At 26.3% G+C, this 115,343-nt stretch carries 101 protein-coding genes, 8 tRNA genes, 1 other RNA gene and 1 pseudogene (1 of these 111 running past the window's edge); 63 read left to right on the forward strand and 48 right to left on the reverse strand.

Annotation, left to right across the window (positions count from 1 at the left end; all coding sequences use genetic code 11):
• The first annotated feature begins 249 nt into the window (after positions 1–249).
• The 9 genes from mnmG (at position 250) to AB4W64_RS00055 (ending at position 8,911) form a co-directional block, all read left to right on the forward strand.
• Positions 250–2,136, forward strand: coding sequence for a tRNA uridine-5-carboxymethylaminomethyl(34) synthesis enzyme MnmG (mnmG, locus tag AB4W64_RS00015; protein WP_367678023.1), 1,887 nt, complete (start codon positions 250–252; stop codon positions 2,134–2,136).
• Between the two features lie 199 nt (positions 2,137–2,335).
• Positions 2,336–3,160, forward strand: a complete 825-nt coding sequence (gene atpB, locus AB4W64_RS00020) for a F0F1 ATP synthase subunit A (RefSeq protein WP_367678024.1) — start codon at positions 2,336–2,338, stop codon at positions 3,158–3,160.
• 38 nt (positions 3,161–3,198) lie between these two features.
• Positions 3,199–3,438 (forward strand): F0F1 ATP synthase subunit C, encoded by a 240-nt coding sequence (atpE, locus tag AB4W64_RS00025; protein ID WP_367678025.1) that lies wholly within the window; start codon positions 3,199–3,201, stop codon positions 3,436–3,438.
• 122 nt (positions 3,439–3,560) lie between these two features.
• Positions 3,561–4,046, forward strand: a complete 486-nt coding sequence (locus AB4W64_RS00030; protein ID WP_367678026.1) for a F0F1 ATP synthase subunit B — start codon at positions 3,561–3,563, stop codon at positions 4,044–4,046.
• The gene (locus AB4W64_RS00035; protein ID WP_367678027.1) at positions 4,046–4,579 is read left to right on the forward strand and encodes a F0F1 ATP synthase subunit delta; all 534 of its coding nucleotides are present in this window, start codon (positions 4,046–4,048) and stop codon (positions 4,577–4,579) included. The genes AB4W64_RS00030 and AB4W64_RS00035 overlap by 1 nt, the downstream gene beginning before the upstream one ends.
• Before the next feature lie 14 nt (positions 4,580–4,593).
• On the forward strand, positions 4,594–6,132 hold the full coding sequence (atpA, locus tag AB4W64_RS00040) for a F0F1 ATP synthase subunit alpha (protein WP_367678028.1): 1,539 nt from the start codon (positions 4,594–4,596) through the stop codon (positions 6,130–6,132).
• A gap of 35 nt (positions 6,133–6,167) precedes the next feature.
• Complete coding sequence (atpG, locus tag AB4W64_RS00045) at positions 6,168–7,040, forward strand: F0F1 ATP synthase subunit gamma (protein WP_367678029.1); 873 nt, start codon at positions 6,168–6,170, stop codon at positions 7,038–7,040.
• A gap of 26 nt (positions 7,041–7,066) precedes the next feature.
• Positions 7,067–8,467, forward strand: coding sequence for a F0F1 ATP synthase subunit beta (gene atpD, locus AB4W64_RS00050; protein WP_367678030.1), 1,401 nt, complete (start codon positions 7,067–7,069; stop codon positions 8,465–8,467).
• Positions 8,468–8,497: 30 nt separating this feature from the next.
• Positions 8,498–8,911: a F0F1 ATP synthase subunit epsilon gene (locus tag AB4W64_RS00055; RefSeq protein WP_367678031.1), complete on the forward strand. Its 414-nt coding sequence runs from the start codon at positions 8,498–8,500 to the stop codon at positions 8,909–8,911.
• A 73-nt stretch (positions 8,912–8,984) separates the two neighbouring features.
• On the opposite strand, the gene gyrB is transcribed toward AB4W64_RS00055, so the two are convergent.
• From gyrB to dnaA, 3 genes are all read right to left on the reverse strand, one after another.
• On the reverse strand, positions 8,985–11,396 hold the full coding sequence (gene gyrB, locus AB4W64_RS00060; protein WP_367678032.1) for a DNA topoisomerase (ATP-hydrolyzing) subunit B: 2,412 nt from the start codon (positions 11,394–11,396) through the stop codon (positions 8,985–8,987).
• A gap of 73 nt (positions 11,397–11,469) precedes the next feature.
• Positions 11,470–12,570: a DNA polymerase III subunit beta gene (gene dnaN / locus AB4W64_RS00065; RefSeq protein ID WP_367678033.1), complete on the reverse strand. Its 1,101-nt coding sequence runs from the start codon at positions 12,568–12,570 to the stop codon at positions 11,470–11,472.
• Between the two features lie 4 nt (positions 12,571–12,574).
• On the reverse strand, positions 12,575–13,933 hold the full coding sequence (gene dnaA / locus AB4W64_RS00070) for a chromosomal replication initiator protein DnaA (RefSeq protein WP_367678034.1): 1,359 nt from the start codon (positions 13,931–13,933) through the stop codon (positions 12,575–12,577).
• Between the two features lie 458 nt (positions 13,934–14,391).
• Between dnaA and rpmH the strand changes: the two genes are divergently transcribed.
• The 4 genes from rpmH to mnmE all read left to right on the forward strand — a co-directional run bounded on the left by rpmH (position 14,392) and on the right by mnmE (position 18,115).
• A complete protein-coding gene (gene rpmH / locus AB4W64_RS00075) occupies positions 14,392–14,535 on the forward strand; it encodes a 50S ribosomal protein L34 (RefSeq protein WP_158356321.1) in 144 nt (47 codons plus the stop codon).
• A 12-nt stretch (positions 14,536–14,547) separates the two neighbouring features.
• Complete coding sequence (rnpA, locus tag AB4W64_RS00080) at positions 14,548–14,895, forward strand: ribonuclease P protein component (protein WP_367678035.1); 348 nt, start codon at positions 14,548–14,550, stop codon at positions 14,893–14,895.
• Positions 14,896–15,078: 183 nt separating this feature from the next.
• Positions 15,079–16,668 carry a membrane protein insertase YidC gene (yidC, locus tag AB4W64_RS00085; protein ID WP_367678036.1) on the forward strand — a complete coding sequence of 530 codons (1,590 nt, stop codon included), beginning with the start codon at positions 15,079–15,081 and terminating at the stop codon, positions 16,666–16,668.
• 85 nt (positions 16,669–16,753) lie between these two features.
• Complete coding sequence (mnmE, locus tag AB4W64_RS00090; RefSeq protein WP_367678037.1) at positions 16,754–18,115, forward strand: tRNA uridine-5-carboxymethylaminomethyl(34) synthesis GTPase MnmE; 1,362 nt, start codon at positions 16,754–16,756, stop codon at positions 18,113–18,115.
• A gap of 18 nt (positions 18,116–18,133) precedes the next feature.
• Here mnmE and AB4W64_RS00095 read toward each other — a convergent pair.
• A tRNA-Phe gene (locus AB4W64_RS00095) sits at positions 18,134–18,206 on the reverse strand.
• 230 nt (positions 18,207–18,436) lie between these two features.
• Here AB4W64_RS00095 and AB4W64_RS00100 point away from each other — a divergent pair.
• Together AB4W64_RS00100 and groL are read left to right on the forward strand one after the other, a co-directional pair.
• A complete protein-coding gene (locus tag AB4W64_RS00100) occupies positions 18,437–18,727 on the forward strand; it encodes a co-chaperone GroES (RefSeq protein ID WP_367678038.1) in 291 nt (96 codons plus the stop codon).
• Positions 18,728–18,778: 51 nt separating this feature from the next.
• Positions 18,779–20,425, forward strand: coding sequence for a chaperonin GroEL (groL, locus tag AB4W64_RS00105; RefSeq protein WP_367678039.1), 1,647 nt, complete (start codon positions 18,779–18,781; stop codon positions 20,423–20,425).
• 129 nt (positions 20,426–20,554) lie between these two features.
• Here the strand turns inward: groL and epmB are convergent, their stop codons facing one another.
• Positions 20,555–21,565 (reverse strand): EF-P beta-lysylation protein EpmB, encoded by a 1,011-nt coding sequence (gene epmB / locus AB4W64_RS00110; RefSeq protein ID WP_367678040.1) that lies wholly within the window; start codon positions 21,563–21,565, stop codon positions 20,555–20,557.
• Between the two features lie 25 nt (positions 21,566–21,590).
• On the opposite strand from epmB, the gene efp reads away from it, so the two are divergent.
• A complete protein-coding gene (efp, locus tag AB4W64_RS00115) occupies positions 21,591–22,160 on the forward strand; it encodes an elongation factor P (protein WP_367678041.1) in 570 nt (189 codons plus the stop codon).
• A 17-nt stretch (positions 22,161–22,177) separates the two neighbouring features.
• Here efp and dnaC read toward each other — a convergent pair whose 3' ends face one another.
• The 3 genes from dnaC to rsmD all read right to left on the reverse strand — a co-directional run bounded on the left by dnaC (position 22,178) and on the right by rsmD (position 24,068).
• Entirely contained in the window at positions 22,178–22,918 is a 741-nt protein-coding gene (gene dnaC, locus AB4W64_RS00120) for a DNA replication protein DnaC (protein WP_367678042.1), read from the reverse strand.
• A complete protein-coding gene (gene dnaT, locus AB4W64_RS00125) occupies positions 22,918–23,412 on the reverse strand; it encodes a primosomal protein DnaT (RefSeq protein ID WP_367678043.1) in 495 nt (164 codons plus the stop codon). Before dnaT ends, dnaC begins: the two co-directional genes overlap by 1 nt.
• Before the next feature lie 83 nt (positions 23,413–23,495).
• Positions 23,496–24,068: a 16S rRNA (guanine(966)-N(2))-methyltransferase RsmD gene (rsmD, locus tag AB4W64_RS00130; protein ID WP_367678044.1), complete on the reverse strand. Its 573-nt coding sequence runs from the start codon at positions 24,066–24,068 to the stop codon at positions 23,496–23,498.
• Positions 24,069–24,197: 129 nt separating this feature from the next.
• Between rsmD and ftsY the strand changes: the two genes are divergently transcribed.
• Together ftsY and rpoH are read left to right on the forward strand one after the other, a co-directional pair.
• Complete coding sequence (ftsY, locus tag AB4W64_RS00135; RefSeq protein WP_367678045.1) at positions 24,198–25,388, forward strand: signal recognition particle-docking protein FtsY; 1,191 nt, start codon at positions 24,198–24,200, stop codon at positions 25,386–25,388.
• Positions 25,389–25,571: 183 nt separating this feature from the next.
• On the forward strand, positions 25,572–26,429 hold the full coding sequence (gene rpoH / locus AB4W64_RS00140) for an RNA polymerase sigma factor RpoH (protein WP_367678046.1): 858 nt from the start codon (positions 25,572–25,574) through the stop codon (positions 26,427–26,429).
• A gap of 168 nt (positions 26,430–26,597) precedes the next feature.
• On the opposite strand, the gene glmS is transcribed toward rpoH, so the two are convergent.
• Both glmS and glmU read right to left on the reverse strand, forming a co-directional pair.
• A complete protein-coding gene (gene glmS, locus AB4W64_RS00145; protein WP_367678047.1) occupies positions 26,598–28,424 on the reverse strand; it encodes a glutamine--fructose-6-phosphate transaminase (isomerizing) in 1,827 nt (608 codons plus the stop codon).
• Between the two features lie 77 nt (positions 28,425–28,501).
• Complete coding sequence (gene glmU, locus AB4W64_RS00150; protein ID WP_367678048.1) at positions 28,502–29,881, reverse strand: bifunctional UDP-N-acetylglucosamine diphosphorylase/glucosamine-1-phosphate N-acetyltransferase GlmU; 1,380 nt, start codon at positions 29,879–29,881, stop codon at positions 28,502–28,504.
• Between the two features lie 217 nt (positions 29,882–30,098).
• On the opposite strand from glmU, the gene AB4W64_RS00155 reads away from it, so the two are divergent.
• The gene (locus AB4W64_RS00155; RefSeq protein ID WP_367678049.1) at positions 30,099–30,920 is read left to right on the forward strand and encodes a Cof-type HAD-IIB family hydrolase; all 822 of its coding nucleotides are present in this window, start codon (positions 30,099–30,101) and stop codon (positions 30,918–30,920) included.
• Positions 30,921–30,945: 25 nt separating this feature from the next.
• On the opposite strand, the gene metR is transcribed toward AB4W64_RS00155, so the two are convergent.
• A complete protein-coding gene (metR, locus tag AB4W64_RS00160) occupies positions 30,946–31,881 on the reverse strand; it encodes an HTH-type transcriptional regulator MetR (protein WP_367678050.1) in 936 nt (311 codons plus the stop codon).
• Positions 31,882–32,026: 145 nt separating this feature from the next.
• On the opposite strand from metR, the gene metE reads away from it, so the two are divergent.
• Positions 32,027–34,303: a 5-methyltetrahydropteroyltriglutamate--homocysteine S-methyltransferase gene (gene metE / locus AB4W64_RS00165; protein ID WP_367678051.1), complete on the forward strand. Its 2,277-nt coding sequence runs from the start codon at positions 32,027–32,029 to the stop codon at positions 34,301–34,303.
• Positions 34,304–34,462: 159 nt separating this feature from the next.
• On the opposite strand, the gene purH is transcribed toward metE, so the two are convergent.
• The 15 genes from purH to murB all read right to left on the reverse strand — a co-directional run bounded on the left by purH (position 34,463) and on the right by murB (position 51,013).
• Positions 34,463–36,040: a bifunctional phosphoribosylaminoimidazolecarboxamide formyltransferase/IMP cyclohydrolase gene (gene purH, locus AB4W64_RS00170; protein WP_367678052.1), complete on the reverse strand. Its 1,578-nt coding sequence runs from the start codon at positions 36,038–36,040 to the stop codon at positions 34,463–34,465.
• 158 nt (positions 36,041–36,198) lie between these two features.
• Complete coding sequence (locus AB4W64_RS00175) at positions 36,199–36,489, reverse strand: HU family DNA-binding protein (protein WP_367678308.1); 291 nt, start codon at positions 36,487–36,489, stop codon at positions 36,199–36,201.
• Positions 36,490–37,208: 719 nt separating this feature from the next.
• Positions 37,209–41,441, reverse strand: coding sequence for a DNA-directed RNA polymerase subunit beta' (rpoC, locus tag AB4W64_RS00180; RefSeq protein WP_367678053.1), 4,233 nt, complete (start codon positions 41,439–41,441; stop codon positions 37,209–37,211).
• An 81-nt stretch (positions 41,442–41,522) separates the two neighbouring features.
• On the reverse strand, positions 41,523–45,551 hold the full coding sequence (rpoB, locus tag AB4W64_RS00185) for a DNA-directed RNA polymerase subunit beta (RefSeq protein WP_367678054.1): 4,029 nt from the start codon (positions 45,549–45,551) through the stop codon (positions 41,523–41,525).
• A 240-nt stretch (positions 45,552–45,791) separates the two neighbouring features.
• Positions 45,792–46,160, reverse strand: coding sequence for a 50S ribosomal protein L7/L12 (gene rplL, locus AB4W64_RS00190; protein ID WP_367678055.1), 369 nt, complete (start codon positions 46,158–46,160; stop codon positions 45,792–45,794).
• Positions 46,161–46,226: 66 nt separating this feature from the next.
• On the reverse strand, positions 46,227–46,724 hold the full coding sequence (gene rplJ / locus AB4W64_RS00195; RefSeq protein ID WP_367678056.1) for a 50S ribosomal protein L10: 498 nt from the start codon (positions 46,722–46,724) through the stop codon (positions 46,227–46,229).
• Positions 46,725–46,956: 232 nt separating this feature from the next.
• The gene (gene rplA / locus AB4W64_RS00200; RefSeq protein WP_367678057.1) at positions 46,957–47,652 is read right to left on the reverse strand and encodes a 50S ribosomal protein L1; all 696 of its coding nucleotides are present in this window, start codon (positions 47,650–47,652) and stop codon (positions 46,957–46,959) included.
• 3 nt (positions 47,653–47,655) lie between these two features.
• Positions 47,656–48,084, reverse strand: coding sequence for a 50S ribosomal protein L11 (rplK, locus tag AB4W64_RS00205; protein ID WP_367678058.1), 429 nt, complete (start codon positions 48,082–48,084; stop codon positions 47,656–47,658).
• Positions 48,085–48,142: 58 nt separating this feature from the next.
• Positions 48,143–48,688 (reverse strand): transcription termination/antitermination protein NusG, encoded by a 546-nt coding sequence (nusG, locus tag AB4W64_RS00210; RefSeq protein WP_367678059.1) that lies wholly within the window; start codon positions 48,686–48,688, stop codon positions 48,143–48,145.
• Positions 48,689–48,690: 2 nt separating this feature from the next.
• Positions 48,691–49,074: a preprotein translocase subunit SecE gene (secE, locus tag AB4W64_RS00215; protein WP_367678060.1), complete on the reverse strand. Its 384-nt coding sequence runs from the start codon at positions 49,072–49,074 to the stop codon at positions 48,691–48,693.
• A 321-nt stretch (positions 49,075–49,395) separates the two neighbouring features.
• A tRNA-Thr gene (locus AB4W64_RS00220) sits at positions 49,396–49,468 on the reverse strand.
• Between the two features lie 17 nt (positions 49,469–49,485).
• A tRNA-Gly gene (locus AB4W64_RS00225) sits at positions 49,486–49,557 on the reverse strand.
• Between the two features lie 27 nt (positions 49,558–49,584).
• Positions 49,585–49,666: transfer RNA gene (locus tag AB4W64_RS00230), tRNA-Tyr, on the reverse strand.
• 18 nt (positions 49,667–49,684) lie between these two features.
• Positions 49,685–49,757, reverse strand: a tRNA-Thr gene (locus AB4W64_RS00235).
• A 191-nt stretch (positions 49,758–49,948) separates the two neighbouring features.
• Positions 49,949–51,013 (reverse strand): UDP-N-acetylmuramate dehydrogenase, encoded by a 1,065-nt coding sequence (gene murB, locus AB4W64_RS00240; RefSeq protein ID WP_367678061.1) that lies wholly within the window; start codon positions 51,011–51,013, stop codon positions 49,949–49,951.
• Positions 51,014–51,141: 128 nt separating this feature from the next.
• Here murB and metF point away from each other — a divergent pair, with 128 nt between their 5' ends.
• A complete protein-coding gene (gene metF / locus AB4W64_RS00245) occupies positions 51,142–52,020 on the forward strand; it encodes a methylenetetrahydrofolate reductase (RefSeq protein WP_367678062.1) in 879 nt (292 codons plus the stop codon).
• Between the two features lie 9 nt (positions 52,021–52,029).
• On the opposite strand, the gene argE is transcribed toward metF, so the two are convergent.
• Positions 52,030–53,175 (reverse strand): acetylornithine deacetylase, encoded by a 1,146-nt coding sequence (gene argE / locus AB4W64_RS00250; RefSeq protein ID WP_367678063.1) that lies wholly within the window; start codon positions 53,173–53,175, stop codon positions 52,030–52,032.
• A 153-nt stretch (positions 53,176–53,328) separates the two neighbouring features.
• Here argE and argC point away from each other — a divergent pair, with 153 nt between their 5' ends.
• The 7 genes from argC to cysE all read left to right on the forward strand — a co-directional run bounded on the left by argC (position 53,329) and on the right by cysE (position 59,835).
• Positions 53,329–54,333, forward strand: a complete 1,005-nt coding sequence (argC, locus tag AB4W64_RS00255) for an N-acetyl-gamma-glutamyl-phosphate reductase (protein ID WP_367678064.1) — start codon at positions 53,329–53,331, stop codon at positions 54,331–54,333.
• 20 nt (positions 54,334–54,353) lie between these two features.
• Complete coding sequence (gene argB / locus AB4W64_RS00260) at positions 54,354–55,127, forward strand: acetylglutamate kinase (RefSeq protein WP_367678065.1); 774 nt, start codon at positions 54,354–54,356, stop codon at positions 55,125–55,127.
• 27 nt (positions 55,128–55,154) lie between these two features.
• Positions 55,155–56,363, forward strand: a complete 1,209-nt coding sequence (locus AB4W64_RS00265) for an argininosuccinate synthase (RefSeq protein ID WP_367678066.1) — start codon at positions 55,155–55,157, stop codon at positions 56,361–56,363.
• 67 nt (positions 56,364–56,430) lie between these two features.
• Complete coding sequence (argH, locus tag AB4W64_RS00270; RefSeq protein ID WP_367678067.1) at positions 56,431–57,810, forward strand: argininosuccinate lyase; 1,380 nt, start codon at positions 56,431–56,433, stop codon at positions 57,808–57,810.
• Between the two features lie 131 nt (positions 57,811–57,941).
• Complete coding sequence (locus AB4W64_RS00275; protein WP_367678068.1) at positions 57,942–58,373, forward strand: rhodanese-like domain-containing protein; 432 nt, start codon at positions 57,942–57,944, stop codon at positions 58,371–58,373.
• Between the two features lie 104 nt (positions 58,374–58,477).
• Positions 58,478–58,936 carry a protein-export chaperone SecB gene (gene secB / locus AB4W64_RS00280; protein ID WP_367678069.1) on the forward strand — a complete coding sequence of 153 codons (459 nt, stop codon included), beginning with the start codon at positions 58,478–58,480 and terminating at the stop codon, positions 58,934–58,936.
• Positions 58,937–59,013: 77 nt separating this feature from the next.
• On the forward strand, positions 59,014–59,835 hold the full coding sequence (gene cysE / locus AB4W64_RS00285) for a serine O-acetyltransferase (protein ID WP_367678070.1): 822 nt from the start codon (positions 59,014–59,016) through the stop codon (positions 59,833–59,835).
• Positions 59,836–59,936: 101 nt separating this feature from the next.
• Here the strand turns inward: cysE and rpoD are convergent, their stop codons facing one another.
• The 3 genes from rpoD to rpsU form a co-directional block, all read right to left on the reverse strand.
• The gene (gene rpoD / locus AB4W64_RS00290; RefSeq protein ID WP_367678071.1) at positions 59,937–61,775 is read right to left on the reverse strand and encodes an RNA polymerase sigma factor RpoD; all 1,839 of its coding nucleotides are present in this window, start codon (positions 61,773–61,775) and stop codon (positions 59,937–59,939) included.
• Positions 61,776–61,942: 167 nt separating this feature from the next.
• The gene (gene dnaG, locus AB4W64_RS00295; protein WP_367678072.1) at positions 61,943–63,676 is read right to left on the reverse strand and encodes a DNA primase; all 1,734 of its coding nucleotides are present in this window, start codon (positions 63,674–63,676) and stop codon (positions 61,943–61,945) included.
• A 76-nt stretch (positions 63,677–63,752) separates the two neighbouring features.
• Complete coding sequence (gene rpsU, locus AB4W64_RS00300; RefSeq protein WP_009874014.1) at positions 63,753–63,968, reverse strand: 30S ribosomal protein S21; 216 nt, start codon at positions 63,966–63,968, stop codon at positions 63,753–63,755.
• Between the two features lie 179 nt (positions 63,969–64,147).
• Here rpsU and tsaD point away from each other — a divergent pair, with 179 nt between their 5' ends.
• The gene (gene tsaD / locus AB4W64_RS00305; protein ID WP_367678073.1) at positions 64,148–65,152 is read left to right on the forward strand and encodes a tRNA (adenosine(37)-N6)-threonylcarbamoyltransferase complex transferase subunit TsaD; all 1,005 of its coding nucleotides are present in this window, start codon (positions 64,148–64,150) and stop codon (positions 65,150–65,152) included.
• Positions 65,153–65,197: 45 nt separating this feature from the next.
• On the opposite strand, the gene ribB is transcribed toward tsaD, so the two are convergent.
• Positions 65,198–65,836, reverse strand: coding sequence for a 3,4-dihydroxy-2-butanone-4-phosphate synthase (gene ribB / locus AB4W64_RS00310; protein WP_367678074.1), 639 nt, complete (start codon positions 65,834–65,836; stop codon positions 65,198–65,200).
• 236 nt (positions 65,837–66,072) lie between these two features.
• The gene (gene rfaE1, locus AB4W64_RS00315) at positions 66,073–67,020 is read right to left on the reverse strand and encodes a D-glycero-beta-D-manno-heptose-7-phosphate kinase (RefSeq protein WP_367678075.1); all 948 of its coding nucleotides are present in this window, start codon (positions 67,018–67,020) and stop codon (positions 66,073–66,075) included.
• 218 nt (positions 67,021–67,238) lie between these two features.
• Here rfaE1 and AB4W64_RS00320 point away from each other — a divergent pair, with 218 nt between their 5' ends.
• The gene (locus AB4W64_RS00320; RefSeq protein ID WP_367678076.1) at positions 67,239–68,465 is read left to right on the forward strand and encodes a tRNA CCA-pyrophosphorylase; all 1,227 of its coding nucleotides are present in this window, start codon (positions 67,239–67,241) and stop codon (positions 68,463–68,465) included.
• 20 nt (positions 68,466–68,485) lie between these two features.
• Here the strand turns inward: AB4W64_RS00320 and AB4W64_RS00325 are convergent, their stop codons facing one another.
• The 5 genes from AB4W64_RS00325 to cysK all read right to left on the reverse strand — a co-directional run bounded on the left by AB4W64_RS00325 (position 68,486) and on the right by cysK (position 73,146).
• On the reverse strand, positions 68,486–69,301 hold the full coding sequence (locus AB4W64_RS00325) for an undecaprenyl-diphosphate phosphatase (RefSeq protein WP_367678077.1): 816 nt from the start codon (positions 69,299–69,301) through the stop codon (positions 68,486–68,488).
• 78 nt (positions 69,302–69,379) lie between these two features.
• Entirely contained in the window at positions 69,380–69,883 is a 504-nt protein-coding gene (gene crr / locus AB4W64_RS00330; RefSeq protein ID WP_367678078.1) for a PTS glucose transporter subunit IIA, read from the reverse strand.
• 49 nt (positions 69,884–69,932) lie between these two features.
• Positions 69,933–71,648, reverse strand: a complete 1,716-nt coding sequence (ptsI, locus tag AB4W64_RS00335) for a phosphoenolpyruvate-protein phosphotransferase PtsI (protein ID WP_367678079.1) — start codon at positions 71,646–71,648, stop codon at positions 69,933–69,935.
• A gap of 151 nt (positions 71,649–71,799) precedes the next feature.
• Positions 71,800–72,057 (reverse strand): HPr family phosphocarrier protein, encoded by a 258-nt coding sequence (locus AB4W64_RS00340; RefSeq protein ID WP_367678080.1) that lies wholly within the window; start codon positions 72,055–72,057, stop codon positions 71,800–71,802.
• A gap of 120 nt (positions 72,058–72,177) precedes the next feature.
• The gene (gene cysK, locus AB4W64_RS00345) at positions 72,178–73,146 is read right to left on the reverse strand and encodes a cysteine synthase A (RefSeq protein ID WP_367678081.1); all 969 of its coding nucleotides are present in this window, start codon (positions 73,144–73,146) and stop codon (positions 72,178–72,180) included.
• A 270-nt stretch (positions 73,147–73,416) separates the two neighbouring features.
• Here cysK and ligA point away from each other — a divergent pair, with 270 nt between their 5' ends.
• On the forward strand, positions 73,417–75,429 hold the full coding sequence (gene ligA / locus AB4W64_RS00350) for an NAD-dependent DNA ligase LigA (RefSeq protein WP_367678082.1): 2,013 nt from the start codon (positions 73,417–73,419) through the stop codon (positions 75,427–75,429).
• Between the two features lie 13 nt (positions 75,430–75,442).
• On the opposite strand, the gene AB4W64_RS00355 is transcribed toward ligA, so the two are convergent.
• Positions 75,443–75,515 (reverse strand) — tRNA-Lys (locus AB4W64_RS00355).
• Between the two features lie 20 nt (positions 75,516–75,535).
• Positions 75,536–75,611 (reverse strand) — tRNA-Val (locus tag AB4W64_RS00360).
• 206 nt (positions 75,612–75,817) lie between these two features.
• Between AB4W64_RS00360 and gltX the strand changes: the two genes are divergently transcribed.
• Both gltX and AB4W64_RS00370 read left to right on the forward strand, forming a co-directional pair.
• Positions 75,818–77,233, forward strand: a complete 1,416-nt coding sequence (gltX, locus tag AB4W64_RS00365; protein ID WP_367678083.1) for a glutamate--tRNA ligase — start codon at positions 75,818–75,820, stop codon at positions 77,231–77,233.
• 206 nt (positions 77,234–77,439) lie between these two features.
• A tRNA-Ala gene (locus AB4W64_RS00370) sits at positions 77,440–77,512 on the forward strand.
• Positions 77,513–77,640: 128 nt separating this feature from the next.
• Here the strand turns inward: AB4W64_RS00370 and fliE are convergent.
• A complete protein-coding gene (fliE, locus tag AB4W64_RS00375; RefSeq protein WP_367678084.1) occupies positions 77,641–77,952 on the reverse strand; it encodes a flagellar hook-basal body complex protein FliE in 312 nt (103 codons plus the stop codon).
• 234 nt (positions 77,953–78,186) lie between these two features.
• Here fliE and fliF point away from each other — a divergent pair, with 234 nt between their 5' ends.
• From fliF to fliR, 12 genes are all read left to right on the forward strand, one after another.
• Complete coding sequence (gene fliF, locus AB4W64_RS00380) at positions 78,187–79,845, forward strand: flagellar basal-body MS-ring/collar protein FliF (protein WP_367678085.1); 1,659 nt, start codon at positions 78,187–78,189, stop codon at positions 79,843–79,845.
• The gene (fliG, locus tag AB4W64_RS00385) at positions 79,842–80,837 is read left to right on the forward strand and encodes a flagellar motor switch protein FliG (protein ID WP_367678086.1); all 996 of its coding nucleotides are present in this window, start codon (positions 79,842–79,844) and stop codon (positions 80,835–80,837) included. Before fliF ends, fliG begins: the two co-directional genes overlap by 4 nt.
• Positions 80,830–81,486 (forward strand): flagellar assembly protein FliH, encoded by a 657-nt coding sequence (locus AB4W64_RS00390; protein WP_367678087.1) that lies wholly within the window; start codon positions 80,830–80,832, stop codon positions 81,484–81,486. Before fliG ends, AB4W64_RS00390 begins: the two co-directional genes overlap by 8 nt.
• The gene (locus AB4W64_RS00395) at positions 81,444–82,847 is read left to right on the forward strand and encodes a FliI/YscN family ATPase (protein WP_367678088.1); all 1,404 of its coding nucleotides are present in this window, start codon (positions 81,444–81,446) and stop codon (positions 82,845–82,847) included. The genes AB4W64_RS00390 and AB4W64_RS00395 overlap by 43 nt, the downstream gene beginning before the upstream one ends.
• A gap of 29 nt (positions 82,848–82,876) precedes the next feature.
• Positions 82,877–83,320 carry a flagellar export protein FliJ gene (locus AB4W64_RS00400; protein WP_367678089.1) on the forward strand — a complete coding sequence of 148 codons (444 nt, stop codon included), beginning with the start codon at positions 82,877–82,879 and terminating at the stop codon, positions 83,318–83,320.
• An 8-nt stretch (positions 83,321–83,328) separates the two neighbouring features.
• Positions 83,329–83,637, forward strand: coding sequence for a hypothetical protein (locus AB4W64_RS00405; RefSeq protein WP_367678090.1), 309 nt, complete (start codon positions 83,329–83,331; stop codon positions 83,635–83,637).
• Positions 83,638–83,948: 311 nt separating this feature from the next.
• Positions 83,949–84,479, forward strand: coding sequence for a flagellar hook-length control protein FliK (locus AB4W64_RS00410; RefSeq protein ID WP_367678091.1), 531 nt, complete (start codon positions 83,949–83,951; stop codon positions 84,477–84,479).
• 108 nt (positions 84,480–84,587) lie between these two features.
• Positions 84,588–85,892 carry a flagellar motor switch protein FliN gene (fliN, locus tag AB4W64_RS00415; protein ID WP_367678092.1) on the forward strand — a complete coding sequence of 435 codons (1,305 nt, stop codon included), beginning with the start codon at positions 84,588–84,590 and terminating at the stop codon, positions 85,890–85,892.
• Between the two features lie 11 nt (positions 85,893–85,903).
• On the forward strand, positions 85,904–86,287 hold the full coding sequence (gene fliO, locus AB4W64_RS00420) for a flagellar biosynthetic protein FliO (protein WP_367678093.1): 384 nt from the start codon (positions 85,904–85,906) through the stop codon (positions 86,285–86,287).
• A gap of 21 nt (positions 86,288–86,308) precedes the next feature.
• The gene (gene fliP / locus AB4W64_RS00425) at positions 86,309–87,043 is read left to right on the forward strand and encodes a flagellar type III secretion system pore protein FliP (protein WP_367678094.1); all 735 of its coding nucleotides are present in this window, start codon (positions 86,309–86,311) and stop codon (positions 87,041–87,043) included.
• Between the two features lie 66 nt (positions 87,044–87,109).
• Positions 87,110–87,379, forward strand: a complete 270-nt coding sequence (fliQ, locus tag AB4W64_RS00430; protein ID WP_367678095.1) for a flagellar biosynthesis protein FliQ — start codon at positions 87,110–87,112, stop codon at positions 87,377–87,379.
• Positions 87,379–88,149: a flagellar biosynthetic protein FliR gene (fliR, locus tag AB4W64_RS00435; RefSeq protein ID WP_367678096.1), complete on the forward strand. Its 771-nt coding sequence runs from the start codon at positions 87,379–87,381 to the stop codon at positions 88,147–88,149. Before fliQ ends, fliR begins: the two co-directional genes overlap by 1 nt.
• Positions 88,150–88,236: 87 nt before the next feature.
• Here the strand turns inward: fliR and rpmG are convergent, their stop codons facing one another.
• Both rpmG and rpmB read right to left on the reverse strand, forming a co-directional pair.
• Positions 88,237–88,404, reverse strand: a complete 168-nt coding sequence (gene rpmG / locus AB4W64_RS00440; protein WP_158359001.1) for a 50S ribosomal protein L33 — start codon at positions 88,402–88,404, stop codon at positions 88,237–88,239.
• A 3-nt stretch (positions 88,405–88,407) separates the two neighbouring features.
• A complete protein-coding gene (rpmB, locus tag AB4W64_RS00445) occupies positions 88,408–88,644 on the reverse strand; it encodes a 50S ribosomal protein L28 (protein WP_367678097.1) in 237 nt (78 codons plus the stop codon).
• Between the two features lie 352 nt (positions 88,645–88,996).
• Between rpmB and AB4W64_RS00450 the strand changes: the two genes are divergently transcribed.
• Positions 88,997–91,888 carry a translocation/assembly module TamB gene (locus tag AB4W64_RS00450; RefSeq protein WP_367678098.1) on the forward strand — a complete coding sequence of 964 codons (2,892 nt, stop codon included), beginning with the start codon at positions 88,997–88,999 and terminating at the stop codon, positions 91,886–91,888.
• Positions 91,889–91,908: 20 nt separating this feature from the next.
• Here AB4W64_RS00450 and ppa read toward each other — a convergent pair whose 3' ends face one another.
• On the reverse strand, positions 91,909–92,439 hold the full coding sequence (gene ppa / locus AB4W64_RS00455; RefSeq protein WP_367678099.1) for an inorganic diphosphatase: 531 nt from the start codon (positions 92,437–92,439) through the stop codon (positions 91,909–91,911).
• 208 nt (positions 92,440–92,647) lie between these two features.
• On the opposite strand from ppa, the gene pmbA reads away from it, so the two are divergent.
• Positions 92,648–93,988, forward strand: coding sequence for a metalloprotease PmbA (gene pmbA / locus AB4W64_RS00460; RefSeq protein ID WP_367678100.1), 1,341 nt, complete (start codon positions 92,648–92,650; stop codon positions 93,986–93,988).
• Between the two features lie 82 nt (positions 93,989–94,070).
• Here the strand turns inward: pmbA and rnpB are convergent.
• Positions 94,071–94,447: RNase P RNA component class A (gene rnpB, locus AB4W64_RS00465), an RNA gene on the reverse strand.
• Between the two features lie 5 nt (positions 94,448–94,452).
• Entirely contained in the window at positions 94,453–95,328 is an 876-nt protein-coding gene (rsmI, locus tag AB4W64_RS00470) for a 16S rRNA (cytidine(1402)-2'-O)-methyltransferase (protein WP_367678101.1), read from the reverse strand.
• A gap of 102 nt (positions 95,329–95,430) precedes the next feature.
• Here rsmI and AB4W64_RS00475 point away from each other — a divergent pair, with 102 nt between their 5' ends.
• From AB4W64_RS00475 to dapE, 4 genes are all read left to right on the forward strand, one after another.
• Entirely contained in the window at positions 95,431–96,651 is a 1,221-nt protein-coding gene (locus AB4W64_RS00475) for a beta-ketoacyl synthase N-terminal-like domain-containing protein (protein WP_367678102.1), read from the forward strand.
• Positions 96,652–96,922: 271 nt separating this feature from the next.
• Positions 96,923–97,873 (forward strand): transaldolase, encoded by a 951-nt coding sequence (gene tal / locus AB4W64_RS00480; RefSeq protein WP_367678103.1) that lies wholly within the window; start codon positions 96,923–96,925, stop codon positions 97,871–97,873.
• Between the two features lie 35 nt (positions 97,874–97,908).
• Positions 97,909–99,906, forward strand: a complete 1,998-nt coding sequence (tkt, locus tag AB4W64_RS00485; RefSeq protein ID WP_367678104.1) for a transketolase — start codon at positions 97,909–97,911, stop codon at positions 99,904–99,906.
• A 97-nt stretch (positions 99,907–100,003) separates the two neighbouring features.
• Positions 100,004–101,131, forward strand: a complete 1,128-nt coding sequence (gene dapE / locus AB4W64_RS00490) for a succinyl-diaminopimelate desuccinylase (RefSeq protein WP_367678105.1) — start codon at positions 100,004–100,006, stop codon at positions 101,129–101,131.
• 120 nt (positions 101,132–101,251) lie between these two features.
• On the opposite strand, the gene AB4W64_RS00495 is transcribed toward dapE, so the two are convergent.
• The 3 genes from AB4W64_RS00495 to aroC form a co-directional block, all read right to left on the reverse strand.
• Positions 101,252–101,509 carry a hypothetical protein gene (locus tag AB4W64_RS00495; RefSeq protein WP_367678106.1) on the reverse strand — a complete coding sequence of 86 codons (258 nt, stop codon included), beginning with the start codon at positions 101,507–101,509 and terminating at the stop codon, positions 101,252–101,254.
• Positions 101,487–102,371, reverse strand: a complete 885-nt coding sequence (gene dapA / locus AB4W64_RS00500; RefSeq protein ID WP_367678107.1) for a 4-hydroxy-tetrahydrodipicolinate synthase — start codon at positions 102,369–102,371, stop codon at positions 101,487–101,489. Before dapA ends, AB4W64_RS00495 begins: the two co-directional genes overlap by 23 nt.
• Positions 102,372–102,879: 508 nt before the next feature.
• Positions 102,880–103,944, reverse strand: a complete 1,065-nt coding sequence (aroC, locus tag AB4W64_RS00505) for a chorismate synthase (protein WP_367678108.1) — start codon at positions 103,942–103,944, stop codon at positions 102,880–102,882.
• A gap of 236 nt (positions 103,945–104,180) precedes the next feature.
• Here aroC and smrB point away from each other — a divergent pair.
• The 12 genes and pseudogenes from smrB to metG all read left to right on the forward strand — a co-directional run.
• Positions 104,181–104,779 (forward strand): annotated as a pseudogene (gene smrB / locus AB4W64_RS00510) (endonuclease SmrB).
• Positions 104,780–104,970: 191 nt separating this feature from the next.
• The gene (gene hisG / locus AB4W64_RS00515; RefSeq protein WP_367678109.1) at positions 104,971–105,870 is read left to right on the forward strand and encodes an ATP phosphoribosyltransferase; all 900 of its coding nucleotides are present in this window, start codon (positions 104,971–104,973) and stop codon (positions 105,868–105,870) included.
• 7 nt (positions 105,871–105,877) lie between these two features.
• On the forward strand, positions 105,878–107,185 hold the full coding sequence (hisD, locus tag AB4W64_RS00520) for a histidinol dehydrogenase (RefSeq protein WP_367678110.1): 1,308 nt from the start codon (positions 105,878–105,880) through the stop codon (positions 107,183–107,185).
• On the forward strand, positions 107,182–108,261 hold the full coding sequence (hisC, locus tag AB4W64_RS00525; protein ID WP_367678111.1) for a histidinol-phosphate transaminase: 1,080 nt from the start codon (positions 107,182–107,184) through the stop codon (positions 108,259–108,261). The genes hisD and hisC overlap by 4 nt, the downstream gene beginning before the upstream one ends.
• A gap of 19 nt (positions 108,262–108,280) precedes the next feature.
• Positions 108,281–109,342: a bifunctional histidinol-phosphatase/imidazoleglycerol-phosphate dehydratase HisB gene (hisB, locus tag AB4W64_RS00530; protein WP_367678112.1), complete on the forward strand. Its 1,062-nt coding sequence runs from the start codon at positions 108,281–108,283 to the stop codon at positions 109,340–109,342.
• Positions 109,342–109,932, forward strand: coding sequence for an imidazole glycerol phosphate synthase subunit HisH (gene hisH / locus AB4W64_RS00535; RefSeq protein WP_367678113.1), 591 nt, complete (start codon positions 109,342–109,344; stop codon positions 109,930–109,932). Before hisB ends, hisH begins: the two co-directional genes overlap by 1 nt.
• A gap of 4 nt (positions 109,933–109,936) precedes the next feature.
• Positions 109,937–110,674 (forward strand): 1-(5-phosphoribosyl)-5-[(5-phosphoribosylamino)methylideneamino]imidazole-4-carboxamide isomerase, encoded by a 738-nt coding sequence (hisA, locus tag AB4W64_RS00540; RefSeq protein ID WP_367678114.1) that lies wholly within the window; start codon positions 109,937–109,939, stop codon positions 110,672–110,674.
• Positions 110,656–111,432: an imidazole glycerol phosphate synthase subunit HisF gene (gene hisF / locus AB4W64_RS00545; protein ID WP_367678115.1), complete on the forward strand. Its 777-nt coding sequence runs from the start codon at positions 110,656–110,658 to the stop codon at positions 111,430–111,432. Before hisA ends, hisF begins: the two co-directional genes overlap by 19 nt.
• On the forward strand, positions 111,426–112,061 hold the full coding sequence (hisIE, locus tag AB4W64_RS00550; RefSeq protein ID WP_367678116.1) for a bifunctional phosphoribosyl-AMP cyclohydrolase/phosphoribosyl-ATP diphosphatase HisIE: 636 nt from the start codon (positions 111,426–111,428) through the stop codon (positions 112,059–112,061). Before hisF ends, hisIE begins: the two co-directional genes overlap by 7 nt.
• 361 nt (positions 112,062–112,422) lie before the next feature.
• Positions 112,423–113,835, forward strand: a complete 1,413-nt coding sequence (gndA, locus tag AB4W64_RS00555) for an NADP-dependent phosphogluconate dehydrogenase (protein WP_367678117.1) — start codon at positions 112,423–112,425, stop codon at positions 113,833–113,835.
• 188 nt (positions 113,836–114,023) lie between these two features.
• Positions 114,024–114,605 carry a dCTP deaminase gene (gene dcd / locus AB4W64_RS00560; RefSeq protein WP_367678118.1) on the forward strand — a complete coding sequence of 194 codons (582 nt, stop codon included), beginning with the start codon at positions 114,024–114,026 and terminating at the stop codon, positions 114,603–114,605.
• A gap of 81 nt (positions 114,606–114,686) precedes the next feature.
• Positions 114,687–115,343, forward strand: partial view of a methionine--tRNA ligase gene (metG, locus tag AB4W64_RS00565; protein WP_367678119.1) — the 5' portion only. It continues 987 nt past the right edge of the window; the window shows 657 of its 1,644 coding nt (coding positions 1–657); the start codon lies at positions 114,687–114,689; the stop codon falls past the right edge of the window.

Raw genomic sequence — 115,343 nt, forward strand, 5'->3', positions numbered from 1 at the left:
TTGTACACAGTTAGTTAATGTAATAACTTCTTTTATTATCAATACTACAGAGTACTTATCCACAGATTTTGTCTTGACTAATAATAATAAATAATATCATTATTTTTTTTTTTTTTTTTAAATAAATAAATTATAAAAAACAAAAACATCTTTTTTAATTTCTTATGTTTAATCTTAACATGTGTTATCTTTAACTAAATATTAATATTTATATAAAATAATTTTAGAATTTTTTAAAGGGTTTTTTGTATGTGTGATTTAAAAAATTTTGATGTAATTGTTATTGGTGGAGGACATGCTGGTACGGAAGCAGCTATGGCTTCATCAAGAATGGGTTGTAAAACTTTATTATTAACTCAAAAAAAATCAGATTTAGGAGCTTTGTCATGTAACCCAGCTATTGGAGGAATAGGTAAAAGTCATTTAGTAAAAGAAATAGATGCTTTAGGTGGTATTATGGCTGAGGTGATTGATCATTCAGGTATTCAATTTAGAATTTTAAATTCTAAAAAAGGTCCAGCTGTTAGGTCTACTAGGGCTCAAGCTGATAGAATTCTTTATCATAAAAATGTAATTAAAATATTAGAAAAACAAAATAATTTGTTAATTTTAGAGGAAGAAGTTAAAGATTTAATTTTTAAAAATTATACTGTTATAGGTGTATCAACAAAAAATGAAATTGAATTTTATTCTAGAGCTGTTGTTTTAGCAACAGGTACTTTCTTAGATGGTAAAATTCATATAGGATTTGATACTTATCCTGCGGGTAGAATGGGAGATAAATCCTCTCAAGATTTATCTTTTCGTCTTAGAGAATTAGATTTAAGAGTTAATAGATTAAAGACTGGCACACCACCTAGAATTGATATTAAAAGCATTAATTTTAATAGTTTGTTCGTTCAGCATGGTGATATACCTGTTCCAGTTTTTTCATTTATGGGTAGTGCTTTAAATCATCCTAAACAAATACCATGTTATTTGACACATACTAATGAGAAAACACATGAGATTATACGTAATAATTTAGATAAAAGTCCAATATATGCAGGTTTTTTAAAGGGTTTAGGACCTCGATATTGTCCTTCCATTGAAGATAAAATTGTACGTTTTCCTGATAGAAATGCGCATCAGATTTTTTTAGAACCAGAAGGATTGTCTAGTTTTAAAATTTATCCTAATGGAATTTCAACTAGTCTTCCTTTAGAAATTCAAAAAAAAGTAGTAAGATCTATTAAGGGGTTAGAAAAAGCTAAAATTATAAGTCCTGGATATGCTATTGAATATGATTTTTTTGATCCAAAAGATTTAAAACTTACTTTAGAAAGTAAGTTAATTAATCGTCTTTTTTTTGCTGGACAAATTAATGGAACAACTGGTTATGAAGAAGCAGCTTCTCAAGGCTTACTAGCTGGTTTAAATGCAGCATTGTCTGCCATGAATTTAGAGTCTTGGTTTCCTAGACGTGATCAAGCGTATTTAGGTGTTTTAGTTGATGATCTTACTACACAAGGTACAAAAGAACCATATCGTATGTTTACTTCAAGAGCTGAATATCGACTAATATTAAGAGAAGATAATGCCGACTTGCGTTTAACTGATATTGGTCGCAAACTTGGGTTGATAAATGATTCTCGATGGATTCGTTATAATGAAAAAATTTTAAATATTAGAACTGAGACTAATCGTTTAAAGACAATAAAAATAAATGCTTTATCATCTGATGCTTATGTTTTAAGTCAATTATTTAATATACATTTAACAAAAGAAACTTTTGTTAGCGAATTATTAAAAAGACCAGAAATCACGTATAAAAAATTGAGATCTTTAGAAGTTTTTCAAGATGGAATTTATGATTTAGAAGCAATTGAACAAATCGAAAATGAAATTAAATATGAAGGTTATATTAAACGACAAACAGAAGAAATTAATCGACAGATTAAAAATGAAAATACCTTTTTATCTTCTATTGAAGATTATAATAAAATAAAAGGTTTATCTAATGAGGCTGCGACTAAATTAAATAATTATAAACCTATTTCTATTGGTCAAGCAGCACGAATTTCTGGTATTACACCAGCCTGTATATCAATTTTATTGATTTATTTAAAAAAAGAGTCTTACAAAAATTTTTTATAGTACATAATTATTTGATTGATTATTTTTATTAAATATTTCTATTGTTTATAAAAATTAAAGTTTGATTTTAATACATTTAAAATACATAATAATTGTTTATTGAATATTAATTTGATTATTTTAAAAAATATTTTTTAATTTTGTAATATTTTTTTATTGTATAATCTTTTTTGAAATTATAAAAAAATGAGAAAAAACTATGATTTTAGAAAAGATATTAGATCCTCAAAAATATATTAGTCATCATTTGAATCATTTACAGATAGATTTATGTAATTTTAAAATTGTTCCACCAGGAACATGTTCTTCGCATTTTTGGATTTTAAATATTGATTCAATACTTTTTTCTTTTATATTAGGAAGTTTTTTTTTAAGCATTTTTTATATAGTAGGAAGAAGCATCACTCAGAGTGTACCAGGTAAGATGCAGGCTTTTATTGAATTAATTTTTGAATTTATTAGTACAAATGTGAATAGTATGTATCAAGGTAAAAATGCTCTTATTGCACCTTTATCATTAACAGTTTTTATTTGGGTTTTTTTAATGAATGTAATGGATTTAGTTCCTATTGATTTGTTTCCCTTTGTTTCTGAAAAATTATTTAAATTGCCGGCTATGCGTATTGTGCCTTCTGCTGATATTAATATTACGTTATCGATGTCATTTGGTGTGTTGATTTTAATTTTATTTTATACTATTAAAATGAAAGGATTTATAGGTTTTTTAAAGGAGCTTACTTTACAACCATTTAATCATCCTATATTTTTTATTTTTAATTTGATATTAGAATTTGTTTCATTATTATCTAAGCCAATTTCTTTAGGATTGCGCCTTTTTGGAAATATGTATGCAGGGGAAATGATTTTTATTTTGATTGCAGGTTTACTTCCATGGTGGTCACAATGTTTATTAAGTGTGCCATGGGCTATTTTTCATATTTTAATAATTTCATTGCAAGCTTTTATTTTTATGGTTTTAACGATTGTTTATTTATCAATGGCTTCACAATCTCATGAAAATTAAAATATTCTAGGAATTTATTAAAAAACTGGAGTGTGTAAATGGGACATTTAAATATTGATATGCTTTATATAGCTGTAGCTTTAATGGTAGGACTAGCATCAATTGGCGCGGCAATTGGAATTGGTATTTTAGGCGGTAAATTTTTAGAAGGAGCTGCTAGACAACCTGATTTGATTCCTTTATTAAGAACACAGTTTTTTGTTGTAATGGGATTGGTGGATGCCATTCCAATGATTGCAGTAGGTTTAGGTTTATATATGCTTTTTGCTATTTCATGATTTTTTTATTTTATTTTTTTTTAAAAAAAAATATTTTTTTGATTACTGAGTAAAATCTTTACGTTTGTTTAAACAATAACGTAAAGATTAATTTTCATTTTAATACAGAAAGGTGCATTACTGTGAATCTTAATGCGACAATTCTTGGACAGGCTATATCATTTATTTTCTTTGTTTGGTTTTGTATGAAGTATATTTGGCCTCCCATTATTTTAGCTATTGAAACTAGACAGAAAGAAATCAAAAAATCGTTAATTGATTCTCAAAAAGCTCAAAAAGAGTTATGTATTATTCAAAAATCAATTGATAAAAAAATTAAAGAAGCAAAAGAAAAAGCATCTAAGATTATTAATGAAGCTAATAGACAAAAATTGTTAATTTTAGAAGATGCTAAATTAAAAGCATTAGAAGAGAGTCAAAAAATTCTTACAAACACACAATCAGAAATTGATATAAAATTTTTGCATGCACGCAAAAAATTACATAAAGAGATAGTTAATTTATCTTTTTTTATGGCAGAAAAAATTATTAAAAAAAATATTTGTAAAAATGAGAATACAGATTTAGTGAACGAATTAATTGCTTCTTTATCAGAGGTAAAATATTAATGTCTCTAGAACATACTATTTCTAGACCTTATGCTACAGCAATTTTTAATATTGCTGTTCGTGAAAATTCGATTCAAGAATGGAAAGAAATATTAATTTTTCTAAATATGATTGCGTCTTGTCGAAAGATTAGAAGATTTTTATCAGGATCTTTATCACCTAAGTATTTATCGTTAGTTTTCATCACTATTGCTGGTGATATAATCAACGAAAACGTAAAAAATTTAATAAAATTATTAGCTGAAAATCAACGTCTTAAATTTCTGAAAAATATATTAGAACAATTTTTACAGTTAGAAGCATGTCATAAAAAAATTTTAATTGTTGAATTAAGAACAGCATCGCTGTTGAAGGAAAAACAAATTGTTAAAATACGAAGAGTACTAGAAAAATCTTTATTAAGTAAAATTAAATTTATATATAAAATTGATAATTCTATACTTGACGGTATTATTGTAAAAGTAAATAACACTGTTTTTGATTTTTCTGTTAGAAGTTATCTTAAACAATTATCAGATGCTTTAAATTTTTAAGAGACATATAATATATGCAATTAAATTCCACAGAAATCAGTGAATTAATTCAAAAAAGAATAGCTCAATTTGAAGTTTTTAACGAATCTTATAATGAAGGTACAATTATTTCTGTCAGCGATGGAATTATAAGAATAAATGGTTTATCTGATATAATGTTAGGTGAAATGATTTCATTACCTAATAATGAATATGCTATTGCTTTTAATATTGAACGAGATATAGTTGGTGCAGTAGTTATGGGGCCTTATATTCATATTACTGAAGGCATGAAAGTGAAGTGCACGGGGAGAATTTTAGAAGTTCCAGTAGGTGTTAATTTATTAGGGCGAGTTGTTAATGCGTTAGGTGATCCTATTGATGGAAAAGAGTCTATAATAAATGATGGTTATTTTCCAGTAGAAGCTAATGCACCTGGTGTAATTGATAGACAGACTATTAGTCAACCAATACAAACAGGCTATAAAGTTATTGATGCAATGATTCCTATTGGTCGAGGACAGCGTGAGTTAATTATTGGTGATAGACAAACAGGAAAAACTGCACTGGCTATTGATACAATTATTAATCAAAAAAAAACTAGTATTAAGTGTATTTATGTTGCTATTGGACAAAAATTTTCTACTATTATTAATGTTGTTAAAAAATTAGAAGAAAATAATGCTTTATTAAATACAATTGTAGTGGTAGCTTCTGCTTCAGAAGCAGCTGCTTTGCAATATTTAGCACCATATTCTGGTTGTGCTATGGCAGAATATTTTCGTAATCAAGGAAAAGACGTGTTAATTGTTTATGATGATCTTTCTAAACATGCAATAGCTTATCGTCAAATTTCTTTATTACTACGTAGACCGCCAGGTAGAGAAGCTTTTCCAGGAGATATATTTTATTTACATTCTCGTTTATTAGAACGCGCAGCTCGAATTTCTTTAAAGCATATTCAGGACATCAATAAAAATAAACATATTCAACAAACAGGTTCTATTACAGCTTTACCTATTATTGAAACACAAGCTGGTGATGTTTCTGCTTTTGTTCCTACCAATGTAATTTCTATTACTGATGGTCAAATATTTTTAGAATCAAATTTATTTAATTCAGGTATTCGTCCTGCTGTCAATCCTGGTATATCTGTTTCTCGTGTAGGTAGTGCTGCACAGAGTAATATTATAAAAAAATTATCTTCTGGAATTCGAACAGCATTAGCTCAATATCAAGAACTTGCAGCATTCTCACAATTTGCATCTGACTTAGATGAAGTTACTCGAAAGCAATTAAATCATGGTCAAAAAATTACAGAATTATTAAAGCAAAAACAATATTCACCTTTTTCTATAGCTGCACAAGCACTTATACTTTTTATTGCAGAAAATAATTTTCTTGACGATATTTCTGTTGATGATATTGTTACATTTGAACAATCAATATTAATTTACGCGTATAATAATTATCCAGATTTAATGAAAAAAATTAATGAAGAAGGTAATTTTAACACAGATATAAAAGAACAATTTGTAAAATTAATTACTAATTTTAAAAAAAATCAATTTTAATAAATTTTTTCTAATAAGTAAAAAAAGAGACGATAGTGGCAAGTACAAAAGAAATAAGAAATCAGATAATTAGCGTTATTAATACAAAAAAAATTACTAAAGCTATGGAAATGGTTGCAGCATCTAAAATGAGAAAAACTGAATATAGAATGCAATCAGGTCGGCCATACTCTGATATTATCAGAAAAGTGATTGATCATGTTGTGCAAGGGAATTTAGAATATAAACATAATTATTTAGAAAATAGAGTCATTAAACGTATTGGAATAATTGTAGTATCTACTGATAGAGGTTTATGTGGTAGCCTGAATACTAATTTGTTTAAAAAAGTATTATTTAAAATTCAAAAATTTACTCAAATCAATGTACCCTGTGATCTGATTTTATTTGGTTTAAAAAGTTTATCTTTTTTTAAATTATGTAGTACTACAATTCTTTCTAAAATGAGTCATTTAGGAGAAAATCCTAATGTTACTAAGTTAATTGCTTCTATAGAAGTTATATTAGAAGAATATAAATGCAAACGTATAGACAAAATCTTTATTGCATATAATAAATTTTATAATAAAATGTTGCAAAAACCTAAAATTATGCAATTACTTCCTTTATCTAGATCAGAAAAAAAAAATATAAGTAATAAAAAATGGGATTATTTATATGAACCAGATTCTAAATTAATTTTAGATATATTATTTAAGAGATATGTAGAATCTCAAGTATATCAAAGTATTTTAGAAAATATAGCAAGTGAACAAGCGGCTCGTATGATTGCTATGAAAACAGCAACAGATAATAGTGGCAATCGAATTAAGGAACTACAATTAATATATAATAGAGTTCGACAAGCTAATATTACTCAAGAATTAACTGAAATTGTTGCAGGCGCATCAGCAGTTTCAAGTGATTAAAAATCAGTTAGAGGTTTTAAACGATAATGGCTACTGGAAAAATTATCCAAATTATTGGTGCCGTAGTTGATGTAGAGTTTCATCAAGATTCAGTGCCAAAAATATATAACGCTTTAGAAGTGCAAAACAAAGCATACAAACTTATTTTAGAAGTGCAACAACAATTAGGAGCAGGTATAGTTCGAACGATTGCAATGGGTTCCTCCGATGGTTTAAAAAGAGGTTTAGTTGTCGTTGATCTTGGACATTATATCAAAGTTCCAGTGGGAGAGGCAACGTTAGGACGCATTATTAATGTACTAGGTGAAACAATAGATAATAAAGGTTTATTAAAAAGTAAAAAAAATAATTCTAACATAGAATATTGGGAAATTCATCGTTCTCCTCCTAGCTATCAAGAGCAAGCAAGTTCTCAAGAAATACTAGAAACTGGTATAAAAGTTATTGATTTAATTTGTCCTTTTGCAAAGGGCGGTAAAGTTGGTTTATTTGGTGGTGCTGGTGTAGGTAAAACTGTAAATATGATGGAATTAATTCGAAATATTGCTATAGAACACTCTGGTTATTCAGTTTTTACTGGAGTAGGAGAGAGAACGCGTGAAGGGAATGATTTTTATCATGAAATGAATGATTCTAAAGTTTTAGATAAAGTTTCTTTAGTATATGGACAAATGAACGAGCCACCAGGTAATAGATTACGAGTTGCTTTTACAGGTCTTACTATTGCAGAAAAATTTCGCGATGAAGGCAAAGACGTTTTACTTTTTATTGATAATATATATCGTTATACTTTGGCAGGAACAGAAGTTTCCGCGTTACTAGGACGCATGCCATCTGCAGTTGGTTATCAACCAACTTTGGCAGAAGAAATGGGTTTACTACAAGAAAGAATTACTTCTACTAAAAAAGGTTCAATTACGTCTGTGCAGGCTGTTTATGTACCTGCTGATGACTTAACAGATCCGTCACCTGCGACAACATTTGCTCATCTAGATTCTACAGTGACATTAAGTCGTCAAATAGCATCATTAGGTATTTATCCGGCTATTGATCCTTTAAATTCTACCAGTCGTCAATTAGATCCTTATATAGTAGGTGAAGAACATTATCAAACTGCATTAGGTGTGCAATCAATATTACAAAGATATCAAGAATTAAAAGATATCATTGCTATTTTAGGAATGGATGAACTATCGGAAAAAGATAAATTATTAGTATCAAGATCACGTAAAATACAAAGATTTTTATCTCAACCCTTTTTTGTAGCAGAAGTTTTTACTGGTTTTCCCGGGAAATATGTCTCATTAAAGGATAACGTTCGGGCTTTTAAAGGAATTATAGAAGGAGAATTTGATGATTTGCCGGAACAAGCATTTTATATGGTAGGTTCTATTGAAGAAGTTATAGAAAAAGCTAAAACTTTATAATATTTTTTATAAAATATTTAGGATGTCTTTATGCATTTTTATTTAGATGTTGTAAGTGTTGAAAAACGTATTTTTTCTGGATTAGTAAAAAAAATACGAGTATCTGGAAGTGAAGGAGAACTTGGTATTTACCCGGGACATGTTCAGTTATTGAGTATAATTAAACCCGGTATTATACATATCTTTCATGATGATGGAAGGGAAGAATGCATTTATATATCAGGTGGCATATTAGAAGTTCAACCATCTATTGTATCTATTTTGTCAGATGTTGCTATTCGTGCTATTGATTTAGATAAAGAATCTGTTTTACAAGCGAAAAAAAATGCTGAAAAGAATATTCAAAATAAAAACGTTCAAATAAATAAGAATGAAATGTTATTAGAAATTTCTAAACAAATTGCAAAATTACGTGTCCTTGAAATGATGGATAAATTTAAATGAAAAATAATTTTTCGCGGCTGGTTATTTCCTGCCGCAATTATTTTAGAAATTTAACCCATTAAGAACTATTTTTTTAAATATCAATGTTTTCTACTTTTAAAGCGTTTTTTTGTATAAATTTTCGTCTTGGTTCTACAGAATCTCCCATTAAAGTATTGAATAAGTCATTAGCTGAACTTGCATCTTGAATAGTTACTTGTAACATGTGTCTAGTTTTTGGATTCATAGTTGTATTCCATAATTGTTCTGGATTCATTTCTCCCAATCCTTTATAGCGTTGTATAAATAAACCTTTTTTAGACTGTTTAATCAACCATTCTAATGTATTTTTAATATTATCTATATGATAGACATGTCCTCCTTTTTCTATAAAAACTTCATTTTTAAAAAGATCATTAAATATTTTACCTAAATTTGTTATTAATAAATATTCTTTACTTGTAAAAAAATCTTCTTTAAATTCGTATTTGACATGACATGAGTATCTAGATATTTTTATAGTTGGTTCAAATATATTTTTATTAACGTTTTCTTTTATTTCTACAAAATAATGATTATTATTACAATCTTTTTGATTTAATTTTTCTACTAAAGTGTTTGTCCAATTTTGTACTGTCGTCATGTTTTGTAAATTATATAAATGAGGATGATAGATTAGTTCGTTAAATATTTGTATTGGAAAATAATATTTGTTTTTTTTCATGATTAAGGGAATTGAGTTATATTCAGTAATCATTTTTTTAAATTTTTTAATATGTTGATTAATGTTAATATGATTGTTACTTTTTAAAATGAGATCTTTTAAGGCTGTTTTAATTTGATATTTATTCATTTCTTCGTCATTTTTAATATATTCTTCTTTTTTTCCTTTTTTTACTTTATATAATGGAGGCTGTGCAATATAAATGTATCCTTTTTTAATTAATTCAGGTAATTGACGATAAAAAAAAGTTAAAAGAAGTGTACGAATATGTGCGCCATCTACATCAGCATCTGTCATTATAATAATATAATTATATCTTAATTTATCTATATTATATTCATTTTTACCAATACCACAGCCTAATGCAGTAATAAGTGAAGAAACTTCTTGAGACAAAATCATTTTCTCAAATTTTGATTTTTCAACATTTAATATTTTTCCTTTCAGTGGTAGTATGGCTTGATTTGTGCGATTTCTTCCCTGTTTAGCAGAACCACCTGCTGAATCACCTTCTACTAAATAAATTTCCGAGAGTTTAGGATCATTTTCTTGACAATCAGATAATTTTCCTGGCAAAGTTCCTAAATCTAGTATTCCTTTTTTTTTATTTATTTCTTTTGCACGTCTTGCAGCTTCTCTTGTTTTTGCAGCATTGATAATTTTTTGGATAATCGATTTTGTATCAGTTGGATTTTCTAAAAGATATTCAATAAGATTTTCGTTAATTAATGATTCTATAACTGATCTTGCTTCAGATGATACTAATTTGTCTTTAGTTTGAGAAGAAAACTTTGGATCGGGTATTTTAATTGATATTATAGCGGTTAATCCTTCACGTACATCTTCACCTATTATGGTAGTTTTATTTTTTTTATTATATCCTTCTCTTTCTATATATAAATTTAATGTTCGTGTCATACCAGAACGGAAGCCAGATAGATGTGTGCCACCATCTTTTTGTGGTATGTTATTAGTGAAGCATAATATGTTTTCTTTATGAGAATCATTCCATTGCATTGCAATTTCTAATTCGATTTCATCTTTTGTGGATCGAAAATAGAATATGCGTGAATGAATTACTGTTTTTTTTATATTTAAAAATTTAATAAATGCTTTAATACCTCCTTTGTATTGATAGTGATTTTTTATATTATTTCTGTTGTCTTGTAAATAAATTGAAATGTTTGAATTAAGAAAAGATAGTTCACGTAATCGTTTGGATAGTATTTCATATTGAAATTTTATATTATTAGTAAAGGTTTTATAACTAGGCCAAAATCTTATATATGTACCTGTTATATTGGTTTTTCCGATCACAGAAAGAGGTTTTTCTGGTTTTCCATTTTTATATATTTGTTGATATTTTTTGTTGTTTTTATAAATTATTAGTTCTAATTTTTCTGATAAAGCATTAACAACAGATATACCTACACCATGTAATCCACCTGATATTTTATATGAAGAGTTATCAAACTTGCCTCCTGAATGCAATACTGTCATAATCACTTCTGCAGCTGAAATGTTTTCTTCAGGATGGATGTCAGTAGGAATTCCTCTGCCATTATCTTGTACAGATACTGAATTATCTGAATGAATAATTATTATTATTTCTTTACAATAACCTGCTAATGATTCATCAATTGAATTGTCTACAATTTCAAAAACCATATGATGTAAACCGCTTCCATCATCTGTATCTCCAATGTACATACCTGGGCGTTTTCGAACAGCATCTAATCCTCTTAAAATTTTAATATTAGAAGAGTTGTATACATTTGTCATATATATTCCTATGAATATGATTTGATTCTATAAAAAATAAGTTTTATAATAGAATATTATTGTAAATAAATTTTTAGCATTTTAATAGCATTACAACATATAGAGTAGAAGCATCATTTTCTGATTTTATTTGAATTGAATTATTATATTCGTTTATAAAAAAAAGAATATTATTGCTAGTGATAGTATTTAATATATCTAAAATATAATAAACATTAATTGATATTTCTATTGTATTACCAGAGTAATTAATATTAAATTTATCTTCTGCTGTTTCTTCTTCTTGATTATCAGAAAATAATTTAATTTGATTATTTTTAATATGCATTGTTATTCCACAAAATTTTTCATGAGATAAAATGGCTACACGTAGTAGTGATTGTTTTAATAATTGGCGATTAAAGAGAATGGGATTGTTTTCTGTATTAAGTAAAATACTTTTATAATCAGGATATTTTCCTTCAATTAATTGAGTAGTAAAAATAGATTCTTCTATATATATTCTAATATTATTTTTTCCAACTAAAATACGTATTAATTGAGGTTGAACGTTTAATAATCTATATAATTCTATAATTCCTTTTCTTGGAATAATTACTGAAAAAAAATTTATATCTTTTTCTAAATGGGTTCGTGACATAGCTAAGCGATATCCATCTGTAGCTACAGTGTATAATGATGTATTATTTTTTTCTAATAACATACCGTTTAAATAGTATCGTACATCTTGTTTACCCATAGAAAATTGAGTTTTTTCTATCATTGTTTTCAAAATGTCTGAAGATATAAAAAAATCAGAAATACAATCCAAATCATTATGATTAGGAAAGTTATCAGCAGGTAAAGTAGTTAATATATAATTGCTGTTATGAGAAATAATATGCATTTTATTTTTATTTAATTGCATTTGAATTTCTGATGATTCTGAAGAATTTCGACAAATATCTAAAATTTTTCGACCAGAAATTGTTGTAGTTCCTGGTGTATATTTTGTGGATATTTTAATATTAGAAATTAACTCTATTTCTAAATTAGTTGTTGTTAATGATAAAATTCCATTTTTCATTGTTATTAATATATTTTCTAAAATAGGAAATGAAGTATTTTTAACAATTAACCGATTTATTTTTTGTAAATGTTTAATTAAAATATTTTTTTTAATATTAAATTTCATATAATCACACTGATAAAGTTCTAATTAAATTTGAAAAGTCTTCTTTAATGTCATGACTTTCTTCTCGTAATTGTTCGATTTTACGACATGCATGTAATACTGTTGTATGATCTCTTCCACTAAAAGCGTCTCCAATTTCAGGTAGACTATGATTAGTTAACTCTTTTGCCATTGCCATTGCCATTTGTCTAGGTCGAGCTACTGAACGTGAACGTCTTTTAGATAATAAGTCTGCTACCTTAATTTTATAATATTCTGCCACTGTTTTTTGAATATTATCAATTGTGATAAGTTTTTCCTGTAAAGTTAGTATATCTCGAAGTGCTTCACGAACCAAATCTACAGTAATAGCACGATGGGTAAAATGAGCGTTAACAATTACTCGATTAAGAGCACCTTCTAATTCACGTACATTAGAACGTAATCGTTTTGCAATAAAAAAAGCAACTTCATCAGATAATGCGATATTATTTTCATCAGCTTTTTTTATAAGAATTGCTACTCTAGTTTCTAGTTCTGGTGGATCGATAGCAACAGTAAGACCCCATCCAAACCTTGATTTAAGACGATCTTCAACTCCGTTTATTTCTTTGGGATAACGATCTGAAGTTAAAATAATTTGTTGATTACCTTCTAATAAAGCATTAAAAGTATGAAAGAATTCTTCTTGTGAGCGCTCTTTGTTAGCGAAAAATTGAATGTCGTCAATTAATAATGCATCAACAGAACGATAATATAATTTAAATTTTTCAATTGCATTGTTTTGTAGTGCTCTTACCATATCTTGTACAAAACGTTCAGAATGCATATAGATAATTTTAATGTCATATTTATATGCTAAAATTCCATTTCCTATAGCATGAAGTAGATGTGTTTTTCCTAATCCTGTACCACCATATAAACACAATGGATTATAAGAGTTTCCAGGATTGTTTGCTACTTGAGATGCTGCAGCACGTGCAAGTTGATTAGATTTTCCTTCGATAAAATTTTCAAAATTATGTTTTTTGTTAATATTGGAACGATAAGATGATTTTGTAAACACTGGTATCTCATTCCAGATTGATTGTTTATCATTAGAGTTATTCGAAATATCTTTTTCAAAATTTTTTTCTTTAGAATTCTGATATATGTTAAATTTTATTAATGGAATATTAGAATCACAAAAGTCTTGCAGTATTGTTTTAATGTGAATTAAGTATTTATCTTGTACCCAATCTAAAACAAATTTATTTGGAGCATATATTTCTAATATGTTATTGTTTATTTTAGCTTTCAGAGAGCGTATCCACATGCTAAATTCTGTGGTTGGTAGCTCATCTTGTAACCGGTCAAGACACTGTTTCCAAATACAAAGTGACACAGTAGACTCCAATCGAACAAAAATTAATAAAAAATAAAATTTGGAAAATTATTGTTTTTTATATATTTATTTTGATATACATAATTTTATGTAAATAATTTACATAAAATTATATTTTTTTACATTAAAAGTTATACAATCTAAGATGGGTGAGTATAACGCAAAAGGATGTAATATATTATTGAGATATTTTTATATATCTAAAGAAGTGATTTTTAGATGTACTATTTATTTCATAAATGTAAATATAGTTATAATAACAGAATACAATATTAAAAATATTTTTTTAGATAAGTTAATTTAAAATCTGTTTTATAATTATAGACATAATAAAAAAGACTCACTGGATTAATCAAATCTTTAAAAAAATTAATTGACTATGTGATTAAGAGTATTTACTTTTGTCAAAAGTAAATTTGATAAATTATATTAATAAAAATTATTAGGTAAATATTAAAATGAAACGAACTTTCCAACCGTCAGTATTAAAACGTAATCGATCACATGGATTTAGAATTCGTATGTCAACAAAAAATGGTCGTTATATTTTATCACGTAGACGTGCTAAATTGCGAACACGTTTAACAGTTTCTAGTAAATAATAGGTTTATAGTATGATGTTGAATTATTTTTTTAAAAAAAAATCACGATTATCAAATTCTATAAATTTTCAATATGTTTTTAGTAATCCTTGTACAAAAAATACCTTAGAAATAAGTATCTTAGGACGTTTTAATTTATTAAAATATCCTAGATTAGGTTTAAGCATACCTCGTAAAAATATTAAGAATTCTCATAATCGAAATTTAATTAAAAGATTAGTTCGAGAAACTTTTCGTTTATTACAGCATAAATTAATTTTTATGGATTTTATTGTTATAGCAAAAAAAAATATTCTTAATCTAAGTAATAAAAATATAATAAATATTTTAAAAAGTTTGTGGGCGCATTATTATAGATAATTTTATCTTTGCATTAGTTGAAAAAACTATCTTGTAGTGCATGTTATTAAATTAATGTTTTTATAATACATTATTTTAGTTTGATATAATTTTAACGATTTATTTTTTATTAAAGTAATTTTTTTTAGTAGAGAGATATAATTGTTTACCGTAAAATATTAAAGATAATAGTGAATATTAATTATGGAAGTACAACGCAATTTTTTTATTTTAGCTTTTTTATTTGTTTCTTTTTTACTTTGGCAAGCATGGCAAAATCAATCATTTTTATATGATAAAAAAAATGAAAAAATAGAACCAACTTTTCATTTTATTGATAAAAAAAAACATAAAAGCCAAATTGTTATTAAAAATAATGTGGTTAGTTTATTAGTAAATATGTATGGAGGAGATATAGAAGAAGCTAATTTACTTATATATAAGGAAAAATTACATTCATCTAAACCTTTTAAATTACTTGAAACTACATCTGATTTTGTTTATCAAGCGCAAAGTGGATTAATTGGAAAAGACGGTCCAGATAGTTCAACGCATAATAGTAGACCGCTATATCTTTCTGATAAAAATTTTTTTGAATTAGATGAAAATGAAGAAGAATTACGTGTGCCAATAACATGGAACAATGAAAATGGTGTAATTTACACTAAAACTTTCATTCTTAAACCCAATAGATACGATGTTGAAGTAGAATATAATATTGACAATTCGAGTAAAAACACGTTGTATATGAATATGTTTGGTCAAATTAAACAAACGATCAAATTGCCTAAAAAACGTGATATTTATAGTGGAAATTTTGCTCTTCAAACTTTTCGTGGTGCAGCTTATTCTAGTATTGATAATAAATATGAAAAATATAAATTTGATACTATTGCTAATAATAAAAATTTACATATTGTAACGCAGAATGGATGGGTGGCAATGTTACAACAGTATTTTGCTGTTGCATGGATTCCTAATAATATAGGTCAAAATACGATATATACTTCTAGTCCAGATAATGGTGTTGCAGCAATTGGTTATACATCTCCTTCTATCACTGTTGCTCCGCATTCAAAATCTCTTATAAAATCAAAGTTATGGATTGGTCCTGAAATACAAAAAGAAATGAAATTAGTAGCACCAAATTTAGATTTAACAGTAGATTATGGTTGGTTATGGTTTCTATCTCAACCGTTATTTCAATTGTTAACTATTTTGTATAATATTGTAGGAAATTGGGGTTTTTCTATTATTCTCATTACTTTTATTATGAAAATAATAATATATCCTTTGACAAAATCGCAGTATATTTCTATGGCAAAAATGCGTGCATTACAGCCAAAAATAAAAGAAATAAAAGAATCTTTTGCAGATAATAAACAACGTATTAGTCAAGAGATGATTATGTTATATAAAAAAGAAAAAATTAACCCATTAAGTAGTTTTTTGTCTATTTTTATTCAAATGCCAGTTTTTTTATCTCTTTATTATATGCTTATAGGTTCTGTTGAATTACGCCATTCTCCTTTTTTATTATGGATTCATGATTTGTCTAGTCAAGATCCATTTTATGTATTACCCATAATAATGGGTTTAACAATGTTTTTTATTCAAAAGACGTCTTCTAATAATATTTCTGATCCTTTTCAAAAAAAGATTATGAATTTTATGCCCATTATTTTTACAGTCTTTTTTTTATGGTTTCCTTCAGGATTAGTTTTATATTACATAATTAGTAATTTAGTTACTATTATACAACAAAAGTTTATTTTTTCTAATTTAAAAAACTAATTATCTAAAAGATTTTATCTTTAGGATTATAAAAAAATCATCAATCCTTAAATTTTAAATATTTATTATGTAAGAAAAAAATTTTATGATTCTTAATGAGACTATTATTGCGCAAGTGACTTCTCCGGGAAAAAGTGCTGTCGGAATATTAAGAATATCTGGTTCTCAAGCAAAAATGGTAGCTTTCGAGATTTTAGGTAAGATTCCTCTAGCAAGGTTTGCCACTTATTCAAAATTTTTAGATCACGATGCTACAGTTTTAGATCAAGGTATATCTTTATGGTTTCCTGGTCCTTTTTCATTTACAGGTGAAGATGTATTGGAATTACAAGGTCATGGTAGTCCGCTAATTATGGATTTACTGATTAAAAGAATTTTATCTATCCATAAAGAAGTAAGAATGGCTAAACCAGGAGAATTTTCTGAACGTGCATTTTTAAATGGAAAAATGGATTTAATTCAAGCAGAAGCCATAGATGATTTAATTAATGCAGAAACAGAGTTGTCTATGCGTGCATCCTTAAATTCTTTGCAAGGAGATTTTTCTACTCACATTGGAAAATTGATAGAAGTACTTATTGATTTTCGTACTAATATAGAATTGAGTATTGATTTTTCCGAAGATGTTGAGATTGATTTTCAAAATTTAATTTATAAAAAATTTATAGAATTGCATGACAAATTTATCGAAATAAAAAAAACAACTTCACAAGGAAGTTTGTTAAAAGAAGGGAAAAAAATAGTAATTGTTGGCCCTCCTAATGCTGGAAAATCTAGTTTATTAAACATGTTATCATGTTGTGAAAGAGCTATCGTAACTGATATTCCAGGTACTACACGAGATCTTCTTTACGAAAATATTATTATTAATGGTATTTCTTGTCAATTAGTTGATACTGCTGGTTTACGTAATACAGATGATAAAATAGAACGTATTGGTATTATTCGTGCTTGGGAAGTAATTAGAAAATCTGATCATGTTCTTTTTGTTATTGATAAAACAATGATTAAATCAGAACAAAAAAAAATATGTGACGAGTTCGTAAAAAATGTTTCTGATAATAATATTAAAATAACTTTTGTTTTGAACAAAAATGATTTAGTGAAAGATAAATACAGTATTAAAAAAATAGGAAAGTTTTCATTTATTAACATTTCAGCTCGTACAGGTCAAGGTGTTGATATTTTACTTAAACATATTGTAAATATTTCTATCAATAGTAATAAAGAAGGAGTTTTTATTGCTCGTAGGCGTCATATTAATCAAATTGATTTGGCATATAACGAGTTTTTAGAAGCTGAAAAAAATTGGAAATTATTTAAAAACGTTGAATTATTAGCTGATTCACTGAATATAATGCATAGATTTTTAGGTGAGATTACGGGTCGTTTTACTTCTAATGACTTATTGAAACGTATTTTTTCTAGTTTTTGTATTGGAAAATAATATTTTTAACTTTGAATTTGCCCGGAGGCGGAATTGAACCACCGACACGGGGATTTTCAGTCCCCTGCTCTACCGACTGAGCTATCCGGGCTTTTTTTATATTAAATCATCAAACATGAAGTATTGTCAATATTTTTTAGTGATTTATAGTTGATTTATAAAAAGATAATAAATTTTATTATAAATAAAAAATAAAAAAATAATGTTTACCCTTGAAAGTTTTAATAAAGAACCCTATATTTAAAAGTAACAGAACATATTAGATTAAAAAATAATTTTTTTAAAATAATTAAGCAAGATTATTGACAGGAGTATTATCATATGAAAATTCGTCCGTTGCATGATCGTGTGCTGGTTAAGCGTCAAGAAGTGGAAGCAAAATCTGCAGGTGGTATTGTGCTTACAGGTTCTGCTGCAGGAAAATCTACTCGAGGTACAGTAACTGCTGTTGGTAAAGGTCGTGTTTTAGATAATGGAGATATTAAGCCATTAGACGTTAAAGTTGGTGATACTGTTATTTTTAATGAAGGTTATGGTGCAAAAACAGAAAAAATTGATAACGAAGAGTTGTTAATTTTAACTGAAAGTGACATTTTAGCAATTGTTGAATAATAAACTATATGCTATATATCCATTGAAAAATTTATTTAAGGGAATGTTAAAATGGCTGCTAAAGATGTAAAATTCGGAAACGAAGCCCGAATTAAAATGCTTCGTGGAGTTAATGTATTAGCAGACGCAGTTAAAGTAACTTTAGGGCCCAAAGGCAGAAATGTTGTTCTAGATAAATCTTTTGGAGCACCTAGTATTACTAAAGATGGCGTATCAGTAGCTCGTGAAATTGAATTAGAAGATAAATTCGAAAACATGGGTGCTCAAATGGTTAAAGAAGTTGCATCAAAAGCAAATGATGCAGCAGGAGACGGTACGACAACAGCAACATTATTAGCACAATCTATTGTAAATGAAGGTTTAAAAGCAGTAGCAGCTGGTATGAATCCCATGGATCTTAAACGTGGAATCGATAAAGCTGTTATTAATGCTGTAGAAGAATTAAAAAATTTATCTGTACCATGTTCTGATTCTAAAGCTATTACACAAGTAGGAACTATTTCAGCTAATGCTGATGAAAAAGTTGGAGCTTTGATTGCGGAAGCAATGGAAAAAGTTGGTAATGATGGAGTAATTACAGTTGAAGAAGGTACAGGGCTTCAAAATGAACTAGAAGTTGTTAAAGGTATGCAATTTGATCGAGGGTATCTATCTCCTTATTTTATTAATAAGCCAGAAACAGGTATTGTCGAATTAGAAAATCCATATATTTTAATGGCTGATAAAAAAATATCTAATGTTCGAGAAATGTTACCAATATTAGAATCTGTTGCAAAATCAGGAAAACCTTTATTAATTATTTCAGAAGATTTAGAAGGTGAAGCGTTAGCTACATTAGTAGTTAATTCTATGAGAGGTATTGTAAAAGTAGCAGCAGTAAAAGCTCCTGGATTTGGAGATCGTCGTAAAGCAATGTTACAAGATATTTCTATATTAACTGGCGGTTCTGTAATTTCTGAAGAATTAGCTATGGAATTAGAAAAATCTACTTTAGAAGATTTAGGTCAAGCGAAGCGTGTTGTTATTAGCAAAGATACTACTACGATCATTGGTGGTGTTGGAGAAAAACATACGATTCAAAGTCGTATTAGTCAAATTCGTCAAGAAATTCAAGAAGCTACTTCTGATTATGATAAAGAAAAATTAAATGAGCGTTTAGCTAAATTATCAGGAGGAGTTGCAGTACTTAAAGTAGGTGCTGCTACAGAAGTAGAAATGAAGGAAAAGAAAGCTCGTGTTGAAGATGCATTACATGCAACGCGTGCTGCTGTAGAAGAAGGTGTTGTTGCTGGTGGTGGTGTTGCATTAGTTCGAGTAGCAGGAAAAATATCTAATTTACGTGGTCAAAACGAAGATCAAAATGTAGGTATTCGAGTAGCTTTACGTGCAATGGAAGCTCCATTACGTCAAATAGTTTCAAATTCAGGTGAAGAACCTTCCGTAGTTACTAACAACGTAAAAGATGGAAAAGGTAACTATGGTTATAATGCGGCTACTGATGAATATGGTGATATGATAGATTTTGGTATATTAGATCCTACAAAAGTAACACGTTCTGCTTTACAATATGCTGCTTCTGTTGCTGGTTTAATGATTACGACAGAATGTATGGTAACTGATTTGCCAAAAGAAGATAAATCTTCTGATTCTAGTTCTTCTCCTGCAGGCGGAATGGGCGGAATGGGCGGAATGATGTAATAAATGATTTTTTTATTAGAATTATTTTAAATTAATCTAAAAATATCTTTCCTCAGATTAAATCATTCTGAGGAAAGTTTTTTATTTTTTTTTAAGCAATGTTGAATGGTGATTAAAGCTATAATGTTTTTAAATAATAAGTAATTTATTGTTTTTAGAACCAGTATCGTAAACTAATTTTGGGACAAGATATCCTGATATCATTTTCATTAAATTTTCCATAATAGATTTTGCTTTGTTACATGATACCGAAAAATGCATAGCACCAGTAACTTGATCTAAAAGATGTAAATAATATGGAAGAATGTTATTTTGACATAAAAGATTACTTAATTCTGCTAAAACAGAAGGATCATCATTAATATTTTTTAATAAAACACTTTGATTAAGTAAAATTACACCAGATTTTTTTAATTTTAATAAACTTTTGCTTAAGTTGCTATTTATTTCCTGTGGATGATTAATATGAGTTACTATAATAATCTTCAGAGAAGATTGAGTAAATATTTTACAAAGACCAGATGTTATACGGTTAGGAATAACAACAGGTAATCTAGTATGAATTCTTAGTCTTTTTATATGATGTATTTGAGATATTGATCTAATTAGCCATGATAATTCGTGATCTTTTGCTATTAATGGATCTCCACCTGAAAGAATGACTTCATTTAAATTTGTATTTTTTTGTATATATAAAAGTGATTTAATCCAATTTTTTTTTCCACCTTGATTTTGTTCATATGGAAAATATTTTCGAAAACAATATCTACAATGAATAGCACAATTTGTTTTAACGAGTAATAGTACTCGATCATGATATTTATGTAATAAACCAGGCAAAACAATATTTTTATTTTCTTGTGTAGGATCATTGATATATTTTGAAGAATTTAAAAATTCTTGATTGTTTATAATTACTTGTAATAACAATGGATCTTTTGGATTATTTTTTTGCATTCTTGATATAAAAGAATGCGGTACACGAAATGGAAAAAGTGTATTTGATTTATATTGATAATATTCAGGATAATTTTCTAAATTTAGTATTTTTAATAATTTTTTAGGTTCAGTAATAGAGTTAGATAATTCATATAACCATTTATCTTTTTTAATTATATTTTTTGTTGTTATTTGTTTCATATATTTTATAGCAAGAGAGGTTTACATGATAGTATATCACAGCAACAATTTTCGTTCAGGTTGTAAAATTATATTTGAAAATGAACCCTGTTTAATAGAATCTAGTGAGTTTGTAAAACCTGGAAAAGGTCAGGCTTTTGTTCGTGTAAAATTAAGAAAGTTGTTAACGAAACAGTTAATAGAAAAAACTTTTAAATCTACAGATTCTTTAGAGATAGCTGATATTATAGAATATACATTATCTTATTTATATAATGACGGTTATTTTTGGTATTTTATTAACAATAATACTTTTGAAGAATTATCAGTAGAAAAAAAAATTATTGGTATTCATAAAAAATGGTTATTAGAACAAGATACATGTGTTGTGACTTTATGGAATAATCAACCAATTTCTATTACACCTAATACTTTTGTAGAAATCAAAGTTATAGAAACAGAAGCAACTTTAAAAGGTGATACAGTTAATGCTGGAATAACTAAATTAGCTGTTTTAAGCACAGGTGCTGTTGTAAGAGTTCCTCTTTTTGTTCAAGTTGGATCATTAATTAAAGTTGATACTAGATCTGGTGAATATGTATCTAGAATCAAATAAAAAATTTTAGATGTATTTTAGTATTCATTACCTTTAACGTATTGTCTGTAACTGTCCCATTCAAAAGTTAGCCACAAACTATTACCCAAACGCATTCTATCAATCACTCTTTCACCTAGTAAATTTTTCATACCTTTATGATCTAAATTAGATAACATTCCAGTAGAACGTTTAGATGATGATCGTCTATCTACTATTTGATTAATAATAACTTTTTCATAACGTGATTCTGTTTGCATGCCAATTTCATCAATCATTAATAAATCAACACTACTAAGATTATGTAATAAATTTTCTTCAGTAATATTACTAGTACCGCTAAATGTTCCTTTCATATTCGACATCAAATCAGCGACTGTTACAATTAAAATACTTTTTCCGTGTAGGATTAGATAGTTACCTATAGCTGATGCTAAATGATTTTTACCTGTACCTGGTTTTCCTGAAAAAATAAAACTAGCAATATTTTTATTGAATTCTTCTGCATAGCGTTTTGATGCTTTTAGTACTTTTCTTTGACCATCGTGTTCAATTTTATAATTGTCAAATGAGCAATTCATATAAAGTTCTCGAATTCCAGATCTTCCTAATACACGTTGCATTTTCATTGCTTTATTTTCGCGCAATATAGATTCAGAGGATAGTCTACCTTGTTCTTGATTCCAATTTAATAGATCTTCATCATTATCAAATTTTGGTTTAATATTATTAGGCATAAGACGCTGTAGTCTTTTAAAAAATTCAGTGTGGAATGTCATTATTTACCTCTAAATCCACTTGGTATTGTTTTATCAGGTGTTGGAATATAAGTGATATCTCGTTTTTTTTGTGAAAATTGATTATAAGATCTAGTTTTTTGCAAACTTCTAGCAAATTTTTGTTGCCATTGTATATGATGGAAAAAACAACCTTCAGCTTTCCAATAAGAAATAAAGGATGCTAGTTCTGATTCTGATATTTCTTCATGTAATATAATTCCCCACAGTGCGGATTTACGAACAAAATCTTTATCAGGAGTCCATTTGTCATGCATTGAAAATTTTTCATATGTATTTTTTTTTATAGAATCTTCATATGATACATTATATTCAATATCAAATATTTTTTGTAAAACACCTGGAGTGACTGCATAAAATACAGTAGAATCATCTCGTAAAACTTCCACAATTCCATTTTTTGATGCTTCTAGTATTGGAAGAGGATTTTTGCAAAATAAATTAAGTGTTACAGTGTTGGAAAGTAGAATTTTCATAAATTTTTTACCTTTTTCAATGTATATTAATTATTATATAATATGAGATATTTAAATGTAAATTACTCTAATAATCGTTTACTTTATGTTTTAAAGATGTAGAGATAACATTCTATGTGTTTTGTATTTTTTTTTTTATATAAAATCCAGTTTTTTGGCAAGATTAAATCTTGACTTTTTTCTTTTTCTATATAAATAAGAGAGTTTTTTTTAACCCATTTTTTGTTTTCTAATAAAATTAAAGTTTTTTGAATTAATCCTTGATAATAAGGTGGATCAATAAAGATTATATCATATGGTTTTCCGGTTTTTTTTAACCAATGAAAAGTATTCGTATGTATTAATTCTAAATTATTTATATTCAATTTTTTAATATTTTTTTGAAGAATAGAAACTGTTTTTTTTTCTATTTCTAGTAAAGTTAAAAATTCAGCATTGCGGGATATAGCTTCGAATCCTAGTGCTCCACTACCAGCAAAGCAATCGAGACATCTTGAGTTTTTAATATATTTTGATAACCATTCAAACAATGTTTCACGTATTCGATTAGTAGTAGGACGTAGGTTTAAAAAATTGCTAAAGGATATTTTTCTACCTTTTAATTTTCCAGAAATAATATAAATTTTACCTTTTTTTTTAAAAAAATAATTGTTCATTTTATTTAGATTAATTGTGTTAGTGATATAATTTATTTTATTATTAATGATAAGTTAAATAAATATTTTATTTTTATAACATTTTTAATAAAAAACAATATTTATTGTACAAAGAATAAGGCAAATAATATGAAAAATGAAAAAAAAAACGGTTTTTTTTCTTGGTTAAATTCTAAAATAAGAAAGAATAAGGTATTAGATATAAAAAAGAATAATCAAGAAAAAATAGAAAATGATAATACTTTATCTAATGATATAATAGCAAATCAAAAAAAAGAATATCTTGAGAGCAATACAAATATATGTATTTCTGAAAATGTTATAATTCCAAAAGAAGAAATTATAGAGAAAAAAGATGTAATTGAGAATTTAAGTAGTAATTTAGAGAAAGATCAGCAGAAAAAAATGAATTTTTTTACACGTTTAAAGAAAAGTTTAAAAAAAACAAAAAATTTTCTTGGTGATGGAATTAATCATATTTTTTTATCAAAAAAAATTGATAACGCGCTTTTTGAAGAATTAGAAGAAAAAATGTTACTTGCTGATATTGGAATTAATACTACTAATCGTATTATTAGCAATTTAATTAAAGATGTAAATCGTCAAGATTTAAAAAATTCAGAAAAAGTATACTGTGTATTAAAAAAAAATATGTATACTATTTTGCAAAACGTTGAAAAACCTTTAGAAATATCTGATCATATGACTTTTGTTATTTTGGTTGTTGGAGTTAATGGAACAGGAAAAACAACAACAGTTGCTAAATTAGCACAAAAATATAAATTAGAAGGTAAATCTGTTATATTGGCCGCCGCAGATACATTTAGAGCTGCAGCAATAGAACAATTACAAACATTGGGTAAATTACACAATATACCAGTAGTCGCACAGCGTACTGGTTCTGATCCTGCAGCAGTCGTGTTTGATGCACTAAAGTCGGCAAAATCGAAAAAAAAAGATATTTTAATTATTGATACAGCAGGGCGATTACATAATAAATTACACTTAATTGAAGAATTAAAAAAAATAGTTAGAGTTATAAAAAAAATAGATCCTGCTGCTCCACATGAAAAAATGTTAATTGTTGATGCTTGTAATGGACAAAATACAATACAACAAACAGAAATATTTCATCAGGCATTAAATCTTACTGGTATAGTGATTACTAAATTAGATGGAACAGCTAAGGGAGGTGTAGTTTTTTCATTATCTGATCAATTTAATATTCCTATTCGCTATATTGGAATTGGTGAAAAAACTCAAGATTTAGGTGTTTTTAATAGCAAAGAGTTTATTCGGGCTATATTTAATGAAATATAATGTATTATTTTATAATTATTCGATTTTTTATCGTATTTATTAATCTATTTAAAATAAAAAAAATATTTTTTTAATAAAATTAATTCATATAAATCTTTGATTTATACTCTTAATTAAAGTATTATAAAAGTATCCCACATATTCATAATTTAGTAAACATAATTCGTTGATGCGGGAATTCAAATGATTAATAAAGTACAGATTTTATCTGTAACACCACCAGGTAATTTAGATGCTTATATTAGAATAGCTAACTTATGGCCAATGCTATCAATTGAAGAAGAACAATCACTCACTAAACGTTTACGTTATAATAGTGATTTAGACGCCGCAAAAACTTTAATTTTATCTCATCTCCGTTTTGTAATTCATATTTCACGTAATTATGCAGGATATGGTTTACTGCAAGCTGATTTAATACAAGAAGGTAATATAGGATTAATGAAAGCTGTACGGAGATTTAATCCAGAAATAGGAGTACGTTTAGTCTCGTTTGCTGTACACTGGATTAAATCTGAAATACATGAATATGTTTTACGAAACTGGCGTATTGTAAAAGTAGCAACTACAAAATCTCAAAGAAAATTATTTTTTAATTTAAGAAAAACCAAAAAAAGATTAGGTTGGTTTAACGAAGAAGAAATCAAAATAGTTGCCAAAGAATTAGGTGTTAGTAGTAAAGATGTAAGAGAAATGGAATCTCGTATGTCAGCTCAAGATGTTGTTTTTAATCCGTTACCTGAAGATGATTTTATAGATGGAAAAAATAATACTACTATGCAATATCTGCACGATAAAAAATCTAATTTTGCTAATGGAGTTGAACAAGATAATTGGGAAGAACATGCTACTAATAAACTTAGCGATGCACTATTAGGATTAGATGAACGTAGTCGTGATATCATTCATGCTCGTTGGTTAGATACTAATAAAAAAAATACTTTACAAAATATAGCAAATAATTATGGTATTTCTGCTGAACGTGTTCGACAATTAGAAAAAAATGCTATGAAAAAATTAAGAATAGCTATAGAAAAATAGCTATAAAAAATAATGAGATCTATTAAACTAGATGTAATAATAAAAAATTATTAAATAAAGTTTTATATAGAGTATGAGACTAAGTTTTTCTTTAAATTGAAAACTCATACTCTTTTTTTTATTAAAAATCAATTGTATTTTTATAGTGTAAATAAAAATAATAGAATTTTATTCTACTGTTACTGATTTAGCTAAATGTCTTGGTTGATCAATGTTTTTTCCTTTACTTAGTGCGATGTAGTAAGCAAGAAGTTGTAAGGGAATAATATAAAAAATAGGTGCTATTAATTCTTGAACCTTTGGAAGTTTAATAATATGAACGTTGTCTTCGCAATCAAAATCTTGATCTGAAAAAACATAAATTAAGCCTCCTCTTAAACAAATCTCTTTTATGTTGTTTTGAATTTTTTCTAATAACAAATTTTTTGGCGCTATGATAATGACTGTCATATTTTCATCGATAAGAGCAAGTGGTCCATGTTTAAGTTCCCCTGCAGGATAAGCTTCAGCATGAATATAAGCAATTTCTTTTATTTTTAAAGCCCCTTCAATTGCAATAGGATAATATTCACCTCGTCCAAGAAATAATATATTTTTTTTATTAGATAATTTATTTGCAATAGTTTTAATTAATTCATTTTTTTTTAAAATCTTTTCAATTTGACTAGGTAAAGTACTCAAAGAGTGGATAATTTTTTTTGAGATAAAGTATTTTTTTTTAAAATCTGCTATTTTAGCTACTAACATAAGTAAAACAGTTAATTGAGTAGTGAAAGATTTGGTTGAAGCAACTCCTATTTCTATTCCAGCTTGAGTTAATATGTGAAAGTCAGACTCTTTAACTAATGAGGATCCTTCCATGTTACATATAGTTAAATTGCCTAAATATCCTAGTTTTTTAGCATATCTTAATGCTGATAATGTATCAGCAGTTTCACCTGATTGAGATAAAGTAATTAGAAAGCTTTTTTTTCTTACTGCTAATTTTCTTGAAGAAAATTCAGAAGCTATTTCTACATCACAAGGGATATTAGCTAGTGATTCAAACCAATATTTTGAGACCAGCGCTGCATTATATGAAGTACCGCATGCAACTATTTGAATATGTTCTGCATGATAAAAAATGTTCTTTTCTTTTGATTCTAATTCTGGAAAATATATTGAATTGTTTTCTTTTAGATAATGTTTTAAAGTATTTCTAATTGATATAGGTTGTTCATATATTTCTTTTTCCATATAATGAGAATATTTTCCTTTTTTTGCTGATTTATATTGTAAGTTAGATATAGTTACCTTTCTTTCAATCTTAAAGTTTTTTCTATTAAAAATATTGATTTCTTTTTTTTTAACAATAGCTACATCACCTTCTTCTAAGTATACAAAACGTTTTGTTATATGTAATAATGCAATTTGATCAGAAGCTATAAAGTTTCCTTCTTCTCCTAATCCTATAACTAATGGGCTTCCAGATCTTGCTGCTATTAATTGAAATGGATTATTTTTATCTATTACAACCATACTATAATTGCCATGTAATTTTTTTATGCTCTTTCGTATTGTTTGTTGAAGTGAATCTTTTTTTTTGTTTTGCTCCCAATGTAATAAATGTGCAATTACTTCTGTATCAGTATCAGAATAAAATATATATCCTTGTTTTTTCAAAAAAACTCGTAATATAGAATTATTATTAATAACTCCATTATGAACGACAATAATATTTGAAGAAATATGTGGATGAGTATTTTCTTTTGAAATTTTACCATGAGTAGCCCATCGAGTATGAGCCATGCCAATATGACCAGATATTTTTTTTTTATTTACTTCTTTGATAAGTTCATTAACTTTTCCAACACAACGAATTCTAATTATGTTGTTTTTATGATCTACTACAGCCAATCCTGAAGAATCATATCCTCGATATTCTAATTTTTTAATACCTTCAAGAAGAATATTAATGATATTATATCGTGTTACTGCAGCAACAATGCCACACATATATTGGTACCTTTTAGTTTTTTATTAAAAATTATGCTTTAGAAATATAAAGATATTAATTAAATAAGTTTTAATTATTATTTTTGATCAATTTTATTAGGACGTATCCAATTTTTTTTGTATCTTTGTTCTTTGGTGTTATAAACTAAACAAGACGATGTATTAACGTCTTTCATTAAAGTAGTACCTGCTGCGATAGTTGTATTTTTTATGATTTTAATTGGTGCAACTAATTGCGTATTAGAACCTACTAAAACATTGTCACCAATAATGGTTTTAAATTTATTAATTCCATCGTAATTACATGTAATACTACCGGCACCAATGTTTACTTTAGAGCCAATTTCAGAATCGCCGAGATAACTTAAGTGTTTTACTTTAGATTGCGTTTTGATAATAGTATCTTTTATTTCAACAAAATTTCCTATTTGGACTTCTTCATCTAATAAAGTATTGATTCTTAAGTGAGCAAAAGGACCTATAATACAATTTTTACCTATTTTAGCATTTTCTATTATTGTATATGCTTCAATATTAGTATTATCATTAATAATACTATTTTTAATAATACATCCTGCGCCAATTTTAACGTTATTACCTAAAAAAACGTTATCCTCCAAAATAACAGCTGTATCGATTTCAACATTTTTTCCATGTTTTAATGTTCCTCTTAAAACAAAATGAGAGGGATCTTTTAATGTGACTCCAGCAATAAGTAATCGATTAATTTGTTCTTGTTGAAGAATTTTTTCTAATATAGACAATTGCATTTTATTATTGACACCTAGTATCTCTTGATATTTTAAAGGTTGTATTGTTTGAATAAAATTACCTTCAAGATAAGCTAAAGAGATAATATCAGTGGCGTAAAACTCTTTTTTACTATTTTTATTATTAATTTTTCCTAACCATCTTTTTAAGTCTTTACCGTTAGCTATAAAAATTCCAGAATATATTTCTTTTATTTTTTTTTGTTTAGAATTTGCGTCTTGTTCTTCTACAATACCGCTAATTTTTCCTTTAGTTCTTATAATACGGCCATATCCATTGGGATTTTTTACTTTCATAGTTAATAGACTGATTGTTGATTGTTTTTTAGAATTTTCTAATTTTTTTATAGATTCAATCGAAATCAATGGTACATCTCCATATAAAACTAGTATATTTTCATTATCTGAAAATTTTTTTGAAGCTAAAAGTATAGCGTGTCCTGTTCCTTCTGGTTTTTCTTGTATTACCCATTCAATTGAAATATCATAAATTTTAGATAGTATATTTTTTTTTTCACCATTATAGACTAATATAATTTTTCTAGGTTTTATAGATTGTGCTGTTTTAATTACATGCTCTAAAATTGTCTTTCCTCCTAAAGAATGTAATACTTTAGGATAATTAGATTTCATTCTACTTCCTTTTCCAGCTGCAAGTATTACTACGCTTATTTCTTTTTTGAACATAAAAAAACCTTTTTTATAATATTTTATTAACATTATTAATATTAAATAAAATGTTTTTAATTAAATAAAATTAATCATTAATTATATGTTTATATATGAATAATATTAATTTCAGAATTTAAGAATTTTTGATAAGTGAATTATTAGATGCGGGTATATATCTACATAATATCTTTGTTATAATAAAATGTATTATACTTTCTCCTAAGGTTATTGTATGAATAAAATTATTGCAGTAGATTTAGATGGTACTTTACTTTCTCCAGAGAATCAAATAACAGAATATACTAAAAAAACTATTCAATTATTAATAAAAAAGAAAATCTATTTTATTCTTGCTTCTGGTCGTCATCATACAGATGTTATGAAAATTAGAGATATTTTAAATATTAAATCTTTTATGATAACTTCTAATGGTGCTAGTGTTTACGATTTAGATAATAAATTGATTTTTGATCATCATTTAGATGAAGATATTTCTATAAATTTGTGTAATATAGTATATTCAGATAAAGATATTATTACTCAAGTATATCAAAATAATAAATGGTATATAAACAATAATAAAATAGATAATAATTTTTGTCCTGTTCTTACAAATTTAAAATATGAATATTTTAAATTGGGTAGTTTAAAATCTAGCAATATTAGTAAGATTTTTTATACAAGTAAAAACATTAAAAAATTATATAATCTTGAAAAAAAAATTATTAATGATTATAAAAATAAAGTGCATGTTAGTTTTTCAGTCCCAGGTTGTCTTGAAGTAATATCTGGTAAGACTTCAAAGGGTCATGGATTACAATTAATATCTCATTTATTAGATATTCCTTTAAAGAATTTTTTTTCTTTTGGAGATGGGATGAATGATCAAGAAATGCTGAGTATTTCTGGAAAAGCATATATTATGAAAAATGCAGATAAACGTTTAAAAGACGCATTACCACATGTAGAAATTATTGGAAGTAATAATAATAACGGTGTTGCAGTATGTTTAAATAAAATATTTCTTGAAAAGAAGAGCAACGTGTTTTTATAGAAAAAATAGTGTTTTTTTGATAAAATTATATTAAAATATTTTTATGAAATCGTGGTTGTAATATACCACGAATAAATTTTAAATTAGTTATAGCATGTAAACGTATAGAATTAATAAAATTTTGTATAACTAACTCTTTTTGTTCACCATTTCGTATTGCAGCATAAAGTCTTCCCCATATTCCATTTCCTATTTTTTTTGTTACTATTAAACCCTGATGCTCAAAATTTTCTACTACCCAATGCGGTAGTGCAGCAATTCCCATTTGTGCTGATACCATTTGAATTAAAAGTAATGTATTATTTACATTTTTAAAAATTGGTATAATACCTGCAGGTTGCAAAAAATATTTCCATATATCTAATCTATGTCGTTCAACAGGATAAATCATCAATATTTCAGATGCTAAATCTTCTGGGAGAATATTGTTTTTTTTTGAAGCTAGAGGATGATTAGGTGATAAAATTAAACGTACTTCAAAATCAAAAATAGGTGCGTAAAATAAGTTACTTCTTGGAAATACTTCAGAAGTAAGTACAATGTCTAGTTTTCCTTGTTGAAGAAATGGTTGAGGAGTGAATGTCATATCTGAATAAAAATCTATTTCTACTTTTGGCCATGTATTTTGAAATACTTTTAATGCTGGTGTTAACCATTGAATACAGCTATGGCATTCAATAGCTAATCGAATAATCATATGATGTGAATCTGTACATTTGTGTATTGCTTTTTGTATTTTAGGTAGTATTTCTTCAGATAATTGAAGTAAAATTTTACCTTGAATAGTGAATTTTATAGGATGACTTTTTCTAATAAATAATTTAAACCCTAATTTTTTTTCTAATTCATTACATTGATGTGATACTGCGGATTGTGTTTGATGTAATTGAATAGCAGCTGCACTTAGTGATCCACTATTTTTTAATGCTTGCAATGTTCTAAGGTGTTTAATTTCAATCATGAGATTCCTTCATATAAAGAATTAACTATTTACGCTTGCTAATTTTCTTTAATGCTAGAATTATAGATTATCTGTTTTTTTTAATAAATCAATTATAAATTTTTTACAAAAAAATAATTTTATAATAAATAATAGGATATATGAAATGACAATTTTAAATCATACTCTAGGATTTCCAAGAATAGGTTTAAATCGTGAATTAAAAAAAGCTCTAGAAGATTATTGGTCCAGTAAAATTTCAGTTAAAGATTTGTTATCAGTTGGATATGAAATAAGGAAAAGACATTGGCAGCAACAAAAAGAATCAGGTATTGATTATATACCAGTTGGAGATTTTGCTTGGTACGATCATGTTTTAAGTACTAGTATGATGTTAGGTAATATTCCAGAAAGACACAATAAAATTAGTAGTTCTATTAATTTAGATTGTTTATTTCATATTGCACGAGGTTGTGCTCCAGATATTTCAGCATCAGAAATGACTAAATGGTTTAATACTAATTATCATTATATTGTTCCTGAGTTTTATAAAGATAAAACTTTAAAATTTTCTTGGAGACAAATTTTAGATGAAGTAGATGAAGCATTATTATTAGGTCATAAGGTAAAGCCTGTTCTTTTAGGTCCGATTACATATCTTTGGTTAGGAAAAGTAAAAGGAAATTATTTCGATCGTTTAGATATTTTAAAAGATATAATTCCAATATATAAAGAAGTATTAAAAGAATTAGCAAAACGTAATGTTGATTTTATTCAGATAGATGAACCTGCCCTAGTTTTAGAATTACCTAAAAAATGGCAAGAAGCTTATTCTTATGTTTATAAAGAATTACATGGAATAATAAAAATATTATTAACAACATATTTTGATAGTATTGAGCATAATATAAATTTTATTCGTGACCTACCAGTGCAGGGTATTCATATTGATTTAGTTTTTGGGAAATATGATATAGTTGATTTTAATGCTAAATTACCATCAGAATGGATATTGTCTTTAGGAGTTATTAATGGTCGTAATGTTTGGAAGTCTGATCTTGTAAAATGGTTTAAAGAAATTTTGAAAATTTCTCAAAATCGTAAAGAATTATTAATTGGTTCTTCGTGTTCCTTATTACATACACCAATTGATTTAAAAAAAGAAAAACAATTAGAAGAAGAAGTAAAAGAATGGTTTTCTTTTGCTGTGCAAAAATGCGAAGAATTATCATTATTATCAAATGCTTTAAACAATAACAATATTGATTGTATCAAAAAATGGAGTTCTCCTATTTATGCACGTAGTTTTTCTAAAAGAGTTCATAAAGTTGAAGTAGCACAACGTTTATTAAATATTTCAACTAATGCATTTCAACGTATAGACTCTTATAATTTGCGTGCTATAGAACAAAAGAAAAAGTTTAATCTTCCTATTTTGTCAACTACTACTATTGGTTCTTTTCCGCAAACTACTGATATAAGACAATTACGACGTAATTTTAAATTAGGTTTAATTAATAAAGAAGAATATACTATTAGTATTAAAAAAAATATTGAAAAAGTGATAAGAGCGCAAGAATTATTAGATATAGATGTTTTAGTTCATGGTGAACCTGAAAGAAACGACATGGTAGAATATTTTGGTCAATATTTAGATGGATTTGTTTTTACTAATAATGGTTGGGTACAAAGTTATGGTTCACGTTGTGTAAAACCTCCTATTATTGTCGGTGATATTAGTCGTCCAAAACCAATTACCATAGAATGGACTAAATATGCTCAGTCTTTAACACACAAACCAGTCAAAGGTATGTTAACTGGTCCAGTGACTATTTTATTCTGGTCTTTTCCTAGAGAAGACATAGAATTAAAAAAAATTGCTACACAAATTGCTTTAGCTTTGCGCGATGAAGTACTAGATTTAGAAAAAGAGAAAATAGAAATAATTCAAATTGATGAGCCAGCTTTACGAGAAGGTTTACCTTTACGAAAAAGTTTATGGCCTGAATATTTAGATTGGGCAGTTAATGCATTTCGTTTAAGTGCTTCATCTGTAAAAAATACTACACAAATTCATACTCATATGTGTTATTGTGAATTTAATGATATAATGGATTCTATTGCTTTATTAGATGCTGATGTAATTACTATTGAAACAGCTCGTTCAGATATGGAGTTATTAGAATCATTTAGAAAATTCCAGTATCCTAATGAAGTTGGCCCTGGAGTATACGATATTCATTCATCTAATATACCTAGCGTGGAATCTATTAGCACTTTATTAACTAAAGCTATGAAATATATCCCTATTGATCGTATTTGGGTTAATCCAGATTGTGGTTTAAAAACCAGAAATTGGATGGAAACTATGTCTGCATTAAAAAATATGGTTAAAGCAACAAAGACAATACGAGAAAAAATTAAAAATAAAAATATTATTTAATTTTTTTTATGTAATATTGATATTATAAATGAATATTAAATCATCTTTTAGATTCTTTTATATATCTAAATGATGATTTAATAACTGTATATTTTTTGTATTTTAAAAAACAATTATTTAATAAAAAAGTCCATAATAAATAGTCAAACATATAATGTTTTAATGTTTAAAATGCCTTTTATTAGTAAAAATCATTGCAAGATTATGATCATTAGCTGCTTTTATGATTTCACTGTCTCTTATAGAACCTCCTGGTTGAATAATACAACTAATTCCAACCAGAGCGGCACTATCAATACCATCTCTAAAAGGAAAAAAAGCATCAGAAGCCATGGTTGCACCAATAACATCGCGATCTTGATCTTTCACTTTTATATTAGCTAATTTAGTAGAATCAATTCTACTCATTTGACCTGCACCTATACTTATAGTAGTTTGATTGCGACCGTATACAATTGCATTGGATTTTACAAATCTAGCTACTTTCCAGCAAAAGACAGCATCTTGTAGTTCTTTTTCTGTAGGACGACGTTTTGTAACAAATTTCCATTTTTCATCATTTGTATCATAAAAGTCATGTTCTTGAACTAGTAATCCGTTTGTAACTCTTTTTAAATCTAGTCCTATTTTATTTTTCTTTATTGTTCCGGTGATAAGTATTCTAATGTTTTGTTTTTTTTGTAATATTTTTAATGCTAGTGTTGTTATATTAGGTGCAATAATTACTTCGACAAATTGTTTTTCAATAATTGCTTGAGCAGTATCTTCATTTACTAAAGAGTTGAAAGCAATTATACCTCCGAATGCTGAAATAGAATCAGCGTTATATGCTAATAAATATGAATTTAAAAGATGATTACTTACTGCGACGCCACATGGATTTTGATGTTTTACAATAACACAAGCAGGATCTTTAAATTCTTTTGCACATTCTAACGCTATATCTGCATCAGATATATTATTATATGATAAAGATTTTCCTTGAATTTGATTAGCAGTACTAATTGTTCCAGATTGTAATATATTTTTTTCTATATAAAAAGATGCTTTTTGATGTTGATTTTCTCCGTATCTTAAATCTTGTTTTTTTATAAAAGAAAAATTTATTTCTTTAGGAAATAATTTTTTTTTATGATTGACGTGAAAAGTATTTTTTTTTAAAAAATATTGTGAAATATTTTTTTCATAACGTGATGTATATTCAAATGCTTTTGTTGCTAAATAGAGTCTTTTTTCTGTATTCAGAGTATTGTCAATAATAGAATTAATAACAAAATTAAAATCAGAAAAATCTACTATTACTATAACATTTTTATAGTTTTTTGCAGCAGCACGTACAAGTGTTGGTCCACCTATGTCAATATTGTTTATAATATTATCTATGTTATTTTTTTTAATATCTTTTTCTTTTTCAAATGGATAAAAATTTACAATAACTATATCTATTGGATTTATATTGTATAATTTCATAATTTCTTGATCTTGGTTTTTTCTCCTTAAAATACCACCCATAATCTTAGGATGTAATGTTTTCACGCGCCCATCCATTATTTCTGGAAATTTCGTATAATCTGATATTTCTGTAACAGGTATTTTATGTTTCTTTAAAATTGTGGATGTTCCTCCTGTCGAAAATAGATTAATTCTATTTTTTATTAATGTTTTTGCTATTTTTAAAATATCAGTTTTATCTGAAACGCTGATTAAAGCATTTTTTATAATGTTTGATAATGGCATAATATATTGTCTTTTTTAATAAATAATTTAATTTTTTAATAAATACAAAATAAAAGTATTTTATATTTTTTATATAAATATAATATTAGTTTTATTGAAATGTTTTTTATTAGGGGCATAATGCCCCTATAAATATTTTTAATTATAGTCTTTTAAAATTATTTAATTTCATTTTTTAATGTTTTACCGGATGTAAAACTAGGAACTTTGGTGGCGGGAATTTGTATTTCTTTTCCTGTTTGAGGGTTGCGTCCTGTACGAGATGCTCTTAAATTCACTTTAAAAGTACCAAATCCTACTATTTGAACAGATTCACCTTTTTTTAAAGATTCAATAATAGTAGATAAGGTTGCGTCTAAAGTAGATTTGGCTTGTATTTTAGATAAATTAGATTTTTTAGAGATAATATTAATTAATTGAGTTTTATTCATTATTTTTCCTTTTTTTATTTGAATGCAAAAAATTAATAATGTAGATATTATTTTTATAAATTTAGATAGAAAAATTTATATTAAAAATACATTTTTTATGTAAATTTTTTCTATATATATTTGATGTAAAAAGAAAAAATATATCTTTATTTGTCATGTTATATAATTTTATTTTAATAAAAAATAAATATAAAAATAAAGATAAAGTAAGATAAAAATTTATTAATTTAAAAAATTACGAATATATAATATACATAGTCATAATGAAAAAGATACTATATATATTTTTAAAGTAATAATTTTTATGTATTAACATTAACATTGATTTTTTGTTAAAATAGTTATGTCTTTTTTATTTAATGAAATAGTTTTATTATATAAATTGAGAGATAATAATATATATTACTTGTTCACTTAATAAAGAAATATAAAATTAATGATTTTTTTAAAATACATTTTTAGCACTAATGAAATAAAATCATTAATAATAGTGATTATATTTTTTTATAATATGATCTATTAATACTCATAAGTGAGATTATTGCATATTTTTTATTATTAATATTTTAATAAATATTAAATTTATAATTTATCAAAATTCTATGTTATTTTTTAAATGTATAAAATAGCATTTTTATTATCATACTGATTGACATAGTGATTAATCAATATAAATTGTTTTTTTTGTTTTGGCTGCTTTTAAGAGCAGCCATAATTTATATATATTTAAAAAAATATTAAGTATAATCATTTTTTTTAAGAGTAGAATTTAACAATTCTGAGAGACTAGCAGAGGCTTCTTCAACAGTAATTTGAGAACTGTTGACTATTAGATTACTATGTTTTTTTTGACGACGATTTAAACGTTCCTTATGATATGCATATCCTGTACCCGCAGGAATTAAACGTCCAACAATAACATTTTCTTTTAATCCTCTTAATTCATCTCTTTTTCCTGCTACTGCAGATTCAGTTAACACTCTTGTAGTTTCTTGAAACGAAGCTGCAGATATAAAAGATTCTGTAGCCAGTGAGGCTTTAGTAATACCTAATAAATCTCTTGAAAAAGTAGCAGATATTTTCTTTTTTTTATTTAGTATACGATTTGAAATTTTTATACGAGAAAATTCAACTTGTTCACCGTTTAAAAAATCAGAGTCTCCTGATTTTACTATAGTAGCTTTTCGTAGCATTTGTCTTATAATTACTTCAATATGTTTGTCATTAATTTTAACACCTTGTAAACGATACACTTCTTGCACTTCATTTACAATATATCTAGTTACAGCTTGAACTCCTCTTAAACGAAGAATATCATGTGGTGATTCAGGACCATCAGATACTACATCACCTCGCTCGACTCTTTCTCCTTCAAATACATTTAATTGTCTCCATTTTGGAATCATTTCTTCATAGGGATCTGTACCATCTACTGGTGTTATAACTAATCTTCTTTTCCCTTTTGTTTCTTTTCCAAAAGATATAATACCACTGATTTCAGCTAAAATGGCTAGTTCTTTTGGTCGTCTAGCTTCAAATAAATCTGCTACTCTTGGAAGTCCTCCAGTTATATCTTTAGTTCCACCTGATTCTTGAGGAACTCGCGCTAAAGTATCACCTGAACTAATTTGAACTCCATCATCTAGTTGAACAATCGCTTTTCCAGGAAGAAAATATTGTGCAGGCATATCTGTTCCTGAAATAAGAACGTCTTTTCCAGAATTATCAATGATTTTTAATGCTGGTCTTAAATCTTTACCAATAGACATTCTCTCTGCTGTATCAAGTATTACTATAGAAGATAATCCTGTTAATTCATCTGCTTGTCTTGTGATACTTTGACCATCTATCATATCGATAAATCGAACAAAACCATTAACTTCAGTGATAACAGGCATAGTATGAGGATCCCATTTTGCCACAGTTTCTCCAGAGTTAACTTTTTCACCATCTCCTTTAGCCATAATAGCTCCATAAGGGACTTTGTAGGTTTCTTTTGTTCTGCCAAAATTATCAATAATATTAAGTTCTACATTTCTAGAAGTAATAACTATCTTTCCTGTAGAATTAGTGACGGATTTAGCATTATTAAGGTGTATAACACCTTGATTTTTTACTTGAATACTAGACTCAGCTGCTGCTCTAGATGCCGCACCACCAATGTGGAAAGTTCTCATAGTTAATTGTGTTCCGGGTTCTCCAATAGATTGAGCTGCAATAACTCCAATTGCTTCTCCTTTATTAACTAGATTACCTCGTGCTAAATCTCTACCATAACAATAAGAACAGACACCAAAATCGGTATCACAATTAACTACGGATCTCACTTTAACATTATCTATAGAATTTTTTTCTAAAATGTCACACCATTGTTCATTTAATAATGTGTTTCTTTTAATCAAAATGTTATTAGTATTAGGAATAATAACATTTTCTGCTGTCACACGACCTAAAACACGTTCGCGTAATGGTTCTTTTACATCACCCCCTTCAATTAATGGAGTCATTAAAATTCCTTCATGTGTGCCACAATCGTCTTCTGTAACGACTAAATCTTGTGCCACATCTACTAAACGACGTGTTAAATATCCAGAATTAGCAGTTTTTAATGCTGTATCAGCTAATCCCTTACGTGCTCCATGAGTAGAAATAAAATATTGTAATACATTTAAACCTTCTCGGAAATTAGCTGTAATCGGTGTTTCGATAATAGATCCATCTGGTTTTGCCATTAATCCTCTCATTCCAGCCAATTGCCGAATTTGTGCCGCAGATCCGCGAGCACCTGAATCAGCCATCATAAAGATACTATTAAAAGATATTTGTTTTTGTATTTTTCCTTTTTTGTTTATTACAGATTCTGTAGATAAATTTTCCATCATGGCTTTAGCTACTCTTTCATTAGATGCTGCCCAAATATCAATGACTTTATTGTATCGTTCACCTGCTGTAACTAATCCTGATTGAAATTGCTCTTGTATTTCAGCAACTTCAATTTCTGCTTCATTAATAATATCTGCTTTCTTTTTTGGTATTACCATATCATCAATACCAACTGAAGCTCCTGATCTTGCTGCATAAGCAAATCCGGTATACATAATTTGATCAGCAAAAAACACAGTAGATTTAAGTCCTAAAATGCGATAACAAGTATTAAGCATTTTAGAGATATCTTTTTTACCTAAAGTATGATTAACAATATTAAAAGGAAGCCCCTTAGGAACAATCATCCATAAAATTGCTCGACCAACGGTCGTATGAATTATTTTTGTTACTGAAGTAAAGTTTTTATCTTCTTTTTTTTCATACTCTATTATACGTACTCTTACTAAAGAATGTAGTTCAGCAATACCTAAACGATATACTTTTTCTGCTTCGTTGGAACCATTTAATAACATACCTTCACCTTTTCCATTAATTTTCTCACGAGTCATATAATACAACCCTAAAACAACGTCTTGAGAAGGTACAATAATAGGTTCTCCATTAGCTGGTGAAAGAATATTGTTAGTAGACATCATTAAAGCTCTAGCTTCTAATTGAGATTCTATAGTTAAAGGGACATGTACGGCCATTTGATCTCCATCGAAATCAGCATTATAAGCGGCACATACTAGTGGATGAAGTTGAATTGCTTTTCCTTCTATAAGTACAGGTTCAAATGCTTGTATACCTAATCTGTGCAAAGTAGGTGCACGATTTAAGAGAACTGGATGTTCGCGAATGACTTCATCTAAAATATCCCATACTACAGCTTCTTCTCTTTCTACCATTTTTTTTGCTGCTTTAATAGTAGTAGCTAAGCCTCGAACTTCTAATTTTCCATATATAAATGGCTTGAAAAGTTCTAATGCCATTTTTTTTGGCAATCCGCATTGATGTAAGCGCAGGTAAGGGCCTACAGTAATTACTGAACGACCAGAATAATCTACACGTTTTCCTAAAAGATTTTGTCTAAATCGTCCTTGTTTACCTTTAATCATATCAGCTAAAGATTTAAGAGGTCTTTTATTAGAACCTGTAATTGCTCGTCCTCTTCTTCCATTATCTAATAAAGCATCTACTGCTTCTTGTAACATTCTTTTTTCATTTCGTACAATAATATCTGGAGCCGCTAAGTCTAATAAACGTTTAAGACGATTATTACGATTGATTACTCTGCGATATAAATCGTTTAAATCAGATGTTGCAAATCTTCCTCCATCTAATGGCACTAATGGTCTTAAATCAGGTGGTAAAACTGGTAATACAGTAAGGATCATCCATTCCGGTTTGTTATGAGACTGTATAAAAGATTCTAATAATTTAATTCGCTTCGTTAATTTTTTTCTTTTTGTCTCAGAGTTAGTATCATGTAATTCAGTCCTAAGTAAATCGCATTCTTGTACTAAATTAATATCTTTTAATAGATATTGAATTGCTTCTGCTCCCATTGTCGCATGAAATTCATCTCCAAATTCTTCTAAAGCGTCTAGATATTGTTCTTCTGTTAAAATTTGATGTTTTTCAAGATTAGTCATTCCAGCTTCTGTAACAACATAAGATTCAAAATATAGTACTCTTTCAATATCTCTTAAAGGCATGTCTAATAATAAACCGATTCGAGATGGTAAAGATTTTAAAAACCAAATGTGAGCTGTAGGTGAGGAAAGTTCTATATGACCCATTCTTTCACGTCTGACTTTACTTTGTGTTACTTCAACCCCACATTTTTCACAAATCACACCTCGGTGTTTTAATCTTTTATATTTACCACACAAGCACTCGTAATCTTTAACTGGACCAAAAATACGAGCACAAAACAATCCATCTCTTTCAGGTTTAAAGGTACGATAATTAATTGTTTCAGGTTTTTTTACTTCACCAAATGACCAAGATCTAATCATGTCGGGTGAAGCTAGTGAAATTTTAATAGCATCAAAATCTTCATTTTTAGTTTGAAATTTAAGAAATTTTAGTAAATCTTTCACATATTAGCTCTCGTCGGAGTGAAACTTTTTAAGGTAATAAATCTATACATATCTTTACTTTTTTAGAATAGTGTTATTATATTATTCGCTTTCTAATTCAATATTAATACCTAACGAACGAATTTCTTTTAATAACACATTAAACGATTCTGGCATACCAGGTTCCATTTGATGATTACCGTCTACAATATTTTTATACATTTTAGTTCTTCCATTGACGTCATCAGATTTTACGGTTAACATTTCTTGTAGCGTATAAGATGCTCCATATGCTTCTAGCGCCCAAACTTCCATTTCACCAAAACGTTGTCCACCAAACTGAGCCTTTCCACCTAATGGTTGTTGAGTAACTAAGCTATAAGAACCAGTAGAGCGAGCGTGCATTTTATCATCTACTAGATGATTTAATTTCAACATATACATATAACCAACTGTGACTGGTCTTTCAAATTTTTCTCCTGTTCTTCCGTCAAATAGTGTAATTTGTCCAGAAGTAGGTAAATCTGCAAATTCCAAAAGTTTTTTTATTTCATTTTCTTGTGCACCATCAAATACAGGAGTGGCGATAGGCATGCCATTTTTTAAATTGTTTGCTAAACGTAATATTTCTTCATTAGAAAAAGTTTCTAAATCTATTTTTTGACGTAAATTGTCTCCTAAATCAAAGGCTTTTTGAATAAAATTTCTTAAATTAGATATTTTTTCTTGTTTTTTTAACATATTATTAATTTTATTACCAATACCTTTAGCAGCCATTCCTAAATGCGTTTCTAATATTTGTCCAATATTCATACGAGAAGGAACACCTAAGGGATTCAACACAACATCGACTGGTATACCATTTTCATCATAAGGCATATCTTCAATTGGATTAATTTTAGAAATTACTCCTTTATTTCCATGTCGTCCCGCCATTTTATCACCAGGTTGAATTTGACGTTTTACTGCTAAGTATACTTTTACTATTTTTAAAACACCTGGAGCAAGATCATCACCTTGTGTTATTTTCCTACGTTTTATTTCAATTTTTTTATTAAATTCTTCTTTTAATTCTCTATGTTGTTTTGCAAGTTTTTCTATTTCTTTTTGTTTATCTTTTTCTTTTATTTCTATTGAAAACCATTTTTCACAAGATAATTGATTAAGTTTTTCTATCTTAATATCAAAAGACAGAAGAATTTTTTTAATATGAACGAATAGACTAGATTCGAATATTTTAAATTCTTCTGTCAAGTCTTTTTTTGCTTTTTTAAGTTGCATCTCTTCAATTTCTAAAGCTCTTTTATCTTTTTTTACACCATCTCTTGTAAATATTTGTACATCGATTACTGTTCCTAAGACTCCATTAGGCACTCGTAGTGAAGAATCTTTTACATCTGATGCTTTTTCACCAAAAATAGCTCGTAGTAGTTTTTCTTCAGGTGTTAATTGCGTTTCTCCTTTGGGCGTTACTTTCCCTACTAAGATATCACCTCCAGTGACTTCAGCTCCAATATATACAATTCCTGATTCATCTAGTTTAGATAATGCTGCTTCTCCTACATTAGGTATATCTGAACTAATTTCTTCTGGTCCTAATTTAGTATCTCGAGATATACATGATAGTTCTTGAATATGGATAGTAGTAAAACGATCTTCTTGAACAATTCTTTCTGATACTAAGATAGAATCTTCAAAATTATATCCATTCCAAGGCATAAAGGCTACTCGCATGTTTTGTCCTAATGCGAGTTCTCCTAAATCAGTAGATGGTCCATCAGCTAAAACATCACCTTTTTTAATTTTTTCACCTAAGTTAACGCAAGGTTGTTGATTAATACAAGTGTTTTGATTGGAGCGAGTATATTTAGTTAAATTATAAATATCTATTCCAGCTTCTTCAGAATGCATTTCTTTTTCGTCAACTTTCACAACAATACGAGAGGCATCTACATATTGAATAAAACCACTTCTTTTTGCTACAGCTGTAACGCCTGAATCCACTGCTACTGCTCTTTCCATTCCGGTTCCTACTAAAGGTTTATCTGCTTTAAGAGTAGGAACTGCTTGACGTTGCATATTCGCACCCATTAATGCTCTATTCGCATCGTCATGTTCAAGAAAAGGTATCAAAGATGCACCGACAGATACAATTTGTTGAGTAGAAACATCCATGTAATTAACTTGATTACGATTGAATAAGCTAGATTCACCTTTATGTCGGCAAGTTACTAAGTCATCAGTAAAAAATCCATTTTTATCAATATTAGTATTTGCTTGAGCGATGATATAATTACCTTCCTCTATAGCAGATAAATAATTAATTTCTTTAGTAACTAATCCATTTCGTACTTTTCTATAAGGTGTTTCTAAAAATCCGTATGCATTAGTTTGAGCATACACAGATAAAGAATTAATTAATCCAATGTTTGGTCCTTCTGGTGTTTCTATAGGGCATACTCTTCCGTAGTGTGTGGGGTGAACATCTCTAACTTCAAATCCAGCTCTTTCTCTAGTTAAACCACCTAGTCCTAACGCCGAAATGCGTCTTTTATGCGTGATTTCTGATAAAGGATTATTTTGATCCATAAATTGAGATAATTGACTAGATCCAAAAAATTCTTTAACTGCAGCTGATATTGGTTTAGCATTGATCATATCTTGTGGCATAATTGTATCTAAATCACCAATAGATAACCTTTCTTTTACTGCTCTTTCTACTCTTACTAAACCGATTCTAAATTGATTTTCTGCCATTTCTCCTACTGATCTAATACGTCTATTACCTAAATGATCAATATCATCTATTTCTCCCTTTCCATTGCGGATATCAATTATTTTTTTTATGACGTCAATTATATCTTCTTTATTCAAAGTAGATGATCCTTCAATTTCTTGACGTAAAAGAGATCTGTTGAATTTCATTCTACCAACAGCAGATAAATCATATCGATCTTCACAAAAAAATAAATTTTCAAACAAATTTTCCGTTGCTTCTTTAGTAGGAGGTTCACCAGGCCTCATAACTCGGTATATTTCTATTAAAGCACTCGTGCGATCATGAGCAGAATCTATACGTAGTGTTTCTGATATGTATGGACCATGATCTAAATCATTAGTAAATAGCGTTTCAATAACATTGAAACCTGATTTTTGTAATTTTTCTAATATTTCTAAAGATAATTCAGTATTAGCAAAAACAACTATTTCACCTGTTTTTTGATCAAAATAATTTTTAGATATAATTCTTCCTAAAATATATTCTATTGGAACAGTGATAGATTTAATTTGATGATTTTTTAGTTCTTGAATATGTCTAGCAGTAATACGACGACCTTTTTCTATATATATTTTCCCATCTTTTTGAATATCAAAAGATGCTGTTTCACCTCTTAGTCTTTCCGGAACTAATTCTAATTGGATTTTATTTTTTTCTATATGAAAAATATTTTTTTCAAAAAATAGATTTAGTATTTCTTCTGTATTATAATTAAGAGCTCGTAAAATAATACTTACTGGTAGTTTTCTACGTCTATCAATTCTAACAAATAAATTATCTTTTGGATCAAATTCAAAATCTAACCAAGACCCTCTATAAGGAATAATGCGTGCATTATAAAGCACTTTTCCTGAAGAATGTGTTTTACCTTTATCACTATCAAAAAAAACACCAGGACTACGGTGTAACTGAGAAACAACAACTCTTTCTGTTCCATTTATTATAAATGTTCCATTATTAGTCATTAATGGAATTTCGCCCATATAAACTTCTTGTTCTTTTATATCTTTAACATTAGCTTCTAACGTGTCTCGTTCATAGATAATAAGGCGTAGTTTTACTCTTAACGGTGCGGAATAAGTTGCACCTCTTATTTGACATTCTTTTACGTCAAATATTGCTTCTCCTAAACGATAACTAACATATTGAAGTTCAGAATTTCCGTTGTAACTTTGAATTGGAAAGACAGAACGAAAGGCTGCTTCTAATCCGTGTTGACCTTCTAAATCTGGTTCAATAAATTTTTTAAAAGAATCTAGTTGAATTGAAAGAAGATATGGTATATCTAAAACTTGCGGACGTTTGCCAAAATCTTTACGAATACGTTTTTTTTCAGTATAAGAGTAAACCATAGGGTTCCTAAGCTCGCTGATAGATAAGTTAAAATAAATTTATCTTTTATCTGAAGGGGGAGATATTTTTAATGTTTTTTAGAGAATTTTTTTTGATTGTTTTTATAATTACTATTATTAACCCTATGATGAAATGTTTTTTGTAAAATAAGTTGCATTTAGTGTCAATCAAAAAGGCTGGTGAATTAAAATCACCAGCCGTGCTTGAAAATGAATTAAATTATAATGTCTAATGTTTTATCATTTAATTTCTATTTCTGCACCAACATCTTCCAATGTTTTTTTGAGTGATTCTGCATCTTCTTTACTAATATTTTCTTTTAAAACCGTTGGAGCTGATTCTACTAAGTCTTTAGCTTCTTTTAGCCCTAGTCCAGTTGCACTACGTACAGTTTTGATAACTGATACTTTATTTGGTCCAATAACTTTTAAAAAAACATCAAATTCTGTTTTTTCTTCATGTAAATCTTTTTCATGATTGTTATTAGAGTTCATTGACATATTAGCAGAAACTCCAAATTTTTCTTCCATTGCAGAAATAAGATCTACAACATTTATAACCGACATCTCTGATATAGCGTTTAAGATTTGTTCTTTAGTAATAGACATAACAATAATTCCTAATAAGAATTAGAATTATTTTAGATGCGATTAATACATCAAAAATAATAATCTTTAAGCGGTTTCTTTTTTCTTTTTTATAGCAGATAATGTATAAATAAGTTTCCCAGCAGCTGACATTTTTAATATGAATAAAAGTTTTATGATTGCTTCTTCATAAGTAGGCATATTTGCTAGTTGGTCGATTTCTACAATAGAGAGTAATTTTCCTTCAAAAGCGGCTCCTGTAATTTTAAAATGTGTATTCTCTTTTGAAAATTCTTTAAATAATCTAGCACCACTTCCTGGATGTGTCATAGAATAAGCGATAAAAGTAGAACCTTTTATTTTTTTTTTTAAACATTCAAAACTAGTATTTTTAATCGCTAAAGACAGTAGAGTATTTCGTACAATACTCATTTTTACTCCAATTTGACGTCCAGATTTTCGTAATTGATTTATTTTATTTACTGAAACACCTTGAGAATCTGCAGTTACAGCTGATAGTGCTATATTTGATATTTTATTGATTTTTGAAACAATTATTTTTTTTTCATTAAGATTTAATGCCATTTATCGGATTCTCCTCTAGAGAGAAATGATTTATAATTACTTTATATTAAAAACTTAATAATGATAATTTTTTTAAAAAAGAATCATGTTGGTGTTATCATATGATGATTAAGAAACAATTTTCTTAAAGTAATCAATTTAATAGTATTAGAAATATTTTTTATTACTGATTAAAAAATGGGGATACCATTATAGATAATTTTTTTTGTATCGTAAAGAAGAAATCATTTGATTAAATCGTTAAACTAGATTGATCAACCATTAATCCTATACCCATAGTTGTTGATAATACTATTTTTTTTATATATATTCCCTTCGATTGAGGAGGTTTTGATTTTTTTATAGATTCTACAAACGCATTAAAATTTTCTTTAATTTGATTTTTATCAAAACTAATTCGACCAATTGTCGAATGAACAATACCATATTTGTCATTACGATAACGAACTTGTCCGGTTTTCGCATTCTTAATAGCTTCAGCAATATTTGTTGTTATTGTACCTAATTTAGGATTAGGCATTAGACCACGAGGTCCTAATATTTGTCCTAACTGTGTTACTATTTTCATGGCATCAGGAGAAGCAATAACAACATTAAAATCGATGCCTTCTTTTTTTATTTTTTCAGCTAAATCTTCCATACCTATTAATTCTGCACCCGCTTTTTTAGCTATTTCAACATTATCACCTTGAGTAAATACAGCTACTTTAACAAATTTTCCAATACCATTTGGCAAGACTGTTGAACCTCGAATATTTTGATCTGATTTTTTGGAATTTATTCCTAGATTAATAGAAATATCGATACTTTCATCAAATTTTACTTTAGATGATTTTTTTAATAAAACTATTAATTCATCAATATTATATAATTTTTCAAAATTGATATTATTTTTAATGTTTTTGATGCGTTTAGCGATTTTAGTCATTCATTAGTCCTCGATTGTTAAACCCATAGATTTAGCGGTACCTTCAATAGAACTCATCATGCTTTCAATACTAGATCCTGTCATATCTTTGTTTTTAATTGTTGCTATTTCTTTAATTTGTGAACGATTTATGGTTCCTATTTGTTCTATTTTTGTTTTACTAGAACCTTTTTTTATATTGGACAATTTTTTCAATAAAATAGAAGCTGGAGGTGTTTTTGTAACAAATGTAAATGAACGATCAGAATAAACAGTGATAATTACTGGTATAGGTAATCCTTTCTCTATATTTTCTGTTTTTTTATTGAATAATTTACAAAATTCCATAATATTCACGCCTTTCTGACCTAATGCAGGTCCAATTGGTGGACTAGGATTAGCTGTACCTGCTGATACTTGAAGTTTAATATAAGATTGTATTTTTTTAGCCATTCTTTTATTCTCTAAATAATATATAAATTATTGTTATCTTCATAGTTAAAAAGATATTTTAGTTTTTTTCAACTTGTCTAAAATCCAGTTCTACAGGAGTAGATCTTCCAAAAATTGATACAGATACCTTCAATCTGCTTTTTTCATAATCTACTTCTTCTACAACACCATTAAAATCTGAAAAAGGACCATCATTTACACGTATCATTTCTCCAGGTTCAAATAAAGTTTTAGGTCTCGGTTTATCCCCAATTTGACGTAGTCTATTAATAATAATTTCTACTTCTTTATCACTAATAGGTGAGGGTTTATCTGATTTTCCTCCTATAAATCCTAATACTCTAGGAACATTTCTAATTAAATGCCACGTAGAATCTGTCATAATCATTTGGATTAAAACATATCCAGGAAAAAACTTATATTCACTTTTTCTACGTTGTCCACCTCGTATTTCAACAACTTCTTGAGAAGGAACCATAACTTCTCCAAATAAACTTTCCATTTTATTTAATTTGACATGTTCTCGTATTGATTGTGCTACGCGACTTTCAAATCCAGAAAAAGCTTGTAATACATACCATTTTTTTTTTTGACTATCATGCATTTTTAGAACCTTAAACTAATCACAAATGTTATTAAACGGAATATAATATTATCCAAACTCCATAAAATAAAAGATATAATAACGGTTACAGAAATAACGATGAATGTAGTATACAAAGTTTCTTTGTATTCAGGCCATATTATTTTTTGCATTTCTTTTTTTGACATTTGTATATACGAAAATAGATTTTTTCCTTTTTTTGTACATAACGAGATTCCAAGAGCACAGATAAATAAAAAAGATATAACAAATATACGAATTAATAAGTTTGTTTTATAAAGATAATAGTTCATGAAAAATGATAGAATAAATAATATAGATGCAGATAACCATTTTATTTTTTCTAAAATTTTAGATTCGTTTTGATTATGGGTATTTTTTCTCATAGTTTCTCCTAAAATTATAAAATAATATAGAAAAAATATGTTATATACTAAATATTTATTCTTCTTAATTTATGCATAAAAGTTCCATTTTGAATGGAAAGATATTTTAATCTTATTTTTAATAAAAAAATAAAAAAATAAATTAAATTCTATTTTTGAAAATAGATCTAAAGTTTTTTAAGTAAATTTAGAATTATTTAAAAATAAAAGGTGAGATTGATAATAAATGATTTTACGAAAATTTTTTTAAAAAATATAAAGTAAAATAAATATTAAAAGAAAATACGGTAGGTTCGTTCTGTTTCTAATAAAATAAATATATGCTGATACCCAGAATTGAACTGGGGACCTCACCCTTACCAAGGGTGTGCTCTACCTACTGAGCCATATCAGCAATTTTATTTATATTTTAGCGGACAGCGGGAATTGAACCCGCGTCATCAGCTTGGAAGGCTGAGGTAATAGCCATTATACGATGTCCGCATTTTATAATATTTTCGTTTTTTAAATTGGTGGGAGAAGGATTCGAACCTTCGAAGTCTATGACGGCAGATTTACAGTCTGCTCCCTTTGGCCGCTCGGGAACCCCACCTTAAAGAATATATGTTTATGCCGGCTACCGGAATCGAACTGGTGACCTACTGATTACAAGTCAGTTGCTCTACCTGCTGAGCTAAGCCGGCATTTTTTATTTTTATTTAATTAAAAACAAGAAATATTGTAAGGATTAATTTTAAAGAAACTATATTATATAATTTTTCATTTACATTGCAAGTTTTTATTAAAGAAATTTAATGATTTTTTTTAGTTTTTTATCTATTACTTACAGTAATATTTTTTTTTTGTTAAAAAAATTAGTATAATTTTTATTATATTATGTAAAAATATCTGATGCTTTTATTTTTTTTTGTGATCCGATAAAATCTACTTCTGGCTCTAACCATATATGAAATTTTTTTAAAATATGTGCATGTATTATTTTTGCTATTTGTAAAATTTCTTGAGAAGTAGCTCTGTTTATATTAATTAATATAAGTTTATTTTTATCATGTATAGCAGCATCACCAATTTTAATATTTTTGTATTTAGAATTTTCAATTAGCCACCCTCCAGAAATTTTTACCAAACCTTTTAATTGAGGATAATGTGGAAGATTGTATAAAGATATTAATTTTTTTGCGTGTTGTTGTGTAATAATAGGATTTTTAAAAAAACTTCCAGCATTTCCTATTTTTTTAGGATCAGGTAATTTTTTAATTCTTATTTTACATATTATATTAAAAATTTTATGTGCGGTGATACATTTAGGTTGAATATAATTTTTTAATGAAGGAAATATAATGGGGTGCCATTTTTTTGATATTTTTATACCAACAGCAATAATAGCGGATTCTGAGTGACATGGATCTTTAAAGATACTATTTCGATAAGAAAAATTGCATGAATGTGAATAGATTCTTTTAGTACTTGGATTAGTATAAGTAATACTTTTCTTGAAAGATATGACATCAACATATTGACATAAATCTTTAAATTCTAAACCATAAGCACCAATATTTTGAATTGCTGCTGATCCGATGCAACCAGGAATTAATGCTAAATTTTCTAATCCTAGAATGCCTAAATTTAATGTGTATTTTACTAAATTATGCCATTTTTCTCCTGAATGAACATGAAGTAACCAAGCATTTTTTTGTTCTATAATTTTAATACCTTTAATTCGATTAATAATAATTATTCCGATATAATTTTTTAAAAAAAGTACGTTACTTCCTTCTCCTAAAATAATATAAGGTATACGAGATAGCTTGCAAGTCTGTAATATATAAATCAATGATGTAATTGTAGTAATAAAAATAATTTTTTTTGCTGTTACGTCAATTCTAAATGTGTTTAAATTTTTCAATGATTGATTAAAAAAATATTTTTTTTTGTGCATATAAATTTAAAATTAAATAATAATATTATGTAGTTATTCACTTAATAAATAGACTTTTTTAATTATATAGCAATATTAAATTAGTTTTCAATAATATAGATACATATCTTTTTAATGGAGTTAGAATAATGAAAAATTTTTATAAATATCATCAAGACATTATATGTCAAAAAAAAGAAAATATGTGTCGGAGTATAAATTGTTCTTTTGAATTTTTCCCTCCTAAAACTATTAATTTAGAAAAAAACCTCTGGTCTTCAGTTGAATGTCTTAGTAAATTAAAACCAAAATTTTTTTCTGTTACTTATGGTGCAAATAGCGGTGAACGTCTAAAAACATATGACATTGTAAAAAAAATACAAAAAAAAACAGGAGTGATTACAGCAGCTCATTTAACTTGCATTGATTCTACACCTGATGAATTAAAAAAAATTGGACAAGATTATTGGAATAATGGTATTAAAAGCATTGTAGCATTGAGAGGTGATACATTAGAAAAAAATTATAATCATAAAATGTATGCTTTAGATTTAGTTGTTTTATTAAAAAAAATTGCCAATTTTGATATTTCTGTGGCGGCTTATCCTGAATTGCATCCTGAATCAAAAAATTCTAAATCAGATATTATTAGCTTAAAAAAGAAAATTGATGCAGGTGCAAATAGAGCAATCACTCAGTTTTTCTTTAATATTGAAAGTTATCTTCGTTTTCGTGAAAATTGTATTAAAAATGATATAAATGTTGAAATTATACCAGGTATTTTACCGGTTTATAATTTTCAGCAATTACAACGTTTTGCAAAAATGACTAATGTTGATATTCCTAAATGGATGTTTGAAATGTTTGATGGATTATCTAGTAATATAACTGTTCAAAAAATTATAGGTTCTAGCATATTGATAGATATGGTGAAAAATTTATCTTCTGAAGGAGTTCAAAACTTTCATTTTTATACCTTAAATCAATCTGATATCGTTTATTCTGTTTGTCATATGCTAGGGTTATAGAAAATTATTTTAATAACAAAATTGATATAATAATTTATTTAAAATATTTTTAGTGGGTTCAATAAAAAAAGAATCTAAATATTCATCTGACTGATGAGCTTGTGCAATAGAACCTGGTCCTAGTATTAAAGTAGGTGCAATTTTTTCAAAAAAAGGTGCTTCAGTACAATAATTAACTGTTTTACTATTTAATTTACATAATGTTTCTATTTTTTTTAAAGTATTGTTTTTATGAGAGCATTCAAAAGCAGGAACTGCAGAAAAAAGTTTTTTTATAACGATGCGACTAGACCATTTTAGTATTATAGATTGTAACTTTTCTTGAATTAAAATTTCAATTTGTGTTAAAGTCAATCCTGGTATAGGTCGTATTTCAAAATTTAACGTACATAAAGAACAGATCCGATTAATTGCATCACCTCCATGTATAGAAGATAAATTCACAGTTGGATATGGAATAGAAAATTTTTTATGTTGATATTTTTTTTTTAGATATTTTTTAAAATCTATTAAATATTCAATAATATGATGCATAATTTCAATACTATTAATACCATCATCAGGATTGCTAGAATGCCCGGTTCTTCCAATCACTTCAATAGAGTAAGATACATGTCCTTTATGTGCATTGATTAATTCTAAAGATGTAGGTTCTCCAATGATTATACAATCTGGTTGAATAATATTAGATTCTATAAAGTATTTAGCTCCAGACATATCTGTTTCTTCGTTAGCAGTGGAAAGAATATAGATTGGTTTTTTTATTTTTTTTTTGTTTATAGAAGATAATACCTCTAGTATACAAGCAAAAAAACCTTTCATATCTACTGTTCCTAATCCATAAAATTTATTGTTGCTTTCAGTTAAAATAAAAGGGTCTTTTGTCCATGTATTTTCATCAAAATCAACCGTATCTGAGTGTCCAGACAGCAGTAATCCTCCACATCCTGTACCCATGCAAGCGAGCATGTTGAACTTATTAGTATTTGGAATTTGATCAATTTTTATTGAAAATTTTAAGTCAGATAAATAATTAGACAGTAAATCAATAAAATTTTTATTACTTTGATCTATTGATTTATTAGTGCTACTGATAGTAGGAATTTTGATTAATGATTTATATATTTCCATAAAAGGAGGTATTTTTCTTTTCATATAATATTTTATTAATATCTGCTCTAATTAATGTTAAAAATATTTTATTCATAAATAAATAATTTATCAATATTAATAATATGAAATATATTTTTATTATAAAATATTTCATTTTTATACGTAGTCTTTGTTTATTTAAGGTTTGTTTATTTTATGTTAAATGTATTAATTATTGGCGCTAGCGGATATGCTGGTGCAGAATTAGTAAATTACATGTATCGTCATGTATTTGCTAACATAAAAAAAATATGTGTCTCAAAAAATAGTTTAGATGCAGGTAAAATGTTTTCTGATGTTCATCAGCAGTTTACAGATATTATAAATTTAAGATTTGAATCTATACATGATTATACTTTAGTTTCTAAAGATATTGATGTTGTTTTTTTAGCTACAGATCATAATGTCAGTTGTGATATTGTTCCATTTTTTTTATCTTCTGGTTGTGTTGTATTTGATCTTTCAGCTGCATATAGAATGAAAGATAATAAAATTTATTCACATTATTACGGATTTACTCATCAAAATAAAACTATTTTAGAAAAATCTGTTTATGGACTAGCAGAATGGCAAGAAGAAAAAATAAAGAAAGCGCAGTTAATTGCAGTTCCTGGATGCTATGCAACATGTGTTCAGTTAGCATTAAGACCTCTTGTAGAAGAAAGCATTCTTTGTAGTAAAAATATACCAATTGTTAATGCTATTAGTGGTGTCAGTGGTGCTGGTAGAAAAGTGAACATTACTAATAGTTTTTGTCAAGTTAGTCTGCAACCATATAATATTTTCACTCATCGTCATACTCCTGAAATTATAGAAAATTTAGGTATCCCAGTGATCTTTATTCCGCATTTAGGAGCTTTTCATCGTGGAATAATTGCTACTATTACATGTAAATTAAAAAATAATATCAACGAAGTTGATTTATATAATATTTTCAATAAATTTTATAAAAATAAACCGTTAATTCGTATTTATAATAAATATTTACCTAGTATAAAAACAGTTGAAAAAATGCCATTTTGTGATATTGGTTTTGTTATTAAAGATAATTATGTTGTAATTGTTGCTGCTGAAGATAATTTATTAAAAGGAGCTGCAGCACAAGCAGTACAATGTTTTAACATTCGTTTTGGTTTTTCTGAAACAGAGTCAATTATTTAATTAATCATGAGATATTTATAATGAATCCTTTAGTTATTAAATTAGGTGGTGTTCTTTTAGAAAGCGATGATGCTATGATGCGTTTGTTTAAAGCATTAGTTGATTATAGAAAATCTTATAAACGTCATATATTAATTATTCATGGAGGAGGTCGTTTAATTGACGATTTAATGACTCAACTTTCTTTGCCAGTTCAAAAAAAAAATGGTTTACGTATTACTCCTTATGAACATATTAATATTATTACAGGAGCGTTGGCTGGAACTGCTAATAAAACTCTTCTTGCATGGGCATTAAAACATAACATTAACGCTGTTGGATTATGTTTAGCGGATGGTAAGAGTGTTGATGTAGAAATACTAGATCAAGATTTAGGGCATGTAGGTAAAGCTAAACCGGGATCACCATTATTTTTAACAAAATTATGTCAAGACGGTATATTACCTATTATTAGTTCTATAGGTATTACGAATGATGGTTTATTAATGAATGTAAACGCTGACTTAGCAGCTACTGCTTTAGCAACGACTTTACAAGCTAATTTAATTTTATTATCTGATATTAGCTCTATATTAGATGGAAAAGGACAAAGAATTACAGAAATTAATAGTATAAAAGCTAAGCAATTAATTTCACAGGGAATTATTACTAATGGTATGATTGTTAAAGTAAACGCCGCTTTAGAAGCAGCATATATTTTACAACGTCCTGTAGATATAGCAAGTTGGCAAAATACAGAATCGTTAGAATTATTATTTAATGGAATGAATATTGGTACCCGAGTTTTTGTATAATTGTATTATAACCTAATAGGTTCAAAAATGATTAGAAGAACAATTAATAAAGTAGTTTTAGCATATTCTGGTGGTTTAGATACTTCAGCAATTATTCCATGGCTTAAAGAAAATTATAATGTTGAAGTTATTGCTTTTGTTGCTGATATAGGACAATCTAAACAAGATTTGTGTGATATTGAAAAAAAAGCATTAAATTCAGGTGCATCTAGTTGTCATGTTTTTGATTTGAAAGAAGAATTTATTCAAAATTATGTATATCCTATTTTAAAAACTGGTGCATTATATGAAGGTACTTATTTATTAGGAACAGCACTAGCTCGACCTATTATTGCTAAAAAACAGGTTGAGCTTGCGTTAAATATTGGAGCAGATTCACTATGTCATGGTGCAACTGGAAAAGGCAATGATCAGGTGCGTTTTGAAATGTCTTATGCAGCATTAGCTCCTAATTTACATGTTATTGCTCCATGGAGAGAATGGAATCTACATTCAAGAGAATCGTTATTAAAATATTTAGAAGCAAGAAATATTTCAACAACAGCAACATTAGAAAAAATCTATAGTAAAGATGAAAATGTTTGGCATATTTCAACAGAAGGGGGGTTACTTGAAGATCCTTGGAATCAATCTAATGAAGATTGTTGGAATTGGACTGTAGATCCTGAGCATGCTCCTGAAAAAGCTGAATATGTTTCATTAAAATTAAGAAAAGGCTCCGTAGTTGCTATTAATAATCAAGAATTAAATCCATTACAATGTGTAGAACGATTGAATAAAATCGGTTCTGAACATGCTATTGGTAGGGTTGATATTATTGAAAATAGATTAATTGGAATTAAGTCTAGAGGCTGTTATGAAACACCTGGAGGAACTATTATTACAACTGCTATAAAAGCAATTGAACAATTAGTTTTAGATCGTGAAAGTTTTCAATGGAGAGAAAAAATTGGCTTAGAAATGTCTTTAGTTGTTTATGACGGACGTTGGTTTTCTCCTATACGAGAATCTTTACAAGCTGCTGCTGATTCATTGTCATCTGAAATTAATGGAGAAGTTATATTGAAATTATACAAAGGTAGCGCTACTGCCGTTCAAAAACGTTCTCCTAATGCATTATATTCTGCAGAATATGCTACTTTTGGAAAAGATGAAGTTTATAAACAATCTGATGCTGATGGATTTATTCGTCTTTTTTCTCTTTCTTCAAGAATACGCGCAAAAAATAAAAAATAGTTTTGTAAAATATAGTAATTAACTATAGGATTAATATTATTTTGTAGTTTTTTTATAGAGAAAAAATATGGCACTTTGGGGTGGGCGATTCGTTAACGAGTCTCATAAACTATTTAAGCAATTCAATACATCTTTATTTTTTGATCATGTTTTAGCAGAAGAAGATATTGTTGCTTCTATTGCTTGGTCTAAAGCTTTAATGAAGAGCAACATTATTACAATAGAAGAGCAAAAAAAAATAGAATCAGCACTTCTTTCTTTATTAACAGAAATTAAAGATAATACTGAAAAAATTCTTACGAGTGATTGTGAAGATATTCACAGCTGGGTAGAATTAAATCTTATTAAAAAAATTGGACAATTAGGTAAAAAGTTACATACGGGTCGTAGTCGGAATGATCAAATTACTACTGACTTAAAATTATGGTGCAGAAAAAATATTCATATTATACTAAAAAATATTGTTAAGTTACAAAAACATTTTATTTTAAGTGCCGAATCTAATAATAATGTGATTATGCCGGGATATACTCATTTACAACGAGCTCAACCTATTACTTATGCATATTGGTGCTTAGCTTATGTAGAAATGTTAAGACGAGATGAAAGTCGTTTAAAAGATGTTTTAAAGCGATTGAACATAAGTCCTTTAGGTTCTGGTGCTTTGTCTGGAACAGCATGGAAAATAAATCGAGAAGAATTAGCTTCTTCTATGGGATTTGATTCATCAAGTAATAATGCACTAGATAGTGTCTCTGATCGAGATTATGTAATTGAACTTTTATCATCTGCTTCTATTTGCATGATGCATTTGTCTCGTTTTTCGGAGGATTTAATTTTTTTCAATTCTGGAGAAGCAAATTTTATTGAATTATCTGATTTAGTTACATCAGGTTCATCTTTAATGCCTCAAAAAAAAAATCCAGATGCATTAGAACTCATTAGAGGTAAGTGTGGTCGTGTTTACGGTTCTTTGGCTTCTATTTTAGCTGTGCTAAAGTCTCTTCCTTTATCATATAATAAAGATATGCAAGAGGATAAAGAGGGTTTATTTGATTCCATAAAAACATGGAACAACTCCCTTCTCGTAGCAATATTAATTTTAAAAAATATAAAAATCAAATCTAAACACTGTCGTGAAGCTGCAGAAAAAGGTTATTCTAATGCGACAGAAATTGCTGATTATTTAGTTAAAAAAGGTTTAACTTTCCGTGAAGCACATGATATATCTGGTCAACTAGTACTTCGTGCCATTAGTGAAAAAAAATCTTTGAATGAGTTAAATTTATCTACATTTAAAATATATAGTAATCTTATTGAAGATGATATATACAAACATATTACTTTAGAGTCTTGTCTTGAAAAGAGATCATCTAAAGGTGGTGTGGCACCATTTCAAGTATATCAAGAAATTATACAAGCAAAAAAAAGATTAAATATTACTTAAAATATTTATATTAATATAGAAATATTTTATTTTTTTATTAGTTATTAACTGGCATTTAATTTTTTTTAAATGCTCAGTTAATTTCTTTATTAAAAAATATTTAAATTCTAAATTTACAGGACATATGATTTATGAAAGATATTATATTTTTTATTAGTGAACATTACATACTAAGTAGTATATGGTTTTTTTTGCTAATAATAACGATATTATTAATAATAAAGAATTTATGTTTAAAATTTAAATTTATTAATAATACAGAAGCAATAAAATTAATAAATAAAAATAATGCTCTTGTCATTGATACTCGTTCTTTAGATCTTTTTCAAAAAGGTCATATTATAAATTCTATTCATATACCATTAAAAAATTTTTCCTTAAAATATTTTAAGGAAAATAATTTATATAAATCTTCTCCTATTATTCTTATATTTAATGAAACAGATCAATATAATAAATGTATTCACGAATTTATCAAACATGGTTTTAATCATATTTACATTTTAAAAAATGGTATATATTGTTGGAATTCAGATCATTTACCACTTGTTGTTAAAAACTAATAATTATAAAAAATCATTTTTATCAGTTTTTTTAATAAAATTTATTATCTATATAAATATCATTTTATTAATGTATTAATGTTTATTAATTTTATGGATGTGTTATGTCAGAAAAAAAAACAAAAAAAAAATCTTTTGAAATTCAACGTATTTACATAAAAAATGTTTCTTTTGAAGCTCCTAATACACCAAACGTTTTTTATCTAGATTGGAAACCTATTGTTAAATTTCATTTAAATACTTTTTTTAAAAAAATAGAGCAAAATATTTTTGAAATTGTTTTACAAATAAAAATTGTTGTTAAAATTAAAGAGAGCTTAGTGTTTTTATGTAATGTAGATCAAGCTGGTATTTTTTTTATTTTAGACTCAAATGAAAAAATATTAAATTATTATTTATATTCTTATTGTCCTAATATTTTATTTCCTTATGCTCGTGAATGTATCTCTAGTTTAGTATCTCATGCTAGTTTTCCACAGATGAATCTTGCTCCTATAAATTTCGATGCTATATATGATAATCATATAAAATTTAAAAAAAATAATGAATGTAAAAATAAATGATAAAACTATTCATTGAATTTTATATTCAACAAAATATGATTTTTTTTAATTATAAACATATTATTTGGAGATAAGTTATGTGTTTTTCAGAAACATCAAAAATATGGAATAAAATTGTTTGTAAAGTTTCTTGTTTGTTACATGAAGAACCAATTTTATCAGATTTTTATACAAATAGTATTTTAAAACATAAAAATTTATTCCATTCTTTAAGCTATATATTAGCAAATAAATTATCTACATCTATGATTTCTGAAAAAAAAATGCAAAGTATCTTTAATGATATATATTTAAATAATCCTTCTATATTAAATATTGTAGTTGAAGACATGAAAGCTGTATTAAAAAAAGATCCAGTAGTAACAGATTATTTTACACCTTTGTTATACTTTAAAGGGTTTCATGCATTAGAATCTTATAGATTAAGTCATTATTTATGGAGCATGAAAAAAACGTCATTTTCTATATACTTACAAAGTAGGATTTCTGCTGTTTTTTCAGTTGATATTCATCCTGCTGCTTGTATTGGGTCTGGTGTCATGTTAGATCATGCGACTGGTATTGTTATAGGAGAAGGTGTAATTATAGAAGATGACGTTTCTATTTTTCATTCAGTTACCTTAGGTGGAACTGGTAAGAACAGTAGTAAAAATAGACATCCTACTATTAGAAGAGGAGTTATTATAGGTGCTGGAGCAAAAATATTAGGAAATATTGAAGTAGGTTTAGGAGCGAAAATAGGTGCCGGTTCTATAGTGTTAAAAAATGTTCCTGCATATGTAACAGTAGTTGGAGTTCCAGCAAAAATTATTAATGAATTAGATAGTAAAAAATATTCTTCTAAAGAAAAAAGTAATGTATCATACATAAATAGCTTTCAATATGGAGATGGAATTTAATTAAGTAATTACTTATTTTATATAAAATAAAAACTTCTGTTTTTTACAAATATCATATTTGGATATACTAGTACAGAAGTTTTATTTTATATTGAATAAATTTAATCATCTAAAAAACTACGCAATACTTCAGATCTACTTGGATGACGTAGTTTTCGCAGTGCTTTTGCTTCTATTTGACGGATTCTTTCTCGAGTAACATCAAATTGTTTTCCCACTTCTTCTAAAGTATGATCAGTATTCATGTCGATGCCAAAACGCATGCGAAGTACTTTTGCTTCACGTGCTGTTAGTCCTGATAAAACGTCATGAGTTGCTGATCGCAGACTTTCAGATGTAGCTGAATCTAGTGGAAGTTCTAGAGTTGTATCTTCAATAAAATCGCCTAAATGTGAATCATCATCATCTCCGATAGGTGTTTCCATTGATATTGGCTCTTTAGCAATTTTTAACACTTTTCTAATTTTGTCTTCAGGAATAAGCATTTTTTCAGAGAGTTCTTCTGGAGTAGGTTCTCGACCTATTTCTTGTAACATTTGTCTAGAGATACGATTTAGTTTGTTAATTGTTTCAATCATATGAACTGGAATGCGGATAGTACGAGCTTGATCGGCAATAGAGCGAGTAATAGCTTGTCGAATCCACCAAGTTGCATAAGTTGAAAATTTATAACCACGACGATATTCAAATTTGTCAACAGCTTTCATTAGACCAATATTTCCTTCTTGAATTAAATCTAAAAATTGCAAGCCTCTATTTGTATATTTTTTTGCAATAGAAATAACTAAACGTAAATTAGCTTCTACCATTTCTTTTTTCGCGCGTCTAGCTTTTGCTTCTCCAATAGACATTCTTTTATTTATATCTTTGACTTGTGCAATTGTTAAACCAGTTTCTTTTTCGATTTCAAGTAATTTTTTCATACTAATAAAAACAGCTTCTTTTACTTTTTTTAAATTTTCAGACCATGGTTGATTTGCATTTTGTTCTTTTATAAACCAGTTGTGATTGATTTTTTTTTCTGAAAAAATTTTAATAAATTTTTTTTTAGGCATTTTGCATGTTTCAACACATAATTTCATAATAATTCTTTCTTGTATTCGAACTCTTTCCATCATATATCGCATATTATTAACTAAATGATCGAATTGTTTTGGTACTAAGCGAAATTGTTTAAAAACTTCTGAAAGATTATAAATTTCTAATAATGCATCTTTATGTTCTCTATTTTTGTTTTTAATTATATTGTTTGTATTATTATACTGAATACGTAATTCAGAGAATTTTTCATTAGCTAATTCTGGATCGATACTATTATCATCTTCATTTTCTTCTTGATTATTTTCTTCATCTTCTTCAGAAGTATGTTCGTCATCTAAAATTTCTGCACCTATATGAATAGAGGCCGGAGAAAAAATTTCTTCTGCGTTAGGATCTACGAAACCAGTGATTATATCAGATAATCTTATCTGTCCAGTTTTAATTCGGTCATATTGTTCTAAAAGGTAAGTAATTGCTTCTGGATATTCTGAGACTGAACATTGGACTTGATTTATACCTTCTTCAATACGTTTGGCTATATCAATTTCTCCTTCTCTTGTTAATAATTCTACTGTTCCCATTTCTCTCATATACATACGAACGGGATCGGTAGTTCGTCCTAACTCTGATTCTACACTAGATAAAACTTGTGTTGCTGCCTCGACTGCATCTTCATCTGTATCTGTATTTATTTCGTTTAAGATTAGATCATCGGCATCAGGTGCTTCTTCAACGACTGGAATGCCCATATCATTAATCATTTGAATGATATCATCGATTTGTTCAGAATCAATAATTTCTTCTGGTAAATGATCATTAACTTCAGCGTATGTTAAATACCCTTGCTCCTTACCATGTGTAACAAGTAGCTTAAGTTGCGATTTTGGGTTTTGATCCATAAGATGGCATCCAAATTCTGTTAATTTTATGAAAATTGATTGACTATTTTGTCAATAATGAATAATAATAAAGTTATTTTACATTTTAAAATATATCAAAAAATATTCTTTTATCATTCTATTTTGAATAGATTTAAAGATCGTCTATTTTTAAATATTATTGTCTCTTATTTTTTTGATAATGCTTTATTAATAGACCAAATTTCTTTTTTTTCAATTGTAGTTAATCCTCTTATTCTTTCTTGTGCAATGAGATGTTCTTGTCTTTCTTCAAGAATTTTATCATATATATTCATTAATAAGTCTAAAAACATATTTTGAATTTCTTCTTGAACAATCATATGATCCCATCTAGATAAAATTTTTAAAATATTAATAATTTTAGTATCTCTATAAAACTCTAATAATTGACCTGTTTTGATATTAGGATTATCAAGACACGTTTTTAATATTTCTAAAAAAATAGGTAAACCTTTTACTTTTAAATTTTTAAATTTATTTATTGAAGGTGCTACTTTAGACAAAATAGGATTTTGTATTAGCAATGCTATAAGAATTCTCATGGGAGTTCTTTGAATTTGAAACTGTAATCTACATTTTTTTTTAGTTTCATGCTCATAAAGAAACTTTTCAAATTGATGATCATCTAAAATTCCTATCATCCTCCCTAATAGTTGACGTAAATAAATTCGTATTGTATCACTAGAAATGCTATTTATTAATGGTAATGCACGTGTACTTAAATGAAACTTATCGTCAGATGAGGATAGATTAATATTTTTTAATAAACATTTAAAAAAAAATTTAGGCATAGTAATTGCATTATTAATACGTTCTTGAAAAGATTTTCTACCTTCTTTTCTAATAATTGTGTCAGGATCTTCATTTTTTGGTAATAATATAAATTTTAATGTTTTTTTATCCGATATATATGGCAAAGCTTTTTTTAAAGTCCGCCAAGCTGCATTTTTCCCTGCATCATCACCATCATAGCAGTAGATAACTATATCAGTATTTTGAAATAGAAGCTTAATATGTTCGCTTGTTGTTGAAGTTCCTAACGAAGAAACAACATAATTAATATTATATTGTGTTAACGTTACAACATCAATATACCCTTCTACTACTAATAAATATTTTGGTTGTTTGCATGTTTTTTTTATTTGATATAATCCATAAATGTGTTTTCCTTTATGAAAAATATCTGTTTCAGGTGAATTAATATACTTTGGAAAAGTATTATTGATTGAACGGCCACCAAAAGCGATAATTCTACCATGTTGATCTTGTATAGGGAATATGATTCGTCCTTGAAATCGATCATATTTATATCCACTTTTATTAATATAAATTATATTATAATAGGCTAATTTTTCTTCTAGTTTTTTACTAATGTTTAGTTTTGTACAAAAATTTTTCCAATTTAGACTAGAAAACCCAATTAAAAAAAAATCAATCATTTTTTTATTAATACCTCTTTCAGCTAAATAATTATAAGCTGAATGAGTAATATTGATATTTTTTTGATATAATTTGCAAATCTGCTCCATAAATAAATATAAGTTTTGTTTTTTAACGTAATGATTGTCGTGTGTTTTATTTTCAAATGGTATTTTTATACCATGTATGAACGAAAGTTCTTCAATGCTTTCTATAAAACTTAAATGTTCATATTTCATTAAAAAATCAATAGCATTTCCATGAGCGTTACATCCAAAGCAATAGTAAAATTGTTTTTCATCACTTACAGTAAAAGATGGGGTTTTATCGTGATGGAAAGGACAGTTAGCTTGATAATTTTTACCGTATTTTTTTAAGTGAATTCGTGTGTTAATTAGTTCTACAATATTGGTTCGAAAAACTAGTTCGGTAATAAAATATTTAGGTATTTTTCCAGACATATACTTTTATATTATAGATTTTATGTCCGTTCTTAAATAAGAACGGTTTTAATAGTTTCGTTTTTTAAATACAGATTTAGTACATGCGAATACGTCTTGCATTTTCTCGTGTGAGTTTTTTTGCAAGACGCTTTACTGCAGATGCTTTTGCTCGTTTACGTTCTGTAGTCGGTTTTTCATAAAATTCTCTACGACGAATTTCAGCGAGAATTCCAGCTTTTTCACAAGAGCGCTTAAAACGACGAAGGGCTACATCAAATGGTTCATTTTCACGAACTTTTATTATAGGCATATAAATTTTACCTCAACAATTTATTTTAATAAATTAAATAAAAAATAAAAATATCTTTTTAGGATAATAGATCCTATATCAATCAGTACAATATTGTAAAGTATCATTTTTTTATATTTAATATAATTTTGAAATAAATTTTTTGTTAAAAAATTAAACATATAGGTTATAAATAAATCATGAAAGTATTAGGTATTGAAACTTCTTGTGATGATACAGGAGTTGCTGTATATGACAGTGAAGAAGGTTTGTTAATCAATCAGATATATAATCAAAAAAAGCTATATAATATACATGGAGGTGTTATTCCTGAATTATCGTCTCGCAAACATATGCAATCAATAACTATTTTGTTAAAAAAAATACTTGAAGAAAAAAATATTATTCATAATATTGATATAATTGCATATACTGCCGGACCTGGTTTAGTCGGCTCTTTACTAGTAGGTGCTACGTTTGCATGTTCTTTAGGTTTTTCTTTAGATATTCCAGTTATACCCGTTAATCATATGGAAGCTCATTTATTATCACCTATGCTAGAATTTCAATCAATCGAGTTTCCATTTATTGCATTATTAGTATCAGGAAAGCATACTCAAATTATTGCTGTACATGCATTAGGAAAATATGAGCTGCTTGGAAATTGTTTAGATGATGCAGCAGGAGAGGCATTTGACAAGACTGCAAAATTATTAGGGTTGTCATATCCAGGTGGTCTTGAACTATCTAAATTAGCATGTAAAGGAATAAAAGACTATTTTTATTTTCCTCGACCTATGATAAATCATTCGGGATTAAATTTTAGTTTTTCAGGTTTAAAAACTTTTGCTGCTCAAGTTATTAATAAATCTAGTAAGAGCGTACAAGAAAAAGCGAATATTGCAAGAGCTTTTGAAGATGCAGTAATTGACATATTATTAATTAAAACTAAAAAAGCATTAAAATTAAAAAAATGGAAAAATTTAGTTATAGCAGGAGGTGTTAGTGCAAATCATCTTTTACGTACAGAATCAGAAAAAATGATTAAAAAATATTTTAATGGACAAGTTTTTTATAGTAGTTTAGAATTTTGTACAGATAATGGTGCTATGATTGCATATGTTGGTTCTTTACGTCATAAAGAAGCAAAGAATCCTCAATTAGAAATTTTAGTTAAGCCAAAATGGTCTATTAGCGATTTGTAATTCTCTATATGATACTATCATATTTATATATTAAAAATTAATATATTATATATTTTTAATATATAAAATTAAATCTTGTATAGTTAATACTGGCATTTGATTTTTTTTTGAAAAGGTTATTATTTCAGGTGTACGAGCCATAGTCCCATCTTTATTAGTCAATTCACATATTACTCCTGCTGGTTTAAATCCCGCTAATGAAACAATTTCAATAGCAGCTTCTGTATGTCCTGCTCTAGCTAAAATTCCACCTTTATTAGCACACAAAGGAAAAACATGTCCTGGCCGATTTAAATCACTAGGTTTAGCATGATCAGCGATTGCTGTTTTTATAGTGGTGAGTCTGTCTTGAGCTGATACGCCAGTAGAAACACCTTTAGAGGCTTCTATTGTTACTGTAAATCCTGTACGATATTTGCTAGTGTTTTTTTTAACCATCATAGGTAAATCAAGTTTTTTTCGTCTAGATTCTGTAATACAGAGACATACAATACCGCTTCCATATCGAATAGTTAAAGCCATTTGCTCTACTGTCATATTTTCACATGAAAAAACGAGATCTCCTTCGTTTTCACGCATTTCATTGTCTAATATAATAATTCCTTGTCCAGCTTGTAAAGCACATATTGCTTTTTTAATTCGTTCAAGAGGTGTGCCAAATTCATATAAGAGCGATTGCTTCATTTTAAAAACCTTTTTAATAAGATCGATTATTGTAAAAATAAAATTTTTAAAATAAATAGTTTTTTTATAGTTAATATTTTTTAAACACTTTTTTAACAAAAATGATAATTACTACATTATATATTGAAAAAAATCAGAGCAATGTAGAAACTTATAGTTTTACTTAAAAATGTTTTTAAATAAAATACTTTTTAAGTATTTTTAGGAAATTTTAAAAATAATTATGTCTTATTTTTTTATTGAAAATTTAATGCAGAATTTAATTCATCAATTGTTAAAGTTTCAGTTCCAATTTTTTTTACAACTATACTGGCCCCCACATTGGCTTGAAAACAAGATTCTTCTAAAGAATGTCCTATAGACAAAGATGCTGCGATTATAGCAATAACTGTATCTCCCGCTCCAGTAACATCACGTGCTATTTTTGATATAGCAGGAAAATGAATGGGTTTTTTTTTGTATTGGAATAAAGTCATGCCATTATTGGAGCGAGTGACTAATAATGCAGATAAATTTAATTTAGATAACAATTTTATTCCTTTTTGTAAAATTTCTTTTTCTTTATAGCATTTTCCAACTATTTTTTCAAATTCAGAAAGGTTAGGTGTTAATAAAGTAGCTCCAGAATATTTTGTAAAATCCATTCCTTTAGGATCAATAAGTATAGGAATAGACATTTTTTTTGCTAAATGAATGATTTTTTTAATATGAACTAAAGTACCTTTTGCATAGTCTGATAAGACTAAAATTTTAAAATATGATAATGAATGAATAATTTTTTTATATAATAAATCAATTTTTTTATCAATATATTTTTCTTGAAAATCTACTCGAATGAATTGTTTATCTTCTGAAAAAATTCGAATTTTTGTAATAGTTTTATTTTTTTTTATAAAAATAAGATCACAATAAATTCTAATATGATTTAAAATTTTTTTTAATGTTACACCTTCATTATCTAGTCCAACAACACCAATTATTTTTGCATTACCACCTATTTCTGCAATATTTTTTGCTACATTTGCAGCGCCTCCAGGTTGTTTTTTGACTTTATTAATTTTAATAATTGGGGTTGATTTTTCGGATAATTTAGAATAATTTTTACTATACCAATAACAATCTAATATAAGATCACCGACAACAAGTACAAATGAATTTTTAAAATTAATATTATTTTTTTTCATAATGGTATTTCTTTTAAATATAAAAATATTTTAATAATTTTAAATGTTTTATAAATAAAAAATAATTATATATTTTTAAAGATGAATAATATGTTTTGTATATATCTTATATATAACATAATTACAAGATTTAATTTTTTTTAAATTAACAAATAGTTTTTTTAAAAAATTTATTTTTTATCCTAAAAATAAGATGTTTTTAAAATGAGAAGAATATTATGAAAATATATTTAGTAGGAGGAGCAGTTCGTGATGCTTTACTAAACTTACCTATTAAAGATAAGGATTGGGTTGTAGTCGGCGGGACAGAAAAAATGTTATTAGAAAGAAATTTTCAACAAGTAGGAAAAGATTTTCCAGTTTTTTTACATCCAGAAACACATGAAGAATATGCTTTAGCAAGAAAAGAAAGAAAATCTGGAAAGGGATACACTGGATTTCAGATTGATAGCAATGTTAATGTAACTTTAGAAGATGATTTAATAAGACGAGATTTAACAATTAATGCTATTGCTCAAGATCAATACGGTAATTATATTGATCCTTTTGAAGGAAAAAAAGATATTGAATCTCGTTTGATCAGGCATGTTTCTGAATCTTTTATAGAAGATCCATTACGTGTTTTACGTACTGCAAGATTTGCTGCTTCTTTAATGCATTTGGGTTTTCGAATAGCAAAAGAAACTATGAATTTAATGTCTGTTATAGTGAAAAAAAAAGAATTATTATATTTAACTGCGAATAGAATATGGAATGAAACTGAAAAAGCTTTTAAAACTTCTAATCCTCATGTATATTTTCAAGTTTTACATGCTTGTAAAGCGCTTCAATGTTTTTTTCCGGATACGCACTTTTTTTATGAAAATAATTTTTTTTTAAAACATAATATGTTTAACAAAAAAATTATATTAATGGGATTAGCGAAAATATCATTATTTGAAAAAAAAATTGATATACGTTTTGCTTATTTATGCCAGTTTTTATCTATGAATCAAATGTTTAAAAATTCTTCATCTATTTTTTATGATGCTGATGCTGCTTCTGTTGTTAAAAATATGTGTAAGCGTTTTCATGTTCCATCTTATATTAGAGATATAGCTGTTTTAAATACTGGTTTTTTCATTTTTTTGAATACTATTAACTATCAATCATCTAAAAATATTGTTAATATGTTTTATAAAATTGATGCCTGGAGAAAACCCGATCGCATAAAAAAATTATCATTGTTAAGTAAATTTAATTTTTTAAATTTGTTTAAATATAATTTTTTTCCTTCTCATTCCAGTTGTTTTTTAAAAAAATATTTTTTGATTGCGCAAAACGTTTCTATTCAATCAATTTTAAATAAAGGTTTTAAAGGGTATGCTATTAAAAATGAATTAATGCGCTTAAGAATTAAAAAGCTCGAATTATGGCGTTTAAAATATGTTAAATATTACAATTAGTATAGAACAAGTAAATATATTTAAACGATATGATAAAAATACTTAATGAAGTAAATTAATCCAACTATAATAAAACGATAGATAGCAAAAAATATTAGTGATGTTTTATTAATTATTTTCAATAATTTTTTGATACATAATATAGAAACTATAAAAGAAATAATAAATCCAATAAAAAATGTTGGATAATCTGATTGTTTTATATCGTTAAAATTGTTTATTAATTCAAAAAAAGAAGCTCCCATTAATAATGGAATTGATATTATAAAAGAAAAATTTATTGCAACAGAACGCTTAATCCCTAATAGTATTCCTGCACCTATAGTAGCACCAGATCTTGAAAAACCAGGACATAAACATAAAATTTGAAATAAACCTATAATAATAGATTGAAATAAATTAATTTTATTAAAATATAACGTTTGATATTTTTTAGGTTTAAATATTTCTGAAATTATTAAAAAAAACCCACCTAATATTAATGCATATATAACATTGTTACAATTAAAGAGAAGCTTAATTTCCTGATAGAATACAACTCCTAAAAATATTGTAGGTAGAATAGAAACAAAAATATGTAAAACGTTTGTTTTGTTATTTTTAATAACAATTTTAATTTTTAACATTTCAATTATTTTTTTACGAAAAAAATATAATATTGCTGATGAAGAACCTAATTGAATAAATATTTCTAATATGTTTGCATTATTTTTTTCTATTCCCAACCAGTGAGAAGCAATAATCATATGCCCTGTAGAAGAAATAGGAAGAAATTCTGTTACACCTTCGATTAATCCAATAATAATTGAAGGAATGATAGTATATATATCAATCATTTTTTTCTTCTATTTTTAAGTTTAACATTAAATGGGTTAAAACGGCACTAAAGAATAGCACCGTTTTTCTATTGAAAATTAATTATATAAAGAAATAATAATTGATTTTCCACTAATAATAGTACCTGATGATTTTTCTATTTTTTTAAAATTCTCTATATTAGAGATTACAACAGGAGTTAAAACAGAATAAGATTTTTCTGTTAAAAAATCTAAATCAAATGTAATAATTTCATCTCCTATTTTTACTTTTTGGTTATTTTCAGCTATTTTTGTAAAACCTGCTCCTTTTAATTTTACAGTATCAATACCAAAGTGAACAAATAATTCAACATTATCTTCTGAAATAATCGAAAAAGCGTGTAGAGTTTCAAATACTTTTCCAATAGTCCCATTAACTGGTGCAACTATTTTATTTCCTGATGGTTTAATTGCTATTCCATCACCTACAATTTTTTTAGAAAAGACAAGATCTGGTACATCTTCAATATTGACTATATCGCCCGATAAAGGCGCGAAAACTTCTATTTTTTTAGAAAAACTAGGATTTTTATTTTTAAACAAATTAGAAAAGAAATTCATTTTTGTCTCCTAAATGCTCTTATTATACTTTTTAGTATATTTTCACCTCTTAATAATTCATAAAGTTTTCTACTAAATCAAGTATTTCTTTAGTAGTTGGTAATGTCAGTGCTTTTTGGGCTAATTTTTGGGCGTCAGAAAAAGATGTTTTACGAATAATTTCTTTTATTTTGGGAATACTTATTGAACTCATACTAAATTCATCAAGTCCCATTCCTAATAATAAAACGGTAGCGCGTTCATCTCCTGCTAATTCTCCGCACATACCTGTCCATTTTCCATGTAAGTGTGAAACATGAATAACTTTTTTAATTAATTTTAAAACAGATGGATTCATAGGATTGTAAAGATGCGCAATTAAATCATTTCCTCTATCAACAGCTAAAGTATATTGTGTTAAATCATTAGTGCCAATACTAAAAAAATCTACTTCTTTTATTAAATGATTAGATATTATAGCTGACGCTGGTGTTTCTATCATAATGCCGATTTTAATATTTTCATCAAATAATACGTTATTATCATAAAGTTGATTTTGAATTTTTTTAATTTCTAATTTTAATATTCTGATTTCTTCTACAGAAATAATCATAGGAAAAAGAATGTGTATTTTACCAAAAGCAGAAGCTCTGAGAATAGCTTTTAATTGTGTTTGTAACATTTCTTTTCTGTCCATAGAAATGCGTATTGCACGCCATCCAAGGAAAGGATTGTCTTCTTTTGGCAGGTTCATATAAGGAAGATCTTTATCACCACCAATATCCATTGTCCGTATAATCACAGACTTATTTTCCATTAATTCTGCAATTTTTTTATATGCTTTAAATTGTTCATTTTCAGTTGGTAAAGAATTTCTTTCCATAAATAAAAATTCTGTACGATAGAGGCCGATACATTCAGCTCCATTTTTTTTGGCAGAATCAATTTCTTGTATATTTCCAATATTAGAACCAATCTTAATGTTATGTCCGTCAGTAGTAGTAGCACGTAAATTTTTTAAATTTATCAATTTATTTTTTTTTAAAAGATAATTTTTTTTTACTTCTTGTGTTTGATTAATTAATTGATTCGAAGGATTTATAAAAATTTGATTATGAACGCAATTTAAAATAATATAATCATTATTTTTTACTATATTTGTTATATTTCCAGTTCCTACGATAGCAGGAATTTCTAATGATCTTGCCATAATTGAAGTATGTGACGTTCTGCCACCTAAATCAGTAATAAATCCTAAAATGTATTTTAGATTTATCTGTGCTGTTTCTGAAGGTGTTAAATCTTTGGCTATTAAAATAACTTTCTTTGTTATATTATTTAAATCAATAATATTTAGATGAAGTATATTTTTTAATAAACGTTTTCCAATGTCTCTTACATCAATAGCTCGATTTTTTAAATATTCATCTTTCAGTTCTTCTAAAGCTTTTGCTTGTGCTTCAATAACAAATTCAGTAGCTGCTGCAGCACATATTTGTTTTCTTTTTATCAAAGAAATTATTTCTTGTTCTAATTCTTCATCTTCAAGAAGCATGATATGACCTTCAAAGATGCTTTCTTTTTTTTCTCCAAACTTTTCTCTTGTTTTAATTTTAATTTGTATTAGTTGTTCTATTGATTTTTTTCTACCTTCAAAAAAAATTTCTATTTCTTTTTGAATATTTTCAATATTAATTGTTTTCCGGTTAATAACAATTTCTTCTTCTTTTAATAAAAGAGCGTGGCCAAAAGCTATACCCGGTGATGCTAAAATGCCTGAAATCATAACATTACCTTTAATAAAGTTTATCTATATCAGAGAGGGAAAAAATGGCAGGTCAGGCGAATATATTTTTTGGTAAAATAATCCGGAAGTTATTTTTTTATATAACCTCCGAGATTCGCATAAAAAAATTATAAATTATTTTTTTAATGACTTATTCTAATTCTGTCATTATTTTAGATAAATGTTTAATTGCTGTTTTTTCATCTTCTCCTTCAGCAGATAATGTGATAATACTTCCTCGAACTAATCCTAGTGTTTGAATTTTAAACAAACTTTTTGCGTTAACTGTTTTACCATTGAATATAATATAAACATCAGAAATAAATTTTTTTGCTTCTTTTACAAATTGAGCTGCAGGACGTGTATGTAATCCATGAGGAGCAGTTATTGTGATTTTATTTTGAAACATTTTTTTTCCTTAAGTATTTTTATTAAAATATTTTTTTAATTTTTTTTAAATAATTAAAATACAACTTCTGCAATAAAAAAGGCTAGATGATAAAGTTTTTTATTGCAGAAGTTGTATTTTTTAAAAATGTTCTTTATTATCAGATAATGTAGAAAATAATTCTGTACTTAAATAACGTTCTCCTGAAGAAGGTAATATAACAATTATTGTTTTATTTAAAAATTTTTTTTCTTTTTGAATTTTTAACGCAGCAGATAAAGCTGCACCCGAAGAAATACCTGCTAATATTCCTTCTTTTTCCATTAATTTTTGAGCTATGAATATTGATTCTTCACTTGACACAGTAATAACTCGATCAATTAATGTTAAGTCTAGATTTTTAGGTATGAATCCAGCTCCAATACCTTGAATTTTATGAGGTCCAGGTTTTATTTTTTGTCCAGACAAAAATTGTGTAATTACAGGTGATTCAGAAGGCTCTACTGCAATACTAATAAAATTTTTTTTTCTCTTTTTTTGTTTTATATATCTCGTAATACCTGTAATAGTGCCTCCTGTTCCTACAGCAGAAATTAAAACATCTAAGTTACCATCAGTGTCTTTCCAGATTTCAGGACCAGTAGTTTTTTCATGAATTTCAGGATTTGCTGGATTTTCAAATTGTTTTAATAAAAGATATTTTTTAGAATTATACGATACAATTTGATCAGCTTTAGATATTGCACCTTGCATTCCTAACTTACCGTCTGTTAATACTAAGTTTGCACCTAAAGATTTTAGTAGTTTTTTTCTCTCAATAGACATTGTATCTGGCATTGTAAGAGTTAAGCGATAGTTTCGAGCTGCAGCAACATAAGCTAATGCTATTCCAGTATTACCACTAGTTGCTTCAATTAGTTCTATATTTTTGGTTAAATTGCCATTTTTTTCTGCGTTCCATATCATATTAGCACCAATTCTGCACTTTACACTAAAACTAGGATTCCTAGATTCTATTTTTACTACAATATTTCCATGTCCTATATTTTTTAAACGGACTAAGGGTGTGTTTCCAATAGTTAAAGAATTATCTTCATATATTTTACTCATGTTTTTTCCTTCATGTTTCAAAAATTTCATTTTTTATTAAAATGTTTTAGCATATGTAATAGAATGCTATTCTATTTTTTATAAAAAATTGTTTTATAATATTATTTTTTATTATACTTCTTTTATTAATTTTAAAAAAATCTATCTTTTATATTTTGCAAATAAATATTTTTATTATAGGTAAAAATTATATAATAAAAAATATTTTGAAATATTAATATTATTAATTTGTAAAATTAACAATATTCATTTTTATTATGCAATAAATTTATGACATCTATTAAAAACAAAATTGATATACTACGAAAACAAATTCTAAAATATGAATATTTTTATCATAAATTAGATCAGCCAATAGTTTCTGATGCAGAATACGATTATTTACTTCATAAATTGTATAATTTAGAGTTAAATAATAAAGAATTTATTACCTCTGATTCACCTACTCAAAAAATAGGATCAAATTTATCGAATAAATTTAAAAAAATAACACATTTTTATCCTATGTTATCTTTAGATAACACATTTGATTTAAAAGGTTATTTAGATTTTGAAAGAAGAATTAAAAAATTTTTTCATGTGAATGTTGAAAATTCTTTTTGTTGTGAACTAAAAATAGACGGTATAGCTATTAGTATCATTTATGAGGATGGAAAATTTATACGAGCAGCAACTCGTGGTGATGGTTTTCAAGGAGAAAACATTACTTTAAACGCTAAAACGATTAAATCCATTCCTTTAAAATTAACAGGATTAAATATACCTAAAAGATTAGAGATTCGAGGCGAAGTATTTATGTTAAAATCTGATTTTTTAGAATTAAATCAGACATCTACAATTAAAAAAAATAAATATTTTTCTAATCCTCGAAATGCAGCTGCAGGTGCATTGCGACATATTGATCCAAAAATAACAGCTGAAAGAAAATTAATGTTTTTTTGTTATAGTTGTTGTTTTTTTTCAGAAACAAAAAAATTTACCACTCATTATGAGCAATTAATGCAGTGTGCAACTTGGGGGTTACCAGTTAATCAAGAAATAAAAAATTGTTTAAATTATAAAGAAGTATTAGATTTTTATAAGAAATTCGAACAAAAAAGACATCTTCTTAATTTTGATATAGATGGAATTGTTGTCAAAGTTAATTCAATAGAACTACAAAATAAATTAGGTTGCAACACAAAATCACCAAGGTGGGCGATAGCATTTAAGTTTTTTTCTTTAGAAAGAGTGACAAGATTAAATAATGTTATATTTCAAGTTGGCAGAACAGGTGTCATTACTCCAGTAGCATGTTTTGAACCAGTTTATATATCTGGTGTTAAAATTAAAAAGGCTTCATTACATAATAAAAATGAAATAGAACGATTAAATTTACATATCGATGATTTCATTGTGATTTGCAGATCTGGAGATGTTATACCAAAAGTATTAAGTGTTGTTAAAATGAGACGTTCAGAACATGCAAAAAAAATTATTTTTCCTGTTTTTTGTCCTGTTTGTAATACGAATTTATTAGAAAATAAAGAAGAAAGAGTAATACGTTGTCATGCTGGATTGATATGTGATGCTCAGAAAAAGAAATCTTTATATCATTTTTTTTCAAAAAAATCTTTAAATGTAAAAGGTCTAGGTCCGAAAATAATTAATGAATTAGTAATAAAAAAATTTGTTAATAATCCGATAGATTTTTTTTATCTTAAATCTATTGATTTAATCAAATTTAAAACAATAGGATATAAAAAAAGTATAGAAATCGTTAGTTCTATTAAGAAATGTAAAAAAACTACTTTTAAACGTTTTATATACGCATTAGGAATATCTAATGTTGGTGAAGTTGTTTCAGAAAAAATTGCAAATTATTTTATGACAATAGATAAATTAATGAATGCTGATGTTACAGATTTAAATAATGTGGATGGAATTGGAAAGATTATTGCACATAATATATTAAACTATTTTTCTACGAATTCTAATTATAATATGGTTTTAAATTTAGTAGAAAAAATAGGAATTTCTTGGAGTACTCAAGAAATGTCTATTGACAAAAAAATAACATATTTTTATGGAAAAAAAATTGTTTTAACAGGTACTTTTGAGTCTTTTTCAAGAACGAAATTAAGAACTACTTTAATTAGTTTAGGTGCTATTATTTTAAATAATATTTCTCAAAAAACGGATTTTTTAATTTTTGGTAAAAAATTTGGTTCTAAATTTTTTAAAGCTAAATTATTAAAAATTAAGATGATTAATGAAGAGGAATTAAAATCTTTGATCAAATAAAAATAACGTCTTTTGGGTCGTGCAGGATTTGAACCTGCGACCAATTGATTAAAAGTCAACTGCTCTACCAACTGAGCTAACGACCCTATTTGTTATTTATTTTTTTTGGTGGGTGATGACGGACTTGAACCGCCGACTTCCTCCGTGTAAAGGAGGAGCTCTACCAACTGAGCTAATCACCCTAAAAAAGTTTTATAATCTTATTGTAAAGATAGGAATAATAGAGTCAACCTTTTTTTAAGAAATAATATTTGTTTGTTGTAAATTTAATCATAGTGATTAAATTATAGTCTATATTTTCTTTTCTTTAAAATTTATATATTAAATATTTTAATAATATTTATTTTTATACATTAGGACTATTCAATTAAAACTATTTAAGGGATATATGAAAATAAAAACTCGTTTTGCTCCTAGTCCCACTGGAAATTTACATATTGGAAGTATTCGAACTGCTTTATATTCTTGGTTATTTGCAAGGCATAATAATGGAAAGTTTGTGCTTCGTATAGAGGATACAGATCTTAAACGTTCTCAGGAAGTTTCTCTTAACTCTATTTTTCATGGATTAAAATGGTTAGGCTTAGATTGGGATGAAGGACCTTATTTTCAAAGTAAACGATTAGATCGATATAGAGAAGTTATTAATATAATGTTAGATAAAGGAGATGCATATAAGTGTTTTTGTTCATCTACACAATTAGAAAAAATACGAATTGATCTAATACAAAAAGGTCTAAAACCACGTTATCCTGGAATTTGTAGAAATTTAAAGCATAAAGATATATTGAATCAAGATTATGTAATACGATTTAAAAATCCTCGCACTGGAAAAGTTATTTTTAACGATATAGTTAGAGGTGATATTATTTTTAATAATCAAGAATTAGATGATCTTGTTATTCAACGTTCTAATGGTATGCCTACTTATAATTTTTGTGTAGTAATCGATGACTTAGATATGCAAATTACTCATGTTATTCGTGGAGAAGATCATATTAATAATACACCTCGTCAAATCAATATTATGAAGTCTTTAGGAGTTAAAATACCCATTTATGCTCATTTATCAATGATTTTAGATGAAGACAAACATAAAATTTCTAAAAGAAAAAATGCTTTAAGTATTATTGAGTATTATAAGCAGGGATTCTTGCCTGAAGCAATATTAAATCACGTAGTCCGATTAGGTTGGTCTTGTGGTGATAAAGAGATTTTTAGCATATTAGAAATGCAAGAACTGTTTAATTTAAAATCTGTGAGTAAATCTTCTAGTATTTTTAGTACAAAAAAGCTTTTATGGTTAAACAAATATTACATTAACAATTTGTCTATAACTCATATCTCTTGTATTTTAAAAAAGTATATGTTAGAAAAAAATATTCTTATAAATAATGGTCCTAATTTGGAATCATTATTAAAATTATTAAGAAATCGTTATCATACATTAAAAGAAATAACAGAATCTTGTCGTTATTTTTATCAAGAATTTAAAGATTTTAATAAAGAAGCAGCAAAAAAACATTTTACAATACAAAATTGTTTTGTCTTAAAAAAGATATATCAAAAAATAAAAAAATTAATTGTTTGGGATGAAAAAACGATATCTGGAGTAATGAATAATTTATCTGTAAGTATGCAAATAAAAATAAAAGAAATTAATATGCTTTTAAGAGTTGCTATTACAGGTAATGTATTTTCACCTAGTATAAGTTCTGTAATTATTTTAGTTGGGCGCGAAAAAACTTTATTAAGAATAAAAAAGGCAATTAATTATATAAATGCTACATCCATAAAAAAGTAATAAATAGTGAAGTATGATTTTAAAAAAAAAATAAACTTTAAATTTATTTATAAAAAATTTGACACATCTTATCTTTAATAAGATAAAAATTAGGTTTTTATAATAAAAATATATCTCGAATAAATTTAAATAAATTTTTTTTATAAAAATTATTTTATGAAAAAATAAATTGACAGAATTCACCTGTTTTTATATTGTAATATTTTGGGGCTATAGCTCAGTTGGTAGAGCACTTGCATGGCATGCAAGATGTCAGCGGTTCAATTCCGCTTAGCTCCATAAAATTTTTTTTAATATCAAATATTTAACTAATAAAATTAAAATAATATAGAATATTTTTTTTTAAATATAAAAAAATATTTAGTAAGCAAGATGTGCTGAACAAGATTCAGCACATTATTAATAAATCAAACTTGTTGACTCATTATTTCTTGATAAGCTGATACAATTTTATTTCTTACTTGAATTGCCATTTGCATAGAAAGAGAGGACTTTTGCAAGTTTATCATTACATCATTTAAAGATATTCCTGATTGATTTAACATAAATTTTTCAGCATCTTTTGTTGCATGATTTTGAACGTTACTTATTTCTCCCAATGCTGTTTTTATATAGTCGATAAAATTATTAGATTCTATGTTTTTTGAGGTATTTAAATTTTTATTTAAAAAATTAATTTTGGTATAAAAATTTTGATGATTAATATTATTAATTAGCATAATTTTTCTCTATAAATAATTTTTGTTTTTTACATTTAAAAAGATTATTATATCTTAATATAAAATAAATTAAGATAAATATTTTATTAAAAAATAATTTATTAATAAAATATTATTAATAATAATTTAATTGAAAATAATTTAACAGGAAATTTTTTTATTTCATACTATTAGTGAAATTATTTAATTATCACTAAATTGTAGTTAGAACTAACTATCAGATAGGAAGATTTCATGAATTTCGGTGCTATAGAAGATTCAGTTGTAGAAGAGAAAAAAAAATTTAATAATTTTTTATCTCGTTTTTTAAAAAATTCTCGTGTTTTAATTATTTTATTAACAGCTGCAGTAATTACTGCTGTTTCTGTTTCAATATGGATTAAATCTCCTGAGTATCAAATTTTATATAATCATTTATCTGATGAAGATGGCGGAGCTATCATAAATCATTTAAATCAAATGAAAATTCCTTATCAATTTACTGATTCTTCAGGCGAAATATCTGTTCCAAAAAATAAAGTTTATGATATTCGTTTACGTTTAGCAGAAAAAAATCTTCCAAGAGGTGGAGGAGTTGGTTTTGAATTATTAGATAAAGAAAAATTTGGTATTAGTCAATTTAATGAACAAATAAATTATCAACGTGCTTTAGAAGGAGAATTAGCTCGAACTATACAACGTATTAATATTGTAAAAAGCGCTAGAATACATCTAGCATTTTCTAAGCCATCATTATTCTTACAAGAAAATAAAAAACCATCAGCTTCAGTTATTTTAGAGCTACAAAATGGAAGAGTGTTAAATACAGATCAAATTAATGCAATATTACACTTAATTTCAAGCAGTGTGTCTAATCTTTCAGTTGAAAGTATTACTATCGTCGATCAATCAGGACAGCTTTTAAATCAACCTTTTTCACGTTATCAACAGGTTAATAACCTACAATTTAAATATTCTGAAGATATTGAATCTCGCTATCGAAACAGAATCAAGAGTATTTTAGAGCCATTAGTTGGGATTGGTAATGTTTATGCTCAAGTCACTGCTCAGATAGATTTTAATGATCACGAAGAAACACAAGAAAAGTATTCACCAAATACTAATAATAAACATCAAGCAATACGATCTTATCAAAATAGTATTCATGATCAAATAAACAATAAGGATATACCTGCATCTTTATCTAATAATACCTTAAATAACCAGATTCAAAAAAACAAAAATAATAGTTCATTAAACCAATTTAATATTCTAAAAAACAATAAAAAACTAAATAATGTTTACGATTCTTTAAATTCTAATATTAATCGTGATAATACAGTAAATTATGAATTAAATCATAGTGTATCTCATGTAAAGATGAATATAGGAGAAATAAAAAGATTATCAGCGGCAGTTTTAATTAACTTTGTTAAAGATAAAAATGGGAAAGACCTTCCTTTTACTACGGAAAAAATAAAAAATATTGAACATTTAATACGTGAAACAATAGGATATTCTAAAGCTCGAGGAGATAGTATTCATATTGTTAATGCATCATTTGCTAAATATCATAAAAAAATTCCTGTTCAATTAAATAATTTAAATTCATTTGAATTCTCACATTTTGTATTTAACATTGCACCATGGATTCTTGCTTTTTTATTGCTTTTCTACTTATTAAAAAGATATATTTGTCCTTCTTCAAGTAATAATATTACTCAAAATAGAATTCAAAACGAAAAAAAACATATAGAAAAGTGTGAGAATATAGAAAAAAATATTGCTGAACAAGAAGATATGAAAAATAATTTAAATACAGATAAATTGATTCATCAAATTTGTAATATATCTAATCAGAATCCACGTACTATAGCGTTGATTATTCGTAAATGGATGAGTGATAAAATATGATTTTAAATGGTACTGAAAAAAGTGCACTATTATTAATGTCAATAGGGGCTGATCAAGCAGGAGAGATATTAAAAAATTTAACTCCTTTTGAAGTGCAAGAAATTCTTACTTCTATGGTGAATATAAAAAGAGTTTCAACAGAAAAATTAAATGAAACTCTACACGAATGTTATAATCTTGCGATAAAAAACAATCCCTTTAATTTTAATAATAGTGATAATTACCTTGTAGATATGCTTAATAAAGCGTTAGGAGAAAAAAAAGGTAATTCTTTATTACAAGAAGCATTAGACCTTCGTAATGCTAAAATATGTATTAAAGCTCTTAATTATATGAATCCTGAAAAGCTTGCTTTTCTATTAGATCAAGAACACTCTCAAATTATTACAACGATTCTTATATATCTGGATAGAAATCATTCTGCTAAAGTTCTCTCGTTTCTTAGTAATCAAAAACGTGCTGAAATTATATTAAAAATTACAGAATTTCATGGAATTGAAGAATCTAGTTTAGTTGAATTAACTAAAGTTATTGAAAATTTATTAAAAAATAAAAAATTACTTTTATCAGAAAAAGGAGGTATAAAAACTGCTGCTAGAATTTTAAATTCTATGAAAATTAAAGATGAAAAAGAAACAATTAAAAAAATTAGTATGTTTAATAAAGAATTATCTAATAATATTATCAATGAAATGTTTTCGTTTGAAAATATACTAGATTTAGATAATAATCATATTAGAATTGTTATTGAAAATATTGAAAAAGAAAAATTATATATTGCACTTCAGAATACCAGTTCTTCTATTAGAGAAAAATTTTTTAAAAACATGTCTGAAACTGAATCAAATAAGTTATCTTTAATTCTAGAAAAAAAATCTTATATTTCTGATATTGCTATAAAAAATGAACAAAAATTAATTTTAATAATGATTAAAAGTATTATAGATAAAGGATATTTTTCATTAAAAAATTTACGAGAGTATTATGCCTGATTTGATATTAGAAAAAAAATGGACGCGATGGTATCCAAAAAAAATACTTTTAAAAAACGAAAAATATAAAAAAAAATTTTTATATTGTTCAGATAAATTTACTCGAAAAGATTTTTTTATAGATACCAACAATGAAAAAAGAAAAAAACATAATTCGTCACAAATAGATATAACAAAAACACAAGAATATAAAATAGGTTTTGAAAAAGGATTGTTATCAGGAGTAGAAGAAAATATTTTTTTAAAAAATAAATTAAATATTTTACTTTTAGATTTTGAAAAATCTTTTTCTGCATTTGAAAAAAAACTGTATTCTCGTTTATTAAAAACAGTATTAATAGTTTCATCCTATGTAATTGGAAATAAAATTGATTGTGATAAATCAATTTTACTTAATTCTATAAAAAACATTATTAATCAAAATGGTATTTTTTTGAAAAAACCGTGTCTTGTTATTCACTCTAATAATAAAGTTTTAATAGAAGAAACCTTTGAAGATTTTTTGAAAACTTATAAATGGCAATTAGTATGTGATGATAGCATAGATGTAAATAGCTTTAAAATTAAATCAGAAAGCACTGATATAGATGCCACAGTGGATGCGAGATGGCAAGAATTGCATCGTCTTCTTTATTCAGAGGAATATTAATGAATGTAAGATTTACTCAATTGTTAAAAAAGCTTGCTTCTTTTGAAAAAAGAATTAATAAACTTCCTAATTTTATTATTTATGGTCGTCTTATTAGTGTTAATGGTTTGGTTTTAGAAGTTATTGGATTGAATATTCCCATTGGTTCACAATGTATTATTGAAAGAACAATAGATGGAAAAAATTTCAATATTAATGCTGAAGTTATCGGTTTTTCAGGAACAAAAACATTATTATTATCTTTAGAAGAGATCCAAGGTGTTCTTCCAGGTGCTTATGTTTTTTTAAAAACAAGTAGCAATATGAATTATTTTATAAAAAAAATTCCACTAGGAATAGAATTGTTAGGAAGAGTAGTAGATGGAAGAGGGCGGCCATTAGATGGATTACCTCCATTAGATGATAAATGTTATACTATAAAAAATTATGATAATATTAATCCATTAAGTAGAAAGCCAATTACTAAAGTTTTAGATACTGGAATACGTGCTATTAATGGACTTTTAACTATTGGTCAAGGACAAAGAATAGGTATTTTTTCTAGTTCTGGTATTGGTAAAAGTATTTTACTTGGCATGATAGCAAAATACACTGAAGCGGATGTAATCGTTATTGCATTGATTGGAGAAAGAGGACGAGAAGTAAAAGATTTTATAGAAAATGTATTAGGTGAAAAAGGATTAGTACGATCAGTAATAGTCGCTGCTCCTGCGGATGTATCTCCTATGATAAGAATACAAGCTGCATCTTATGCAACTAGTATTGCAGAATACTTTTGTGATAAAAACAAGCATGTTTTACTTATTATGGATTCTTTGACCCGTTATGCTATGGCACAACGAGAAGTTTCTTTGTCTTTAGAAGAATTACCAGTGTCAAAAGGTTATCCATCTTCAATATTTTCAAAAATTCCAAATTTAATAGAACGTGTAGGTAATACTAAAAAAGGATCAATTACTGCTTTTTATACAGTTTTAACTGAAGGTGAAGATGGAGATGATCAAGATCCAGTTTCATATTTAGCACGTTCAATATTAGATGGACATATTATCTTATCTCGTTATTATGCTGATTTAGGTCATTACCCTGCAATTGATATCGGATCTTCTATTAGTCGTGTAATGCCAGATATCGTTGATTCTGAACATTATAAACAATCTTGTTATTTCAAAAAATTAGTGTCTTCTTATCAAAAAAATCGAGATTTAATAAATGTTGGTGCTTATATTGTTGGCACTGATGTCATTTTAGATCATGCTATTAAAATTTGGTCAAATTTAGAGAGGTTTTTGCAGCAAGAAGTATCAGAAAAAAGTAACTATTCTACTTCTTGTCAAGAGTTAAAGAAAATATTTTCTTAATATTTAAAATACTTAGGTCTATTACCTTAATGAAATATAAAAAAATTTCGTTGTCTATTTTAGAAGAAATAGAAATAAAAAAAATAGAAAAAGAAATAATTAATATTAAAAACATGTCTTTAAAGCAAGAAGATAATAATAAACAGTTAAAATTATTAATAAAATATGAAAAAGAATATATAAAACAAATAAATAACAGATTATTATCAGGAATTGGTGTATATCAGTGGAAAAATTATAATAATTTTATTTCTATATTAAGTGTAATTATTAAAGATAATAGAAATATGATTCAAAAAAATAAAGAATTAATTAAAGAAAAATTAAAAATATGGTCTGAAAGTCAAAAGAAATTAAAATTTTGGCAATCTTTAAGTGTTATTAATAAAAAACAAATATTGAAATTCAAAAAAACAGAAGAGCAAACCATTAATGATAATTATGTTCAATTAAAGTTTTTAAAAAAAGGATGAGCATTATAATGTTAGAAATAATTTGCAACACAGTATTACAAAAAAATATTCTTTCTAATAATAAAAATAATACTTTTAATATTATTAACGAAGCATATAGATCTAAATCTATATTTGATGAATTACAGAAAAACGTACTTAATCAAATAATAGAATTTGAAAATGTTTCTACCGAATATAAAAAAAAAGATGACAAAAATATTATATGTAATAATTTAATGATGAATAGTCTATTAAATATTTTAAATAAAACAGATAAGGACTTACATGAAAATCATTTAAAAAATGTTAAAAATAATATAAAAAAAAAAAAATAACACATAAAAAAAATGTTTTATTAGATAATTTTTATTTTTTAAAAAATATAAAGAATATAAAAAATTATAAAATAAAAAAAAATAAAAACAAAAATCAATTTCAAACATTATCTGCAAGAGTATTATCTAATAAATTAGGTAAAAATCTTCTAAGTCAAGAAAATATATTAAATAATTTACATTTAATAAAATTAAAGCATCAATATGATGATAAAAAAATAAATTTTTACAATACAAATAATGGCGATATCAAAAACATAAACAATGAGAAAAATTTTAACTCGATTAATGTAAAAAATAGCAAAGAGATTTTGTTTTTATCAAAAAATATAAATAAAATAGATTATAGTATACGTAATACACATGTTTTAAAAGATTTTAATAAAAAAGAATTGCTAAAAAAAAATGTAGATCCATTTTTTTTTATTGATTCAAAAAATTCTATAGAATGGAAGAAATCTATCAGTCAGAAGATACTTTTATCTATTTCCAATAAAGAGAATCAAGCTAAAATATATTTACAACCAGAAAACTTAGGTTCGATATATATTAAAATTAAAATGAAAGATGATCAAGCAATCTTGAGTTTTATTTCTAACAATAATGAAGTTAGAATATTTTTAAACAATTGTGTCCCTTTTTTACGTGATTCATTAAATAAAAGTGGTATTTCGTTAAGAAAGGTAAATATTTATAGTTCTTTAAAAAATATTAGAATGAAAGATTCTAAAAAAAATTTTAATGAAAAATTTGTGAATTCATATAAATTACAAGAAATATTAAACATATATAAAAAGAGTACAGGATTAATAAAACGTCAAGAAATTGATGTATATGTTTAATTAAACATGTAATGCATCTTAAAAAGATGTAAAACTATATTTTATATAAATCACAAATCAAATTTTTAATTTTATTTTCTAGTCACTTTTTACCTCTGGGGTATATAAATGGGGAAAAGTAATAATTTACATAATGATCTTAAAAAATTTTTTTATAGAGAAAAAAAAATAAACAATCTTTTTGAAAAAGATGAAATTAAAATATTAGAAGATATTAATGATTGTTTTATAAAACAAATTATAACAGATTTTTCTATTTTTTTAAAAAAAGATATTAATGTAATTTTTCATAATACAAAAATCGAACTTGATAATAATAGTAATATAAAAAATTTTAGATGTATTAACTTAATAGAAATATTTCCCTATAAAAATCAATCTTTTATAACTTTTTCTTCTAGTTTTTTCTCTGTTATAATAGATCTTTTATTTGGAGGTAATGGTGACATTCAAGATAAAAAAAATCAAGCAATAGACATGACATCTACTGAATTATGGATTAATAAAAAAATCACTACATTAATCATAGAATGTCTTTCTAAAATTTATAAAAATTTTTTTTCTCTTGAGATAAAATTTATTAAAATTAAAGTTCTTATTGATTTAAAGAAAGTAGATTTTAATTCCAGTGAATTATTTGTTATTAGCTCTTTTTATTTTAAAGTTAATAACAAAAAAATTTTTTTTAGTATTTTAGTACCGATATCAATAATAAAAAATTTAAGTAGAAAAAAATTAATTTCAATTCACAATAATCAAGAGTTAGATATAGGAATAAATGTTTTAAATAGTTTTTCTTTTAAAAATCTATATAATGTTGAATTAGAGATTATATCTAAGATCATAGATCTTTCTATCTCTTATAAAGAATTGCGCAATTTATCAGTAGGAGATGTTTTATCAATTCAAAAACCTGATAAAATTATAGGATGCATAGAAAATAAATCTATATTTTTTGGCAAATACAAAAGATTTAATGCACAATCTATTATTTTTATAGAAGAATTTATTAATATAGAGTCTACTCAAGATAAGGAAAATACTCTTATGAGTAATATAGAAAAAAATTCTGATAATGAACAATTAATTGATTCGAAAGAAAAAATAACTAAACATAAAAATGTTGATGTAAATTCTTTATCTCAAAAAAATATAGATAATAAAAATATTTTACTTGATACAGTAGTTAATATTACTGTTGAATTAGGAAAAACAAGAATAAAAATTAAAGATTTTCTTAAATTTTCAAAAGGAAGTATGTTAATTTTAGATAAATTAACAACAGAATCATTAGACGTATTTATAAATGGTTTTTTAATTGCTTCTGGTGAAATTGTAGTCTTAGATAAAAAATATGGTCTTCGTATTACGAACATAAAAAATTCTTTAAAAACTATTAATGTTACATCTTAAATGTAAATGTTATGAAAAACAATGCATCTTTTCAAACAATGTTTAGTACTTTTCAATCTATATTTAATAATGAAAAATTTTTTCAAATAATCAGTTCACTATCCCAAATAATATTACTAATATTAGTTTTAAGTTGGATTTTAAGAAAAATTTCTTTTTTTAAATTTAATAATATGCTTTCTTCTATGAAAGTAATAGACAGACTATCTGTCGGATCACATGAATATGTTGTGCTAATAGAAGTTGAACAAGTCAAATTAGTATTAGGTGTAACGGCAAAAAATATTACTTATTTATACACACTATCATCAACTTTGAAAGAGAACATAGAAAATCAAAAAGATGATATTTGTTTAAAAAAAAAATATTTTAAATTTTTCTTTAAAAAAACTTGATAAAATTTCCTGGAAAAAACAATGTTTTATCGAATTATTCCATTTTTAGTTTTATTGTTATTTTGTCCAACAGTACGGGCAGATATTCCTGCATTGACTAGTCGTCTTTTAGAAGACGGAGGACAAACTTGGTCTGTTTCAGTTCAGACGTTAGTTTTTTTGACATCATTAACTTTTCTTCCAGCTTTTCTTTTAATGATGACTAGTTTTACAAGAATTATTATTGTTTTTGGTTTATTACGCAATGCTTTAGGTACTCCTTATGCTCCTCCAAATCAAATATTACTTGGTTTGGCGTTATTTTTAACTTTTTTTATTATGTCTCCCACCTTTGATAAAATTTATCAAGATGCTTATGTACCTTTTAGCGAAGAAAAAATAAATATGGAAGATGCTATTATAAAAGGTTCTGGTCCTCTAAAAAAATTTATGTTAAATCAAACACGTATACCTGATTTGGAATTGTTTTCAAAATTAGCGCATATTTCTTCTTATGAAAATAAGAATGATATACCGATGCGAATTTTGCTACCTGCATTTGTTACTAGTGAATTAAAAACTGCTTTTCAAATTGGATTTACTATTTTTATACCTTTTTTAATTATTGATTTAGTTGTAGCTAGTGTATTGATGGCTCTTGGTATGATGATGGTGCCACCTTCAACAATTTCTTTGCCTTTTAAATTAATGCTATTTGTATTAGTAGATGGATGGCAATTATTAATCACTTCATTAGCTCAAAGTTTTCATGCATAATGTTTTCATAAATATTTTTTATATTATAAATAATTTTAAATTAACTATTAAAAATAGGAGATGTTTATGACTGCTGAATATGTAATGGAATTATTTCATAATGCCATGAAAGTTACATTAATGCTTGCATCACCATTACTTTTAGCTGCTTTAATTAGCGGCTTAATTATTAGTGTATTACAAGCTGCAACACAAGTTAATGAACAAACACTCTCTTTCATTCCTAAAATTATTTCTGTTTTAGGTGTAATGGCAATACTTGGGCCTTGGATGTTAGGTGTTATGCTAGATTATATGCATAATTTATTTAACAATATACCATTGATTATTAAATAATGTTAACGTTTAGTAGTGTTCAATTAATAACGTTAATTAGTAATTTTTTTTGGCCCATGGTGCGAATTTTATCTTTTTTTTCTGTAGCACCTATTTTTAACGATAAATTAATAAATAAAAAAAGTAAAATAGTATTATCTGGTATAATAAGTTCCTTAATCTCTCCTTTTTTACCTGAAGTCCATGCTACTTTATTTTCTTATATTGGATTCTTACTATTATTTCAGCAAATATTGATTGGAGTTGTGTTAGGTTTTACTGCACAATTATTATTTGCCACAGTAAATTTATCTGGAGAAATCATAGGATTACAGATGGGTTTATCATTTGCAACTTTTTTTAATAATAACAATCATATTGGTATTTCGATAATATCTCGTTTGTTAAATATTTTTTTTCTATTTTTTTTCTTAGTTTTAAACACTCATCTGTATTTAATTTCTATATTAATTGATAGTTTTTATAGTGTTCCTATTGATGACTATTTTATAAATACAAATATTTTTTTTGATTTGTTAAATTTTTCTAGTCATATTTTTTTAAATAGTATTTTATTTATTTTACCAGTAATAATTATTTTATTGGCCATTGGATTTATTATGAGTTTATTAAATCGTTTGTCACCTCAAATATCTATTTTTTCTATTGGTTTTCCACTTAATTTGTTAATAGGAATGTGGGTATTATATTCTTTGATATCTATCATGTTTCCTTTTTTTGAAAAATTATTAAATGAATTAACATTTTTTATGTCTCATATTTTTGAATAGATACAAAGTTTTTTTCAATAAAGTATAATTTTGAAAAAAATTATACTTTAATTTGATGGATAAAAAATTTTAAAAAAATAATAATTTTTATTTTATTTTTCCTTCATTGTATAAAACATGTTTTCTAATTACAGGATCATATTTTTTAAATTGTAATTTATCTGGTGTATTTCTTTTATTTTTAGTTGTAGTATAATAATGACCTGTTCCTGCAGATGAAATCATTTTTATTTTCTCACGATTTTTTTTAGCCATACATTAACCTTTATTTTTTTTGTATTTTATTTTTTTTATTATTTTTTCAATACCATGTTTATTAATATAACGCATTCCATTAGCTGAAATACGTAATTTAATAAATCGTTTTTCATCAGAAATCCAAAATCGATGATATTGAATGTTTGTTAAAAATTGTCTTTTAGTTGCATTCATAGCATGAGATCGATTATTACCAATCATTCTTTTTTTACCAGTAACTTGGCATATACGTGACATAATATTGTCTCTTTTAAATTAAAAAATTAACAGGTTTTAATTGATGAATTCTGTAAAGATGATAATGATATAAAAAATATTTTAACATATTATAAAAAAGTATAATAGATATTTGATATATCTTAATTTTTATAAATTTGATAAGTAATATTTTTAATAAATTTTTTACAAAAAAATATGTATCTGTAATTTTTAATATTTACAATAATTAATAAGACTTAATATTTAAAAATAAAATATTTTTTTTGTTTTCTTTAATATACAAAAGATTTTTTATATTAAATATTATTTATATTTATCATAAATGCATTTCTTAAGTTAATAATTTAATATTGAATCAGGACAATTTTTTATGAGTATATATCAGAGATACTTGTCTAAATCTTTGATTTTTTTTTCTGGTATTTGTATTATTTTTTTATTATGTATAGAAAGTAATATTGGTTTTAAACTTATTTTTAATTTTACTAATCAATTCTTTATAGGATTAAAAATAGAAGAAGTATCAGGAAATTGGCGTGATTTTACATTGAACAATATTCGTTATAATACTTCAGAATTTTTTGTTAAAGCAGATAGTATACATATAACATTAGACATTCAATCGTTATTTCAGAAATCAACAGTATGCAAAGAAATTGAGACAAAAAATTTAATAGTTTTATTAAAAAAAAACAGGTCTTCTTATCCTTTTACCAAGGATGCCTCTTCTAATATTATAAAAAAAAATATATTTATTAAATATTCTATAATCTTTAAAAAAATACATATTGATAAAATTTTGTTAAAAACAAGCAATATAAATGTATTTTTATCAAATGTTTATAGTGGTATAAATTTAATAAATAACACTGTTACTTTTTCTCCTACTTATGTTGATACTATGCACGTAGTATCCTTGACAGATTCAAATATTAAATTAAAAAAAAGTTTTAAAAAAAATACTTTAGAAGCTATAAATGGTATTTTTGACATTGAAAAAATAAATAGTTTTCTGCATTTTTTATCTACTCAATCAAAAATTTTCATTCCATTAAATATTAATTTAACATTTTTAAAATGTAAAAATTTAAATTTTTCAAATAATAATATTGATACTTTTTTATCATTAGAATTACAAGTTCAAGTAATAAAAAACATTTTAAACATAAAAAAAATAAAAATAAATTCAAATCTTTTAAATATTCAATCTTATGGAAAAATTATTTTTAATAGTAATTCGATTATATTTAATATAGAAAATAAAATATTAATGCCTAATTTTTATAAGAAAACGATAGATATTTCATTTAAAGCTAGTTTAAAAAATCAATTTATTTTTCAATTAAAATTTAATAATTTCTACAAAATTAATATACATGGTTTAATGCTATTACAGAATTTAAATCATTCATTTTTTTTACATTTAAACAGTAATAATTTATCTTTTTTTATAAAAAAAAAATTAATTTTAAAATTAAAGAATTTTAATATTACTTTAATGGGAAAAAAAAATCACTATTCTTTATCTTTAAAGAATATTTTAAGTATAAAGGGTATGCCATCAATTTTTATCAAAATTAATGGGCATGGTGATTTAAAGAATATTTTTTTAAAAAAAATAAGATATTTTATTCTTAAAAAAAGTTTTTTTCATAAAAAAATAATTCCTTTAAAAAGTGTTTTGGAATACCATCAATCTATTTCTCAATTAATAGGAAAGATTCATTTATCAGGCAAATCTAGTAATAATATATATAATTTATGTGCTTCTAAAATACATTTAGATGGGAATATAATGCAAAAAAATTTCTCCATATTAGGTTCCTTATGCTATAAAAATTTTAATGTTTTAAAAATTCCTAGATTAGATATATTCGCTGGAAAAAACAAATTATATTTAAAAGGTTTGTTAGGAAAGAGAATTAATATTTATTCTTCTGTTTATGCCAATAATTTAGATTATTTTTTACCTAATTTACAGGGTAAAGTTAAATCTAAACTAAATTTATATGGCAATTACAGATTACCTATGATGACAAATAAAATTTTAGCACGTAATTTAAATTGGAATAATATACACTTAAACAGTCTAAGAATGTTTTCGAATATAAATATAAAAAATGCGTTACCGGGAAAAGTTCTACTTGATGTGAAAAAATTGCAGCTTGATAAATTTTATATTAATTTTTTACGCATTAAAGCTAATTGGAATAATAAAAAACAAAATTTTTGTTTTTTATTAAACAGTCCTGATTTATATGTAAATGTAGCTTTAAAAAGCATGATTGATAATAAAACAGGTGATTGGCACGGTTCATTTAAAAAAATTAATATTAGAACTTTTTTAGGTGAATTAATTACTCAAAAAAGTCCTCGTTTTTATTATAATAAGAATAAAAATATTAATAATATTTATGAAAAAAAAGAAAAATTAAAAAACACTTTTTTATATAAAATAAAAAAATCTCTTTTTAACATATTGAAACATCATCATATTGATTTTAAAAGTAAATTGTCTGTTCAAGCAAAATTAAAATGGATATTAGGAAAAGATTTATATCATGTAAAAATGTTTTTGAAAAGTAAAAACGTTAAACTATCAAAAGTAACTAAAGAAGCAGTATTTTATGAAGACGTAGATGATATAAAAATATTTCTTAATTTTAGAAATAATAATCTTAAAAGTAAATGGACAGTAACAAAATATATCACTTCATTAGAAAAAAATATTTCTGGATATTTAAATATTTTAGATATTTATAATCAAAAAAATATAGAAGGTAATTCTATTATTTCTAATTTTCCAATCTCTTTGATTAACTTTTTTACTACAAATTTTAAACAAGTAGATGGTGTTTTTGATGGTAAAATAAAATTTTTTGGAACTTTATATCGGCCTAAAGTGTCGGCTGATGTTAATCTAAAAAATATTTTTATTAAAAGTGATAATATATTAAAGTATATAACTTTATTTTTTCCTTATTTTATAGGTAAAACAGAGCATATAAAAATTAATCAAGAGATTATGATAAAGAACGCTAATATATTATTTAGATTAAATACATTTTTAAATAATAAAAATCCAGAATGGAATGTTTCATTTTATAGTAAAAAAATAGTTATAGAAATTTTTCCTAAAATAAAAGTAAAGTTTTCTTCTCAATTAGAATTACATTATTTACTGAACAAATATGATATACTTGGATATATAAGATGTGCTTTATTTTTTTTTAAAATTGATGAAAAAGATTTTATTTTTTAGAAAAAATTTTATTAATATTATTAATTTTTTTTTGCACGATTGTATGCAACTTGTATTTCTTTTTTTGCATCTTTATGATTTCCCCATCCTGTAATTTTGACCCATTTTTCTGTTTCTAGTTGTTTATAATGCTGAAAGAAATGTGAAATTTGTTTTTTTAACAATTTTGATAGATCTGATATATCATTTATGTTTTCATATTCTTTACAGATTTTACTATTAGGTACAGCTATAATTTTAGCATCGTCTCCTGATTCGTCATGCATGTTTAATATTCCAATAGGCTTACAATGAATAACACAATGAGATTGTATAGGATAATAAGAAGGTACTAAAACATCTAAAGGATCACCGTCTAAAGACAATGTTTGATTTATATAGCCATAGTTACAAGGATAAAACATTGGAGTTGATATAAATCTGTCTACAAATAGCATACCTGATTTTTTATCTATTTCATATTTAATTGGAGATGAATTTGATGAAATTTCTATTATAACGTATATATCATTTGGTATATTATCACCGGCAATAATTTTATTTAAATTCATAAGTATTCCTTTATAATACTCTCTGTATAAGTAATTAATTTTCAATCAATTTTTTTATAAAAATGAAAAAATATATTCTAATTTAATAAAATTTTAACATTTAGGAAAAATTAAATCCATTTTTTTATACGTAAAGTAATTTATTTTAATTTTTGTTTTGTTTAATATAATATGAATATATTAAAAATATATTTTTAAGGATCTTTATATGCAAATAATAAAAGACATAGAAAAAGAAGAATTGTTTCTGATAAACACAGTAAAAAAAACATTAGAAATTGCTAAAAATAAAACAACTGCTATCGAGGTTTCTATTAAAAAAACAATAGGTATTAGTGTTAATGTCAGAAATAATATTGTTGAAAATGTTGAATTTAATAGTGATGGTGGACTGTTAATAACAGTATACAATAAATTTTCCAAAGGTAGTGTTTCATCGAAAGATTTTAGTCTCAGTGGTATTACAAGTATGTTGAATATGGCTATCGACATTTCAAAGCATTCTTCTTCTGATTTTTTTTCAGGTTTACCTGATATAAATTTATTATGTTTTCGTGCTATAAATATTGATTTATTTCATCCATGGGAGTTCAATATAGAACATGCAATTCAATATGCTACTATTGCAGAAAAAGAAGCTTTTAAGTTTGATAAAAGAATTGTTAATAGTGAAGGTAGTTTTTTTAATAGTAACATTACTATAAATGTTTTTGGTAATAGCTTAGGTATGTTAGAAAAATATAAATCTACTTGTTATTCAACTTATAATTGTATGATTGCTCGAGATCAAAAATCTATGCAAAGAGATTTTGATTATTCTATCTCAAGAAAAATAGAAAATTTAGAAAAATCAGAAATATTAGGTCAAAAAACTGCTAGACGTGTTTTATCTCGTTTAGGTTCACGAAAAATGCGTACTATGAAGTCTCCAATAATTTTTTCAGCAGAGATATCTCATATTTTTTTTTCACATCTTGCTAATGCGATTAGTGGAGATAATGTTTATCAAAAATCTACTTTTTTAATTAACGATTTAAAAAAAAGAATTTTTCCTGAATGGCTTAACATTCAAGAAAATCCTCATTTAAAACAGGGTTTAGCGAGTAAACCTTTTGATAACGAAGGTGTAACAACAAAGATTAAACATATTATTGAAAATGGTGTGTTAACAACATGGTTATTAAACAGTTATAATGGTCGTAAACTAAATTTAGATAGTACAGGAAATGCTGGGGGAATTTATAATTGGTTAGTTTCAAATAATTGTACATCTTTTGAAGAATTATTAAAAAAAATGCATCAAGGTGTATTAGTAACTGAATTAATGGGACAAGGTGTAGATATAGTTAGTGGAAATTATTCACGTGGAGCAATAGGCTTTTGGATTGAAAATGGAAAAATTTCTTATCCTGTTAATGAGATTACTATATCTGGAAATTTAAGAAGCATGTGGAACAATATTATTAGTATTAGTAATGATATTGATACACGCAATAACATTCAATGTGGCTCAATTTTATTATCTGAAATGCAAGTGTCTGGTAACTAATATTTTATTTTTTATAAATTTTTATTAAAGGTAATAAATTTATTACCTTTATAATATATTAAGGTGATGTGTTTTTATAATAGAATGAAGTTGACCTTTAAGCCGGGTTCTGTTTTAACAGTCATTCATCTAGATTAGTAATCACTTACTAACTCAAGCAGCCTACCCAGGTTTAAATAGTACGAGCAATACGGAAAAAACACCCTATATTTGGCTTTGCTCCGGGTGGAGTTTACCATGCCATAAATTTGTTACCAAATATGCGGTGTGCTCTTACCACACCTTTTCACCCTGGCCGTATTTTATTGATAATTTAAAAAAATAGGTGGTTTATTTTCTGTTGCACTAGTCATAAGCTTACGCTTTCCAGATGTTATCTGGCACCCTGCTCTCTGGAGCCCGGACTTTCCTCTTTTTAATTTTTTTATAAAACTAAACAGCGACTGTTTGGTCAACTTCAAATTTTAATTGTACATTGTTTCAATAAAATTGTCATTATTATTTTTTATTACATGTTTATATAAATTGTTTTTACTAACTTTATGTATTTTAGAAGTAATTAAAACAGCTTTTTTTAATGAAAAAAAATTTCTTAATATATAAAATGTGTCTAATGTTTTTTTTGTTATAACGGTGGTCTTTAATGGTTTAAAACCATCTATAATAATTACCATTTCTCCTTGATAACGATATTTATCTTCTTGGAGCCATTTTAGGATTGAAATTGCTGTTGCTCCATAAATAGATTCCCATTTCTTAGTAATTTCTCTAGCTATTACTACATGTCTATTTTTATCTATTTGTTCTGTTATATCTCGTATACTTTCAAGTATTCTATGCTTAGTTTCATAAAAAATAATTGTTCTTGTTTCTTCTTTTAAAGAATGAAGTAAATCACATCTTGTTTTTTTTTTAGAGGGAAGAAAACCTTCATAACAAAAACGATTGTTATATATTCCAGAAGCACTTAAGGCTGTAATAGCAGCACAAGCTCCAGGAAGTGGGATGACTTGAATATTAAAAAAATGACATTTTTTAATTAATATATTACCGGGATCATTAATAATTGGAGTGCCTGCATTAGAAACTAGAGCAATTTTTTTTCCTTTCTGTAGCTCTTTAATTAAATTATTACTCTTATCTTTTTCATTTTCTTTGTTCATTGATATTAGATGGTTTTTAATATTAAAATGTTGTAGTAAAATATTGGTGTGTCTAATATTTTCAGCAGCAATCAAATTAACATTTTTTAGTACTTCTAATGCTCGATGAGTGATATCTGATAAATTTCCGATAGGTGTAGGTACAATGTAAAGAGTACCATTATACAATTTTTTCATTTTTTATCCATAATGTTTTTCATGTATGAGGTGATAAAATATTTTTAAAAAATTATATTTCTATTATATACATAATTTTTTTTATAGATATAAGGATTATAAGTGAAACGAGTGGTGATTACAGGTTTTGGTATTATTTCTAGCATCGGAAATAATAAAAAAGAAGTATTAGATTCTTTATATAATGGAACTTCTGGTGTTGTATTTTCGGAAGAAATGAAAAAATTTGGCATGCGTAGTCAAATTTGGGGGAATATTAAGTTAACAAAAAAACATTTTATCAAACATAAGATGGATCGGTTTATGAACGATGCTTCTATGTATGCTTTTTTAGCCATGATTGAAGCTATTAGAGATTCTAAAATTAAAAATCAAGAGTATCAAAAAAATCCTCGTGTAGGATTAATTGCTGGTTCAGGATGCGGTTTTCCTAAATATTATATGAAAAATGATATAAAATCTATAAAAAGTATACGTACTTTTAATGATATTAGTCCTTACATTGCGATAAAAACAATGCCTTCTGGGGTATCAGCATGCTTATCTACGATATTTAAAATTTATGGAATAAATTATTCAATAAGTTCTGCTTGTACAACTTCTGCTCATTGTATTGGCAATGCGTTTGAATTAATAAAATGTGGTAAACAAGATCTTATTTTCGCAGGTGGTGGTGATGAAGTCAGTTTAGAATTAGCTAGTGAATTTGATGCGATGAGAGCGCTTTCGACTAATTTTAATAATACTCCTAATAAAGCATCACGTGTTTATGATATTAACCGTGATGGTTTTGTTATTTCCGGTGGTGCGGGCATATTAGTTATTGAAGAGTTGAATTTAGCTTTATCGCGTTCTGCTAATATTTATGCCGAAATAGTTGGATATGCTACAACATCTGATGGTTTCAGTATGGTTGTACCTTCAGGAAGTGGCGCAGTTCGTTGCATGAATTTAGCAAAAGAAAATAAAAAAATATGTATTGATTATGTTAATGTACATGGAACATCTACTAAAATTGGTGATTTAATGGAATTAAAAGCCATTAAGAAAGTATTTAATAATGAAAAAAAACCAATGATTTCAGCAACAAAATCAATAACAGGTCATGCATTAGGAGCATCGGGAGTGCACGAAATTATTTATACATTGTTAATGTTAAAATATAATTTTATAGCTCCGACAATTAATATTGAAATATTAGAACCTTATGCAAAAGATATGAACATTGTACAGAAAACTATAAATACAAAAATTAATATAGCCATGTCTAATAGTTTTGGATTTGGTGGTACAAATGTATCTTTGATAATAAAAAAATACTAGTATTTTTTTATTAAATTTTGTTTTTATACTATTTTATATATGTTAGATAATTTTATTATATAATCAATGGTTATTTTTTAGTATATAGAAACATATATTTTAAAAATAATTTAAAGAAATAAAATCATTTTAATATTGTTAATATTAAAATGATTTTTTTCTTATGAAGAATTTATCATGCATTAGTATTAAATAAAATGTATATTTTATATATGATTTAAATATATGTTAATTTACATTTTTTATATTCGAACAATAACGAGATTAAAATATGAATCAATTAGATGCATTAAAAAAGTTTACAACTGTTGTAGCTGATACTAGTGATATAGAATCTATTTGTAAGTATAATCCAGAGGATGCTACTACTAATCCATCTTTAATACTGCAAGCTGTAAATTCTAGTATAAATAATCATTTTATCGATAAAGCAGTAAAATATGCAAAAAAGAAAGGAGGATTATACAAAGATCAAATAATTAATGCTAGTGATAAAATATTAGTAGATCTAGGAATTGAAATTTTAAAATATATACCAGGTTATATTTCTAGTGAAGTGGATGCACGTTTATCTTTTAGCACAGAAAAATGTATTTTAAAAGCAAAAAAAATAATAAATTTATATGAAGAACAAGGCATTTCTAGATCAAGAATTTTAATTAAGTTAGCTGCTACATGGGAGTGTATAAAAGCTGCAGCAGAACTTAAAAAAGATAACATTCTTTGTAATCTAACTCTTTTGTTTTCTTTTGCTCAAGCACGTGTCTGTGCTGAAGCAGCTGTATTTTTAATTTCTCCTTTTGTTGGACGGATTTATGACTGGTATGTTTCTCAAAAATTAATATCAGAATCTTCTGTGGAAAAAGATCCTGGTGTTATGTCTGTTTGTAAAATATACGATTACTATAAAAAATATAATTATAAAACTATAATTATGGGTGCAAGTTTTCGTAATATTCAACAAATATTAGATTTATCTGGATGTGATCGATTAACTATTTCACCTATTTTATTAAAAGAATTAGAGTCTAATAATAAATGTTTAGAAAGAAAACTTATTCCACCTACTACTTTTTTAACTCCTCCTATGCCATTATCTCAAGAAGAATTTAGATGGGAACATAATCAAGATGCGATGGCTGTTCAAAAGTTATCAGAAGGCATAAGAAATTTTGCAAAAGATCAATTATCCTTAGAAAAAATAATTTCTAAAAAAATATAATAATTGATTTTTTATTTTACATTCAAGGAAAATATATGTGTTCACGAACAGAACTAGCCAATGCTATTAGAATGTTAAGTATAGATGCTGTACAAAATGCAAAATCTGGACATCCTGGTATGCCTATGGGAATGGCAGATATTGCTGAAGTATTATGGAGAGATTTTTTGAAACATAATCCAGAGAATCCGGATTGGAATGATCGTGATCGTTTTGTTCTTTCTAACGGACATGGTTCTATGTTGTTGTACAGTTTATTACATCTTACTGGATATGATTTATCTATAGAAGAATTAAAAAATTTTAGAAAAATTAATTCAAAGACTCCTGGACATCCTGAAACAGGTGAAACTCCTGGTGTTGAAACAACTACAGGACCTTTAGGACAAGGTTTAGCTAATGCTGTTGGTATGGCAATTGCAGAAAAAACTTTAAGTTCTTATTTTAATCGACCAAACTATGACATAGTTAATCACTATACTTGGGTTTTTATCGGTGATGGTTGTTTGATGGAAGGTATTTCGCATGAAGTATGTTCTTTGGCTGGAACTTTAAAACTTGGTAAATTAATTGTTTTTTATGATAAAAATGGTATTTCTATAGATGGTAAAGTATCTAGTTGGTTTACAGATGATACAGCAAAGCGTTTTGAATCTTACAATTGGCATGTTCTAGATAAAATTGATGGTCATGATTATAAATCTATCAAAAATAGTATAGAAGAAGCAAAATTAATAACAAATAAACCTTCAATTATTATTTGTAATACAGTTATTGGTTTTGGTTCTCCTAATAAATCAGGAACAGCAGAATCACATGGAGCTCCTTTAGGAGAAAAAGAAATTCTTTTAACTAGAGAAAAACTAAATTGGAAGTATCCTCCTTTTCAAATACCTGATAAAATTTACAAAAAATGGAATTTTAAAAAACAAGGTTCTAAATTCGAACAAAAATGGAATAAAACATTTTATGCATATCAATTAAAGTATCCAGATTTATCAGTTGAATATTTAAGACGAATCAATAAAGAATTACCTATCAATTGGGATAAAAAAACTAATAATTATATTTGTTCTTTGCAAAAAAATACACAAAACATTGCTAGTCGTCAAGCTTCACAAAATACGTTAGAAGAATTTGGTAAAATATTACCTGAGTTGATGGGTGGATCAGCTGATTTGTCTCCTAGTAATTTAACTAAATGCTCTTTTTCTCTTTCTATTACTGACAATTCATCTGGAAATTATATTCATTATGGAGTGCGTGAGTTTGGAATGACAGCAATTGCCAATGGTATTGCGCATCATGGAGGATTTATCCCGTATACTGCTACATTTTTGATGTTTGTAGAATATGCGCGTAATGCAGTTCGTATGGCGGCTTTAATGAGTACTAAACATATTTTTGTATATACTCATGATTCTATCGGATTAGGAGAAGATGGTCCAACGCATCAGCCAGTAGAGCAATTGTCTAGTTTACGAATGACTCCAAATATAGATGTATGGAGACCTAGTGATCAAGTAGAGACAGCAGTAGCTTGGAAATTTGCTATTGAAAAAAAAACAGGCCCAACAGCATTAATTTTATCACGTCAAAATCTTTTTCAATTTAATAGAAATCCTCAACAATTAAAAAATATTTCTAGAGGAGCATATATATTATATGATTCTAAAAAAAGACTCGATATTGTTTTTATTTCTACTGGATCAGAGCTTAATGTTACTTTAATTGCTGCTAAAAAAATTGTTTCTTTAGGATATTCTATACGGGTAGTATCAATGCCTTCTACTGATGTTTTTGATAGACAAGATATCTCTTATAAAGAATTTATATTACCTTCTTATGTTACTAAAAGAGTTGCAATTGAAGCAAGTATAAAAGATTTTTGGTATAAATATGTAGGTATACATGGTCTGATTATCGGTATGAATACGTTTGGTGAATCAGCTCCAGCAGAAGATTTGTTTAGAAAATTTGGTTTTACGGTAGAAAATATAGTCGATAAATCAATAAAATTATTAAATTCTTAGAACTTATTTAAATATTGATGGGGTTTTATTCATTTATAACCCCATCTATTTTTTATAATAAAAAATAGATTATTAAGAATATATATTAGGAAAAAAGATGATTTGTTCCATAATTAAATTAGCACAAAAACTAATTCGTATTCCATCAATTAGTCCACAAGATTTAGGTTGTCAAGACATTATTATAAATCGTTTACGTAAAATTGGATTTCAAGTTAAAATAATTAATATAAATAATACAAAAAATTTTTGGGCTGTAAAGGGTATCGGTAAAACATTAACTTTTTTAGGTCATACAGACGTAGTATCACCTGGTGAAAATAAAAATTGGGATACTAATCCCTTTGATCCAGTTATTAATAATGGATTTTTATTTGGTCGAGGGGCTTCAGACATGAAAGGTTCTTTATCTGCTATGGTTATTGCAGTTGAGAATTTTGTAAAGAAAAATCCTAATCATAAAGGACGTTTATCTTTTTTAATTACTTCTGATGAAGAGTCTAGTGCTATTGATGGTACTATTAAAGTAATTGAATACTTGATTTCTAAAAAGGATATTATTGATTATTGTTTAATAGGAGAGCCATCTAGTACTAATTCCGTTGGTGATGTCATCAAAAATGGTCGACGTGGTTCTATTACAGCAAATTTAACTATCCATGGAATACAGGGTCATATTGCATATCCTGAATTAGCTGATAATCCGATACATAAAGGATTGCCTGTTCTTTTAAAAATAATATCTACTAAATTAGATAATGGTAATGATTTTTTTACGCCAACTACTATTAATATTGCAAATATAAAGGCAGGAGATGGAACTAATAATATTATTCCAGGATCTTTGTTTGTTCAATTTAACATTCGTTTTAGTACAGAATTATCTGATGCAGAGATTAAATCTAAAATTCAGAATGTATTAGATGAAAATAATATTAATTATTCAATAAGATGGTATCTTTCAGGAAAACCATTTATTACTAAAAAAGGCCTATTATTAGATACTGTCGTAGAGTCTATTATGCATTTCAAAAAAATCAAACCTATTTTATCTACTTCTGGTGGTACTTCTGATGGTCGATTTGTTTCATTAATGGGTTCTGAAATAGTAGAGTTAGGATTAACTAATAATACAATTCATAAAGTAAACGAATGTGTTAAGATATCTGATTTACAAATTTTAGGTTTAATGTATGAAGATATAATGAAAAAGCTATTTGCTTAATTAGTTTTATGAAAAATACTTCTAATGAGATTTTAATTGTAAAATCTTTGTTATCAGTGATGCAGAATATCATAAAGATAATCTGCACCAATTACTGGCAAGTATTTTCTTAAAATGTTTTTATAGAGGAGGAAATATATTATATTTTTTTTTTTCTAAATCTTTATCATTATAAGGAATTTTATATGCTTGATCTTCATCAGGAATAGTAATTCCTTTTGGAACAGTTAATATTTTTAATGGATGTTTTTTATCAAATAAAATATTATCTTTTTTAAAATCTTTTAACGTACAAGATGTTATTAAGAATAAGTTAATAATTTGAAATGTTATTATTATAAATTGTAAATATTTTTTATAATTTTTGAAGATTTGCATATTGAAGTGCTTTTTCAAGTTTTAAGCGTGTAGTTTTTAATATTGGAGTTAATGGTAAACGTAGTGTATCATGTTTTATTAATCCAATTCTTTTAGCTAACCATTTTACTGGAATAGGATTAGGTTCTATAAATAATGCTTCATGTAGTAGCACTAAACGTTTATTTATAGATCTTGCATTAATAAAATCTCCTTTTAATGCATATGAACAAATTTGCATCATTTCTTTTGCGGCAACATTGGCCGTAACTGATATAACACCCTGGCCACCTAGCTGTATAAAATCTAAAGCTGTTCCATCGTCTCCACTAATTAATAAAAAATTATTGTTAACTAGTTCTTTTATTTTATTAATTCTTGATAAATCACCAGTTGCTTCTTTAATACCTATAATATTTTTTAACTGAGATAATTTAGAAACTGTTTCTGGAAGCAAATCACATCCAGTACGACTAGGAACATTATATAAAATTTGTGGTAATTCAGTATTTTCTGAAATAGCTTTAAAATGTTGATATAATCCTTCTTGAGTTGGTCTATTGTAATACGGTGTTACTGTTAAACAGGCTGCAATTCCAGAGTTTTCAAATCTTTTTGTTAAAGATATAGCTTCTGTTGTAGCATTGGCTCCTGTTCCTGCAATAATCGGAATTCGTTTATCTGCTAATTCTAATGTCATCATAACAACATTTATATGTTCTTCTTGGCTTAGTGTTGCAGACTCTCCAGTTGTTCCAATAGAAACAATAGCTTTAGTTTTATTGAGAACATGATAATTTATTAGTTTCTTTAAACTAGATCGACAAACTTGACCTTTTTCATCCATGGGTGTAATTAGTGCAACAATACTTCCTGTGAACATTAGTTTTCCTCCATAAAAAGTATTTTATGGTATGTTTGACATGTATCTCAAATAAAGTATATAAAATCATGAACATAATTTTTTTAAAAAATTATTTCATTTTTAATATAAAAGTATTAGAGAATATAATATGTGTATTACAAAGTATAAATTAATTCTAATATAATAAAAAATGTATATTACGTATTAACACGTATGTTCAATTTTTTTTGTTTATGAAATATATTTAATATTCTTTTTAAGAATTAATGTAATTGTATTTAGAAATATTTTTCTCTTATTTTTTATATAATTTTTTTGTAATACATTAATATTTTTTAAGAGAAATAAGTACTGTTTTTAAAATTTTTACACACATTTTTAATAAAATGTATTTTAATAATTATTATTGTACAATTTTTTTAATAAAAAAATTATTAAAATAATAAATGAAGCATTTTTTCATATAATATTTATTATAAAGAAGCTACTAAATACATATAATTTAGTAGCATAAACATTTAAAAGATTATTTTTTATCACATTGTGCTCTAAATCTTAACAAGTGATCCATTAATACAATAGCTACCATTGCTTCGGTTATTGGAATAGCTCGTAATCCTACGCATGGATCGTGTCGACCTTTAATAACAATTGGAACGTTTTCATTTTTTTTGTTTATTGTTTTTCCTGGTTTCCGAATACTTGAAGTTGGTTTAAATGCTGTTTTTAAAATAATTTTTTCACCATTACTAATACCCCCTAAAATTCCTCCAGAACGATTGCTTAGAAAACCTTTATCTGTTATTTCATCGCGGTGTTCACTTCCTTTTTGATTTACTACTAAAAATCCGTCTCCAATTTCTACTCCCTTTACCGCATTAATACTCATTAAAGCATGTGCTAAATCAGCATCAAGACGATCAAATACTGGTTCTCCAAGACCGATAGGAACATTTTCAGCGATAATTGTTATTTCGGCTCCAATGGAATCGCCTGTTTTTTTTAGGTATTTGATTAATTTCTCTAGTTCTAAAATTTTTTCAGGATCAGAGCAAAAAAAGGGGTTTTTTTCTACTTCTTCCCAGGATTTAAATAAACATTTTATGTTACCCATAGCAGATAAATATGCGCGTATAGTTATACCGTATTTATAGTTAAGATATTTTTTCGCAATTGCACCTGCTGCAACACGCATAGTAGTTTCACGAGCAGAAGATCTTCCTCCACCACGATAATCTCTAATTCCATATTTTTTTTCATAAGTATAATCAGCATGACCTGGTCTAAATAAATCTTTAATATTACTATAGTCTTCTGAACGTTGATCATTATTATGAATTATTAAGCCAATACTTGTACCAGTGGTAACACCGTTAAAAATGCCAGAAAGTATCTGAACATTATCTAATTCACGACGCGAAGTGGTATAACGAGAAGTTCCTGGTCTTCTACGATTTAAATCGTCTTGTAAATCTTTATGAGATATTTTTAAACCTGGTGGTGTTCCATCAATTATACATCCTAATGCTTCGCCATGTGATTCACCAAAAGTAGTTACACAAAATACTTTTCCAATTGTATTTCCAGACATATATATTCTTCTTATTAAAGTGAAATAGTGCAATACAGAATAAATATAAAAAATGAGTTTTTATTTTGTAAAACATTAAAATTAATAAAATTTCTATATAATTTTATTAATTGAATAATTTTTTTATTTGTTGTTTTTATAAAAACTAAATTATATAATTAATTAAATAAAAAATGTTTATAAAAAAATAAAAATCTATGTTTTAAATATTATTAATATTCTTGGTAAAAACAATTATGAATAAAAATAGTGAATTTACTGTTAACTCTAATACTTTGTTTCGTCAATTCCTAAATGGTACTCGAGAAATAGTGCAAGATACTATTTTTCATTCTAGAATTGATAAAAAAAATAATACTAATATAGCATCTAATCGTATTATTTTTGAACAAGACGCTCATAGTCATTACTTTTCTCGTGGAAATAAAAAACATTTTTTTAAAGATAACCCTGTTTCTTATATTCGTCATAAAAATGCATATCATATCTTAAAAAATCTACAAAAAGGAAAATATAATCCGGACATTTTTCTTGATTTACATGGATTAACACAGTATCAGGCACAAAAAGAATTAGGAGTATTGATTACTACATGTCAAAAAGAAAAAATTTTTTGTGCACATGTTATGCACGGATACGGTAAACATATTTTAAAGCAACAAACACCTTTTTGGTTATCTCAACATCCAGATATCATAGCTTTTCATCAAGCTCCTAAATTTTTTGGGAATGATGCCGCAATTATAGCTATTATTGATATTAACTCTTAAATATAAATATATTAAATAGGCACACTCTTATTACTGTAATAAAATTAATAATTTTATTATCGTAAATTCTATTTATTATATTTAAATTTTAAGATAACATCATTTATCGTATACGTATCTTCTAATTATAATATGTTTTCTAATATAATAGAAAAATTTTTTTTAAAAACCCGTATGTTTTTGGGTTTTTTTATTTTTCAGAGTAATAATTAATGTTTTTTTTATAAAATAAAAAATATTTCAAGGAACGTTTAATATGTTTGATAATAATCGTGTACGTATAGCGATGCAAAAAACTGGTCGTTTAAGCAGTGATTCTATAAAGTTGCTAACATGCTGCGGAATTAAAATTAATTTAAAACAGCAAAAACTAATAGCTTTTGCTGAAAATATGCCTATTGATGTTATGTTAGTACGTGATGATGATATTCCTGGATTAGTTATGGATGGTGTCGTTGATTTAGGAATTGTTGGAGAGAATGTTTTAGAAGAAGAGTTATTAAACAGAACTTCTCAAAAATTAGAATGTTCTTATATAACTTTAAGGCGTTTAGATTTTGGAATTTGTAGATTATCTTTAGCACTTCCAGTCAGTACTGTATATTCTGATATTACATGTTTTAAAAATACTAGAATTGCAACCTCATATCCTAATTTACTAAAAAAATATTTAGATAAAAAAAATATTATATTTAAATCATGTATGTTAAATGGTTCAGTTGAAGTAGCTCCCAGAGCTGGATTAGCTGATGCTATTTGTGATTTAGTTTCAACAGGAGCAACATTAGAAGCAAATGGTTTACGTGAAGTACAAATTGTATATCACTCTCATGCCTGTCTCATCTGCAGGACTGGAGATATTAATAACATAAAAAAAGAAGTTATTAATAAATTAATGACACGTATTAAAGGTGTTATTAAAGCTCGTGAATCTAAATATATCATGCTACATGCCCCTGTAAATAAATTAGAAGAAGTTATCTCTTTACTGCGAGGAGCAGAAAGACCAACTATTTTAAAATTAGCTGGTGATGATGATCGAGTAGCTATGCATATGGTGAGTAGTGAAACGCTTTTTTGGGAAACCATGGAAAAATTAAAATCTTTAGGAGCTAGTTCAATTTTAGTTTTGCCGATTGAAAAAATGATGGAGTAAAAAAATAATGCAATATTTTAAAGATATTATTTATTGGAATAAATTAAATACTGATGATCAAAAAATAATTTTATCAAGACCAGTTTTAAAAGAAAATAGCTCTATAAAAAAAATTGTTCAAGAAATTATAGAAACTGTAAAAATGACAGGTGATCAAGCTTTAAAAGAATATGCTTTATTATTTGATAAATATGAAAATAATAAATTTGAAGTTCTTGAGAATAAAATTATTGAATCTTCGTATAACATTAGTAAAGAATTAAAAAAAGCAATTCTCAATGCAAAAAAAAATATTAGATGTTTTCATGAAGCTCAAATACCTTCAAAAATAGATATTGAAACACAAATTGGAGTGCGTTGTCAGCAAGTTTGTTTACCTTTAAATTCTATAGGAATCTATATTCCTAGCGGAACAGCACCTTTATTTTCGACTGTATTAATGCTTGCAATACCTGCTAAAATTGCTGGTTGTAAAGAAATTGTGCTTTGTTCTCCTCCTCCTATTAGTAATGAAGTACTTTATACATCACATATTTGTGGTATAAAAAAAATTTTTCAAATCGGAGGAGCTCAAGCTATAGCAGCACTTGCTTTTGGTACTCAAACTATTCCTAAAGTAGATAAAATTTTTGGACCTGGAAATGCTTATGTAACAGAAGCAAAATTGCAAGTTAGTTCTCTTTTCAACGGACCAGCAATAGATATGTTGGCGGGACCTTCAGAATTATTAGTTATTGCCGATCATTTTTCTAATCCAGATTTTGTTGCTGCTGATTTATTATCACAAGCTGAACATGGTTTATCTTCTCAAGTAATATTATTGACTCCATCTGAGGATTTAGCACAAAAAGTGCTTATTTCTATTAATAAGCAGTTAAAAAAATTATCTAGATTGTCAGAAATACTGATAGCACTAAAAAATAGCGCAATTATTATTACTAAAAATTTATTACAATGTGCTAAAATATCAAACTTATACGCGCCTGAGCATTTAATTATTCAAACACAATCACCAAGAGAAATACTCAATCACATTTTTAATGCTAGTTCCATTTTTTTAGGCCCATGGTCTCCTGAATCTGCAGGTGATTATGCATCTGGAACAAATCATGTTTTACCTACATATGGTAGGTCTATTACTCATTCTGCTTTAGGATTACCTGATTTTCAAAAGCGTGTCTTAATACAAGAACTAACTTCTCAAGGGTTAATGAACTTATCTAGTACTCTTAAAACATTATCTTCTGCAGAAAAACTTGAAGGACATAAAAATGCTGTAAAAGTTCGTATCGATTTCTTAAAGGAAAAAATATGATAGATGATTTTATTAAATTAGCTAGAAATAATATACAAAAATTAGAACCTTATCAGTCTGCGCGACGTATTGGAGAAGGACGTAGTGGTGATATATGGTTAAATGCAAACGAATCACCTACATCTGTATTTTTTAAATTAAAAAAAAAATCATTTAATCGTTACCCAGAATGTCAACCAAAAGAATTAATATCTTACTATGCTAATTATGCTAATGTATCTTGTGATCAAGTTTTAGTGACAAGAGGGGCAGATGAAGGGATTGAATTGTTAATTAAAGCCTTTTGTGAACCAGGAAAAGATGCAATTATTTACTGCCCTCCTACATATGATATGTATGGTATAAATGCCCGAATACATGGAGTGAAAATAAAAGAAATTCCCACTATTAAAGATAGTTGGCAATTAGATTTATTAAATATTAAATCGAATTTAAATAGCGTAAAATTAGTATATATTTGTAATCCTAATAATCCTACTGGTAATATTATTTTAAAACAAGATCTTATATCATTACTTAAAATGACTTTAGGACATTGTTTGATTATAATTGATGAGGCGTATATCGAATTTTCTCCTCAAGAAAGTATGACGCGTTATTTAAACGCATACCCTAATTTAGTAATTTTAAGAACACTTTCAAAAGCTTTTGCTTTAGCGGGAATAAGATGTGGTTTTGCTTTAGCTAAAAAAAACATTATTAACATTTTGAATAAAGTTATCGCTCCTTATCCAATATCTATACCTGTTGCTGATATAGCTATTCAGTCCTTAGAGACAGATTATATTGAATTTATGAAAAATAGAGTATTCGATTTAAATTCTAATCGCGTTTTTTTAATGAATGAGTTAAATAAGCTTGCTTGTGTAGAAAAAGTTTTTGAAAGTCATGCTAATTATATATTAGTACAGTTTTTTATGTTTGAAAAAATTTTTTATACTTTATGGGATAAAGGAATTGTGTTAAGAAATCAAAATGATAAAATTAATTTAAAAAAATGTCTAAGAATATCTATAGGAACACGTTTAGAATGTTTCCGTTTAATTCAAGAACTTCAATTTTTTTCTAAAAAATAAAGTTTTTAAAGAGGTATTCATGAAAAATAAAATATTATTTATTGATCGAGATGGTACGTTAATAGATGAACCAAGTAATGATTATCAAGTCGATTCGATAAGTAAATTAGTATTTAAAAATAATGTGATTTCTTCATTACGAAAATTGATAAAATTTAATTATAAACTAATTATGGTTACAAACCAAGATGGACTTGGTAGTAAAAACTTTTCTTGGACAGATTTTAATATACCCCATTTTTTTATGCTAAATATTTTTCGTACAGAAGGAATCATATTTGATGATATATTAATTTGTCCACATTTTTTAGAGGATAACTGTATATGTCGTAAACCAAAAACAAAAATGGTAGAACCATGGTTATCTAAGATGGATGCAAAAAATAGCTATGTTATTGGTGACCGAGACACAGATATGGAATTTTCAAAAAATATTCAAGTCCCAGGAATTCAATACAAAGAAAATACATTTAATTGGAGAGACATTACAAAAAAAATTATAAATAGCAATAGATATGCAGAAGTTTGTAGAATTACAAAAGAAACTAATGTAAATATACAAGTATATCTAGATTCAGAAGAAAAAAGTAAAATTAAAACTGGTATAAATTTTTTTGATCACATGTTAGAGCAGTTATCAGTACATAGTGGTATTTGTATGCATATTTTCGTAAAAGGTGATCTTCATATTGATGATCATCATACAGTAGAAGATACAGGTATTGTATTAGGCGAAGCATTATTGCAATCTTTAGGAAAAAAAAATGGTTTATGTAGATTTGGTTTTTATTTACCTATGGATGAAAGTCGATCGAATTGTATAATAGATATATCAAATCGTCCATATTTAAAGTTTCAAGCTAACTTTAATTATAAAATGGTTGGTGATCTTAATACTAGTATGATTGAACATTTTTTTTATTCTCTTTGTTACTCTATGAAGATCACATTGCATTTATTTGCAGAAGGTAAAAACGATCATCATTGCGCTGAAAGTTTATTTAAAGTATTTGGACGCGCATTACGTCAAGCTATCAAAATTGAAGGAAATGTTTTACCGACATCTAAAGGAATTCTATAATGAATGTAGTTATCATAGATACGGGCTCTGCTAATTTAACTTCAATTAAAGTAGCTATTAAAAGATTAGGTTATAATCCTATAATTACTTCTGAACCTTCTATAGTATTAAGGTCTAATAAAGTTTTTTTACCTGGAGTAGGTACTGCTTCTGCAGTGATGAAATTTTTATTTGATAAAGGATTAGTTAACATTATTAAAAAATTGACGCAACCAATTTTAGGGATATGTTTAGGTATGCAACTGCTTTGTAGTTTTAGTGAGGAGTGTGAAGGAGTAAAAACTATAGGTGTAATGAAATCTTCTGTATTACGTTTGCGGGCGCATAATTTACCGCTACCACATATTGGATGGAATAAAATTAAATTTAATTATTCACATCCTTTATTTAAAAATATAATTAATAATTCAAGATTTTATTTCGTTCATAGTTATATAGTACCTATTAACACATATACATTATCTACTACAGATTATAGTGTTAATTTTAGCTCAGTGATACAAAAAAATAATTTTTTTGGTGTTCAGTTTCATCCAGAAAAATCTGGAAATATAGGATCACAATTGTTAAAAAACTTTTTGGAGATGTGATTTTATGATTATTCCTGCATTTGATTTTATCGATGGTGAAGTGGTACGTTTATATCAAGGTAATTATTCTAATAAAAAAAAATATGATATACACCTCCGGTCTTGTTTAGAAGAATACCAATTGAAAGGAGTAAAAAATATTCATTTAGTAGACTTAGATGGAGCAAAAAATAGTTGTAACAGACAATTAGAATTTTTTAAAAAAATATTATCTTGTACTACTATTCCTATTCAAATAGGAGGGGGTATCAGAACGGAGGAAGACATCAGTAAGCTTTTAAATTTAGGTATTGAAAAAGTGGTTATTGGTTCCTCTGTGATAAAAAATAAAAATGAAGTAAAAAAATGGTTTGAAATATACGGTGCAGATAAAATTGTTTTAGCATTAGATGTATACATTGATAGTAATAATAATAAAGAAGTATATATTCATGGTTGGAAAAAAAAATCTAAAATTACTTTAGAAGAAATTATTGAATATTTTTCACCCAATGGATTAAAACATGTATTATGTACTGATATATCTAAAGATGGAACATTATTAGGTCCAAATATTAAATTATATAAGGAACTTTCAAATTCTTTTAAAAACATAAAATTTCAAGCATCTGGAGGAGTAGGAAAATTAGAAGATATTATATCTTTAAAAAAAACCGGGGTTGATAGTGTTATTATTGGTCGTAGTTTGTTAGAAAAAAAAATCAGAATAGAAGAGGCGTTGCAATGCTGGCAAAACGAATAATAGCATGTTTAGATGTGAGTAACGGTGTAGTAGTTAAAGGAATACAATTCCAGAATCATGAAATTGTAGGCGACATTATACCTTTAGCTCAACGCTATGCAGATGATGGTGTAGATGAATTGGTTTTTTATGATATTAGTGCTGCAATAAATAATAAATTAGTTAATCGAAGCTGGATAGAACGTGTAGCTAAAGTAATTAATATTCCTTTTTGTGTTGCTGGAGGAATTAAAAGTGTAGAAGATGCAAAAAATATTTTATCTAGCGGTGCAGATAAAATATCAATTAATTCTTCAGCATTAATAAATCCTGATTTAATAACTAAGATGTCTGATCGTTTTGGTGTTCAATGTATAGTAGTTGGTATTGACTCTTGGTTTGATCAAGTACGAAAAAGTTATATGGTTCAACAATATACAGGAGAGATTACTAAAACATATCAGACTAATTGGAAAACATATGATTGGGTTAAAGAAGTTCAAAAAAAAGGAGCAGGTGAAATTGTTTTAAATATGATGAATAAAGATGGTTTACAAAAAGGTTATGATCTTTTACAGCTTAGTCAAATACGATCTATTTGTAAGGTTCCTTTGATTGCTTCAGGAGGTGCCGGAAGAGCAGAACATTTTTATGATGCATTTGATCAATGTAACGTTGATGGTGTTTTGGCAGCATCTGTTTTTCATAAAAATATAGTAAATATAAAAGCATTAAAAAATTTTTTAATTCAAAAAGGAATGGAGATTAGAGCGTGTTAAAAACAGAAGATTTATTAAATCTAAATTGGACAAAAACTAATGGTATGGTTCCTGTAATTATACAAAATTATCTTTCAAATCAAGTTTTAATGCATGGTTATATGAACCAAGAAGCTTTGTCAAAAACTCAGAAATGTGGTTTAGTAACATTTTATTCTCGCACTAAAAAACGTTTATGGACTAAAGGAGAAGAATCAGGATGTTTTTTAAAAGTTATCGAAATTACGGCAGATTGTGATTATGATACATTATTAGTGCTAGTTGAACCTACAGGTAAAACATGTCATTTAGGGAATGTTAGTTGTTTTCTTCCTACAAAATCTAATATCAATTTTTTATTCCATTTAGAAGAGATTATAAAAAATAGAAAAAACGTATATAGAAGTAATTCGTATACATATGAATTATATAAATCTGGTACTAATCGTATAGCACAAAAAGTAGGTGAAGAAGCTATAGAAACAATTTTAGCAGCTATGCAAAAAAATAAAAATGAATTAATTAATGAATCTTCAGATTTAATTTATCATTTAATTGTATTATTACATGATCAAAATTTAAATTTAAACATTGTTTTAAATAATTTAAAAAAAAGAAATCAAGAACAATTGTTTGGTGACTGCAAATAAATTTACTGATTTTCTTAATAAGCAAAACACTAAAAGTTAATTTATAATATTTCAATTTCACAAAAAAATTCAATTATATAAATATATATATCTTATATGTAATAATCTCTATTACTTGAAAAATATTAAATCAATAATATGCAAGTAACTTTTTCTTTTTTATTTAAATATCACAAAAAAATTATACAAGAAATTTATCTGTACTTTAAATTGATAGAAGAACTGTTTTAATATTTTATTTTTAATCAATGAAAAATTGAAAATGTTTAAAATATCATTTATTGTGTAAGAGATAAAATAAAATATAGTAATTTATGAAGACATGTATTGTATTTTTAGCATATTTTAGTTGGAGAAAAAAATGTCAAAACAACAAATTGGTGTTGTGGGAATGGCAGTAATGGGACGTAATTTAGCATTGAATATCGAAAATAAAAGTTATACTGTTTCTATATTTAATAGAACAGCCTCAACAACAGAAGATGTAGTCAATAAAAATCCAGGAAAGAATATTTTTCCATATTTTTCTATTAAAGATTTCGTTAATTCACTTATAAGACCTAGATGTATTTTATTAATGGTACAGTCAGGAAAACCTACTGACGAAACTATTCAATCAATTATTCCTTATTTAGAAAAAGAAGACATATTAATTGATGCAGGTAATACTTTTTATAAAGATACTGTACGAAGAAGTGATGAGTTATCTAAATATGGTATTAATTTTATTGGTATGGGGGTATCTGGAGGTGAATTAGGAGCATTACATGGTCCATCAATTATGCCTGGAGGTCAAAAAGAAGCATATAAACTTGTCTCTTCTATGTTAAAGAAAATAGCAGCTAAATTTCAAAATGAATCATGTGTAAGCTATATTGGTCCCAATGGATCTGGTCATTATGTAAAAATGGTACACAATGGTATTGAATATGGTGATATGCAATTAATTGCAGAGTCATATTTTTTATTAAAACATTTATTACATTTAAATAATCAAGAGTTATCAGATACATTTTCTGAATGGAATAAAGGGGAATTAAATAGTTACTTAATTAACATAACAAAAGACATTTTTATTGAAAAAGATAATAATGGTAAATATTTAATAGATATTATCTTAGATGTAGCAGAAGATAAAGGAACTGGAAAATGGATTAGTCAAAATGCTTTGGAACTTCGCGAGCCTCTTTCGTTAATTACTGAATCTGTTTTTTCACGTTATTTATCATCTCTTAAAAAACAACGCATAACAGCATCAAAAATATTAAAAGGACCTAATATAAAAGCATCAATTAAAAATCGAAATGATTTTATTGAAGAAGTTAGACGTGCTTTATATTTAGGAAAAATAATCTCTTATGCACAAGGTTTTGCTCAATTAAAAAAAGCTTCAGAAAAATATTCTTGGTTTTTAAAATATGGTGAAATAGCTAAAATTTTTAGAGCAGGTTGTATTATTCGAGCAAATTTTTTACAAAAAATAACAGAAGAATATTCTAATAATGGAAACATACTTAATTTATTATTAACACCATATTTTTCAGAAATAGCTAACAAATATGAAGAGTCATTGAGAAAAATAGTTGTTTATGCAGTGAAGTATGGTATTTCAGTTCCTACTTTTTCTGCAGCTATATCATACTATGATAGTTATAGATCATTGTATCTACCAGCTAATCTTATTCAAGCTCAAAGAGATTATTTTGGATCACATACTTACCAAAGAATTGATAAACATGGTCATTTTCATACAAATTGGTCTATAAAAAAATAATATTAATTATTATAATATTCAAAAAAACTTATATATCTATATTATATTTCATCGATGTTGCTCAATTATTAAAATTAAATAGCAGACGATGTTAAAACATATCTCTGCTATTGTAATTTATTTTATTAAAAAATATATTTTAAACGCATATTTATTAAAAATATATTTATTATATAGTAGGTGCGAAAATGCGTTTATGCGATAAAGACATTGAAGAATGGTTGAAAAGAAAAGAATTAATTATTACACCTTATCCTGACAAATCATTAATTAATGGTGTCACTATTGATATACATTTAAGTAACAAATTTCGTTTTTTTTATGATCACACAAAAGCCTGTATTGATTTAAGTAATTCAAAAAAAAGTATAGCTTTAGCATTATCTGAGGTTATGAGTGAAGAAATATTCTTTTCTAAAGAAAAACCGTTGTTTTTACAGCCAGGTTCTTTAATTTTATCTTCGACATTTGAATATATTAAAATTCCTAATAATTTAGTAGGTTGGTTGGATGGTCGATCATCTCTGGCTCGTCTTGGTCTAATGATTCATGCCACTGCACATCGTATTGATCCAGGATGGGAAGGGAATATTGTTTTAGAAATTTTTAATGCTGGAAAATTAACTTTAGTTTTACGTCCTAATATGAAAATTGCAGCACTTAGTTTTGAAGTTCTTACTCAATCAGTTTTACGTCCTTATTATTCTCGTCATGAGTCTAAATATAAAAGTCAAAATGGAGTAGTTCCTAGTCGTATCGATGAAGAATAAATTTGTTTTTATTTAAAAAGAATAGTTTACGATTGATTTTAATTTGTATATGATATTTTTTATTTAAAGAATTATAATATTATGTCAACTTTGTTTAGAAAAATTCTAGTGACTTGTGCTTTACCTTATGCAAATGGTTCTATCCATATAGGTCATATGCTTGAACATATTCAAGCAGATATTTGGGTACGTTATCAAAGAATGCGTGGTCATGAAGTTTGGTTCGTATCCGCTGACGATGCTCATGGCACCGCTATTATGTTAAAATCTAAAAATTTAGGAATATCTTCTAATCAATTAATTAAAAATGTTAAAAAAGAACATCAAATAGATTTTGTTAATTTCAATATTTCTTACGATAATTATCATTCTACGCATAGTATAGAAAATTTATCTTTATTAAGAAAAATATTTGTGTGCTTAAATCAGAAAGGTTTCATTCACGAAAAAATAATTTCTCAATTTTATGACAATGTTAAAAAAATATTTCTTCCAGATAGATTTATAAAGGGTACATGCCCAGTTTGTAAGTCAGAGAATCAATATGGTGATAATTGTGAAGAGTGTAGTTCAATTTATGAGCCTATAGATTTAATTAACCCAAAATCTGCTATTTCAGGAAAAAAACCTATTCTAAAAAATACTAAACATTTATATTTTGATTTAACTTTTTTTTCTAATTTTTTAAAAAAATGGATATACTCTGGTGTTTTGGAAAATTCTGTTATTAAAAAAACA

The sequence above is a fragment of the Buchnera aphidicola (Brachycaudus tragopogonis) genome, assembly GCF_964059175.1.
In the GTDB taxonomy this organism is placed as follows: Bacteria; Pseudomonadota; Gammaproteobacteria; order Enterobacterales; family Enterobacteriaceae; genus Buchnera; species Buchnera aphidicola_BM.

Excerpts from the sequence above, each read along its gene's own strand:
- mnmG (WP_367678023.1), top strand. The coding sequence starts at position 250 with ATGTGTGATTTAAAAAATTTTGATGTAATTGTTATTGGTGGAGGACAT.
- atpB (WP_367678024.1), top strand. The coding sequence starts at position 2,336 with ATGATTTTAGAAAAGATATTAGATCCTCAAAAATATATTAGTCATCAT.
- atpE (WP_367678025.1), top strand. The coding sequence starts at position 3,199 with ATGGGACATTTAAATATTGATATGCTTTATATAGCTGTAGCTTTAATG.
- AB4W64_RS00035 (WP_367678027.1), top strand. The coding sequence starts at position 4,046 with ATGTCTCTAGAACATACTATTTCTAGACCTTATGCTACAGCAATTTTT.
- atpA (WP_367678028.1), top strand. The coding sequence starts at position 4,594 with ATGCAATTAAATTCCACAGAAATCAGTGAATTAATTCAAAAAAGAATA.
- atpD (WP_367678030.1), top strand. The coding sequence starts at position 7,067 with ATGGCTACTGGAAAAATTATCCAAATTATTGGTGCCGTAGTTGATGTA.
- AB4W64_RS00055 (WP_367678031.1), top strand. The coding sequence starts at position 8,498 with ATGCATTTTTATTTAGATGTTGTAAGTGTTGAAAAACGTATTTTTTCT.
- gyrB (WP_367678032.1), bottom strand. The coding sequence starts at position 11,396 with ATGACAAATGTATACAACTCTTCTAATATTAAAATTTTAAGAGGATTA.
- dnaN (WP_367678033.1), bottom strand. The coding sequence starts at position 12,570 with ATGAAATTTAATATTAAAAAAAATATTTTAATTAAACATTTACAAAAA.
- rpmH (WP_158356321.1), top strand. The coding sequence starts at position 14,392 with ATGAAACGAACTTTCCAACCGTCAGTATTAAAACGTAATCGATCACAT.
- rnpA (WP_367678035.1), top strand. The coding sequence starts at position 14,548 with ATGATGTTGAATTATTTTTTTAAAAAAAAATCACGATTATCAAATTCT.
- yidC (WP_367678036.1), top strand. The coding sequence starts at position 15,079 with ATGGAAGTACAACGCAATTTTTTTATTTTAGCTTTTTTATTTGTTTCT.
- mnmE (WP_367678037.1), top strand. The coding sequence starts at position 16,754 with ATGATTCTTAATGAGACTATTATTGCGCAAGTGACTTCTCCGGGAAAA.
- AB4W64_RS00100 (WP_367678038.1), top strand. The coding sequence starts at position 18,437 with ATGAAAATTCGTCCGTTGCATGATCGTGTGCTGGTTAAGCGTCAAGAA.
- groL (WP_367678039.1), top strand. The coding sequence starts at position 18,779 with ATGGCTGCTAAAGATGTAAAATTCGGAAACGAAGCCCGAATTAAAATG.
- epmB (WP_367678040.1), bottom strand. The coding sequence starts at position 21,565 with ATGAAACAAATAACAACAAAAAATATAATTAAAAAAGATAAATGGTTA.
- efp (WP_367678041.1), top strand. The coding sequence starts at position 21,591 with ATGATAGTATATCACAGCAACAATTTTCGTTCAGGTTGTAAAATTATA.
- dnaC (WP_367678042.1), bottom strand. The coding sequence starts at position 22,918 with ATGACATTCCACACTGAATTTTTTAAAAGACTACAGCGTCTTATGCCT.
- dnaT (WP_367678043.1), bottom strand. The coding sequence starts at position 23,412 with ATGAAAATTCTACTTTCCAACACTGTAACACTTAATTTATTTTGCAAA.
- rsmD (WP_367678044.1), bottom strand. The coding sequence starts at position 24,068 with ATGAACAATTATTTTTTTAAAAAAAAAGGTAAAATTTATATTATTTCT.
- ftsY (WP_367678045.1), top strand. The coding sequence starts at position 24,198 with ATGAAAAATGAAAAAAAAAACGGTTTTTTTTCTTGGTTAAATTCTAAA.
- rpoH (WP_367678046.1), top strand. The coding sequence starts at position 25,572 with ATGATTAATAAAGTACAGATTTTATCTGTAACACCACCAGGTAATTTA.
- glmS (WP_367678047.1), bottom strand. The coding sequence starts at position 28,424 with ATGTGTGGCATTGTTGCTGCAGTAACACGATATAATATCATTAATATT.
- glmU (WP_367678048.1), bottom strand. The coding sequence starts at position 29,881 with ATGTTCAAAAAAGAAATAAGCGTAGTAATACTTGCAGCTGGAAAAGGA.
- AB4W64_RS00155 (WP_367678049.1), top strand. The coding sequence starts at position 30,099 with ATGAATAAAATTATTGCAGTAGATTTAGATGGTACTTTACTTTCTCCA.
- metR (WP_367678050.1), bottom strand. The coding sequence starts at position 31,881 with ATGATTGAAATTAAACACCTTAGAACATTGCAAGCATTAAAAAATAGT.
- metE (WP_367678051.1), top strand. The coding sequence starts at position 32,027 with ATGACAATTTTAAATCATACTCTAGGATTTCCAAGAATAGGTTTAAAT.
- purH (WP_367678052.1), bottom strand. The coding sequence starts at position 36,040 with ATGCCATTATCAAACATTATAAAAAATGCTTTAATCAGCGTTTCAGAT.
- rpoB (WP_367678054.1), bottom strand. The coding sequence starts at position 45,551 with ATGGTTTACTCTTATACTGAAAAAAAACGTATTCGTAAAGATTTTGGC.
- rplL (WP_367678055.1), bottom strand. The coding sequence starts at position 46,160 with ATGTCTATTACTAAAGAACAAATCTTAAACGCTATATCAGAGATGTCG.
- rplJ (WP_367678056.1), bottom strand. The coding sequence starts at position 46,724 with ATGGCATTAAATCTTAATGAAAAAAAAATAATTGTTTCAAAAATCAAT.
- rplA (WP_367678057.1), bottom strand. The coding sequence starts at position 47,652 with ATGACTAAAATCGCTAAACGCATCAAAAACATTAAAAATAATATCAAT.
- rplK (WP_367678058.1), bottom strand. The coding sequence starts at position 48,084 with ATGGCTAAAAAAATACAATCTTATATTAAACTTCAAGTATCAGCAGGT.
- nusG (WP_367678059.1), bottom strand. The coding sequence starts at position 48,688 with ATGCATGATAGTCAAAAAAAAAAATGGTATGTATTACAAGCTTTTTCT.
- secE (WP_367678060.1), bottom strand. The coding sequence starts at position 49,074 with ATGAGAAAAAATACCCATAATCAAAACGAATCTAAAATTTTAGAAAAA.
- murB (WP_367678061.1), bottom strand. The coding sequence starts at position 51,013 with ATGCACAAAAAAAAATATTTTTTTAATCAATCATTGAAAAATTTAAAC.
- metF (WP_367678062.1), top strand. The coding sequence starts at position 51,142 with ATGAAAAATTTTTATAAATATCATCAAGACATTATATGTCAAAAAAAA.
- argE (WP_367678063.1), bottom strand. The coding sequence starts at position 53,175 with ATGAAAAGAAAAATACCTCCTTTTATGGAAATATATAAATCATTAATC.
- argC (WP_367678064.1), top strand. The coding sequence starts at position 53,329 with ATGTTAAATGTATTAATTATTGGCGCTAGCGGATATGCTGGTGCAGAA.
- argB (WP_367678065.1), top strand. The coding sequence starts at position 54,354 with ATGAATCCTTTAGTTATTAAATTAGGTGGTGTTCTTTTAGAAAGCGAT.
- AB4W64_RS00265 (WP_367678066.1), top strand. The coding sequence starts at position 55,155 with ATGATTAGAAGAACAATTAATAAAGTAGTTTTAGCATATTCTGGTGGT.
- argH (WP_367678067.1), top strand. The coding sequence starts at position 56,431 with ATGGCACTTTGGGGTGGGCGATTCGTTAACGAGTCTCATAAACTATTT.
- AB4W64_RS00275 (WP_367678068.1), top strand. The coding sequence starts at position 57,942 with ATGAAAGATATTATATTTTTTATTAGTGAACATTACATACTAAGTAGT.
- secB (WP_367678069.1), top strand. The coding sequence starts at position 58,478 with ATGTCAGAAAAAAAAACAAAAAAAAAATCTTTTGAAATTCAACGTATT.
- cysE (WP_367678070.1), top strand. The coding sequence starts at position 59,014 with ATGTGTTTTTCAGAAACATCAAAAATATGGAATAAAATTGTTTGTAAA.
- rpoD (WP_367678071.1), bottom strand. The coding sequence starts at position 61,775 with ATGGATCAAAACCCAAAATCGCAACTTAAGCTACTTGTTACACATGGT.
- dnaG (WP_367678072.1), bottom strand. The coding sequence starts at position 63,676 with ATGTCTGGAAAAATACCTAAATATTTTATTACCGAACTAGTTTTTCGA.
- rpsU (WP_009874014.1), bottom strand. The coding sequence starts at position 63,968 with ATGCCTATAATAAAAGTTCGTGAAAATGAACCATTTGATGTAGCCCTT.
- tsaD (WP_367678073.1), top strand. The coding sequence starts at position 64,148 with ATGAAAGTATTAGGTATTGAAACTTCTTGTGATGATACAGGAGTTGCT.
- ribB (WP_367678074.1), bottom strand. The coding sequence starts at position 65,836 with ATGAAGCAATCGCTCTTATATGAATTTGGCACACCTCTTGAACGAATT.
- rfaE1 (WP_367678075.1), bottom strand. The coding sequence starts at position 67,020 with ATGAAAAAAAATAATATTAATTTTAAAAATTCATTTGTACTTGTTGTC.
- AB4W64_RS00320 (WP_367678076.1), top strand. The coding sequence starts at position 67,239 with ATGAAAATATATTTAGTAGGAGGAGCAGTTCGTGATGCTTTACTAAAC.
- AB4W64_RS00325 (WP_367678077.1), bottom strand. The coding sequence starts at position 69,301 with ATGATTGATATATATACTATCATTCCTTCAATTATTATTGGATTAATC.
- crr (WP_367678078.1), bottom strand. The coding sequence starts at position 69,883 with ATGAATTTCTTTTCTAATTTGTTTAAAAATAAAAATCCTAGTTTTTCT.
- ptsI (WP_367678079.1), bottom strand. The coding sequence starts at position 71,648 with ATGATTTCAGGCATTTTAGCATCACCGGGTATAGCTTTTGGCCACGCT.
- AB4W64_RS00340 (WP_367678080.1), bottom strand. The coding sequence starts at position 72,057 with ATGTTTCAAAATAAAATCACAATAACTGCTCCTCATGGATTACATACA.
- cysK (WP_367678081.1), bottom strand. The coding sequence starts at position 73,146 with ATGAGTAAAATATATGAAGATAATTCTTTAACTATTGGAAACACACCC.
- ligA (WP_367678082.1), top strand. The coding sequence starts at position 73,417 with ATGACATCTATTAAAAACAAAATTGATATACTACGAAAACAAATTCTA.
- gltX (WP_367678083.1), top strand. The coding sequence starts at position 75,818 with ATGAAAATAAAAACTCGTTTTGCTCCTAGTCCCACTGGAAATTTACAT.
- fliE (WP_367678084.1), bottom strand. The coding sequence starts at position 77,952 with ATGCTAATTAATAATATTAATCATCAAAATTTTTATACCAAAATTAAT.
- fliF (WP_367678085.1), top strand. The coding sequence starts at position 78,187 with ATGAATTTCGGTGCTATAGAAGATTCAGTTGTAGAAGAGAAAAAAAAA.
- fliG (WP_367678086.1), top strand. The coding sequence starts at position 79,842 with ATGATTTTAAATGGTACTGAAAAAAGTGCACTATTATTAATGTCAATA.
- AB4W64_RS00390 (WP_367678087.1), top strand. The coding sequence starts at position 80,830 with ATGCCTGATTTGATATTAGAAAAAAAATGGACGCGATGGTATCCAAAA.
- AB4W64_RS00395 (WP_367678088.1), top strand. The coding sequence starts at position 81,444 with ATGGCAAGAATTGCATCGTCTTCTTTATTCAGAGGAATATTAATGAAT.
- AB4W64_RS00400 (WP_367678089.1), top strand. The coding sequence starts at position 82,877 with ATGAAATATAAAAAAATTTCGTTGTCTATTTTAGAAGAAATAGAAATA.
- AB4W64_RS00405 (WP_367678090.1), top strand. The coding sequence starts at position 83,329 with ATGTTAGAAATAATTTGCAACACAGTATTACAAAAAAATATTCTTTCT.
- fliN (WP_367678092.1), top strand. The coding sequence starts at position 84,588 with ATGGGGAAAAGTAATAATTTACATAATGATCTTAAAAAATTTTTTTAT.
- fliO (WP_367678093.1), top strand. The coding sequence starts at position 85,904 with ATGAAAAACAATGCATCTTTTCAAACAATGTTTAGTACTTTTCAATCT.
- fliP (WP_367678094.1), top strand. The coding sequence starts at position 86,309 with ATGTTTTATCGAATTATTCCATTTTTAGTTTTATTGTTATTTTGTCCA.
- fliQ (WP_367678095.1), top strand. The coding sequence starts at position 87,110 with ATGACTGCTGAATATGTAATGGAATTATTTCATAATGCCATGAAAGTT.
- fliR (WP_367678096.1), top strand. The coding sequence starts at position 87,379 with ATGTTAACGTTTAGTAGTGTTCAATTAATAACGTTAATTAGTAATTTT.
- rpmG (WP_158359001.1), bottom strand. The coding sequence starts at position 88,404 with ATGGCTAAAAAAAATCGTGAGAAAATAAAAATGATTTCATCTGCAGGA.
- rpmB (WP_367678097.1), bottom strand. The coding sequence starts at position 88,644 with ATGTCACGTATATGCCAAGTTACTGGTAAAAAAAGAATGATTGGTAAT.
- AB4W64_RS00450 (WP_367678098.1), top strand. The coding sequence starts at position 88,997 with ATGAGTATATATCAGAGATACTTGTCTAAATCTTTGATTTTTTTTTCT.
- ppa (WP_367678099.1), bottom strand. The coding sequence starts at position 92,439 with ATGAATTTAAATAAAATTATTGCCGGTGATAATATACCAAATGATATA.
- pmbA (WP_367678100.1), top strand. The coding sequence starts at position 92,648 with ATGCAAATAATAAAAGACATAGAAAAAGAAGAATTGTTTCTGATAAAC.
- rsmI (WP_367678101.1), bottom strand. The coding sequence starts at position 95,328 with ATGAAAAAATTGTATAATGGTACTCTTTACATTGTACCTACACCTATC.
- tal (WP_367678103.1), top strand. The coding sequence starts at position 96,923 with ATGAATCAATTAGATGCATTAAAAAAGTTTACAACTGTTGTAGCTGAT.
- tkt (WP_367678104.1), top strand. The coding sequence starts at position 97,909 with ATGTGTTCACGAACAGAACTAGCCAATGCTATTAGAATGTTAAGTATA.
- dapE (WP_367678105.1), top strand. The coding sequence starts at position 100,004 with ATGATTTGTTCCATAATTAAATTAGCACAAAAACTAATTCGTATTCCA.
- AB4W64_RS00495 (WP_367678106.1), bottom strand. The coding sequence starts at position 101,509 with ATGCAAATCTTCAAAAATTATAAAAAATATTTACAATTTATAATAATA.
- dapA (WP_367678107.1), bottom strand. The coding sequence starts at position 102,371 with ATGTTCACAGGAAGTATTGTTGCACTAATTACACCCATGGATGAAAAA.
- aroC (WP_367678108.1), bottom strand. The coding sequence starts at position 103,944 with ATGTCTGGAAATACAATTGGAAAAGTATTTTGTGTAACTACTTTTGGT.
- hisG (WP_367678109.1), top strand. The coding sequence starts at position 104,971 with ATGTTTGATAATAATCGTGTACGTATAGCGATGCAAAAAACTGGTCGT.
- hisD (WP_367678110.1), top strand. The coding sequence starts at position 105,878 with ATGCAATATTTTAAAGATATTATTTATTGGAATAAATTAAATACTGAT.
- hisC (WP_367678111.1), top strand. The coding sequence starts at position 107,182 with ATGATAGATGATTTTATTAAATTAGCTAGAAATAATATACAAAAATTA.
- hisB (WP_367678112.1), top strand. The coding sequence starts at position 108,281 with ATGAAAAATAAAATATTATTTATTGATCGAGATGGTACGTTAATAGAT.
- hisH (WP_367678113.1), top strand. The coding sequence starts at position 109,342 with ATGAATGTAGTTATCATAGATACGGGCTCTGCTAATTTAACTTCAATT.
- hisA (WP_367678114.1), top strand. The coding sequence starts at position 109,937 with ATGATTATTCCTGCATTTGATTTTATCGATGGTGAAGTGGTACGTTTA.
- hisF (WP_367678115.1), top strand. The coding sequence starts at position 110,656 with ATGCTGGCAAAACGAATAATAGCATGTTTAGATGTGAGTAACGGTGTA.
- gndA (WP_367678117.1), top strand. The coding sequence starts at position 112,423 with ATGTCAAAACAACAAATTGGTGTTGTGGGAATGGCAGTAATGGGACGT.
- dcd (WP_367678118.1), top strand. The coding sequence starts at position 114,024 with ATGCGTTTATGCGATAAAGACATTGAAGAATGGTTGAAAAGAAAAGAA.